At 72.6% G+C, this 109,462-nt stretch carries 116 protein-coding genes, 1 tRNA gene and 1 other RNA gene; 51 read left to right on the top strand and 67 right to left on the bottom strand.

The genetic code is table 11. From position 1 onward, the window contains the following. Positions 1-103 precede the first annotated feature (103 nt). The 9 genes from AC3WRM_RS00590 to AC3WRM_RS00550 all read right to left on the bottom strand — a co-directional run bounded on the left by AC3WRM_RS00590 (position 104) and on the right by AC3WRM_RS00550 (position 10,353). Positions 104-928: a PHP domain-containing protein gene (locus AC3WRM_RS00590; protein WP_492246863.1), complete on the bottom strand. Its 825-nt coding sequence runs from the start codon at positions 926-928 to the stop codon at positions 104-106. Positions 929-937: 9 nt separating this feature from the next. Then, positions 938-1,510, bottom strand: coding sequence for a histidine phosphatase family protein (locus AC3WRM_RS00585; protein WP_492246864.1), 573 nt, complete (start codon positions 1,508-1,510; stop codon positions 938-940). After that, a complete protein-coding gene (locus AC3WRM_RS00580; protein ID WP_492246865.1) occupies positions 1,510-2,553 on the bottom strand; it encodes a MaoC family dehydratase in 1,044 nt (347 codons plus the stop codon). Before AC3WRM_RS00580 ends, AC3WRM_RS00585 begins: the two co-directional genes overlap by 1 nt. Positions 2,554-2,621: 68 nt before the next feature. Then, entirely contained in the window at positions 2,622-3,116 is a 495-nt protein-coding gene (locus AC3WRM_RS00575; RefSeq protein WP_492246866.1) for a YflT domain-containing protein, read from the bottom strand. Between the two features lie 61 nt (positions 3,117-3,177). Next, positions 3,178-5,787: a DEAD/DEAH box helicase family protein gene (locus AC3WRM_RS00570; RefSeq protein ID WP_492246867.1), complete on the bottom strand. Its 2,610-nt coding sequence runs from the start codon at positions 5,785-5,787 to the stop codon at positions 3,178-3,180. A gap of 26 nt (positions 5,788-5,813) precedes the next feature. Next, positions 5,814-6,710, bottom strand: a complete 897-nt coding sequence (locus tag AC3WRM_RS00565) for an alpha/beta hydrolase (RefSeq protein WP_492246868.1) — start codon at positions 6,708-6,710, stop codon at positions 5,814-5,816. 1 nt (position 6,711) lies between these two features. Then, complete coding sequence (locus tag AC3WRM_RS00560; protein ID WP_492246869.1) at positions 6,712-7,905, bottom strand: acyl-CoA dehydrogenase family protein; 1,194 nt, start codon at positions 7,903-7,905, stop codon at positions 6,712-6,714. Between the two features lie 117 nt (positions 7,906-8,022). Continuing rightward, positions 8,023-8,898, bottom strand: a complete 876-nt coding sequence (locus tag AC3WRM_RS00555; RefSeq protein ID WP_492246870.1) for a DMT family transporter — start codon at positions 8,896-8,898, stop codon at positions 8,023-8,025. Positions 8,899-8,967: 69 nt separating this feature from the next. Further along, positions 8,968-10,353, bottom strand: coding sequence for a WS/DGAT/MGAT family O-acyltransferase (locus tag AC3WRM_RS00550; RefSeq protein ID WP_492246871.1), 1,386 nt, complete (start codon positions 10,351-10,353; stop codon positions 8,968-8,970). A 113-nt stretch (positions 10,354-10,466) separates the two neighbouring features. On the opposite strand from AC3WRM_RS00550, the gene AC3WRM_RS00545 reads away from it, so the two are divergent. From AC3WRM_RS00545 to fdhD, 5 genes are all read left to right on the top strand, one after another. Further along, complete coding sequence (locus tag AC3WRM_RS00545) at positions 10,467-11,609, top strand: alpha/beta hydrolase (RefSeq protein WP_492246872.1); 1,143 nt, start codon at positions 10,467-10,469, stop codon at positions 11,607-11,609. A gap of 92 nt (positions 11,610-11,701) precedes the next feature. After that, positions 11,702-14,128, top strand: a complete 2,427-nt coding sequence (locus AC3WRM_RS00540) for an FdhF/YdeP family oxidoreductase (RefSeq protein WP_492246873.1) — start codon at positions 11,702-11,704, stop codon at positions 14,126-14,128. Further along, positions 14,125-14,700 (top strand): molybdenum cofactor guanylyltransferase, encoded by a 576-nt coding sequence (mobA, locus tag AC3WRM_RS00535; protein ID WP_492246874.1) that lies wholly within the window; start codon positions 14,125-14,127, stop codon positions 14,698-14,700. The genes AC3WRM_RS00540 and mobA overlap by 4 nt, the downstream gene beginning before the upstream one ends. Beyond that, positions 14,700-14,984, top strand: coding sequence for a DUF6457 domain-containing protein (locus AC3WRM_RS00530; RefSeq protein WP_492246875.1), 285 nt, complete (start codon positions 14,700-14,702; stop codon positions 14,982-14,984). Before mobA ends, AC3WRM_RS00530 begins: the two co-directional genes overlap by 1 nt. Then, the gene (gene fdhD, locus AC3WRM_RS00525; protein ID WP_492246876.1) at positions 14,981-15,802 is read left to right on the top strand and encodes a formate dehydrogenase accessory sulfurtransferase FdhD; all 822 of its coding nucleotides are present in this window, start codon (positions 14,981-14,983) and stop codon (positions 15,800-15,802) included. The genes AC3WRM_RS00530 and fdhD overlap by 4 nt, the downstream gene beginning before the upstream one ends. A 27-nt stretch (positions 15,803-15,829) precedes the next feature. Here the strand turns inward: fdhD and AC3WRM_RS00520 are convergent, their stop codons facing one another. Beyond that, the gene (locus AC3WRM_RS00520; protein ID WP_492246877.1) at positions 15,830-17,350 is read right to left on the bottom strand and encodes an OFA family MFS transporter; all 1,521 of its coding nucleotides are present in this window, start codon (positions 17,348-17,350) and stop codon (positions 15,830-15,832) included. A gap of 159 nt (positions 17,351-17,509) precedes the next feature. On the opposite strand from AC3WRM_RS00520, the gene AC3WRM_RS00515 reads away from it, so the two are divergent. The 4 genes from AC3WRM_RS00515 to AC3WRM_RS00500 are packed head-to-tail and all read left to right on the top strand — an operon-like array spanning position 17,510 to position 20,950. Beyond that, positions 17,510-18,787: a magnesium transporter MgtE N-terminal domain-containing protein gene (locus AC3WRM_RS00515; RefSeq protein WP_492246878.1), complete on the top strand. Its 1,278-nt coding sequence runs from the start codon at positions 17,510-17,512 to the stop codon at positions 18,785-18,787. Then, a complete protein-coding gene (locus AC3WRM_RS00510) occupies positions 18,780-19,406 on the top strand; it encodes a DUF1003 domain-containing protein (RefSeq protein ID WP_492246879.1) in 627 nt (208 codons plus the stop codon). The genes AC3WRM_RS00515 and AC3WRM_RS00510 overlap by 8 nt, the downstream gene beginning before the upstream one ends. 49 nt (positions 19,407-19,455) lie before the next feature. Next, entirely contained in the window at positions 19,456-20,622 is a 1,167-nt protein-coding gene (locus tag AC3WRM_RS00505; protein ID WP_492246880.1) for an Mrp/NBP35 family ATP-binding protein, read from the top strand. Positions 20,623-20,641: 19 nt separating this feature from the next. After that, positions 20,642-20,950 (top strand): sec-independent translocase, encoded by a 309-nt coding sequence (locus tag AC3WRM_RS00500; RefSeq protein WP_492247079.1) that lies wholly within the window; start codon positions 20,642-20,644, stop codon positions 20,948-20,950. Positions 20,951-20,987: 37 nt separating this feature from the next. Here the strand turns inward: AC3WRM_RS00500 and AC3WRM_RS00495 are convergent, their stop codons facing one another. Both AC3WRM_RS00495 and sigE read right to left on the bottom strand, forming a co-directional pair. After that, positions 20,988-21,854: a hypothetical protein gene (locus AC3WRM_RS00495; RefSeq protein ID WP_492246881.1), complete on the bottom strand. Its 867-nt coding sequence runs from the start codon at positions 21,852-21,854 to the stop codon at positions 20,988-20,990. Beyond that, positions 21,854-22,444, bottom strand: coding sequence for an RNA polymerase sigma factor SigE (gene sigE, locus AC3WRM_RS00490; protein WP_492246882.1), 591 nt, complete (start codon positions 22,442-22,444; stop codon positions 21,854-21,856). The genes AC3WRM_RS00495 and sigE overlap by 1 nt, the downstream gene beginning before the upstream one ends. 285 nt (positions 22,445-22,729) lie before the next feature. Between sigE and AC3WRM_RS00485 the strand changes: the two genes are divergently transcribed. Beyond that, positions 22,730-23,266, top strand: a complete 537-nt coding sequence (locus AC3WRM_RS00485) for an O-methyltransferase (RefSeq protein WP_308207092.1) — start codon at positions 22,730-22,732, stop codon at positions 23,264-23,266. 75 nt (positions 23,267-23,341) lie between these two features. On the opposite strand, the gene AC3WRM_RS00480 is transcribed toward AC3WRM_RS00485, so the two are convergent. Beyond that, positions 23,342-23,671 carry a hypothetical protein gene (locus AC3WRM_RS00480; RefSeq protein WP_492246883.1) on the bottom strand — a complete coding sequence of 110 codons (330 nt, stop codon included), beginning with the start codon at positions 23,669-23,671 and terminating at the stop codon, positions 23,342-23,344. 17 nt (positions 23,672-23,688) lie between these two features. After that, positions 23,689-23,850: a DUF3117 domain-containing protein gene (locus AC3WRM_RS00475; protein WP_019145023.1), complete on the bottom strand. Its 162-nt coding sequence runs from the start codon at positions 23,848-23,850 to the stop codon at positions 23,689-23,691. 96 nt (positions 23,851-23,946) lie between these two features. Between AC3WRM_RS00475 and AC3WRM_RS00470 the strand changes: the two genes are divergently transcribed. Further along, a complete protein-coding gene (locus tag AC3WRM_RS00470) occupies positions 23,947-24,564 on the top strand; it encodes an enoyl-CoA hydratase-related protein (protein WP_492246884.1) in 618 nt (205 codons plus the stop codon). A 46-nt stretch (positions 24,565-24,610) separates the two neighbouring features. On the opposite strand, the gene AC3WRM_RS00465 is transcribed toward AC3WRM_RS00470, so the two are convergent. Together AC3WRM_RS00465 and AC3WRM_RS00460 are read right to left on the bottom strand one after the other, a co-directional pair. Then, entirely contained in the window at positions 24,611-25,201 is a 591-nt protein-coding gene (locus AC3WRM_RS00465) for a hypothetical protein (protein ID WP_492246885.1), read from the bottom strand. Positions 25,202-25,286: 85 nt separating this feature from the next. Then, on the bottom strand, positions 25,287-25,859 hold the full coding sequence (locus AC3WRM_RS00460; RefSeq protein ID WP_492246886.1) for a DNA-3-methyladenine glycosylase I: 573 nt from the start codon (positions 25,857-25,859) through the stop codon (positions 25,287-25,289). Between the two features lie 75 nt (positions 25,860-25,934). On the opposite strand from AC3WRM_RS00460, the gene AC3WRM_RS00455 reads away from it, so the two are divergent. Next, on the top strand, positions 25,935-26,738 hold the full coding sequence (locus AC3WRM_RS00455) for an ion transporter (RefSeq protein ID WP_492246887.1): 804 nt from the start codon (positions 25,935-25,937) through the stop codon (positions 26,736-26,738). Positions 26,739-26,834: 96 nt separating this feature from the next. On the opposite strand, the gene AC3WRM_RS00450 is transcribed toward AC3WRM_RS00455, so the two are convergent. From AC3WRM_RS00450 to dapE, 3 genes are read right to left on the bottom strand one after another with little or no spacing between them, the layout of a single operon-like run. Beyond that, the gene (locus AC3WRM_RS00450) at positions 26,835-27,653 is read right to left on the bottom strand and encodes a TrmH family RNA methyltransferase (protein WP_492246888.1); all 819 of its coding nucleotides are present in this window, start codon (positions 27,651-27,653) and stop codon (positions 26,835-26,837) included. Between the two features lie 4 nt (positions 27,654-27,657). Next, the gene (locus tag AC3WRM_RS00445; protein ID WP_492246889.1) at positions 27,658-28,377 is read right to left on the bottom strand and encodes an LOG family protein; all 720 of its coding nucleotides are present in this window, start codon (positions 28,375-28,377) and stop codon (positions 27,658-27,660) included. Continuing rightward, entirely contained in the window at positions 28,374-29,435 is a 1,062-nt protein-coding gene (dapE, locus tag AC3WRM_RS00440) for a succinyl-diaminopimelate desuccinylase (RefSeq protein WP_492246890.1), read from the bottom strand. The genes AC3WRM_RS00445 and dapE overlap by 4 nt, the downstream gene beginning before the upstream one ends. An 864-nt stretch (positions 29,436-30,299) precedes the next feature. Here dapE and AC3WRM_RS00435 point away from each other — a divergent pair. Next, positions 30,300-30,821 (top strand): mycothiol transferase, encoded by a 522-nt coding sequence (locus AC3WRM_RS00435; RefSeq protein ID WP_492246891.1) that lies wholly within the window; start codon positions 30,300-30,302, stop codon positions 30,819-30,821. On the opposite strand, the gene AC3WRM_RS00430 is transcribed toward AC3WRM_RS00435, so the two are convergent. Together AC3WRM_RS00430 and AC3WRM_RS00425 are read right to left on the bottom strand one after the other, a co-directional pair. After that, a complete protein-coding gene (locus tag AC3WRM_RS00430) occupies positions 30,818-31,381 on the bottom strand; it encodes a GNAT family N-acetyltransferase (protein WP_492246892.1) in 564 nt (187 codons plus the stop codon). The two genes, AC3WRM_RS00435 and AC3WRM_RS00430, sit on opposite strands and share 4 nt — an antisense overlap. Next, on the bottom strand, positions 31,378-32,067 hold the full coding sequence (locus AC3WRM_RS00425; RefSeq protein WP_492246893.1) for a VOC family protein: 690 nt from the start codon (positions 32,065-32,067) through the stop codon (positions 31,378-31,380). Before AC3WRM_RS00425 ends, AC3WRM_RS00430 begins: the two co-directional genes overlap by 4 nt. Before the next feature lie 61 nt (positions 32,068-32,128). Between AC3WRM_RS00425 and dapD the strand changes: the two genes are divergently transcribed. From dapD to AC3WRM_RS00405, 4 genes are all read left to right on the top strand, one after another. Then, on the top strand, positions 32,129-33,061 hold the full coding sequence (gene dapD, locus AC3WRM_RS00420; RefSeq protein ID WP_492246894.1) for a 2,3,4,5-tetrahydropyridine-2,6-dicarboxylate N-succinyltransferase: 933 nt from the start codon (positions 32,129-32,131) through the stop codon (positions 33,059-33,061). 68 nt (positions 33,062-33,129) lie between these two features. Continuing rightward, on the top strand, positions 33,130-33,960 hold the full coding sequence (locus AC3WRM_RS00415) for a hypothetical protein (RefSeq protein ID WP_492246895.1): 831 nt from the start codon (positions 33,130-33,132) through the stop codon (positions 33,958-33,960). Positions 33,961-34,248: 288 nt separating this feature from the next. After that, a complete protein-coding gene (locus AC3WRM_RS00410; protein ID WP_492246896.1) occupies positions 34,249-35,235 on the top strand; it encodes an HpcH/HpaI aldolase/citrate lyase family protein in 987 nt (328 codons plus the stop codon). Next, positions 35,232-36,113 (top strand): HpcH/HpaI aldolase/citrate lyase family protein, encoded by an 882-nt coding sequence (locus AC3WRM_RS00405; RefSeq protein ID WP_492246897.1) that lies wholly within the window; start codon positions 35,232-35,234, stop codon positions 36,111-36,113. The genes AC3WRM_RS00410 and AC3WRM_RS00405 overlap by 4 nt, the downstream gene beginning before the upstream one ends. Before the next feature lie 67 nt (positions 36,114-36,180). Here AC3WRM_RS00405 and AC3WRM_RS00400 read toward each other — a convergent pair whose 3' ends face one another. The 5 genes from AC3WRM_RS00400 to AC3WRM_RS00380 all read right to left on the bottom strand — a co-directional run bounded on the left by AC3WRM_RS00400 (position 36,181) and on the right by AC3WRM_RS00380 (position 39,665). Further along, positions 36,181-37,104: an AEC family transporter gene (locus tag AC3WRM_RS00400; RefSeq protein ID WP_492246898.1), complete on the bottom strand. Its 924-nt coding sequence runs from the start codon at positions 37,102-37,104 to the stop codon at positions 36,181-36,183. Positions 37,105-37,300: 196 nt separating this feature from the next. Next, positions 37,301-37,591 carry a hypothetical protein gene (locus tag AC3WRM_RS00395; RefSeq protein ID WP_492246899.1) on the bottom strand — a complete coding sequence of 97 codons (291 nt, stop codon included), beginning with the start codon at positions 37,589-37,591 and terminating at the stop codon, positions 37,301-37,303. 322 nt (positions 37,592-37,913) lie between these two features. After that, positions 37,914-39,038 (bottom strand): FUSC family protein, encoded by a 1,125-nt coding sequence (locus AC3WRM_RS00390; protein ID WP_492246900.1) that lies wholly within the window; start codon positions 39,036-39,038, stop codon positions 37,914-37,916. Between the two features lie 52 nt (positions 39,039-39,090). After that, positions 39,091-39,417, bottom strand: coding sequence for a GroES family chaperonin (locus AC3WRM_RS00385; protein ID WP_067855740.1), 327 nt, complete (start codon positions 39,415-39,417; stop codon positions 39,091-39,093). 2 nt (positions 39,418-39,419) lie between these two features. Continuing rightward, positions 39,420-39,665: a DUF3618 domain-containing protein gene (locus tag AC3WRM_RS00380; protein WP_492246901.1), complete on the bottom strand. Its 246-nt coding sequence runs from the start codon at positions 39,663-39,665 to the stop codon at positions 39,420-39,422. Between the two features lie 46 nt (positions 39,666-39,711). Here AC3WRM_RS00380 and bcp point away from each other — a divergent pair, with 46 nt between their 5' ends. The 3 genes from bcp (at position 39,712) to AC3WRM_RS00365 (ending at position 41,422) form a co-directional block, all read left to right on the top strand. Next, positions 39,712-40,188: a thioredoxin-dependent thiol peroxidase gene (gene bcp / locus AC3WRM_RS00375; protein WP_492246902.1), complete on the top strand. Its 477-nt coding sequence runs from the start codon at positions 39,712-39,714 to the stop codon at positions 40,186-40,188. 176 nt (positions 40,189-40,364) lie between these two features. Continuing rightward, positions 40,365-40,446 (top strand) — tRNA-Leu (locus AC3WRM_RS00370). A 76-nt stretch (positions 40,447-40,522) separates the two neighbouring features. Next, positions 40,523-41,422, top strand: coding sequence for a carbohydrate kinase family protein (locus AC3WRM_RS00365; RefSeq protein ID WP_492246903.1), 900 nt, complete (start codon positions 40,523-40,525; stop codon positions 41,420-41,422). Positions 41,423-41,442: 20 nt separating this feature from the next. Here AC3WRM_RS00365 and AC3WRM_RS00360 read toward each other — a convergent pair whose 3' ends face one another. Then, on the bottom strand, positions 41,443-41,883 hold the full coding sequence (locus AC3WRM_RS00360; protein ID WP_492246904.1) for an SRPBCC family protein: 441 nt from the start codon (positions 41,881-41,883) through the stop codon (positions 41,443-41,445). A gap of 26 nt (positions 41,884-41,909) precedes the next feature. Here AC3WRM_RS00360 and AC3WRM_RS00355 point away from each other — a divergent pair, with 26 nt between their 5' ends. Both AC3WRM_RS00355 and AC3WRM_RS00350 read left to right on the top strand, forming a co-directional pair. Beyond that, positions 41,910-42,374, top strand: coding sequence for a tRNA (cytidine(34)-2'-O)-methyltransferase (locus tag AC3WRM_RS00355; RefSeq protein WP_492246905.1), 465 nt, complete (start codon positions 41,910-41,912; stop codon positions 42,372-42,374). 84 nt (positions 42,375-42,458) lie between these two features. Beyond that, positions 42,459-43,277: an SGNH/GDSL hydrolase family protein gene (locus tag AC3WRM_RS00350; RefSeq protein WP_492246906.1), complete on the top strand. Its 819-nt coding sequence runs from the start codon at positions 42,459-42,461 to the stop codon at positions 43,275-43,277. A gap of 28 nt (positions 43,278-43,305) precedes the next feature. Here the strand turns inward: AC3WRM_RS00350 and rdgB are convergent, their stop codons facing one another. The 10 genes from rdgB to AC3WRM_RS00300 form a co-directional block, all read right to left on the bottom strand. Then, positions 43,306-43,923: an RdgB/HAM1 family non-canonical purine NTP pyrophosphatase gene (gene rdgB / locus AC3WRM_RS00345; protein WP_492246907.1), complete on the bottom strand. Its 618-nt coding sequence runs from the start codon at positions 43,921-43,923 to the stop codon at positions 43,306-43,308. Beyond that, positions 43,920-44,642 (bottom strand): ribonuclease PH, encoded by a 723-nt coding sequence (rph, locus tag AC3WRM_RS00340; RefSeq protein ID WP_492246908.1) that lies wholly within the window; start codon positions 44,640-44,642, stop codon positions 43,920-43,922. Before rph ends, rdgB begins: the two co-directional genes overlap by 4 nt. A gap of 23 nt (positions 44,643-44,665) precedes the next feature. Continuing rightward, positions 44,666-45,415, bottom strand: a complete 750-nt coding sequence (locus tag AC3WRM_RS00335; RefSeq protein WP_492246909.1) for an MBL fold metallo-hydrolase — start codon at positions 45,413-45,415, stop codon at positions 44,666-44,668. Then, positions 45,412-46,218, bottom strand: coding sequence for a glutamate racemase (gene murI, locus AC3WRM_RS00330; protein WP_492246910.1), 807 nt, complete (start codon positions 46,216-46,218; stop codon positions 45,412-45,414). Before murI ends, AC3WRM_RS00335 begins: the two co-directional genes overlap by 4 nt. A gap of 58 nt (positions 46,219-46,276) precedes the next feature. Continuing rightward, positions 46,277-47,056, bottom strand: coding sequence for an amino acid ABC transporter ATP-binding protein (locus AC3WRM_RS00325; RefSeq protein ID WP_492246911.1), 780 nt, complete (start codon positions 47,054-47,056; stop codon positions 46,277-46,279). Then, entirely contained in the window at positions 47,053-48,528 is a 1,476-nt protein-coding gene (locus AC3WRM_RS00320; protein ID WP_492246912.1) for an ABC transporter substrate-binding protein/permease, read from the bottom strand. The genes AC3WRM_RS00325 and AC3WRM_RS00320 overlap by 4 nt, the downstream gene beginning before the upstream one ends. Before the next feature lie 225 nt (positions 48,529-48,753). Beyond that, positions 48,754-49,731 carry a ribose-phosphate diphosphokinase gene (locus AC3WRM_RS00315; RefSeq protein ID WP_067855709.1) on the bottom strand — a complete coding sequence of 326 codons (978 nt, stop codon included), beginning with the start codon at positions 49,729-49,731 and terminating at the stop codon, positions 48,754-48,756. A gap of 50 nt (positions 49,732-49,781) precedes the next feature. After that, positions 49,782-50,732 carry a PLP-dependent cysteine synthase family protein gene (locus AC3WRM_RS00310; protein ID WP_492246913.1) on the bottom strand — a complete coding sequence of 317 codons (951 nt, stop codon included), beginning with the start codon at positions 50,730-50,732 and terminating at the stop codon, positions 49,782-49,784. Then, the gene (locus AC3WRM_RS00305; RefSeq protein WP_492246914.1) at positions 50,729-51,046 is read right to left on the bottom strand and encodes a MoaD/ThiS family protein; all 318 of its coding nucleotides are present in this window, start codon (positions 51,044-51,046) and stop codon (positions 50,729-50,731) included. Before AC3WRM_RS00305 ends, AC3WRM_RS00310 begins: the two co-directional genes overlap by 4 nt. A 41-nt stretch (positions 51,047-51,087) precedes the next feature. Then, on the bottom strand, positions 51,088-51,522 hold the full coding sequence (locus AC3WRM_RS00300) for a M67 family metallopeptidase (RefSeq protein WP_492246915.1): 435 nt from the start codon (positions 51,520-51,522) through the stop codon (positions 51,088-51,090). A 92-nt stretch (positions 51,523-51,614) separates the two neighbouring features. Here AC3WRM_RS00300 and AC3WRM_RS00295 point away from each other — a divergent pair, with 92 nt between their 5' ends. Further along, positions 51,615-52,247, top strand: coding sequence for a GntR family transcriptional regulator (locus AC3WRM_RS00295; RefSeq protein ID WP_492246916.1), 633 nt, complete (start codon positions 51,615-51,617; stop codon positions 52,245-52,247). Beyond that, positions 52,244-53,014, top strand: coding sequence for an ankyrin repeat domain-containing protein (locus tag AC3WRM_RS00290; RefSeq protein ID WP_492246917.1), 771 nt, complete (start codon positions 52,244-52,246; stop codon positions 53,012-53,014). The genes AC3WRM_RS00295 and AC3WRM_RS00290 overlap by 4 nt, the downstream gene beginning before the upstream one ends. Positions 53,015-53,029: 15 nt before the next feature. Here AC3WRM_RS00290 and AC3WRM_RS00285 read toward each other — a convergent pair whose 3' ends face one another. Together AC3WRM_RS00285 and clpS are read right to left on the bottom strand one after the other, a co-directional pair. Then, positions 53,030-53,605 (bottom strand): DUF2017 domain-containing protein, encoded by a 576-nt coding sequence (locus tag AC3WRM_RS00285; RefSeq protein ID WP_492246918.1) that lies wholly within the window; start codon positions 53,603-53,605, stop codon positions 53,030-53,032. After that, complete coding sequence (gene clpS, locus AC3WRM_RS00280) at positions 53,605-53,913, bottom strand: ATP-dependent Clp protease adapter ClpS (protein ID WP_067855688.1); 309 nt, start codon at positions 53,911-53,913, stop codon at positions 53,605-53,607. Before clpS ends, AC3WRM_RS00285 begins: the two co-directional genes overlap by 1 nt. A gap of 77 nt (positions 53,914-53,990) precedes the next feature. Here clpS and AC3WRM_RS00275 point away from each other — a divergent pair, with 77 nt between their 5' ends. Beyond that, positions 53,991-55,277, top strand: coding sequence for a nicotinate phosphoribosyltransferase (locus tag AC3WRM_RS00275; protein ID WP_492246919.1), 1,287 nt, complete (start codon positions 53,991-53,993; stop codon positions 55,275-55,277). 32 nt (positions 55,278-55,309) lie between these two features. Beyond that, complete coding sequence (locus AC3WRM_RS00270) at positions 55,310-55,885, top strand: isochorismatase family protein (RefSeq protein WP_492246920.1); 576 nt, start codon at positions 55,310-55,312, stop codon at positions 55,883-55,885. On the opposite strand, the gene AC3WRM_RS00265 is transcribed toward AC3WRM_RS00270, so the two are convergent. The 4 genes from AC3WRM_RS00265 to AC3WRM_RS00250 all read right to left on the bottom strand — a co-directional run bounded on the left by AC3WRM_RS00265 (position 55,872) and on the right by AC3WRM_RS00250 (position 59,730). Next, positions 55,872-56,009 carry a hypothetical protein gene (locus tag AC3WRM_RS00265; protein ID WP_158509182.1) on the bottom strand — a complete coding sequence of 46 codons (138 nt, stop codon included), beginning with the start codon at positions 56,007-56,009 and terminating at the stop codon, positions 55,872-55,874. The two genes, AC3WRM_RS00270 and AC3WRM_RS00265, sit on opposite strands and share 14 nt — an antisense overlap. 78 nt (positions 56,010-56,087) lie before the next feature. Then, entirely contained in the window at positions 56,088-57,125 is a 1,038-nt protein-coding gene (locus AC3WRM_RS00260) for an LLM class flavin-dependent oxidoreductase (protein WP_492246921.1), read from the bottom strand. Positions 57,126-57,295: 170 nt separating this feature from the next. Then, complete coding sequence (locus tag AC3WRM_RS00255) at positions 57,296-58,195, bottom strand: oxygenase MpaB family protein (protein ID WP_492247080.1); 900 nt, start codon at positions 58,193-58,195, stop codon at positions 57,296-57,298. Next, on the bottom strand, positions 58,195-59,730 hold the full coding sequence (locus tag AC3WRM_RS00250) for an acyl-CoA synthetase (RefSeq protein ID WP_492246922.1): 1,536 nt from the start codon (positions 59,728-59,730) through the stop codon (positions 58,195-58,197). The genes AC3WRM_RS00255 and AC3WRM_RS00250 overlap by 1 nt, the downstream gene beginning before the upstream one ends. Before the next feature lie 134 nt (positions 59,731-59,864). On the opposite strand from AC3WRM_RS00250, the gene AC3WRM_RS00245 reads away from it, so the two are divergent. After that, a complete protein-coding gene (locus AC3WRM_RS00245; protein ID WP_492246923.1) occupies positions 59,865-60,488 on the top strand; it encodes a TetR/AcrR family transcriptional regulator in 624 nt (207 codons plus the stop codon). A gap of 653 nt (positions 60,489-61,141) precedes the next feature. On the opposite strand, the gene AC3WRM_RS00240 is transcribed toward AC3WRM_RS00245, so the two are convergent. Genes AC3WRM_RS00240 through AC3WRM_RS00225 form a run of 4 tightly spaced genes read right to left on the bottom strand, consistent with a single transcriptional unit; the run spans position 61,142 to position 64,705 of the window. Beyond that, positions 61,142-62,098, bottom strand: a complete 957-nt coding sequence (locus AC3WRM_RS00240; protein WP_492246924.1) for an alpha/beta hydrolase — start codon at positions 62,096-62,098, stop codon at positions 61,142-61,144. 19 nt (positions 62,099-62,117) lie between these two features. Beyond that, positions 62,118-63,812: a DEAD/DEAH box helicase gene (locus tag AC3WRM_RS00235; protein ID WP_492246925.1), complete on the bottom strand. Its 1,695-nt coding sequence runs from the start codon at positions 63,810-63,812 to the stop codon at positions 62,118-62,120. Next, complete coding sequence (locus tag AC3WRM_RS00230) at positions 63,805-64,095, bottom strand: DUF3039 domain-containing protein (RefSeq protein WP_492270903.1); 291 nt, start codon at positions 64,093-64,095, stop codon at positions 63,805-63,807. The genes AC3WRM_RS00235 and AC3WRM_RS00230 overlap by 8 nt, the downstream gene beginning before the upstream one ends. A 58-nt stretch (positions 64,096-64,153) precedes the next feature. After that, positions 64,154-64,705 carry a YqgE/AlgH family protein gene (locus tag AC3WRM_RS00225; protein WP_492246927.1) on the bottom strand — a complete coding sequence of 184 codons (552 nt, stop codon included), beginning with the start codon at positions 64,703-64,705 and terminating at the stop codon, positions 64,154-64,156. 18 nt (positions 64,706-64,723) lie between these two features. Between AC3WRM_RS00225 and AC3WRM_RS00220 the strand changes: the two genes are divergently transcribed. After that, positions 64,724-65,533, top strand: a complete 810-nt coding sequence (locus AC3WRM_RS00220) for a MerR family transcriptional regulator (protein ID WP_492246928.1) — start codon at positions 64,724-64,726, stop codon at positions 65,531-65,533. 90 nt (positions 65,534-65,623) lie between these two features. On the opposite strand, the gene AC3WRM_RS00215 is transcribed toward AC3WRM_RS00220, so the two are convergent. Next, a complete protein-coding gene (locus AC3WRM_RS00215; protein ID WP_492246929.1) occupies positions 65,624-66,148 on the bottom strand; it encodes a hypothetical protein in 525 nt (174 codons plus the stop codon). 136 nt (positions 66,149-66,284) lie between these two features. On the opposite strand from AC3WRM_RS00215, the gene AC3WRM_RS00210 reads away from it, so the two are divergent. Continuing rightward, positions 66,285-66,953, top strand: coding sequence for a TetR/AcrR family transcriptional regulator (locus AC3WRM_RS00210; protein WP_492246930.1), 669 nt, complete (start codon positions 66,285-66,287; stop codon positions 66,951-66,953). A gap of 36 nt (positions 66,954-66,989) precedes the next feature. On the opposite strand, the gene AC3WRM_RS00205 is transcribed toward AC3WRM_RS00210, so the two are convergent. Then, a complete protein-coding gene (locus AC3WRM_RS00205; protein ID WP_492246931.1) occupies positions 66,990-68,030 on the bottom strand; it encodes a DUF3048 domain-containing protein in 1,041 nt (346 codons plus the stop codon). A gap of 141 nt (positions 68,031-68,171) precedes the next feature. On the opposite strand from AC3WRM_RS00205, the gene AC3WRM_RS00200 reads away from it, so the two are divergent. Continuing rightward, positions 68,172-72,905 (top strand): ATP-dependent helicase, encoded by a 4,734-nt coding sequence (locus AC3WRM_RS00200; RefSeq protein WP_492247081.1) that lies wholly within the window; start codon positions 68,172-68,174, stop codon positions 72,903-72,905. Then, entirely contained in the window at positions 72,898-73,677 is a 780-nt protein-coding gene (locus AC3WRM_RS00195) for a DNA-formamidopyrimidine glycosylase family protein (protein ID WP_492246932.1), read from the top strand. Before AC3WRM_RS00200 ends, AC3WRM_RS00195 begins: the two co-directional genes overlap by 8 nt. Here AC3WRM_RS00195 and AC3WRM_RS00190 read toward each other — a convergent pair. Together AC3WRM_RS00190 and AC3WRM_RS00185 are read right to left on the bottom strand one after the other, a co-directional pair. After that, a complete protein-coding gene (locus AC3WRM_RS00190) occupies positions 73,646-74,290 on the bottom strand; it encodes a hypothetical protein (RefSeq protein WP_492246933.1) in 645 nt (214 codons plus the stop codon). The genes AC3WRM_RS00195 and AC3WRM_RS00190 overlap by 32 nt on opposite strands. 116 nt (positions 74,291-74,406) lie before the next feature. Beyond that, positions 74,407-75,849 carry a flavin-containing monooxygenase gene (locus AC3WRM_RS00185; protein ID WP_492246934.1) on the bottom strand — a complete coding sequence of 481 codons (1,443 nt, stop codon included), beginning with the start codon at positions 75,847-75,849 and terminating at the stop codon, positions 74,407-74,409. Positions 75,850-75,956: 107 nt separating this feature from the next. Between AC3WRM_RS00185 and AC3WRM_RS00180 the strand changes: the two genes are divergently transcribed. Next, positions 75,957-76,592, top strand: a complete 636-nt coding sequence (locus AC3WRM_RS00180; RefSeq protein WP_492246935.1) for a vitamin K epoxide reductase family protein — start codon at positions 75,957-75,959, stop codon at positions 76,590-76,592. Positions 76,593-76,595: 3 nt separating this feature from the next. Here the strand turns inward: AC3WRM_RS00180 and AC3WRM_RS00175 are convergent, their stop codons facing one another. Both AC3WRM_RS00175 and AC3WRM_RS00170 read right to left on the bottom strand, forming a co-directional pair. Further along, the gene (locus AC3WRM_RS00175; RefSeq protein WP_067855643.1) at positions 76,596-76,898 is read right to left on the bottom strand and encodes a 4a-hydroxytetrahydrobiopterin dehydratase; all 303 of its coding nucleotides are present in this window, start codon (positions 76,896-76,898) and stop codon (positions 76,596-76,598) included. Between the two features lie 16 nt (positions 76,899-76,914). Further along, positions 76,915-77,763, bottom strand: a complete 849-nt coding sequence (locus AC3WRM_RS00170; protein ID WP_492246936.1) for an alpha/beta fold hydrolase — start codon at positions 77,761-77,763, stop codon at positions 76,915-76,917. A 183-nt stretch (positions 77,764-77,946) separates the two neighbouring features. Between AC3WRM_RS00170 and AC3WRM_RS00165 the strand changes: the two genes are divergently transcribed. The 8 genes from AC3WRM_RS00165 to AC3WRM_RS00130 all read left to right on the top strand — a co-directional run bounded on the left by AC3WRM_RS00165 (position 77,947) and on the right by AC3WRM_RS00130 (position 88,685). Then, the gene (locus tag AC3WRM_RS00165) at positions 77,947-78,567 is read left to right on the top strand and encodes a hypothetical protein (protein ID WP_492246937.1); all 621 of its coding nucleotides are present in this window, start codon (positions 77,947-77,949) and stop codon (positions 78,565-78,567) included. Positions 78,568-78,890: 323 nt separating this feature from the next. Beyond that, positions 78,891-79,451 (top strand): hypothetical protein, encoded by a 561-nt coding sequence (locus tag AC3WRM_RS00160; RefSeq protein WP_492246938.1) that lies wholly within the window; start codon positions 78,891-78,893, stop codon positions 79,449-79,451. Positions 79,452-79,520: 69 nt separating this feature from the next. Continuing rightward, the gene (locus tag AC3WRM_RS00155; RefSeq protein ID WP_492246939.1) at positions 79,521-83,699 is read left to right on the top strand and encodes a TIGR03773 family transporter-associated surface protein; all 4,179 of its coding nucleotides are present in this window, start codon (positions 79,521-79,523) and stop codon (positions 83,697-83,699) included. After that, entirely contained in the window at positions 83,696-85,252 is a 1,557-nt protein-coding gene (locus tag AC3WRM_RS00150; protein WP_492246940.1) for an anchored repeat ABC transporter, substrate-binding protein, read from the top strand. The genes AC3WRM_RS00155 and AC3WRM_RS00150 overlap by 4 nt, the downstream gene beginning before the upstream one ends. Then, entirely contained in the window at positions 85,252-86,238 is a 987-nt protein-coding gene (locus AC3WRM_RS00145) for a choice-of-anchor M domain-containing protein (RefSeq protein WP_492246941.1), read from the top strand. Before AC3WRM_RS00150 ends, AC3WRM_RS00145 begins: the two co-directional genes overlap by 1 nt. Continuing rightward, positions 86,235-87,050 (top strand): metal ABC transporter ATP-binding protein, encoded by an 816-nt coding sequence (locus AC3WRM_RS00140; RefSeq protein WP_492246942.1) that lies wholly within the window; start codon positions 86,235-86,237, stop codon positions 87,048-87,050. The genes AC3WRM_RS00145 and AC3WRM_RS00140 overlap by 4 nt, the downstream gene beginning before the upstream one ends. A 1-nt stretch (position 87,051) precedes the next feature. Continuing rightward, on the top strand, positions 87,052-87,930 hold the full coding sequence (locus AC3WRM_RS00135; protein ID WP_492246943.1) for an anchored repeat-type ABC transporter permease subunit: 879 nt from the start codon (positions 87,052-87,054) through the stop codon (positions 87,928-87,930). Beyond that, positions 87,927-88,685, top strand: a complete 759-nt coding sequence (locus AC3WRM_RS00130; RefSeq protein WP_492246944.1) for a lytic transglycosylase domain-containing protein — start codon at positions 87,927-87,929, stop codon at positions 88,683-88,685. The genes AC3WRM_RS00135 and AC3WRM_RS00130 overlap by 4 nt, the downstream gene beginning before the upstream one ends. A gap of 13 nt (positions 88,686-88,698) precedes the next feature. Here AC3WRM_RS00130 and AC3WRM_RS00125 read toward each other — a convergent pair whose 3' ends face one another. Continuing rightward, a complete protein-coding gene (locus AC3WRM_RS00125; RefSeq protein WP_492246945.1) occupies positions 88,699-89,532 on the bottom strand; it encodes a helix-turn-helix transcriptional regulator in 834 nt (277 codons plus the stop codon). 130 nt (positions 89,533-89,662) lie between these two features. Between AC3WRM_RS00125 and AC3WRM_RS00120 the strand changes: the two genes are divergently transcribed. Continuing rightward, positions 89,663-90,604, top strand: coding sequence for an SDR family oxidoreductase (locus AC3WRM_RS00120; RefSeq protein ID WP_492246946.1), 942 nt, complete (start codon positions 89,663-89,665; stop codon positions 90,602-90,604). Here the strand turns inward: AC3WRM_RS00120 and AC3WRM_RS00115 are convergent. Then, positions 90,594-91,007 (bottom strand): VOC family protein, encoded by a 414-nt coding sequence (locus AC3WRM_RS00115; protein WP_492246947.1) that lies wholly within the window; start codon positions 91,005-91,007, stop codon positions 90,594-90,596. The genes AC3WRM_RS00120 and AC3WRM_RS00115 overlap by 11 nt on opposite strands. Before the next feature lie 204 nt (positions 91,008-91,211). Between AC3WRM_RS00115 and AC3WRM_RS00110 the strand changes: the two genes are divergently transcribed. After that, positions 91,212-91,496 (top strand): ArsR/SmtB family transcription factor, encoded by a 285-nt coding sequence (locus tag AC3WRM_RS00110; protein WP_492246948.1) that lies wholly within the window; start codon positions 91,212-91,214, stop codon positions 91,494-91,496. Further along, positions 91,493-91,897, top strand: a complete 405-nt coding sequence (locus AC3WRM_RS00105; RefSeq protein WP_492246949.1) for a VOC family protein — start codon at positions 91,493-91,495, stop codon at positions 91,895-91,897. The genes AC3WRM_RS00110 and AC3WRM_RS00105 overlap by 4 nt, the downstream gene beginning before the upstream one ends. Before the next feature lie 60 nt (positions 91,898-91,957). Here AC3WRM_RS00105 and AC3WRM_RS00100 read toward each other — a convergent pair whose 3' ends face one another. Together AC3WRM_RS00100 and AC3WRM_RS00095 are read right to left on the bottom strand one after the other, a co-directional pair. Beyond that, a complete protein-coding gene (locus AC3WRM_RS00100; protein WP_492246950.1) occupies positions 91,958-92,263 on the bottom strand; it encodes a YciI-like protein in 306 nt (101 codons plus the stop codon). A 196-nt stretch (positions 92,264-92,459) separates the two neighbouring features. After that, positions 92,460-93,314, bottom strand: a complete 855-nt coding sequence (locus AC3WRM_RS00095) for a LysR family transcriptional regulator (protein WP_492246951.1) — start codon at positions 93,312-93,314, stop codon at positions 92,460-92,462. Between the two features lie 115 nt (positions 93,315-93,429). Between AC3WRM_RS00095 and AC3WRM_RS00090 the strand changes: the two genes are divergently transcribed. After that, entirely contained in the window at positions 93,430-94,371 is a 942-nt protein-coding gene (locus AC3WRM_RS00090) for a DMT family transporter (protein ID WP_492246952.1), read from the top strand. Positions 94,372-94,598: 227 nt separating this feature from the next. Here AC3WRM_RS00090 and ssrA read toward each other — a convergent pair. The 8 genes from ssrA to ftsE form a co-directional block, all read right to left on the bottom strand. After that, positions 94,599-94,969: a transfer-messenger RNA gene (gene ssrA, locus AC3WRM_RS00085) on the bottom strand. A 196-nt stretch (positions 94,970-95,165) separates the two neighbouring features. Then, positions 95,166-95,978 (bottom strand): endonuclease I family protein, encoded by an 813-nt coding sequence (locus AC3WRM_RS00080; protein ID WP_492246953.1) that lies wholly within the window; start codon positions 95,976-95,978, stop codon positions 95,166-95,168. Positions 95,979-96,053: 75 nt separating this feature from the next. Next, positions 96,054-97,430, bottom strand: a complete 1,377-nt coding sequence (locus AC3WRM_RS00075) for a DHA2 family efflux MFS transporter permease subunit (RefSeq protein WP_492246954.1) — start codon at positions 97,428-97,430, stop codon at positions 96,054-96,056. After that, positions 97,427-98,332 (bottom strand): amidohydrolase family protein, encoded by a 906-nt coding sequence (locus AC3WRM_RS00070; protein WP_492246955.1) that lies wholly within the window; start codon positions 98,330-98,332, stop codon positions 97,427-97,429. Before AC3WRM_RS00070 ends, AC3WRM_RS00075 begins: the two co-directional genes overlap by 4 nt. After that, positions 98,333-98,809: an SsrA-binding protein SmpB gene (smpB, locus tag AC3WRM_RS00065; RefSeq protein ID WP_492246956.1), complete on the bottom strand. Its 477-nt coding sequence runs from the start codon at positions 98,807-98,809 to the stop codon at positions 98,333-98,335. Positions 98,810-98,859: 50 nt separating this feature from the next. Further along, positions 98,860-100,197 (bottom strand): peptidoglycan DD-metalloendopeptidase family protein, encoded by a 1,338-nt coding sequence (locus AC3WRM_RS00060; RefSeq protein ID WP_492246957.1) that lies wholly within the window; start codon positions 100,195-100,197, stop codon positions 98,860-98,862. Positions 100,198-100,288: 91 nt separating this feature from the next. Continuing rightward, complete coding sequence (gene ftsX, locus AC3WRM_RS00055) at positions 100,289-101,203, bottom strand: permease-like cell division protein FtsX (protein WP_067855597.1); 915 nt, start codon at positions 101,201-101,203, stop codon at positions 100,289-100,291. Between the two features lie 9 nt (positions 101,204-101,212). After that, positions 101,213-101,902, bottom strand: a complete 690-nt coding sequence (gene ftsE, locus AC3WRM_RS00050; RefSeq protein WP_492246958.1) for a cell division ATP-binding protein FtsE — start codon at positions 101,900-101,902, stop codon at positions 101,213-101,215. A gap of 67 nt (positions 101,903-101,969) precedes the next feature. Between ftsE and AC3WRM_RS00045 the strand changes: the two genes are divergently transcribed. Then, the gene (locus AC3WRM_RS00045; protein ID WP_492246959.1) at positions 101,970-102,500 is read left to right on the top strand and encodes a hypothetical protein; all 531 of its coding nucleotides are present in this window, start codon (positions 101,970-101,972) and stop codon (positions 102,498-102,500) included. Between the two features lie 22 nt (positions 102,501-102,522). Beyond that, positions 102,523-103,140, top strand: a complete 618-nt coding sequence (locus AC3WRM_RS00040; RefSeq protein ID WP_492246960.1) for a DinB family protein — start codon at positions 102,523-102,525, stop codon at positions 103,138-103,140. Positions 103,141-103,185: 45 nt separating this feature from the next. Here the strand turns inward: AC3WRM_RS00040 and prfB are convergent, their stop codons facing one another. Continuing rightward, positions 103,186-104,301, bottom strand: a complete 1,116-nt coding sequence (gene prfB / locus AC3WRM_RS00035; protein WP_492246961.1) for a peptide chain release factor 2 — start codon at positions 104,299-104,301, stop codon at positions 103,186-103,188. Positions 104,302-104,338: 37 nt separating this feature from the next. On the opposite strand from prfB, the gene AC3WRM_RS00030 reads away from it, so the two are divergent. Then, positions 104,339-104,749 carry an HIT family protein gene (locus AC3WRM_RS00030; RefSeq protein WP_492246962.1) on the top strand — a complete coding sequence of 137 codons (411 nt, stop codon included), beginning with the start codon at positions 104,339-104,341 and terminating at the stop codon, positions 104,747-104,749. Positions 104,750-104,803: 54 nt separating this feature from the next. Beyond that, on the top strand, positions 104,804-105,319 hold the full coding sequence (locus AC3WRM_RS00025) for a hypothetical protein (protein ID WP_492246963.1): 516 nt from the start codon (positions 104,804-104,806) through the stop codon (positions 105,317-105,319). Positions 105,320-105,401: 82 nt separating this feature from the next. Here AC3WRM_RS00025 and bla read toward each other — a convergent pair whose 3' ends face one another. After that, positions 105,402-106,331 carry a class A beta-lactamase gene (gene bla, locus AC3WRM_RS00020; RefSeq protein WP_492246964.1) on the bottom strand — a complete coding sequence of 310 codons (930 nt, stop codon included), beginning with the start codon at positions 106,329-106,331 and terminating at the stop codon, positions 105,402-105,404. Between the two features lie 110 nt (positions 106,332-106,441). Here bla and AC3WRM_RS00015 point away from each other — a divergent pair, with 110 nt between their 5' ends. From AC3WRM_RS00015 to AC3WRM_RS00005, 3 genes are all read left to right on the top strand, one after another. After that, positions 106,442-106,924: a DUF4383 domain-containing protein gene (locus AC3WRM_RS00015; RefSeq protein ID WP_492246965.1), complete on the top strand. Its 483-nt coding sequence runs from the start codon at positions 106,442-106,444 to the stop codon at positions 106,922-106,924. Between the two features lie 165 nt (positions 106,925-107,089). Further along, complete coding sequence (locus tag AC3WRM_RS00010; RefSeq protein ID WP_492246966.1) at positions 107,090-108,100, top strand: C39 family peptidase; 1,011 nt, start codon at positions 107,090-107,092, stop codon at positions 108,098-108,100. After that, the gene (locus tag AC3WRM_RS00005; RefSeq protein ID WP_492270902.1) at positions 108,097-109,230 is read left to right on the top strand and encodes a hypothetical protein; all 1,134 of its coding nucleotides are present in this window, start codon (positions 108,097-108,099) and stop codon (positions 109,228-109,230) included. The genes AC3WRM_RS00010 and AC3WRM_RS00005 overlap by 4 nt, the downstream gene beginning before the upstream one ends. Positions 109,231-109,462: the final 232 nt, after the last annotated feature.

Here is a 109,462-nt window from a genome sequence, read left to right as displayed (position 1 = left end):
GCACGGTCCGCGAGAAGGGAGAACTCTTGTCGCCTCTGGCCCCGCAGCGGTGGGTCTGCCACCTCAAGAGCGCCCAGAAGGTGGCGGATCCACCGCTGAGGGGTCAGCCGAGGAGGCGCTCGTACTCCCCCGGGTCGGTGAGGTTGGCGCCGAGGTGGAAGGCGGACGACTTGCCCGTGCCGTGGTAGTCGCTGGAGCCGGTGACGACGAGGTCGAGGGCGCGGGCGACGTCGCGCAGGCCGCGGCGGGCGGCGGCGTCGTGGTCGACGTGGTCGGCCTCGATGCCGTCGAGGCCGAGGGCCGCCAGCTCCTCGAACGCGTCGGCCGTGAGCACGCGGTCGCTGCCCCTCGACCACGGGTGCGCGACGACGGCCTTGCCGCCGGCGTCCTTCAGCAGCCGGACGGCGTCGAGCAGCGGGGCGGCGTAGCGCTCGACGTACGCCCGCCCGCCGCTGTTCAGCCAGCCCTGGAAGGCCTCGTCACGGTGCCCGATGTAGCCCTTCGCGACCATCGCGTCGGCGATGTGCGGGCGCCCGGACGCCGCCGCGGCACCCGACTGCAGCGCGACGTCCTCCTCGGTGATGTCGATGCCGTGCTCGGCCAGCCGGGCGAGGATGCGCGGCAGGCGCTGGTCGCGACCCCCGAGGACCCGCTCGAGCTCCTCGACGAGCGGCGGGTGCGCCGGGTCGAAGGCGTAGCCGAGCAGGTGCACGCTCTCGCCCCGGAACGTCGTGGAGATCTCGATGCCCGGCACCACCACGATGCCCTCCCGCTCGGCCGCCGCGCGCGCCTCGGCCCACCCGGTCGTCGCGTCGTGGTCGGTCAGCGCGACGACGTCGAGCCCGGCGAGCACCGCGTTGGCCACCAGCTCGGCGGGCGTGTCGGTGCCGTCGGAGCGGTTGGAGTGGGTGTGGAGATCGATCCTCACGAGGTCAGGCTAGAGGGTGGGGCCGACGTTCCAGCGCTGCACCACCGGCTGCCCCCGGTCGTCGCCCAGCACGGAGTAGGTGGCCGTGTCGAGGTCGAAGATGCGTCCGTCCTGCACCGGCAGACCCAGCCAGCGGGCCGCCAGCACCCGCAGGCTGTGCCCGTGGGCGAAGACGAGCACCCGACCGTCCGTGGCACGCACCCGGTCGACCACGCGGTCGAGCCGGGCACCCACCTCCTCGGCGCTCTCCCCGCCAGGCACCGGGTGGTCCCAGATCGTCCACCCTGGCACCGACTCGCGGATCTGCGGCGTCGTGAGCCCCTCGTAGTCGCCGTAGTCCCACTCGGCGAGGTCGTCCTCGACCGTCGCCTCCGTGAAGCCGGCCAGTGCGGCCGTCCGGCGCGCGCGGAGCCGCGGGCTGGTGAGCACGAGGTCGAAGTCGACGTCCGCCAGCGCAGGTGCGAGGGCCCTCGCCGTCGCCTCCCCGGCCGCCGTCAGCTCGATGTCGGTGCGGCCCGTGTGCCTGCCGGCGAGGCTCCACTCGGTCTGCCCGTGCCGCACCAGGACGAGAGTGGCCCCCATCAGCGCGGCACCAGGGCCCACAGGTCGAGGTCGAGGAGCACGCCCTCGGCGTACTTCCCGTCGTCGCCGCGCAGCGTCATCGTCTCGTCGCGTCCCTGGGTGGCGACGAGACGCAGCCGCAGGGCCCCGACCCCGGTGCCGTCCCACGCTGCCGGGGCGGCCTTGTCGAGCACCTCGGACCACGCGTAGACGGTGTCGCCGGCGAACGCGGGCGCGACGTGCGAGCCGGCGTTGATCGCGGCGACGAGCTGCGCATTGGCGAGGCCGTTGAAGGAGAGGGCCCTGGCCATCGAGATGACGTGACCGCCGTACACGAGCCGCCGACCGTCGGGGCGCGCCTCGGTGTTGAAGTGCACCTTGGCCGTGTTCTGCCACAGCCGGGTGGCCATCATGTGCTCCGCCTCGCTGAGCGTGACGCCGTCGACGTGGTCGATCCGCTCGCCGACCGCGTAGTCGTCGTAGCGGTGCGGCTCACCGGCGGCGGTCGTGTCGTAGCCGGAGAAGTCCAGTCCCGCGGGCAGCACGAGGTCCTCGGGCGCGACGACGTCGGCCACCGCGGGCACCACGGTCTCCGGTGCGGGGGCACCGGCGTCGCGCTTGTGCACCATGACCCAGCGCACCCAGTCCAGGGCGACCTCGCCGCGCTGGTTCGTGGCGGTCGAGCGGACGTAGACCACGCCCGTGCGACCGTTGGAGTTCTGCTTGAGGCCGATGACCTCCGAGCTCGTGCGCAGCGTGTCGCCGGTGAGCACCGGCCGGTGGAAGCGGCACTCGGCGTAGCCGAGGTTCGCGACGGCGTTGAGCGAGACGTCGGGGACCGTCTTGCCGAACGCGACGTGGAACGCCACCAGGTCCTCGACGGGGTGGTCCTGCAGGCCCACGGAGGCCGCGAACTCGGCCGAGGACGGGATCGCGAACCGGGTCGGGTAGATCGACCCGTAGACGGCGCGGTCGCCGTCGGTGATCGTGCGGGGAGTCGCGTGCTCGATCACCTGGCCGACGTGGAAGTCCTCGAAGAAGTGGCCGGGGTTGGTCTTGGTCATGGCTCTCCTGGGTCGCGCCCCACCGCCGTCGGCGGGGCGGAGGGGCACGGCGCGGGGCCGCGGGACGATCAGGCGAAGGGGTTCTGGCGCGCCTCGGGCAGGTCGGCGATGAGCTCCTGGGCCCTGGCCCGGTGCTTGTGCTCGACCATCACCTCGTACTTGGTCGCGACGACGCTGCTGACGGAGCTGAAGTCGCGGCGTCCGCGCGTGGCCGCGTAGCCGAGCAGCGCCCACACGACACCGAAGACGATGCCGATGCCGAGACCGCCGACGACGGTCTGCAGCCACGTGCTCTCGCTGCTGAAGATGCCGAGGAGCAGGCCGACGAGGACGCCCAGCCAGCCGCCGGACGCGGCGCCGGCCGCGGCCACGCGGCTCGTGGTGAGCCGACCGGTGACCCGCTCGACCTGCTTGAGGTCGGTCCCGACCACGAGGAGGTTCTCGACGGGGAACTCCTGGTCGGAGAGGTGGTCGACGACCTTCTGCGCCGTGGCGTAGTCGTCGTAGACGCCGAGCGACTGCGGGAACTCGAGCGTGAAGAGGCCCTGGTTGACGGGAGGCATGCCGTCAGTCTAGGGCGCGACCTCCTGGCCGCCCACGGACCTCCGGCCCGCGGACACGGGCTCAGGACCAGCTGGAGCGCAGGAGCGTCACGACGTCGAGCGGGGTCGTGACGTACGCCGCCGTCAGGGCGGCCTCCCCCGCGGCCGACGTGGACGCGACGACCGCCGCCGGGCCGAACCACCGTGCCCAGGCACCCTCGAACGCGCGCCGCCGGGCGACGTTGCGCGCGAGCCCTGTCGGCACCCCGTACCAGGTGCGCGCGACGGGCCGGGCGCGACCGAGCAGCACGCGCCAGCCGGTGCCCGCGGACGGCGGTGGCGCCTGGTGGCGAGCGACCAGCCAGCGGGGCGCGACCAGCGGACCGAGCAACTCCTCGAGCAGGTCGACGAAGACCGAGGCCGTGGCCGCGTCGGCGTCCAGCTCGAAGCGGTAGGTGCCGGTCGCGTCGACGACCGCCCGCACGCCTGCTGCTCCGGGGCCGCCGAGACCGCCCTCGGCCATGGCGTCGGCGACGACCCACGCGTGGGCGGCCAGGCCGGGATCCCGGGCAGCCTCCCGGGCGGCGTCCCAGGGCTCGAGCCGCGCGGAGCGCGCGGTGGACACGACACCGTCCTCGCCCATGCGGGCCCAGGGCGGCTCCGGCGCGTGCATCGTCGTGGGGGTGGAGTGGACAGCCCGCGCGGCGTCGTCGGGGCGCACACGGATGGCCCGCCGGACCTCGTCGCGGTACGGCTCGCCGACGCGCCAACGGGTCCGCACCACGTCGCGCTCCCCCGCTCGTCGCGCCATGTCGAGGGCGACGACGTCGAAGAGGTCGGGGTCGGGCGGGACGAACGGCGAGAAGCGGGCGTCCACGTGCGCGACGCCGGAGACGACCTGCCCGTCGTCGTCGACACCGAGGTAGCCGTCGTGCTTGCGCACGAACCGACGCCAGTCGGAGTCGCCGCCGGGGTGGTCGGGGGCCACGCAGACGACGCTCCAGGTGGTGGCGACCTTCTCGGGCCAGGTCGGGTCGGTGCGCAGCGCCCGGCCGCGGGTCTGCGTGACGGCCGACGTCGTGGACGCGGTGGACAGGTCGACCAGCGTTGACACGCGCGGGGCGTCCCAGCCCTCCCCCAGCAGCGCCCGGGTGCCGACGAGCACGTCGCAGTGGCCGTCCTGGAACGCCCGGGTGACGAGAGGCGTCCAGCGTCGGCTCGTCCAGGGGCCCACGAGGCGGTGGAGCCGGTCCTCGGCGCCCTCGAGCGGCTCGGTGCGCAGCTCGAGGCCCCCGTCGAGCCGGTGCAGGACCTCGAGGAGGCGCCGGGCCGTGCCACCTCCCGCCGCGACGGTGCGTCCGGTCAGCAGGACCGGCTCGAACCCGCCGTCGAGGAGGGCGTCCATGACCTCGAGGGCCGACCCGTGCTCGGCGGGTGCGTCACGCAGCACGAGCGACGACGTGGGCGAGGCGCGCTCGTGGTCGCAGACGACGACCGCGCGCAGCCGGTCCCCGAGCGCGTCGCGCTCGGCGTGCAGCACCGAGGCGGCGGCACGCATCTTGCCTGCGCTGCGCGCGAGCACGCGGTCGACCAGCGACCCTGCGCCGCTCACCCCACGACGCGTGACGTGGAACCCGATCCCGGGCATCGCGCGGCGCAGGTCCTCGAGCACGGCCCGGTCCGCGTCGACGTCGCTGCGGGCGAGGCAGCCGCGCACCCAGTCGTCGACCAGCTGCGCCCAGTCCTGCGCCGCCAGGTCGGTGCGGTGCTGCTCGCGCAGCACGGCGTCGCGCGGGAGGTCGAGCAGGCCGGCGTGCACGAGCCGCAGCACGGCCGTGGCCAGGGCCGGCTCGTCGCGCTCGAAGGTCGCCCACGGCACGGGCAGCTCGCCGACGCGTCGGTCGAACCAGGTCAGCAGCGGCACCGAGCCGTAGCCGGGGCTGAGCAGCTCCGTGGTCAGCTCCGCGAACCGCATCGCCGACGACGCGAGCCACGCCTCCTCCTCGGCGGAGGGCCGCACCAGCCAGGCCAGCTCGGCGAACGGGGCGAGGTCCCCCTCGCGGACGGCAGCGGGGATCGATGCCTGGTAGGCGAGGGAGCCGAACAGCTCCTCGACCTGCTCGGCCTGTCGACGGGTGAGCACGCCCGGCGGCGTGGCGGTGAGGCCGAGGACCAGGACGTCGTCGAGCGGGTCGAGCACCTCGCGCAGCAGCGCGCCCCAGGTCTCCAGGAGGTGGTGGCACTCGTCGAGCACGACCGTGAGGGGTCCGGCCGCCCGCAGTGCGGACACCAGTGCGCGACCGTTCTCGTGCAGCCGGTCCACGAGCGGTCCGGGCCCACCCGCCGACGGCTCGAGGTCGTCGTCCTCCTCGTCGGGCGAGAAGGTGGCGACCGCCTGGTAGGTCAGGACCGTGACGTCGGCCGCGAGGTCGCGGTCCGGGCTCGCAGGGCCGCGCCCGTAGCGCTGCCAGGTCGCGATCCACTGCGCCTGGATGGCCGTGTTGGGCGCGAGGACGACGGCCCGACGACCTTCGGCCGCGAGCCGCGCGGCCACCAGCTCCGTGCCGAGCACGGTCTTGCCCGCGCCGGGCGGCAGCGACACCCAGGAGCGGCGCCGACCGTTCTCCCGCGCCTGCTCGACGGCGGCGAGCGCCTCGGCCTGGAACCTGCGCAGGACGAACGGGCTGGGCACCGGTCCAGCCTAGGAGCCGAGGGCGGTCAGCCGACGGGCACGTGCCGCGTCAGGAAGTCGAGCTCGTCGCGCACCGTCGTCTCGAACTCCGCGCCCGTGTAGATGTCGAAGTGTCCGGTGTCGCGACGCACGACCTCGCCGCGCGGAGCCTTCGCCACGTGCTTCAGCGTCGCCTTCGCCGGGGCCACCGTGTCGCGCTCGCAGACCACGAACAGCGCCGGGCACCGCAGCCGCTTCGCCTGGGCTCCGGGGCGACCGAGGGCGATCTCGAGGGCCACGCGGGCAGCGACCTCGTTGCGGAAGGTCGAGCCCTCCTCCACCAGCGACAGGTAGCCCGGCACGGCGTCGGGCGCGGTCATGAGCGCGACCGTCCCCGGCTCGCCGGCCAGCGGGATGCCGCGGGGGCCACGCCCGAGCCGGCTGCCCACGAGGTCGAGGACCGCCCGCAGCGTCACCCTCAGCGACGTCAGGGGTGCGACCGCCAGGCTCGAGGCCAGCCCGTCGGTGTAGGGGCATTGCGACACGACGGCCGCGACCGACGGGTCCTCGGCCGCCACCGCGATGACGTGCCCCCCGGAGAACGACGACCCCCACAGCACGGTGCGGGAGGGGTCGACGCCGGGCAGCGTGCGCGCGAAGGCGACGGCCGCGGCCCAGTCCTGCCGCTGGCGCCTGACGGAGAGCAGCTGGCGCGGCTGCCCGTCGCTCGCCCCGAAGTGCCGGTAGTCGAACACCAGGCAGGCGTAGCCGGCGTCCGCGAACCGCTCGGCGAACGCGTCGAGGCGCATCTCGCGGACACCGCCGAGGCCGTGCGCCATCACGACGACAGGGCGGTCGCCACCCCCGTCGCCGTCCGGCCGGTAGTGCCAGGCGGCGACGGTGGTGCCCTGCGACGTGAACGTGACGTCCTCGCGCACGCTCATGTCAGAGCTTGTAGTCCTTGAGCAGCGCGCGGCCGATGATCATCTTCTGGATGTCGGACGTGCCCTCGCCGATGAGCATGAACTTGACCTCGCGCATGAGGCGCTCGATCTCGTACTCCTTGGAGTAGCCGTAGCCGCCGTGGATCCGGAAGGAGTCCTCGACGACCTCGTTGGCGTACTCGCTCGCGAGCATCTTGGCCATGCCGGCCTCGACGTCCATGCGCTTGCCGGTGTCCTTCAGACGGGCCGCGCGGACCATCATCGCGTGGATCGTCTCGACCTTCGTGGCCATCTCCGCGAGGCGGAAGAGGACGGCCTGGTGGTCGGCGATCTGCTTGCCGAACGTCTTGCGCTGCTGCGCGTAGGCGATGCCCAGCTCGAAGCCGCGGATCGCGAGGCCGCAGGCGCGGGCCGCGACGTTGACGCGGCCGACCTCGACGCCGTCCATCATCTGGAAGAAGCCCTTGCCCGGCTCGCCGCCCAGGATCTGGTCGGCCGAGATCTGGTGGTCCTCGAGGATGAGCTCGGTCGTCTCGACGCCCTTGTAGCCCATCTTGGCGATCTTGCCGGGGACCGTGACGCCCTGGGCGGTCTCGCCGAAGCCCGGCTCCTTCTCCACGAGGAAGGTCGTCATGTTCTTGTAGACCGAGTCGGCGCCCTCGTCGGTCTTGCACAGCACGGCCACGAGCGTCGACGTGCCGCCGTTGGTCAGCCACATCTTCTGGCCGGTGATCGAGTAGGAGCCGTCGTCCTTCTTCGTCGCCTTGGTCGAGACGGCCGAGACGTCGGAGCCCAGACCCGGCTCGGACATCGAGAACGCACCACGTACCTCGCCGACGGCCATCTTCGGCAGGTACTTCTGCTTCTGCTCGTCGGTGCCGTGCTGCTGCAGCAGGTAGGCGACGATGAAGTGCGTGTTGATGACGCCGGAGACGCTCATCCAGCCGCGGGCGATCTCCTCGACGACCAGCGCGTAGGTCAGCAGCGACTCGCCGAGGCCGCCGAACTCCTCGGGGATCGTCAGGCCGAAGACGCCGAGCTCCTTGAGCCCCTCGATGATCTCGGTCGGGTACTCGTCGTCGTGCTCGAGCTGCTGGGCGACCGGGATGATCTTCTCGTCCACGAAGTCGCGGATCGTCTCGAGGATCGCGGTCTGCTCCTCGGTGAGGTTCTCGGTGCTGGCGAGGCGTCCCATGCGTTGTTCCTCCGTCTCGTGGGTGACACGCCGACGATACCCGCGAGTAACGTCCAGCACCGCAGGACTCCCCGTGAGCCGTCGCACAGGGCGTCGGCGCGCCCCGACCGCGGGCCGTCAGGCGACCGGCTCGACCGGCTCGGTCGGCACCCGGCGGGCTCGCACGACCACGGCGAGGCCCACGAGCACGAGGAACAGCCCCCCGTAGACGCCGACCGGCGGCGCCTGGCCGAGGAACACCGCAGCCAGCAGCGCCGCGCCCGGCACCTCGAGGAGCAGGACGAGCGAGATGACGGTCGGGCTCATGACGGCCAGCAGGTGGTTGAACAGCGAGTGCCCCAGCAGCTGTGCGCACACCGTCACCGCCGCCAGCAGCAGCCACACGTGCGCGTCGTACCCGACGAACGACGCACCGGTCGCGAGGCAGCCCACGGCGAGCACCGCGGCGCACGTGCCGTAGCAGAACGTCGTGTAGTGGGTCGTGCTGAGCCGACGTCGCGCCGACTCCCCCGCCACCAGGTACAGCGCGGCGCCGAGCCCACCGACGACCGCGAGCAGGTCGCCGAGGAGAGCGCGGCGCGAGACCGTGAGGTCGACGCCCGACACCACGAGGACCCCGACCGACGCGACGACGCAGCCGAGCAGCACCGCGCGGCCGGGTCGCACGCCGCGCAGCCGGTCGACGAGCACCACCCAGACCAGCTGGGTGCAGGTGAGCGCCGTCGCCGCGGCCACGGTCGTCAGCTTCAGCGCCCCGACCCAGGCGGCGAAGTGCACCGCCAGCATGACCCCCGCGAAGACGGTCCCCCGCAGGTCGGCCCAGCGCAGGCCCGTGAGCGCGGCTCGGCTGCGCACCGCGAACGGTGCGAGCACCGCGGTCGCGGCGGCGTTGCGCCAGAACGCGATGACGAGCACCGGCGCCGCGGTGGCGGTCATGAGCGGTCCCGACGCGCTCACCCCCAGCAGGCCGACGGCGGCGAGGAGCCAGGTCATGCCGGGCTCCCAGACGTCATGGCCGCGAGTCTAGGTGTCGGCAGGCCCACTCCCCCGCGCGGTGGTGGGTCAGCCCCAGGCGGTCTCCAGCTCGGCGAGCGACGTCTCCAGGTGGGTGAGCAGCCGCTGCAGGTGCGGCACGCTCGTGCGGCACCCGATGATGCCGAAGTCGAGGTACTTGTCGCGGCTGCAGAGGGTGACGTTCACGGCCTGACCGTCCAGCACGATCGAGACCGGGTAGAGCCCGTCGAGCTCGGCCCCGTTGAAGTACATCGGCTGCTTCGGGCCGGGCACGTTGGAGATGACCACGTTGAACGGCGGGTGCGTCATGCGCACGAACCCGGGCACGGGCGTGAGCGCGAGCGGCGCCATCTGCAGCGCCGAGAAGGCGAGGATCTGGATCGGGGTCAGACCGCCCAGGATCTTCTTCGCCCGTCGCGAGGAGTAGGCGATCTCCTCCAGGCGGGTGGCACCGTTCTCGACGTCGGTCGCGAGGTTGACCACGATGACGCCGACGGAGTTGCCGCCGTCGCCCGCCTGGCCGGCCGACTCGGCGCGCAGGGCGAGCGAGACCGGCACCATCGCGGTCATCGGCTCGTCCGGGAGCGCGTTCTGCTCCAGCAGGTACTCCCGCAGCGCGCCCGAGACCATCGCGAGCACGACGTCGTTGAGCGTCGTCGCCGACGACTTCGCGACCCGACGGATGCGCTCGATCTCCCAGGACTGTGCGGCGAAGCGACGCGCCCCGCCCACCGGCCCGTTGAGGATCGTCCGCGGCGCCCGCGGCAGCGTGACGTCGCCCTCGCGGACGATCTGGTTGACGATCCTCATCGACGCGGGCAGCAGGCCGGCGACGTCCTCCGCGACCGAGAGACCGCCGCGCAACAGGCCGAGCGGGTCCGGGAAGCGGCGCGCGACCTCCGTCGACGGGCGACGGCGCGGCGCCAGGGCCCACGGCGGCACACAGTCGCGGGCGTCCGGGTCGTCGCTGAGGCTGCGCTGCAGCAGCCGCAGGGCCGACACGCCGTCGACCATCGAGTGGTGGATCTTGCTGTACACGGCGAACCGGCCGTCCTGCAGCCCCTCGACGACGTGCGCCTCCCAGAGCGGGCGGTGCCGGTCGAGCAGCGACCCGTGCCAGCGCGACGTCAGCTGCAGCAGCTCGCGGATGCGTCCCGGCGGCGGCACCGCCGAGTGCCGCACGTGGTAGTCCAGGTCGATCGCGGCATCCTGAGACCACCAGGTCTGCCCGGCGAGGCCGACCGGCTCGGCCGGCCGCTTGCGGAACGTCGGCGAGACCTCCTGCACCGACCGGAAGCCCTCCACGAGCTCGCGCACGAACTCCGGCCCGGCCCCCTCAGGAGGCCGGAACAGCTGCAGCCCGCCCACGTGCATGGGGTGCTCTCGGGACTCCGCCAACAGGAACATGGAGTCCGTGGGGGGCATGAAGGGCATGCGATCAATCTCCTGCGGCAGACGGGACGGTGGCGCTAACGTAACGATCTCGTGTGGCGTAGGTCACCGGGTGTGACATATTCGTGAACGTCACATGACGAGGGGAGAGACCGATGGTCAGCACGAGGGAGCGCAGCAGGGCCCGGACGCACGGCGCCGGGCACCTGTCGGTCGCGGCCGACGCGCGGTACTTCGAGGGCGCCAGCCTCCAGTCGCGGGCGCTCGGCCTGGGCCTGCGGCACACCGTGCGTCCCGTGCTCGACCTCTGGACGCGGCTGCCGTTCGACCTGTTCCCGCCGAACCTGCTCGAGCACGCCGCGCGCCTGCTGCCCGTCCACGAGGGCACGAGCTGGCGCACCGTCGACCTCGCCCGCTGCGGCAGCGAGCTGCTCTCGGCCAAGGACGTGAGGGACATCCACGGGGGCAACCCGCGCGTGATCCTCTACTTCCACGGCGGTGCCTTCCTGACCTGCGGGCTGAACACCCATCGTCGACTCGTCTCCCGCATCTCGCACGCCTCCGGCCAGCCGGTGCTCAACGTCGGCTACCGGCAGATGCCCTACGAGCCGATCGCCGAGTCGGTGGCCGACGGCGTCGACGGGTTCCGCTGGCTGCTGGAGCAGGGCTACCGACCCGAGGACGTGACGATCGCCGGCGACTCCGCCGGCGGCTACCTGGCGTTCAGCGTCGCGCGGGCCGTGCTCGACCAGGGACTCGGCCGTCCCGCGGGCGTCGTGGCCATCTCGCCCCTGCTCGACGTCGACGTCGAGCGCAAGCGCCAGCACCGCAACGCCGACCGCTGCCAGACCTTCCCCCTCCGGGCGCTGGAGAAGTTCACCGACGTCGCCCTGCGGATGGACACCCGCCGCGGCATCAACGGCCAGCGCGTGTGCCCCGTCGACATGCCGCTCGACGACATGCCGCCGGCGCTGATCCAGATCGGGTCGCGCGAGATCCTGCTCGCCGACGCGGAGCACATGGCCGCACGGCTGGTGCAGGCCGGCGTGCCAGTCGACCTGCAGGTGTGGGACCGCCAGGTGCACGTCTTCCAGGCTGCGGCCTCGTGGGTGCCGGAGGCGCGGGCGGCGATCGAGGAGATCGGCGACTTCGTGACCGGCCTCGCCGGCCAGGACGCCGCTGCGGACGCCGCGCGCCGCTCGACCTCCAGCTCCCCCGCAGTCAGCACCGGCACCGGCACCGGCACGGAGAGCACCGCCGTCCGGCGTGGCCGGCGCACCGGCGTCGCGGCGGTCTGAGCGCACCACGACAGCCCCCGGGCGACAGGCGCCCCACCGGTCCAGCGGGTACGGTCGAAGGTGACCGCAGGCACGCACCGGGAGGCAGCATCGTGAGCAACGGGACGGCAGGGCCGGGCACCGCACCGGTCGTCGAGGGGTTCGGCGCGCAGGACGAGAGCGACCTGGAGATCCACTCCCCCAAGGACGCTGCGGCGGGTGTCACGGCGGTCAAGGTGTCGATGGAGCGCGCGCTCTCCCACATGGGTCCCAAGCGCACCGCCCAGACCCTGCTCAAGCTCAACCAGGCCGACGGCTTCGACTGCACCTCGTGCGCCTGGCCCGACCCCGACCCCGAGGCCCGCCACACGGCCGAGTTCTGCGAGAACGGCGCGAAGGCCGTGGCCGAGGAGGCCACCACGGCGCGGGCGACGCCCGAGGTGTTCGCCCGCTACTCGATCGCCGAGCTCGACGCCCACGACGAGTACTGGCTCGGCCAGCTCGGCCGCATCACCCACCCGATGGTGAAGCGACCGGGCGGCACGCACTACGAGCCCATCGAGTGGGACGACGCCTTCGCGCTCGTCGCCGAGCACCTGAACGGGCTCGGCTCCCCCGACGAGGCCGTCTTCTACACGTCCGGGCGCGCGTCGAACGAGTCGGCGTTCACGTACCAGCTGTTCGTCCGCGCCTTCGGCACGAACAACCTGCCCGACTGCTCCAACATGTGCCACGAGTCGACGAGCGTCGCGCTCGCGGAGTCGATCGGCATCGGCAAGGGCAGCGTGAGCCTGCGTGACATCTACGACGCCGAGCTGATCGTCATCGCCGGACAGAACCCCGGCACCAACCACCCGCGGATGCTCTCGGCGCTGGAGGTCGCGAAACGGCGCGGCGCGAGGATCCTTGCGATCAACCCGCTGCGCGAGGCCGGCCTGGTCAACTTCCGCAACCCCCAGAAGCCGCGCGGCGTGGTGGGCCGCGGCACCGACATCGCCGACCTCCACCTGCCGGTGCGCATCAACGGCGACCTCGCCCTCTTCCAGGCCTTCGGCCACCTGCTGGAGCAGTGGGGCGCCGTCGACCGGGAGTTCGTCGAGCAGTACACCGACGGCTACGACGCCTGGGTCGAGCACGTGCGCGCCCTCGACTGGGACGTCGTCCTGGCGGCGACCGGCCTGACCCGCGAGCTGATCGAGCAGGCCGCCCGCATGATCGAGGCCTCGGACGCCACGATCTACTGCTGGGCGATGGGCCTCACCCAGCACCGCAACTCGGTGGCGACCATCAAGGAGGTCACCAACCTCGCCCTGGTCCGCGGCGACATCGGCAAGCGCGGCGCCGGCCTGTGCCCCGTGCGCGGCCACTCCAACGTGCAGGGCGACCGCACGATGGGCATCTGGGAGAAGTCGCCCGACACCTTCCTCGACGCGCTGCAGGCAGAGTTCGGCTTCGACCCGCCGCGCGAGCACGGGCTCGACGTCGTCGACGCGGTCCGCGCCCTGCGTGACGGCAAGGCCAGGGTGTTCATGGGCCTCGGCGGCAACTTCGTGCACGCCGTCTCCGACACCGACGTCGCCGCCGACGCCCTCCGCAACGCCGACCTCACGCTGCACGTGTCGACCAAGGTGAACCGCTCGCACCTCGTCACCGGCGAGACCGCGCTCATCCTGCCGACGCTGGGGCGCACCGAGGTCGACGAGCGGGCCACCGGTCCGCAGTTCGTCTCGGTCGAGGACTCCATGTCGTCGGTGCACGCCTCGCGGGGCCCGCTCGAGCCGGCCAGCCCGCACCTGCGCTCGGAGACGGCCATCGTCTGCGGCATCGCCCGGGCCACGCTGCGCCAGGACGACGGCACCGACCGGCACGGCATCGACTGGGACGCGATGGCCGAGGACTACAGCATCATCCGCGGCCATATCTCCCGCGTCGTCCCCGGCTGCGAGGACTACGAGCGCAAGGTCGACCGTCCCGGCGGCTTCGTGCTCCCGCACCCGCCGCGCGACTCCCGCTCGTTCCACACGGCCACCGGCAAGGGCCGGATCGCGGTCTCGCCGGTCGAGGTGCTGCACGTGCCGGAGGGGCACCTCCTCCTGCAGACGCTGCGCAGCCACGACCAGTTCAACACCACGATCTACGGCATGAGCGACCGCTACCGAGGCATCGAGCACGGGCGACGCGTGGTCCTGGTCCACCCCGACGACATCGAGGCGCTCGGCTGGCGCGACGGCGACGTCGTGGACCTCGTCACCCACTGGACCGACGACGACGTCGACCGCGTGGCCCCGGGGTTCCGGATCGTCTCCTACGAGACGCCGCGTGGCACCGCGGCGGCCTACTACCCGGAGACGAACCCGCTGGTGCCGCTCGACTCCGTCGCGGAGCACAGCAACACGCCGACGTCGAAGTCGGTCGTCGTCCGGCTCGTCCCGACCACGGTCCGGGAGACGGGCGAGGGCGCGGACGGGGCGCAGCGCCCGGTCGACGCGGACGGTGAGCACCGGTCGCACCCGCAGCCGGAGCCGTTGCACCTGTCGTGACCACCTCCGCACCCCACCGGTCCGTCCAGGCCGTGGTCCTCGCCGGTGGCACGAGCCAGCGCTGGGACGGCCAGGACAAGACGCAGCTGGTCGTCGCCGGCCGGTCGCTGCTCGACCACGCGCTGACGGCGCTGCCCGACGACGCCGACGTGATGGTCGTCGGGCCCCCGCGCCCGACGTCGCGCCCGGTGGGGTGGACGCGGGAGGAGCCCGCCGGGTCGGGGCCGGCGGCCGGCGTCCAGGCCGGTCTGCGCGCGCTGCGACCGGGCGCGCCCGTCGTCGTGCTCGCCGCCGACCTGCCGCGGGCCGCCGACCTCGTCGACGCCCTGCTGGACGCCCCGCGTCCGTCCGGGGCGCTCGTCCTCGCCGACGGCACGGGTCGCGCCCACTGGACCTCGGCGCTGCTCTCCGCCGACGCGGCCGACGTGGTCCGTGGGCTGCCGGACCTCGTCGACGTGTCGCTGCGGCGCCTGTTCGACCACCTTGACGTCACGCTGGTGCCCGCACCCGACGGCGCCACCCACGACCTCGACTCCCCCGCCGACCTCGACGCCCTGCAGGAGGACCACTGATGAGCGACCGCGACGAGACGATGCAGGCCTGGTGGCGCGACCTGTGCGCCGAGCTGGGCGTGGACGACCCGGGCGCCGACGTGGAGCGGGTCCTCGACCTCGCCGCCCTCGCGGCGCACGCGGTCGTGCGTCCCGCGGCCCCGCTCACCACGTTCCTGGTCGGTTACGCGGCAGGGCTGGCGGGCGGCGGGGAGGACACCGTCCGTCGCGTCGTCGCGCAGGCCGAGCTCCTCGCCCAGATCCGCGGCAGCGACCAGGGCGACACCAGCGGGTCGCCGTCATGACCAAGCCCGTCCAGCGGCGCCGGATCCAGCGCGTCGAGGTCGGTGTGGGCGTGACGCCCCGGCACGACTCGCTCGCCGCCGAGGAGCCGCTCGAGATCCGTGTGGCCGGCGCGTCGTTCGCGGTCACGATGCGCACGCCCGGCCACGACTTCGACCTGGTGGCCGGCTTCCTGGTCTCCGAGGGCGTCGTGGCGCGCACCGACCAGCTGCACGCCATGCGGTACTGCGCACCCGAGCAGGACGAGAACACCTACAACGTCATCGACGTCGGCGTCAGCGGGCCCGGTGCGCTCGTCGCGTCGGGCCGCGAGCGGCACGTGTACACGTCGAGCTCCTGCGGGGTCTGCGGTCTCGCGTCGATCGACGCGGTGGCGACCACGTCGGCGTTCGACGTGGCGGCCGACGACGTGCGGGTCGACGCCGCCGTCCTCGCCGAGTTGCCCGACCGGCTCCGCGAGCAGCAGGCGGTCTTCGACCGGACGGGCGGGCTGCACGCGGCGGGGCTGTTCGGCGCCGACGGCGCGCCGCTCGTGGTCCGTGAGGACGTGGGTCGGCACAACGCCGTCGACAAGGTCGTCGGGCAGGCCCTGCGCGAGGACCTCCTCCCGCTGACCGGCACGGTGCTGCAGGTCTCCGGGCGCGCGTCGTTCGAGCTGGTGCAGAAGGCCGCCATGGCCGGCATCCCGGTGCTGGCCGCGGTGAGCGCACCGTCGTCGCTCGCGGTCGACCTCGCCGACCGGCTCGGCGTGACCGTCGTCGGCTTCTCGCGAGGCAGCACGTTCAACGTCTACAGCCGCCCCGAGCGCGTCGTCGCCTGACCACGCGCCCGGGCCGGTGAGCGGCGATCAGAACAGGGCCGAGGCCTTCACGACCGTCTCGTAGACGCCGTAGACGAGCGGGATCCCGACCACGAGCCACGCGACCACCGCGAGCGGCGTGACGCCCTCGGCCGTCGTGTCCTCGCCCTGCGCGGAGGACGGCCCGCCCTGGTCGGCGGTCGGCTCCGTGCTGTGCGGCTCGTGGAAGCGCGACGCCACCGGACGCACCAGGAGGTTGGCGACGAAGCCCACGGCCAGCACGCCCACCATCGTGAGCAGCGCGGGACGGTAGTCGGCCGCCGTGAGGGCCCCGGGCTCGCCCCGCGCGTCGAGGAAGCCGTTGACGATCAGCGGCCCCGCCACGCCGGCCGCGGACCACGCGGTCAGCAGGCGGCCGTGGATGGCGCCGACCTGGAAGGTGCCGAACAGGTCGCGCAGGTACGCCGGGATGGTCGCGAAGCCGCCGCCGTAGAAGCTGAGGATGAACCCGGCGAGGACGACGAACAGCACGGTCGAGCCCGAGCCGCCGAGCGCGAGCGTCGCGTAGAGGACGATGCCGACGCCGAGGTAGAGGACGTAGATGTTCTTGCGGCCCACGACGTCGGAGGTCGAGGACCACACGAAGCGGCCCGCCATGTTGCACAGCGACAGGAAGCCGACGAACCCCGCCGCGGCGGCTGCGGCCACCGTCGAGTCCTGGCCGTCGCGGAAGAAGTCCTGGATCATCGGCGCGGCCTGCTCGAGGATGCCGATGCCGGCGGTCACGTTGCAGAACAGCACGACCCACAGCAGCCAGAACTGCGGCGTGCGGACGGCGTTGTTGGCCGAGACGCTCTCCGTGGTGACCAGCGCCTTCTTCTTGACCGTCGACGGGTCGAAGCCGCGCGGTGCCCAGCCGTCGGCCGGCACCCGCACGAGCCAGGCGCCGAACAGCATGACGACCAGGTAGACGAGGCCGAGGGTGACGAACAGCTGGGCCACCGCCGAGCCGGAGGCCAGCCCAGTAGCGGTGTCGTAGGAGGAGTCGTACCAGCCGAGCAGGGTGCTCGACAGCGGGCTCGCGATCATCGCGCCACCACCGAAGCCCATGATCGCCATGCCGGTCGCCAGGCCGGGGCGGTCCGGGAACCACTTGATGAGGGTCGAGACCGGCGAGATGTAGCCGATGCCCAGGCCGATGCCGCCGATCACGCCGTAGCCGAGGTACAGCAGCCACAGCTGGCTCGTCGCGATGCCGAGGGCGCCCACGAGGAAGCCGGTCGCCCAGCAGGTGGCGGCCGCGACCATGGCGCGACGCGGTCCGCCGGTGTCGACCCAGGTGCCGAAGACGGCCGCCGACACGCCCAGCATGACGATGGCGATCGAGAACACGACGCCGACCGCGGTCAGGCTGGTGTCGAAGTGCTCGACCAGCGACGCCTTGTAGACGCTGGTCGCGTACACCTGTCCGATGCACAGGTGCACCGCCAGCGCGGCCGGCGGGATGAGCCAGCGGTTGAAGCCGGGGCCGGCGACGGTGCGCTCCCGCGCCAGGACGCTCGTGGACATGGTTCCCCCTCGTCGGATCGGACGGCCGGACCGCCTGTGACGTGCGTCTCGAAGCGTACGAGAGGACGCACCGGTCCGCCCGTCGGGAGCAGGTCTCGACGCCCGCCGGGCGACAGGTCGGCGAGGTGCCGGGCGACGTCGAGCCTCTACTGTGGGCACGTGACCTCGAGCCCCGGACGCATCTTCCTGTCGCGCATCGTCGGGCAGGACGTCTTCGACCCCGCGGGCGACCAGGTCGGCAAGCTGCGCGACGTCGTGGTGGCCCTGCGCGGCACCCGACGGCCGCGCGTCGTGGGGCTCGTCGTCGAGGTGCTCGGGCGCCGTCGGGTGTTCCTGCCGATCGGCCGGGTGACCTCGCTGGACTCCGGCCAGGTCATCACCACCGGGGTGCTCAACATGCGCCGCTTCGAGAAGCGGAGCACCGAGACGCTGGCGATCCACGAGCTGCTCGACCGCACCGTCACGCTGCCCGACGCCCGCACCGGCACGGTGTACGACCTGGCGATGGAGCAGGACACGCGCCGCGACTGGTACCTCGGCTCGGTCGCGGTCCAGGAGTCCGGCAAGCGGTTCGGCCGCCGCGGGGCCACGCACGTCGTCCAGTGGGACGAGGTCACCGGGCTCGTCGGCCAGGAGCCCGGCCAGGGCGCGACCCACCTGCTGGCCACGATGGACGAGATGCGACCGGCCGACCTCGCGAACGCCCTGCTCGACCTGCCGACGAAGCGGCGCGCCGAGATCGTGGGAGAGCTGGTCGACGAGCGGCTCGCCGACGTGCTGGAGGAGCTGCCGGACAGCGTCCAGGTGGAGGTGCTGGGCGTCCTCGACCCCGAGCGGGCGGCCGACGTGCTCGAGGAGATGGACCCCGACGACGCGGCCGACCTGCTCGGGGAGCTGCCTCCGGCGACGTCCGAGCAGCTGCTCGCCCTCATGAAGCCCGAGGACGCCGAGGACGTGCGACGTCTGCTGACCTACGAGGACCGCACGGCCGGCGGCATGATGACCACCGAGCCCGTCATCCTCCCGCCGGACGCGACCATCGCCGAGGCGCTGGCCCGTCTGCGCGAGCCCGAGCTGGGCCCGGCCCTCGCGTCGATGGTCTACGTGTGCCGTCCGCCGCTGGAGACGCCGACCGGGCGCTTCCTCGGCATCGTGCACTTCCAGGCGCTGCTGCGCGAGCCACCCTCGACGCTCGTCGGCGGGCTCGCCGACAACGACATCGACTGGCCGCGGCCCGACGCCAGCCTCGAGCACGTCGCGAACCTCCTCGCGTCCTACGACATGCTGGCGCTGCCAGTGGTCGACGAGACGAGCCACCTGCTCGGCGTCGTGACCATCGACGACGTGCTCGACCACCTGCTGCCGGAGGGCTGGCGCGAGCGCGACAGCGAGCGCACGCCGAGCGACGCGACGCAGGGGGTGGGTCTGCATGGCTGAGCGCTCCCGCGACGGCACGCGGCACGACCGCGAGCAGGCGCGCCGCGACCGTGAGCAGGCCCGCCGCGACCGCGACCGCCTCGACCAGCCTCGCGAGCGCGGACGTCGGCGCTCGCTGCGGCCGCGCTCCGGCGACACCGACCGCTTCGGCCGCTTCGCCGAGTCGTTCGCCCGCTACATGGGCACGGCGCGCTTCCTGATCTGGATGACGCTGCTCATCCTCGTGTGGGTCGTCTGGAACGTGCCGTACGGCCCGGAGCGCCCGCGCTGGGACGAGTACCCGTTCATCTTCCTCACGCTCATGCTGTCGCTGCAGGCGTCGTACGCCGCACCCCTGATCCTGCTCGCGCAGAACCGCCAGGAGGCGCGCGACCGCGTGCAGCAGGAGCAGGACCGTCGCGCGGACGCGCAGTCGCACGCCGACATGGAGTTCCTCGCCCGCGAGGTCGCCAGCCTGCGGCTCGGCCTCGGCGAGGTCGCCACGCGCGACTTCCTGCGCTCGGAGCTGCGGGACCTGCTCGAGTCGCTCCAGGAGCAGCCGGACGACGCCGGCGACGGGCCGCCCGAGGCCGGATCGGACGGCCGCCAGCGAGGCCGCTCCGGGCCCCGCGGTCACTGAGGCTCGCCTGCGGGACACCGGCGCGGGTGTCGCCCGTACGATGGGAGGCATGGCTTCCGTCCCCACCGAGGAGCAGGTCCGCGAGGCTCTCGCCAGCGTGGTCGACCCCGAGATCAAGCGCCCCGTCACCGAGCTCGGCATGGTCGACACCGTCACGATCGACGACACGTCGATCACGGTCCGTCTCCTGCTCACCGTCTCCGGCTGCCCGTTGAAGGACACGCTGACGCGTGACACCACGGCGGCCGTCGAGAAGATCGCCCCCGCGCACGCCGTCCACGTCGACCTCGGCGTCATGACCGACGAGCAGCGCAAGAGCATGCGCGAGATGCTCCGGGGAGGCCAGGCCGAGCGCGAGATCCCCTTCGCCCAGCCCGGCTCGCTCACCAAGGTGTACGCCATCGCCTCCGGCAAGGGCGGCGTCGGCAAGTCGTCGGTCACGGTGAACCTGGCCGTCGCCATGGCCCGCAGCGGCCTCAAGGTCGGCATCGTCGACGCCGACATCTACGGCCACTCGATCCCCGACATGATGGGCGTCGGCGACCGCCGGCCCACCCAGGTCGACGACATGATCCTGCCGGTGCCGATCGAGGTGCCCGACTCCCCCGGCGCGCCCGACGTCAAGGTCATGAGCATCGGCATGCTGAAGCCGAAGCGCGACCAGGTCGTCGCCTGGCGCGGCCCGATGCTCGACCGTGCGCTCGTGCAGATGCTGAGCGACGTCTTCTGGGGCGACCTCGACGCGCTCCTGCTCGACCTTCCGCCCGGCACGGGCGACATGGCGATCAGCCTCGGCCAGCACCTCGCGAACGCCGAGGTCGTCGTGGTCACGACACCGCAGCAGGCCGCCGCCCAGGTGGCCGAGCGCGCCGGCACGATGGCGTCGATGATGCACCAGCGGGTCGTGGGCATCGTCGAGAACATGTCCTACCTCCTGACTCCCGGAGGCGAGCGCCTCGAGGTCTTCGGCAGCGGCGGTGCCGACACCGTCGCCCAGACCCTCAGCGCGCGGCTCGGGCACGACGTGCCGGTGCTCGGCAAGGTCCCGCTCGAGGAGCAGCTGCGGGTCGGTGGCGACGAGGGACGTCCGATCGTCGCGACCCATCCCGGCAGCGCGTCGGCGAAGGTGCTGCAGCAGGTGGCCGACACGCTCACCGGACGCTCCCGAGGCCTGGCCGGCATGCAGCTGGGTCTCGCCCCCGTCGGTCGACTCTGAGGCACCCGACGTGCTCGGGATGGGCTGGCCGGAGATCGGTCTGATCCTCGTGGTCGGTCTGCTGCTGTTCGGGCCCGACAAGCTGCCGGGCATGGCCAAGCAGGCCGGGCAGTTCGTCCGGACGGTCCGTCAGATGGCCGAGAACGCCAAGAACGACCTCGGCCGTGAGATGGGCCAGGACTTCTCCGAGCTGAACCTGCGCGACCTCGACCCGCGCGAGGTGGTCCGCCGGCACGTCCTCGACCAGCCCGACGAGCCCGCGCCCGTCCGCCAGGACCGCATCCTGCGTCCCGGCGAGGTCCCGCCCCACGACGACGAGGCCACCTGAGCCAGCCCTCCCGACGGCGTCCGGTGGACGGCCGGTCTCAGACGGTCAGCCAGCCGGTGAGCCGGTCGAGCCCGTGCCCGACGCGCTCGCGCAGACCCGGTCGCGGCGACGCGGCCGGGAGGTCGCCGAGGGCGGGGACGAGTCGCGCGTCGTCCACGTCGGTGACGACGGTGTAGACGACGCCCTCCGCGTCCCACACGACGGTCCGCATCCCGGGCTGCTCCCGCACCCACACCTCGTGGCCGCCCAGCTCCTGCTGCGCGAAGCCCTGCAGCCGGTCGGCGTCGAGGGCACCGGTCTGCTCGTGCAGCTCCAGGCGGCCCGTGCCGTCGGTGTAGGTGAGGCTGACGGCGCCCTCGGCCTGCAGCCGTCCCTCGACCCGTTCGAGGTCGTGGCCGAGGGTGCCGTGGCAGGGCCACCCGTTGGCAGTGAGGTCGGCCATGCGCGCCGTCGTCATGACGTCCTGCCCGCTGCTCACGGGCCGGACGACGTCGCCACCGACCAGGGCCGCTCGGAAGTCGGCGGCGTACGCGTCGACCGGCGGCACGACCGCGTCGCCGAGCCCTCGGCCGGGCGCCCCGGCCACGTAGGCCATGAGGACGACGGCGAGCGACGCACCGACCACGACCCCGGTCGCGCCCCAGACGGCCGAGTGCAGCACCCGCGTCCAGAGGGCCGGGGGCTGCGGGGCGGGCGTGCGGGGCAGCTCCGCGAGCGAGGCGAGCAGCGACGCCGGCGGCCGGACGTCGGCCGTGGCCTGCATGCGCATCTTCAGGTGCCGCTGCTGCGCGACGGCCTCACGGCAGCGGGCGCAGGCCTGGACGTGACGCGAGGCCGCCTCCGTGGCGTCGGGCGAGAGCTGCCCGTCCACGAAGGCGGCGACGTCGGCGTCCAGATGGGCCATCAGGCTCCTACGGCTCCGAAGACCCGGGTACGGCCGGCGGTCGGTGCACGGTGCGCGAGCGCCTGGCGCAGCTGGGTGCGTCCGCGGTGGATCCGGGAGCGGACGGTACCGATCTTGACGCCCAGGACGTCGGCGATCTCCTCGTAGGACAGGCCCTCCACGTCGCACAGCACCACCGCGACGCGGAACTCCTCGGTGAGCGAGGACAGCGCGGCCTCGATGTCGGGGTCGAAGCCGGCGTCGTGCACGAACGCCTCCGGCAGCTGCTCGCGGCCCTCGAGGCGGTCCTCCGCCCCGTCGGTGAAGCCGTCCATGCGCAGCTTGCTCGAGCGGCGCACGCGGTCGAGGAAGAGGTTCGTCGTGATCCGGTGGATCCAGCCGTTGAAGTTGCCCGGCTCGTAGCGGTCGAGCGAGCGGAAGACGCGGACGAACACGTCCTGCGTGAGGTCCTCGGCGTCCTGGCGGTTCCCCGTGAGCCGGTAGGCGAGGCGGTACACCCGCGGGGAGTGCTCCTCCACGATGCTGTCCCAGGACAGGTCGGCACCCGTCTCCAGGGTCGCGGCCTGCGTGCTCACGTCGTCATCCTTCATGTCGTCGATCGTCGCGTCGTCTCCTGAGAGAACGCCCAGAGGACGCTGACGGTTCCCCCTCGATCATCCCCGGTCCCGCGGGCCGGCGCGACACGGATCCCGCCCGCCGGTGCAGCGGCACGGAAGGGCCCCGGCTCACTATGCTTCTGCACGAGCCGGTACCCGTCCGGCCCGGTCAGCCGAGGAGCCATCATCACCAGCGAAGCGAGCCTGCAGTACGTCGAGGGCTACCAGGACGAGGACGACCACCTCGCCGAGGCACGCCGACGCGCGGGCGAGGTCGGCGTGACCCCGATCGGTCCGGCCGGCGGCGCCACCCTGCGCTTCCTGGCCTCCGTGCTCGACGCCCGCGCCGTCGCCGAGGTCGGCACCGGCACCGGCGTCTCCGGCCTGTGGCTGCTGCGCGGCATGGCGCCCGATGGCGTCCTCACGTCGGTCGACCTCGAGGCGGAGCACCAGCGTCACGCCCGCCAGGTCTTCTCCGCCGCCGGCTTCGCACCGCAGCGCTTCCGGCTGATCGCCGGCTCTGCCCTCGACGTCATGCCCCGGCTCACCGACGACGGGTACGACCTCGTCTTCGTCGACGGCGACAAGGTCGAGTACGGCGAGTACCTCGAGCAGGCCCTGCGCCTCGTGCGCCCGGGCGGCGTCGTCGTGTTCGACAACGCCCTCTGGCACGACCGGGTCGCCGATCCGGAGCGCCGCGACGCCGAGACGGTCGCGATCCGCGAGCTGCTCACCCAGGCGGCGACCGACGAGCGCCTGGTGCCGACGCTGCTGCCCGTGGGCGACGGCCTCCTGGCCGCGCGCCGCGTGGGCTGACCCGCCCCCGGCCGGACGGTCCGGGAGCAGGTCGCCCAGCGCCTGCGGACGGGGCGCCCGCGCTCGACGAGCCGCTCAGCGCTCGAACGAGGCCGACGACCGGAAGCCCGCCGGTCCCCGGACGACCGCGACGATCTCGCACGCCTCGATCAGCTCGGGCTCGCGCCCGATGATCGTGGTGCCGGGGAGGTCGGCGCGTCCGTCCTCCATCGCCTGCTGGAACGCCGCACGCGAGCTCGCGTCGACGAACACGTACGTCCCCTCGAACCACTCGTCCTCACGCGCCCGCCAGGACTTGAAGCGCAGTCCTTCGAGGCCGGCGAACTTCGCGAAGCTGACGTCCTCGACGTACTCGCGGAGTCGGTCGAGGGTGCCCACCGGAGCGCCGGCCAGGGACCAGCGCATCGTGAGACCGTACAAGCTCAGACAGCCTTGAGGGCGTCGCCGAGGGTGGCCGCCTCCTCGTTGTTGAGCTCGACCACCAGACGTCCTCCGCCCTCGAGCGGGACGCGCATGACGATGCAGCGCCCCTCCTTGGTGACCTCCATCGGTCCGTCACCGGTGCGAGGCTTCATGGCCGCCATGGGTTCCCCTTCCATTCGGTGACCGCCGTCCGGTCTCCTCAGACGCCTAGTATCTCCCATGCCCCCTTCTCAGTTCCAACCGGCACGAAGGACCTCGTGACCCCTCCCGCTCCCGACGCCGCTCCCCCGGCCACCGACGGTGTGGTCGTGCTGGACCTGTCCTCGAGCGACCAACGCTCCGCGTCTGCGCACGACCGGGTCCGCGCGGCGCTCACCACGCCCGGCCTCCGGGCGCTCCTGCTCGTCGTCGACGGTGGGTCGCCGTCGTGGTCCGACGAGACGGTGGTCGCGGTCGCCGACGCGTCCGTCCCGGTGGTGGCGGTCCTGCACGGCCGCGTCGAGGGCCGCGCGGCGGCGGTGGCGCTGGCGGCGGACCTGCGGGTCGGCTCGCGCGAGGTCGTGCTGCGGGTCAAGCCCCTGGTCGGCGGCACGAGCGCGAGCCTGCCGCGTCTCGTCGGCGGCGCGGTCGCCCGACGGCTGCTGCTCGACCCTGCCGATGTGGACGCCGAGGAGGCGCTCCGGCTCGGGCTGCTCGACGCCGTGCACGACGACCCCGCGGCGGCAGCCCGCGAGCTCGCGGGACGGGTGACGGCGAGGGCCGGCCTGGGTGCGGCCGTGGTGCGCGCGCTCGCGACGTGGGAGCGCACGGGCGACGTCGCGTCAGCGCTCGCCGACGAGGCGCGCCTGCGGGCCGTGGTGGACCTGCACGACTGACGTCGGTCGGCCCGCGGCTCGGACGTGGAGGGGACGGGCGGCGGGCTCAGGCGAGCCGGCGACGCTCCTCCGCCTGCTCCTGCCAGGCGAGGAGCTCGGTGCGCGCCTCGAGCTCGGCGCTCTGGCTGGCCGCCAGCTCGTCGCGGAGCCGGCGCACCTCGGCGCGGGTGCTCTGGAGGGCGGTCCGGGTCTGCGCGAGGTCGCCGTCGAGCAGCACGGTCCGCTCCTCGGCCGCGGCGTGCGCCGCCTCGGCCTGGGCCAGGGCGGTCTCGGCGGTCTCGAGGCGGGCGGCGAGCTCGGCGATGCGCTCGTCGCGGCGCTCGACCTTGCCGGACATCGTCTCGGCGAACGCGATCTGCTCGCGTCCACGCCGCGTGGCCTCGCGGCTGCGGTCGTGGGCGGCGGCGGCGCGGTCGCGCGCCCAGTCGCGGCGCACCTGGGCGGTCTCGTTGGCGAGCAGACGGGCTGCGACGGAGCAGGCCGTCACGGCATAGACGACCGCGGCCGCGAGGGCGACGACGGTCGAGACCACGATCGCCGCGGCGCCGGCGACGAGGGCGGACACGATGAGCACGACGGCGGCCAGGGTGCGCACGGAGCGGTGGCTGCGTCGATCGGCGGGACGGGAGGTGGTCATGGCGCCAGGGTAGGTCGGAGCGCGTGGTCGTCGTGGGAGGCGCACCGTGCCTGGTGGGGCTGGTGGTGCGTGACGGTCGCGGCGGCTAGGAGAGCGGCGGGGTGCGGCGGGCGAGGCATCCGACGAGATGGTCGTCGACCATCCCGGTGGCCTGCATCAGCGCGTAGGCGGTGGTCGGGCCGACGAACTTGAGGCCACGCCGCTTGAGCTCCTTCGCGAGCGCGGTGGACTCGGCCGACGTCGCGGGCACGTCCGCGACCGTCCGCGGCGCGGGCGACGTGTCGGGCGCGAACGAACAGACGAGGTCGCTGAGGCTCTCGTCGAGGTCGAGGACGGCCCGCGCGTTGCTGATGGTCGCCTCGATCTTCGCGCGGTTGCGCACGATGCCCGCGTCGGCGAGGAGTCGTTCGACGTCGGCGTCGCCGAACCGCGACACGAGCGCGGGCACGAAGCCCACGAAGGCCTCGCGGAACGCCTCGCGCTTGCGCAGGATGAGCGACCACGACAGCCCCGACTGGAACGCCTCCAGGCTGAGCCGCTCGAACATCGCCCGGTCGCCGCGGAGCTCACGACCCCACTCCTCGTCGTGGTAGCGGCGCAGCGCCGGGTCGTCGCCCCACGGGCAGCGCTCGAGGCCGTCGGGGCCGGTCACCGTCATGCGCCGATCCTGCCAGGGACGAGGAGCTCCTCGCTACGATGCGGCTGACCTGCCGTCGCCTTCTCCGGAGCCTGTGTGAACCCGACCCGTGCCCGCGTGCTCGCGCTCGTCGAGTCCTCGCGCTTCCAGTGGTTCATCATCGCGGTGATCGTGGTGAACGCCGTCGTGCTGGGACTCGAGACGTCGCCGCAGCTGCTGCGCCGCGAGGAGTGGCTCGTGCCGCTCGGCTGGGCGACGGTCGTGGTCTTCGTCGTCGAGATCGCGCTGCGGGTCTACGCGCACCGTGGCGCCTTCTTCCGCGACGGGTGGAGCCTGTTCGACCTGTTCGTGGTGCTGGTGGCGCTCATCCCGGCGTCGGGGGCGTTCGGGGTGCTGCGGGTGCTCAGGGTCCTGCGGGTGCTCCGGCTGCTGTCGGCGGTCCGCTCGATGCGCCGCGTGGTGTCGGCGCTCGCCGCGACCATCCCGGGCATGGTCTCGATCGGGGCGCTCCTGGTCATGCTCGTGTACGTCGCGGGCGTCATGTCGACGCAGATGTTCGGCCGCGTCGACCCCGAGCACTTCGGCGACCTGCCGACGTCGCTGCTGAGCCTGTTCCAGGTGATGACCGGTGACGACTGGGCCAACATCGTCCGTCCCGCGACGGACGCCTATCCCGCCGCGTGGGTGTTCTTCATCGGCTACATCCTCGTCTCGACCTACATCGTCCTGAACCTGTTCATCGCCGTCGCCGTCGAGGCGCTGGAGATGCAGAAGGAGGACGACAGACGCGAGATCGTGGACGAGGTGGAGGAGAGCGAGCGGATCGTGGTCGACGCCGTCGCCGAGCTCCGCGCCGAGGTCGCGGCCCTGCGCGCCGACCTCGCCCGCCAGCGCCCCTGAGGCACAGATTCCCAGGTCGACCTGGGAATCTCCCGCCGGGCACGGTTTCCACAGCGACGCCCGGAAAGCTCTCCGTGCTCCGCTGGGAGAACCGGGTCAGGCGCGTCGACGCTGGCGCGAGGCCTCGTAGAGCACGACCGACGTCGCGTTGGCCGCGTTCAGCGACGACGCCGTGCCGGTGATCGGGATGTGCACCATGACGTCGCAGATCTCGCGCCATGCGGCGGACAGCCCACGAGTCTCGTTGCCCGTGACGACGACGGTGGGCGCCGTGAGGTCGGCGTCGGCCAGCTCCACCGGACCCTCCTCGTCGGTGCCCACGACCTGGACCCAGCCGAGCCGCGACCGCAGCTCCTCGACCCACGCGAGCACCTCGTAGGGCGACCCGAGGCGCACGGTCGGCACGGTCAGCGCCGAGCCCGTCGACGCCCGCACGGCTCGGGGCTCGTACGGGTCGCAGGCGTGGCCGCACACGACGAGCCCGCTACCGCCGAACGCGTCGACGGACCGCGCGATGCTGCCGACGTTGCCGGGGCTGGTCGGACGGTCGAGCACCACGGCGAGCAGGTCGGGACCGACGGGCAGACGCGCGAGGTCGTCGGCCGGCTGGGCCACCACCAGCACCACCTCGGGACGGTCCTGCTCCTGCTCGGCCAGCTCGGCGAGGAGCTCGGCCGAGAGCGTGTACTGCTGCGCTCCGCGCGCGACCGCACGCGCCACGGCGTCACGCGCCCACTGCGACGGGTCGCGACGGTCGTCGTGCAGCACCGCCACGACCTCGAGCGGCGAGTCCAGCGCGACGGACACCGGCCGGACGCCCTGGACGAGCAGCTGGCGCAGCTGGGTGCGCTTGCGCCGGTTGGTCAGCATCGCCTCCCACTGCTGGAAGGCCGCGTTGCGCGACGTGACCCGCACGACGTCAGCTGGACGCGACGGCGTCGAAGTGCGCGACGGCCTCGTCGACGTCGTCGGTGAGCAGCAGGAGGTCGAGGTCGGACTCCTTGATCTTCCCGTCGGGCAGCATCGTCTGGCGCAGCCAGTCGACCAGGCCCTGCCAGTACGCCGTGCCGAAGAGCACGATCGGGAACGTGGTGACCTTGCCGGTCTGGGAGAGCGTGAGCGCCTCGAACAGCTCGTCGAGGGTGCCGAAGCCGCCGGGCATGACGACGTAGCCCTGCGAGTACTTGACGAACATCGTCTTGCGCACGAAGAAGTAGCGGAAGTTGATGCCGAGGTCGACCCACTCGTTCAGACCCTGCTCGTGGGGCAGCTCGATGCCGAGCCCCACCGACACGCCCCCGCACTCGCTGGCGCCACGGTTGGCCGCCTCCATGGCGCCGGGGCCGCCTCCGGTGATGACGGCGTACCCGAGGCCGCAGAGCTTCTCCGCTACCTCCTGCGCCTTCGCGTACATCGGGTCGTCGGGGGTCGTGCGCGCGGACCCGAACACGGCGACGGCCGGCCCGAGCTCGGACAGCGCACCGAAGCCCTCGACGAACTCGGACTGGATGCGCAGCACGCGCCAGGGGTCGGTGTGGACCCAGTCGGTCGGGCCGCGCGAGTCCAGCAGACGCTGGTCGGTGGTGCTGCTCGGGACGTGGCCGCGGCGCAGGTGCACCGGGCCCTTCTGGTAGCTCATGCGGTCAGCCATCTCCTGAGGGCGTCCTCGACGGTGCGCAGGTGCGCGACGGGGACGTGTTCGTCCTGCTTGTGGGCGTAGATCGGGTCGCCCGGTCCGTAGTTGACCGCGGGGATCCCGAGCTGGGTGAACTGCGCGACGTCGGTCCAGCCGAACTTCGGTCGCGGCTCGGCACCCAGCGTCTCGACGAACGCGGCGGCGGCCGGCTGGTCGAGGCCGGGCAGCGCCCCGGGGGCGGAGTCGGTGACGGTCAGCTCGAAGCCGTCGAACACCTCGCGCAAGTGTGCGAGCGCGTCGTCCTCGGAGCGGTCGGGCGCGAACCGGTAGTTGACCGTGACCGTCGCGAGGTCCGGGACGACGTTGCCGGCCACTCCCCCGCTGATGCCGACGGCGTTGAGCCCGTCGCGGTACTCGAGGCCGTCGATGACGACGCGGCGCGGCTCGTAGTCGCGCAGACGCACGAGCACCTCCGCGGCGTCGTGGATGGCGTTGTGTCCCATCCAGGACCGGGCGGCGTGGGCGCGTTCACCGCGGGTGACCACGTCGACCCGCATGGTGCCCTGGCAGCCGGCCTCGACGGAGGCGACGGACGGCTCCATGAGGATGGCGAAGTCGCCGGCGAGGAGCGCAGGCCGCTCACGGGCGAGCCGACCGAGCCCGTTGAACCGCGCGGCGATCTCCTCGGCCTCGTAGAAGACATACGTGACGTCGCGGACCGGGTCGGGGAGCGTGGCCGCCAGCTTCAGCGCGACCGCCACCCCGCCCTTCATGTCGCACGTGCCGAGGCCCCAGAGCGTGTCGCCGTCGAGGCGCGTCGGGAAGTTGTCATTCGCGGGCACGGTGTCGAGGTGACCGGCGATCACCACCCGCTCCGCGTGGCCGAGGTCGGTGCGGGCGACGAGCGTGTGCCCGTCACGCAAGACCGTCAGGTGCGGTGCGGCCAGCAGCACCGCCTCCACGGCGTCGGCGATCTCGGCCTCCTCGAGACTCTCCGACGCGATGTCACAGAGGTCGGCGGTGAGCTGGACGATGTCGCGGGTCGGGTCAAGCACGGCCATGGCGCCCACTCTAGGGCTCGACCACCTCTCTCCTGCGGCTGCGTGGGTGCGGCCTCTCGGTCGGGTGGGGCTGCGTCGGTGCGGGTTCTGCCTCGGGTGGGGCTGCGCTGGCGCGGCTCCGTGGTCGGGTGGGGCTGCGTGGGCTCGGCTTCCCGCTCGGGTGGGGCTGCGCTGGCGCGGCTTCTCGAGGAGGTGGTCTCCGAAAGGGCCTCGACCGGACGGCTGGCAACGATGCCGGGCTGGGTTCTCGGGCTGCGGCTCCCGCGGTGGACGCAAGATTCTCCCTTCGTGCGCGATTGGCCCAAGATTCTGCGTTTGCGCGGTCCGGCGGTGCATCTGCCACCTTCTGAGCGCTCTACAGGTGGCGCATCCACCGACGAGGGGGCCAGACGTGTGAACGATGCTTCCTTCTCGTGGAACGGTCCACGAGAAAGAAGAATCCTTCGTCCCCCCACCCCAAAGGGCACCCAAGATTCTGCCTTCGCGCGAGTCAGGTCGAACGCTTCTGCGTTCACGACGGGATCCCGTAGCAAACGCAGCATCCTTCGCGATTCCGCACACGAACGCAGCATCTTGCGTCCCACAGCACGAGCCACGGCCCGAGACCCGAAACCGACCCCCGCCCAACCGCCCGGTCGAGGCCCTTTCGGAGACCATACCCACGAGAACCCGCAGCAGCGCAGCACTTCCTCCACGAGAAGCCGCACCACCGCAGCGTCCACGACGACGAGAAGCCGCGCCCCCGGCCCGACGGACTCGTGGCCACCTTGCGCCGCCCACCACCACGCGTAGCGTCGGTCGCATGGAGATCACGGACACGCGCGACCTCGTCGTCGGGGTGCGACGCGCGGGAGGGATGATCCGATGAGCGAGGACGTCACCACCGCCGACGTCCTGCGCGACGCGTTCGGGCGCGTCCGCGAGCTCGTCGAGCAGCAGTGCGCGGACCTCGACGAGCGCACCGCGACCTACCGCGTCGACCCCGACGCCAACACCCCGATCTGGCTGCTCTGGCACCTGTCCCGTGTGCAGGACGACCACGTGGCCGGGCTGGCCGGCACCGCCCAGGCGTGGGACCGGTGGCGCGACGAGTTCGCCCTCCCGTTCGAGGCCGGCGACATCGGCTACGGCCACGACAGCGACGAGGTCGCGGCCGTGCGCAGCGACCCCGACCTGGTGGCGCGCTACCACGCCGACGTGCACGCGCTGACCCTCGCCTACCTCGACCGCGTCGACGGTGCCGAGCTGGCCCGCGTCGTCGACGAGGGCTGGGACCCGCCGGTCACGGCCGGGGTCCGACTCGTCAGCGTCCTCGGCGACACGCTGCAGCACCTCGGCCAGGCGGCGTTCGTCGCCGGGGTCGCGGGGCGCCGACGCTCTAGCTAGCCGTCGACCTCCGCCCGACCTCCTCGCGGGGACGGTCCTCCGGCCCCGGGGGCAAGGCGCTGGAACAGCACGTGGTCCTGCCAGCGCCCCTGGATGCGCAGGTACTGCGGGGCGACGCCGAACCGCTCGAAGCCGCACCGCTCGAGCACCGCCTGCGACCGGTGGTTGTGCACCAGGGTGCCCGCCTGCAGGCGGTGCAGGCCGAGCACCTCGAAGGCGTGCACGGCCGCCTCCTCGACGGCGCGGGTCATGAGCCCGCGACCCTGCACGTCGCCGGCGAGCCAGTAGCCCAGGTGGGCGTTCTCGAAGGCACCGCGCACGACATCGTTGAGGTTGAGCTCGCCGACGACCTCGCCGTCCTCCTCGACCACCACGAAGTAGGCGCCCCGCCCCTCGGCCATCGCCAGCAGCCGCGCCTCGACCACCTCGAGCTGCCCCTCCAGCGTGTAGAAGCGGTCGGGGCGGGCCGGGCTCCACGGGTCGAGGTGCGCACGATGGTCGGTCCAGAGCCGGCTCAGCACCTCCGCGTCGGCCGGGTCGAGCACCCGCAGGACGCTCACGCGTCGGCTCGCTCGAACACGCAGAACTCGTTGCCGTCCGGGTCGGCCATGACCGTCCAGACGATCTCGTCGTCGGGGCGACGCAGCACCGTGGCACCGAGCTCGACGAGGTGGTCGACCTCGACACCCTCCTCGAGCGTGACGTCCCAGTGGATGCGGTTCTTGACCGTCTTGGGCTCGGGCACGGAGCAGAACACCACCGCCTCGCAGGGGAGGCCGGGCACGTCCTCGACCCAGCTGAAGCCACCCTCGGCGTCGGTGCCGACCCGACCTCCCCACAACACCTGCCACCACGCGGCCGCGGCTCGGTGGTCGGCGCCGTCGACGGCGACCTCGTAGAGCCGGTACTCGGGCACCTCCTCGCGCACGAACGTGCAGAGCTCGTCGCCCTCCGGACCGGCCACCACGGTCCAGCGGAACGCACCCTCGGGACTGATCCTCGTCGTCCCCGGCGGGACCTCCTCGGCGGCGTGCACGTCGAGGTGCACGCGGTCCTTGACGGTCTTCGGCTCGGGCACCCGGCACAGCCACACCGTGTGGCCCGGGGTGTCGCCCTCCAGGTGCACGTCGTCGGTGCCGGCGCCGTCGGGCACCACCCGCAGGCCCAGGACGGAGGCCCAGAAAGGCCCCGACGTGGCCGGGTCGAGGACGTCGATGCACAGGTCCTTCCAGCTGACGAGAGGCATGAGTCTCACGCTAGACCCGCTCACCGACAGCGGCGAGCCACGGCTCGATAGATTGGCTCCCATGAGCGAGAACAGCGCGCACGGGTACGGTCTGGCCACCCTCACCGAGGACGGCGACGTCCTCGACGTCTGGTTCCCCGAGCCCCGCCTCGGCGTCCCGGCGCACGACCCGGAGCCCGAGGAGCTCACGGCCCTGACGGGCGACGACCCGGTCCGCCGGGTGCGCAAGGCGGTCGTGCACGTCGTCGTCGACGACCTCGCCGTCGCCCCGGCCGACGCCTACGACGTGTGGCTGCGCCTGCACCTCCTGTCGCACCGTCTGGTGAAGCCGCACGGCCTCAACCTCGACGGGCAGTTCGGTCTGCTGACGAACGTCGTGTGGACCACGATCGGCCCCTGCGCCGTCGCCGGCTTCGAGCACACCCGGGCCCGCGCCCGCGCCGCCGGACTGACGGTCAACGTCACGAGCATCGACAAGTTCCCCCGCATGACCGACTACGTGATCCCCTCCGGCGTGCGCATCGGCGACGCCGACCGGGTGCGGCTCGGTGCGCACCTTGCCGAGGGCACCACGGTGATGCACGAGGGTTTCGTGAACTTCAACGCGGGCACCCTCGGCCATGCCATGGTCGAGGGCCGGATCTCCGCGGGCGTCGTCGTCGGCGAGGGCACCGACATCGGCGGTGGCGCCAGCATCATGGGCACGCTCTCCGGTGGCGGCACGCAGGTGATCTCGATCGGCAGCGGGAGCCTGCTCGGCGCCAACTCCGGCATCGGCATCTCCCTCGGCGACGACTGCGTCGTCGCGGCGGGCTGCTACGTCACGGCCGGCACGAAGGTGCGCACCCCGGACGGCTCGTTCGTCAAGGCGGCCGAGCTCAGCGGGCAGGACAACCTGCTGTTCCTCACCAACAGCGAGACGGGCCAGGTCGAGGCTCGACCGCGTGGCGAGCGTCGCGGCATCGAGCTGAACTCCGACCTGCACGCCAACTGAGCGACGTCGCACGAGGCCGGTCGTCGCGTCGTCGGCCGACGGTGGGTCCGTCTGCCTAGGGTGGCGCCGTGAAGCTGCGCTGGGTCCTCCTCGTCACCGTGCTGGTGGCCGGTGGGCTGGTCGTCACGGTGTTCACGGACCGCCAGCCCCGCCGCAGCGAGTACTGCGTCGCGCGCGTGGGCGACACGGTGGCGCAGGTCGACGTCGAGCAGGCGCGCTGGTCGTCGCTGATGGCGGCGCTGGCCCAGAACCGCGGCCTGCCGCCGCGCGCGACGACGATCGCGATCGCGACGGCGTTCCAGGAGTCGAAGATCCGCAACATCGACTACGGGGACCGCGACTCGGTGGGGCTCTTCCAGCAGCGCCCGTCGCAGGGCTGGGGCACGGTCGACCAGATCATGTACCCGGCGTACGCGATCGGGAGGTTCTACGACGGGCTGGAGAAGGTCGACGGGTACACGCGCAAGCAGATCACCGTCGCCGCCCAGGAGGTGCAGCGCTCGGCGTTCCCCGGTGCCTACGCACAGCACGAGGACTACGCACGTGCGCTGTCGTCGGCGCTGCGCGGCTACAGCCCGGCGGCGTTCACGTGCCAGCTGAACCCGGTGGGCGGGGGCAACGTCCGCACCGTCGCGGCCGACGTCGACGCGGCCTTCGGCGAGATCGACCACACGAGCGACGAGGCACAGGACGAGCTGACGTTCCGGTTCGCGGGTACCCGCGCGGACGTGAGGGCACGGGGCTGGGCGCTGGCGCACTACCTGGTGGCCAACGCGGAGCACCTGAAGGTCGCCGCCGTCTCCTTCGACGGTCGCCGCTGGAGCGCCGAGGACTCCCCCGACGGCTGGGTGCGCGACGCCGGCGCCCGCCCCGACCGCGTCGTCGCCTCCCTGCGCTGACCCCCGGCGGGGGTGCTGGGCCGTGGGCGGCCATGGACGCGGCGGGGTGCCGGGCCGTGGGCGGCTCGACACCCGGCGGGGGTGCCCGGCCGTGGGCGGCGAAGGACCCGGCGGGGGTGCCGGGCTGTGGGCGGCAGAGGAAACAGTGACACCCGCCCTACTCACGAGTCACGAAGCCCGGCCATACTGACGGGCAGTCCCGCCGTCTGCAGGAAGAGAAGCCACGTGCGCAACCCCCGTGCATTCCTCCGTCCCCTCGCGGTCGGAGCTCCCGCTCCGCTGTCCGAGGTGCCGTTCCGTCCGTCCCGGATGATCCACTTCTTCGACCCGAGCAACGAGAAGATGGCGGCCAAGGTGCCGGACATCGCGAAGAAGGTCGACATCATCCTCGGCAACCTCGAGGACGCGATCAAGACCGAGAAGAAGGAGGCCGCTCGCCAGGGTCTCGTCGACATCGCGAAGGCGACCGACTTCGGCGACACGCAGCTGTGGGTGCGCGTGAACAGCCTCGACTCGCCGTGGGTGCTGGACGACCTGACGACGTTGGTGACCGAGATCGGCGACAAGCTCGACGTGATCATGGTGCCGAAGGTGGAGGGTGCCCAGGACATCCACTACGTCGACCGGCTGCTGGCGCAGCTGGAGGCGAAGGGGAACGTGCGGAAGCCGCTGCTGGTGCACGCGATCCTCGAGACCGCGCTGGGGATGACGAACGTCGAGGAGATCGCGGCCGCGAGCCCGCGCATGCAGGGCATCAGTCTCGGCCCGGCCGACCTCGCGGCGAGCCGCCGCATGAAGACGACGCGCGTCGGTGGCGGCCACCCGGGCTACCTGGTGCGTCAGGACCCGACGGGCGAGGACCTCACCGAGGGTCGCACGACCTACCAGCAGGACCTGTGGCACTACACGATCGCGCGCATGGTCGACGCCTGCGCCGCGAACGACATCCTCCCGTTCTACGGCCCGTTCGGCGACATCAAGGACGTCGTGGCGTGCGAGGACCAGTTCCGCAACGCGTTCCTGCTGGGCTGCGTCGGCGCGTGGAGCCTGCACCCGGTGCAGATCGACATCGCGAAGAAGGTCTTCTCGCCGAGCGCCGAGGACGTGGCGCACGCGAAGGAGGTCGTCGAGGCGATGGGCGACGGCTCCGGCGCGGTGATGATCAACGGCAAGATGGAGGACGACGCGTCCTGCAAGCAGTGCCTGGTGATGCTCGACCTGGCCCGTGAGCTGGCCGAGCGCGACCCCGAGCTGAAGGAGCTGTACGACCTGTGAGCACCACTCCCGCCCCCATCCGTCCCCGCCGCTCGGTGCTGTACATGCCGGGCGCGAACGAGCGCGCGTTGGAGAAGGCGAAGACCATCGACGCCGACGCGCTGATCCTCGACCTCGAGGACTCGGTGGCCCCGGACGCCAAGGTCCAGGGTCGCGAGAACGTGGTCGCGGCGGTCCGGTCCGGCGAGTACGGCCACCGCGAGCTGGCGATCCGCGTGAACTCGATCGGCACGCAGTGGCACGATGCCGACGTCGAGGCGGCCAGCCAGGCCGGTCCCCACGCGGTCCTCGTGCCGAAGGTCGAGTCGGCGGAGCAGGTCGTGGCGCTCGTCGAGGCGCTGGAGCGGCACGGCGCTCCGGAGCACACGCAGCTCTGGGCGATGATCGAGACGCCGCGCGCGCTGCTGCACGCGGAGGAGATCGCGGCCGCCCACGAGCGGCTGACGGTCGTCGTCATGGGCACGAACGACATCGTCAACGAGACGTACGGCCTGCACGTCCCCGGTCGCAACGCGACGGTGCTGACGTCGCTCGCGTGGACGCTGCTGGCGGTCCGCGCGGCCGGCAAGGTCGTCATCGACGGCGTGTACAACGCGGTGAAGGACCCGGAGGGCTTCGAGGCCGAGGCGCGTCAGGGTCGGGAGATGGGCTTCGACGGCAAGACGCTCATCCACCCCTCGCAGGTGGAGCCGGCGAACATCGCGTTCGCACCGTCGGCCGACGACGTCGAGCGCGCGCAGGGCCTCATCGACACCTTCGAGGAGGCCAAGGCCGCCGGCCAGGGTGTCGTGACCTTCAACGGCAAGATGGTGGAGGAGCTGCACGTGCGCGACGCGCGTCGCATTCTCGCCTTCCACGAGGCGCTGCAGGGTCGCTGACCCGCTCCTCCTCACGTCGCACCACGCAGGGCCCCGACCGGTCGGACGGGGCCCTGCGTGCGTCGGGTCAGCCGACGACCGCTGCGGCGACGGCGACGGCCGGCACCGACAGCACGGTGGTGGCGAAGACGGCGTCGCGCGCCAGCACGGTGGAGCGGTCGTAGCGCACGGCGATGACGAAGATGTTCTGCGCGGCGGGCAGCGCCGCGAGCACGGTGACCGCGAGCAGTGGCGCCCCCTCCATGCCGAGCGCGAAGCGGCCGACCGTGTAGGCCACGACGGGCTGCACCACGAGCTTGAGCGTCACGATCAGCGCGAGCACCGGCGCGCTGCCACCGCTGCCCGGCCGGGGTCCGAGGCGCAGGGAGACGCCGTAGGCGATGAGCATCGCGGGCACCGCCATGGCACCGACGAGGCCGAGGGGCTCGTCCACGAGCCGAGGCAGCCGCACGTCGGTGAGCGAGAGCGTGAGCCCCAGCAACGACCCGACGGTCAGCGGCGTGCGCAGCGGCCGGGTGACGAACCGGTGCCAGGGCACCCGCTGCTCCGCGACGGCGACGTCGAGCACGGCGAGGGCGAGCGGCTGCAGCACGAGCATCTGCAGGAGCAGGGTCGGCGCGACGAGTGCCGCGTCGCCGAGCACGTAGGCCGCGATGGGCAGGCCGAGGTTCCCGGCGTTGACGTAGGCCGAGCAGAGCGCGCCGACGACCGTGTCGGCGAGTCCCTGACGCAGCACGAGCCGCGCCACCCCGACGTACAGCACGACCACGGTGACCACGGCGCACCCGGTGGCCACCAGGTTGCGCGACAGCACCGCGGAGACGTCGGCGTCCTGCAGCACGGTGATCATCAGGGCCGGGCTCGCGACGTAGAAGGCGAGCCGCGACAGCACGACCTGGGCGCTGAGGTCGAAGACCCGCAGGTGCGCCAGCAGGGCACCGAGCGCGATCAGGGCGCCGATGGTGGTGAACCCCTCCAGGACGCCGCTCATCGTGCTCATCGTCGCAGAGCGCCACCACGCCCTCCCCCGCCGCCCTCCCCGCCGCCCTCCCCGCGTTCTGTGGACTTCGTGACGGTCTCTGCGCAGAGAACCGTCGCCATCTCCACAGAACGCGGGGGTGGCGCGTCCCGGGGACGACGAGGGGCCCCGTCCAGGTGGACGGGGCCCCTCGCGACGCGCGTGGCGTCTACCTCTGGGTCAGCATCTGCAGACGGTGCGCGTCCTGCAGCGCCTGCATCTCACGGCGCTGTCGGACGGCCTCCAGCAGGACCTGACGGTCGGTGTCGGACATCTCGTCCCAGGCGCGCTTGCGGCGGGCACGGGAGCGTTCGGGCTTCCTGGCCATCGCGTTCACCCCCTCTCGGGATGTCGTGGTGACGTCGTGTCCGTCTCGGTCGCCCCGGGTCGGGGTCGTGGCGATCTGGGTGGTCGTCGGGGTGTCTGCGGGCAAGGTGTCGATGTCGTCGTGCTGGTTCATTGCGCGCCTCCTCTCTGTGAGTCGGGTAGGTGGGATCGAAGGGACGGACGTCGTGGGCGGACATGAGAAGAGCCGCTCAGGACACGGGGTCCGGAGCGGCTCGGGGGCCGGGCAGCTGGTGCCGGCTAACGAGGGACTGCTCCGAGGACGTGGGTGCCGAAGGACGCGACGGCGTACGCGCGATCAAGGACGATCGTGGTCGTGGTCGGGGTCATGCGGCTCACCTCCTCGGGCGGTCGGGTGAGAGCAACGTAGCGCACCCCGACCTCGGGGCGCCACCCCTTGCGTCGGCGCGTCGCTGAGATCGGCACGGACGACCTGCTCAGGGACCGACGTCGAGCGCCTCGTCGATCTCGTCGCGGGTGGCACCGCAGACGTACAACAGGTCGGCGGCGATGGAGCGGACCTGGGCGGTGATGGCGGCCGTGTTCAGGGTCATCGTCTCCGGCAGCGCCTCGACGGCGATCCGGACCGCGGCGACGAGCCGCTCGCGCGCGCCGGCGAAGTCGTCGAGCGTGGACAGGTCGTCGGCGACGAGGTCGACCGCCTCGGCGAGCTCCTCGACCGACAGCCAGAGCGCGTCGGGCCCCGTCTCGCCGTGCCGCAGCATGGCGCTCGCGCGGCGCGCGAGGACGCGGGCGTCGCGGATGGCGTTGTCGAAGTCGCGGACCGCGCCGACGTAGAGGGCGAGGTGGTCGCGCTGGCGCCACCGCAGCGGGGACATGCGCGCGATCTCGCTGACGTTGGCCGCGGTCGCGTCGAGCGACTCGATGCTGCTCTGCAGGCCTCGGGCCCGGGTGAGCGCCTCGTCGGCCACCGCCGCGTCCGACTCGCGCAGCGCCCGCCCGGTGCCCCGGAGGACGGACGCCAGCTGGCGCAGGAGCCGCTGCACCTCCGCGTCGATGTCGCGCACGGGGTTGCGCGGGATGAGCAGCACCATGAGCATGCCGCACAGGCCGCCGACGAGGGCGTCGAGGAACCGCGTGAGGGCGGGGTTCCCCGCACCCGGCACGGGCACGACGGCGGCGAGCAGGACGGCCGAGCTGGCCGCCTGCGTGAGCGCCAGCCCGCGGATGCCGGTGAGCGTGGCGGCGGCGACGGTCAGAAGCACGACGAGAGCCATCTGGGCCGGACCGCGACCGATGGTGAGGATGATCAGCTCCCCCACCAGCACGCCCAGCGCGACGCCGACGACCACCTCGAACAGGGTGCGTCCCCGCAGGCCGCCGCCGGCGGTGATGACGACGACCGCCGCGATGGGCGCGAAGAACGCCTGCTGGTGGCCGAAGACCTGCGTGGCGACCAGGAACGCGAGCGACGAGGCGGCCCCGAGCCGGAGCATGAGCCGCCAGCGTCGGCGCAGGAGCCGCACCCGGTCGACGAAGGTCTCCTCGCTGCGCAGCAGGCGGATGCGGCGCAGCGGGACGTCACGTCCGCCACTGCTCATCGGTCCTCCGCTCCCTGGCTGCGGCGCGGGGCCGCCACCGTCGTCCGCACCGTCACAGGTACAGGCCGGTTTGGCCCTCCTCGATGCGCTCGGAGGCGACGGCGTGCAGGTCGCGCTCGCGCAGCAGCACGAAGCTCTCGCCGCGCACCTCGACCTCGGCACGCTCCTCCGGGTCGAAGAGGACCCGGTCGCCGACCTCGACCGCGCGCACGTGGGCGCCCGTGGCCTCGACCTTGGCCCATGAGAGGCGCTTGCCCATGGCGGCCGTGGCCGGGATCAGGATGCCGCCACCGGAGCGCCGCTCGCCCGCCTCGTCGTCGAGCGAGACGAGCAGCCGGTCGTGCAGCATCCGGATCGCGAGCTTGCCGCGCTCGGCCATGCTCAGCCCAGCACCTTGCGCAGGACGACGACGGCGGCCACCGTGCCGACCACGCCGAGGACGACCGGCACGACGTTCTCGTAGCGCAGGCTGCCGTCGGGGGCGACGAAGCGGCCCTTGACGTCCGCCAGCGTCCGTCGGGCGACGTTCTTCGGGTTCGTCCGGTCGACCAGGGCGTCGACGGTGTCGGCCAGGCGCTCGCGGATCTGCTCGATCTCGTCGACCAGCTCGTCGCTCTGTGACGTCACAAGGTGCCTCTCGTCGGGTCGGACTGACCTTGCAAGGATAGGACCCATGACGACGCGACTGCAGCCCGGTGACACCGCACCCGACTTCACCCTCCCCGACGACACCGGCGCGGAGGTGACGCTCTCGGACCTGCGCGGCCAGAAGGTGATCGTGTACTTCTACCCCGCGGCCATGACGCCCGGCTGCACGAAGCAGGCGTGCGACTTCTCCGACTCGATCGACCGGCTGCAGGCCGAGGGCTACACGGTGCTCGGCATCAGCCCGGACAAGCCGGAGAAGCTGCAGAAGTTCCGCGAGCGCGACGGCCTGACCATCACGCTGCTCTCCGACGCCGACAAGGCGGTCATGACGGCCTGGGGCGCGTTCGGCGAGAAGAAGCTGTACGGCAAGGTCGTCGAGGGCGTGATCCGCTCGACCATCGTCGTCGGCGAGGACGGCACGGTCGAGCTGGCGCAGTACAACGTGAAGGCCACCGGCCACGTCGCGAAGCTGCGCCGCGACCTGGGTCTCGACGCCGCCTGACCCGCGCCGGCCCGCCACGCCGACGCGCTGCTGACTCCCGTCGGTTGATGGGAACCAGCAGCTCACCACGGCTTTGCCTCGCTCCCCTGCGGAAGCATCCTGCAGGGGAGCGAGGGGAACCCGTGGTGAGTGCGGGGCACGCCGCCCACACGGCCCACTAGACTCGGGCCGCACCCGCCGGTGTGGTGGAACTGGTAGACACGCAGGATTTAGGTTCCTGTGCCTCTGGGCGTGCAGGTTCGAGTCCTGTCACCGGCACTGGGCGACATACCTGGGCGACGCGCGCGGCCGCCGTACCTCGTGCGGCGAGCCGAGCGACCGGCACACTGTGCGCATGGTCCTGGTCATCGGTGAGTCCCTCGTCGACATCGTCGAACGGTCCGACGGCACCCGCTCCGAGCACCCGGGCGGCAGCCCCGCCAACGTCGCGGTCGGGCTGGGCCGGCTGGGCGTGACGCCGGTGCTGGCCACGAGCCTGGCCACCGACGACCTCGGCGCGCTGGTGCGCATGCACCTCGCGGAGTCCGGCGTGCGACTCATGCCGGGGCTCAAGCAGCTGGAGCGCACCTCCACGGCCGTGGCCACGCTCGCCGACGACGGTAGCGCCACCTACGAGTTCGACATCGTCTGGGACCCGGGTCGCATCTGGGCCGAGGAGGTGCCCGACATCATCCACACGGGGTCGATCGCCGCGTTCCTCGACCCGGGCGCCGACGAGGTGGAGGACGCGCTGCGTCGGCTCGCGCCGATGTGCACGGTGACGTTCGACCCCAACGTGCGGCCGAGCCTGCTGCCCAGCCGGGCGGAGGCGCTCGACCGCGTCGAGTCGCTGCTGCCGCTGTGCGACGTCGTGAAGGTCAGCGACGAGGACCTCGCCTGGCTCGAGCCGCACAGCGACCCCGCCGACACCGCCCGCAGCTGGCTCGCCGCCGGACCCGCCGCCGTCGTGATGACCATGGGCCCGCGGGGCGCGCGCACCTACACGCACCGCGGCTCGATCGCCTCCCGGGCGATGGCCGAGCACGTCGTCGACACCGTCGGGGCGGGCGACGCGTTCATGTCAGGCCTCATCGCAGCGCTGAAGGACGACGGCCTCGACGGGGTGGTGGGCAGCACGCGCCTGCACGCCGCCGACCTGTCGCTGTGGCGCGAGGTCACCCACCTCGCGTCACGGTGCTCGGCGTTCGTGGTCGCCCGGGCGGGCGCGCAGCCGCCGTGGGAGCACGAGCTCTGAGCCCGTCCGCCCCGACGCCGTCAGGGCAGCAGCCGCGGCAGCCCCGCGGAGATCCTCTGGGTCAGCACCTTCGCGACCACGCCGGCCACGCCGGGCACCGGCGCGTCGAAGTGGATGGTGTAGTCGAGGTGCGTGCCGCCGTCCGCCGTGGGCGTGAGCACCTGGATGCCGCGGTGGCCGCGGAGCGGGCTGCCCTGGGTGATCTCGTACTCGATCCGCTCGTCGGGCTCGGAGACGACCACGGTCTCGACGAACGCGGGCAGCGGCCCGATCTTGAGCGTCCGCGCCGACCCGACGCCGTTGCGCGACGTCTCGCCGTCGCGCAGGCGCGTGATGCTCGCCCCGAAGAGCCGACCGAGGTTCTCGTGCTCGCCGAGCGCGGCGAACACGTCGGCGGGGGCGGAGCGGAAGGTGTGGGTCACGTGGACCCTGGGCTGGCCGAGGGGGTGCGGTCCGGGCATGCCCGACATCCTAGAGTGACGGCGTCATGTTCCGTGTCCTGTTCCACGAGCCGCGCATCCCGGGCAACACCGGGAACACGATCCGGCTCGCCGCCGCCACCGGGGCGGAGCTGCACCTCGTCGAGCCCCTCGGCTTCGACCTCTCGGAGCCGAAGCTGCGACGTGCCGGGCTCGACTACCACGACCTCGCCGCGCTGCACGTGCACGCCGACCTCGAGGCCGCGCTGACCGCACTCGGCGACGCCCGGGTCTTCGCCTTCACCACCGGCGCCACCCGGGCCTACACCGACGTCGCCTACGAGCCGGGCGACGTCCTGCTCTTCGGCGCCGAGCCGTCCGGCCTGCCGGACGCCGTGCAGCAGCACCCACGCGTCACCGACCGGCTGCGGCTGCCGATGCTGCCCGCGCGACGGTCGATGAACCTCGCGAACTGCGCCGCGATCGTGGTCTACGAGGCCTGGCGCCAGCACGACTTCGCCGGCGGCCACTGAGCCGTCCGTCACTCCGTGCCCCGTCCCGCCACGGGCGACGTAGGCTGGTGGACGGAGCGCACGACGGGAGGACACGGCGAGACGATGGCACGACGCACCCTTCACCGACACGTCCTCATCAGCGCCCTCGTGCTCGGCCTGCTCGCCAGCCTCGCGGTGACGCTGGGCCACCAGGGCGCCGTCGGCAGCGAGACCGAGCTCGCCGACCGGCAGCCGGTCCTGAGCGAGCCCGTCGCCGCACGGAACCCGTTCCCCCGCGGCATCGTCGTCGTCGGCGACTCGATCACCGCGCGCTACGACGACGAGCCCGGCAGCCGGCACCAGGGCTGGTGGAGCTTCGTGGCCCGGCACTACGACACGCCCGTGCGGACGTACGCGCAGTCCGGGTCCGGATACCTGCGGCCGGGCATGGGCTGCACCGGCGACACCTTCATCCAGCGTCGGGCCGCGTTCCGCGGTCCTGCGCCGTCGGTGTTCATCGTCGAGGGCGGCCGCAACGACTGGGCGTCGTGCGCGGAGGGGCGCCTGGTCCCCTCCACCGACGCGGCCGTGCAGCAGGCCGTCACCCGCTACCTCCGGCTCGTCAAGCGACGACTGCCCGAGAGCACGCGAATCCTGGTCCTGGGCCCGCCGTGGGGCCCGAGCGACCCGTGGCAGCAGCGTCGCGTGACGTCGATCGTGCACGCCGCCGCGCTCCGTGAGGGTGTCGAGTACGTGCCCACGCGTGGCGCGCTCGACCGGCACGGACGCACGATCGACGGCGTCCACCCCACGCTGTCCGGCAGCCTCGCGCTCGCCGACGTCGTGGTCGGCGCGCTCGACGAGCCCGCTCACGGGTCGTCCGGTCTCGCTCCGGTCGAGCGGCAGTCGACGGCCCGACCGGCGACGGACCCCGTGCCCTAGCCGTCCGGGTCTCTAGCCGTCCAGGGCCCTAGCCGTGCAGGGCCCGGGCCACCAGCGGAGCGACCTGCGTCAAGGCACGGCCCCGGTGGCTGATGGCGTCCTTCTCCGCCGGCGCGAGCTCCGCCGTCGACACGTCGTACCCGTCGGCCGCGAACAGCGGGTCGTAGCCGAAGCCGCCCTCCCCCTGCTCGGCCGGGAGGATGCGGCCGGGCATCTCCCCACGGACGACGTGCTCCTGCCCGTCGGGCGTGCAGAACGCGACCACGGCGACGAACGTGGCGGTGCGACGCTCCGGCGGCACCTCCGAGAGCTGGCTGAGCAGCAACCGGTTGTTAGCCTCGTCGCCGCCCTCGCTGCGCGGCACCCCCGACCAGCGCGCCGACAGCACCCCGGGCATCCCGTTCAGCGCGTCGACGCACAGCCCCGAGTCGTCGGCCAGCGACGGCAGACCGGTGGCCTCCAGGCACGCCCGCGCCTTGATCAGCGCGTTGCCCTCGAACGTCGGCTCCGTCTCGGCCGGTTCGGGGTAGTCGGCGACGTCGGACAGCCCGAGCACCTGCACGTCCGGCACGAGCGGCGCGAGGATGCGCTGCAGCTCAGCCAGCTTCTTGGCGTTGTTCGACGCCAGCACGACGGTGCGGGTCACGCCTGCAGGGCTTCCTGCTGCAGCCGCGTGAGATCCGCGCAGCCCTTCTCGGCCAGCGCGAGCAGCGCGTCGAGCTCGAAACGGACGAAGGGCGCACCCTCGGCGGTGCCCTGGATCTCGATGAACGAGCCCTCCCCCGTCATGACGACGTTCATGTCCGTCTCGGCGCGGACGTCCTCGACGTAGGGAAGGTCGAGCATCGGGGTGCCGTCGATGATGCCGACGCTGACCGCGGCGACCGACTGCACGAGCGGCTCCCCCGCGAGCGCACCCTTCTCCCGCAGGTGGGCGACCGCGTCGGCGAGGGCCACGTAGGCGCCCGTGATGGCCGCCGTGCGCGTGCCGCCGTCGGCCTGCAGCACGTCGCAGTCGATGGTGATCGTGTTCTCGCCCAGGGCCGTGTAGTCGACCGCCGCGCGCAGCGACCGCCCGACGAGACGGGAGATCTCGTGCGTGCGCCCGCCGACGCGACCCTTCACCGACTCCCGCTGGGAGCGGTCGTGCGTGGCCTGCGGCAGCATCGCGTACTCGGCCGTCACCCACCCGAGCCCGGAGCCCTTGCGCCAGCGCGGCACGCCCTCGGTGGCCGACGCGGCGCACAGCACCTTCGTCCGGCCGAACTCGACCAGGCAGGAGCCCTGGGCGTGGTCGAGCCAGTGACGGGTGATCGTGATCGGACGCAGCTCGTCGACGGCGCGGCCGTCCTCGCGGGTGGTCATGCTCGCGACCCTACCGACGTCCGTCAGACGTCGTAGACCTGCCCGGCTTCCACGAGCACGAACTCGCCGGCGAAGGTCGAGCGCGTGTCGGCGGCGACCTCGTCGCGGTCGGTCCAGGCGGGCACGTGGGTGACGAGCAGCCGTCCGACGCCGGCACGGGTGGCGTAGTCGCCCGCCTCGGCGCCGGTCAGGTGCAGGTTCGGCGGGTTCGTCCCCGACTCGACGAACGATGCCTCGCACAGGAAGAGGTCGGCACCGAGCGCGACGTCGTCGAGCGCCTCCGTGGGCGCGGTATCGCCCGAGTACGCGAGCACCCTGCCCCCGGCCTCGAGCCGCATCCCGTACGCCTCGACCGGGTGGTCCATCAGGCGCGGCGTGACCGTGAACGGCCCGAGCTGCACGGTCTCGCCGTCCACCCACGTGCGGAAGTCGAACTGGTCGGCCATCTGCAGGCCCTCGGTGCGTCCGTAGCTGCTCGCGAGGAACGGACCGGCGCCCTCGGGCGCGTACACGGGGATGGTCGGCAGGGTGCCCTGCGGGTGGTACTTGCTCACCACGTAGAAGCCCGACAGGTCGAAGCAGTGGTCGGCGTGCAGGTGCGACAGCAGCACCGCGTCGACGTCGCGCAGGTCGAGGTGGCGCTGCAGCGGCCCCAGGGCGCCGCTGCCGAGGTCGAGCAGGAGCCGGAAGCCGTCGTGCTCGACGAGGTAGCAGCTGGACGCGGAGTCGGGCCCAGGGTAGGACCCCGCGCAGCCGACGATGGTGAGCCTCACGCGACCACCTGCGCGAACTGGCCGACCGAGCCGACCTCGGGACCGAGGAACCGTCGGCCGAGCACGCCGAACTCGTCGGGTCGTCCGGTGGTGAGGAAGCGGTGCTCGGGTGCACCCGCCGCGGGGTCGCGGAGCAGGTCGTCCTGGACCAGACGGGCGTACACGTCCTTCGCCGTCTCCTCCGCGCTCGAGACCAAGGTGACCTCCTCGCCCATCGCCAGGGCGATCGCCCCGGTCAGGAGAGGGTAGTGCGTGCAGCCGAGCACGAGCGTGTCGACACCCGCGTCGCGCAGCGGCGCGAGGTACTCCTCCGCGGCGGCGGCGACCTCGGGCCCGCTCGTCACACCGCGCTCCACGAGGTCGACGAAGTCGGGGCACGCCTGCGTGAAGAGCTCGATGCCGGGGTTCGCGGCGAAGGCGTCGTCGTACGCGCGGGACGCGGCCGTCGCCCGGGTGCAGATGACGCCGACCCGGCCGTTGCGGGTGGCGCGTGCGGCTCGTCGGGTGGCGGGCACGATCACCTCCACGACGGGCACGTCGTAACGCTCACGGGCGTCGCGCAGCACGGCCGCGCTGGCGGAGTTGCAGGCGATGACCAGCATCTTCACGCCGTGCGCGACGAGGTGGTCGAGGCACTCGAGGGCGAACTCGCGGACCGCCGGGATGGGCTGCGGACCGTACGGCTGACGGGCGGTGTCGCCGAGGTACAGCACGGCCTCGTGCGGCAGCTGGTCGATCACCGCTCGAGCGACCGTCAGGCCGCCGAAGCCTGAGTCGAAGATCCCGATCGGTGCGTCCGCCACGAGGCGCAAGCCTACGGACCGTCCGGCGACACGGCCAGTCCCGGGACCGTCATGATCATCACCCCGGGTGCAGGATGCGCTCGAGGAAGCGCTGCGTGCGCTCATGCTGGGGTGCGTCGACGACGTCGCGTGCGGGACCACGCTCCACGACGTGGCCGCCGTCGATGAACACGACCGTGTCGGCCACGTCGGCGGCGAAGCGGATCTCGTGGGTGACGACGACCATCGTCCACCCCTGCGAGGCGAGGTCACGGACGACGGCGAGCACCTCGCCGACGAGCTCGGGGTCGAGCGCCGACGTCGGCTCGTCGAGCAGTACGACGCGGGGTCGCAGCGCCAGCGCGCGGGCGATGCCGACGCGCTGCTGCTGGCCGCCCGAGAGCTGCGAGGGGTAGGCGTCCTCACGTCCGGCGAGGCCCACCTGCTCGAGCAGCGCGCGGGCGCGGGTGGCGGCCTCGTCGGGGTCCTCCCCCTGCACCTGCACCGGCCCTTCCACGAGGTTGCCGAGCACGGTGCGGTGCGGGAACAGCTCGTGGGACTGGAAGACCATGCCGCTCTGGGCACGCAGCCGCTCGCAGGCGCGCCGCCCGTCCTTGCCGCGCGGCAGAACCCCGAAGTCGACCGTCACGTCGCCGACGGTCACGACGCCAGCGTCGGGTACGGCGAGCGCGTTCAACGATCGCAGCAGGGTCGTCTTGCCCGACCCGGAGGGTCCGATGATCGCCGTCGTGGCACCCTCGGGCACGTCGAGGTCGATGCCGTCGAGCACGACGTTGGCCCCGAATGCCTTCCGCAGGCCCCTGACCTGCACCAGAGGGGCGATCGACGCTGAGCTCATCGGGTCACGTACCTGTTCAGTCGGGTCTCGAGGCGATTCTGCGTGGTCGTGAGCAGCGTGCACACCACCCAGTAGTACAGACCGGCGAGGGCGTACAGCGGCATGAACTGGAAGGTCGTGGCCGCGGACTGGGTGATGACGCGGAAGACGTCCGTCAGCAGCACCACCGACACGAGCGACGTGTCCTTCACGAGCGAGACGAGGGTGTTCGAGAGCGGCGGCACCGCGATCCTGGCAGCCTGGGGCAGGATGACCCGCCGCAGCGCGAGAGCGCGACTCATGCCGAGGGTGGCTGCCGCTTCGTGCTGCCCCCTCGGGACGGCGAGCAGGGCGCCCCGAACGTTCTCGGCCGCGTAGCCGGCGACGTTGATGCTGAGCGCGAGCACGGCAGCGGTGAACGACGGGAGGTCGATCCCGATCTGGCGCAGTCCGTAGAAGGCGACGAAGAGCTGCAGGAGCAGCGGCGTGCCACGCACCGCGGAGATGAAGACGCGAGCCAGCCACGAGAGCAGCCGAGTCGACGACATCCTGGCCAGGGCGAGCAGCACGGCGGCCACGAGGCCGATGGCGAAGCTGATGGCGGTCAGCGGCACGGTGATCTTGACCAGCGCGACGAACGCGGGCCAGGCGGTGTCGCGCACGGCGCTCCAGGCCGAGACCCGTGCCCGACCCTCGACGTCGGCCGCGGCGCCGTCCTGGACGGACACGTCGGCGTTGAAGTACCGCTCGCTGATGCGTGCCAGGGTCCCGTCGGCACGGAGCGCGTCGAGGGCGCGGTCGGTCTCCAGCACCAGTGCCCGGTCGCCCTGGCGGAAGGCGAGGGCCTGCTCCCCCACCTCTTCGCCCGCGTCGCCGACGATCTCGACCCGGTCGCTGCCGGTGGTCGCGAGGTAGTCAAGCACGGCGATGTTGTCGTTGACGATGGCATCGACCCGCCCGCTGGCGACGAGGTCGGCGGCCTGCGAGAACTGCTCGACGTTCTCGACCTTCGCTCCCGCGTCCTTCGCCACCTGGGACCAGTTGCTGGTGGCCGACTGCGCCGTGGTGAGGCCCTTCAGGTCGGCCAGGGTGCGGATGTCCGACCCCTTCCGGGCGACGATCACGCCACGCGAGTACGCGTAGGGCTCACTGAACGCGTAGCGGGCCTCGCGCTCGGGGTTGACGGTGATCTGGTTGGCGATCACGTCGATGCGGCCGGCGTCGAGCGACCCGAACAGGGCGTCGAACTGGGACTGCACGAACCGCAGCCGCCAGCCGGCCTCTTTCGCCACGGCCTTCATGACGTCGACGTCGTAGCCGGTGAGCTTCCCGTCCTCGTTGAACGAGAAGGGCGGGTAGGTGCCCTCGGTGCCGACGACCACCTCGCGACCTGCACCGTCACCGTCGGCCGCCTGCGCCGGCCCCACCAGGAGCAGCGGTGACAGCACGGCCAGCACGAGGCCGGCCAGCAGCCCCAGCACACGTCGGCTCACGCCGGACCCCCTTCGTCGTCGCTCGACCCTAGTCCGGCACGTCGTGGTCGGCACCTCCGTCCCGCTGCGCGGACACCACTCCCCGGGCGGTGACCTCTCCACCGAACGGTGTCGGCGGTGCGTCCTCCACCGTCCCGGCGCTCAGACGGTGGAGAACGCACCGCGCGAGGTTTCTCGGCCTCAATCGGTGGAGAAGTCACCGCTCGAGGGGTGGGACGGGCAGGGTCAGAGGGGGAGCTTGGGCTGCGGCGGAGCGTGGGTGGGGTCGACGCCGTCGAAGAGGCTGCTGACCGACTCCCCCGCGTGGATGCGGGCGATGGCGCGCGCGAACAGCGGCGCGACGGACCGCACCCGGAGAGCGGGCCAGTCGGCGGGCGGCGGGACGGTGTCGGTGGTGACGACCTCGGCGATGCCCGGGTGGTCGCGCAGCCGCTCGACGGCCTTGCCGGTGAACAGCCCGTGAGTGCACGCCACGGAGATCTCGGTGACCCCCTGGCGCTCCAGCATCGACACCAGCTCGACGATGGAGCCGCCCGTGGCGATCTCGTCGTCGAGCACGATCGCGCGCTTGCCGGCGACGTCACCGACGATCGCGTCGATGACGACCTTGTCGTCGGCCTTGCGCTGCTTGCTGCCGGCCGCGACCGGCAGGCCGAGGAGCCGGGCGAACTGCGACGCGGTCTTCGCGTTGCCGAAGTCGGGCGAGACGACCACGGCGTTCGACAGGTCGGAGTCGCGGTAGTGGTCGGCGAGCTCGCCGATGGCGGTCAGGTGGTCGAGCGGCATCGAGAAGAAGCCGTGCACCTGCGGTGCGTGCAGAGTCATGGTGACGACGCGGTTCACGCCGGCGGTGGCCATCATGTCGGCGACGAGCTTGCCGCCGATGGAGATGCGCGACGCGTCCTTCTTGTCCGAGCGCGCGTACGCGTAGTGCGGCACGACGACGGTGATCGACGCGGCCGACGCACCGCGCGCGGCGTCGACCATGAGCAGCAGCTCCATGAGGTGGTCCTGGGTGGGCGGCACCAGGGGCTGCACGATGTAGACGTCACGCTGGCGGCAGTTGGCGAGCAGCTGCGACTGCAGGCAGTCGTTGCTGAACCGCACGGTCTCCGACGGCGAGAGGCTCGTGCCGAGCTCGCTGCAGATGGCCTCGGCCAGGGCTCGGTGGGCGCTTCCGGAGAAGACCACGATGTCGCGCACACGGTGAGGCTAGCGGAGGTGGCGCCGCCCCGGAACCGCGAACCGTGAGGTCAGGCCCACAGCTGGCCGTCGAGCGCGTCCTCGGCGTCGTCGAGGGTGCCCTCGTACGCGCCGGTGGACAGGTACTTCCAGCCGCCGTCGCAGACGATGAACACGATCTCGGCCTGCTCGCCCGCCTTCTGGCTCTTCGCCGCCTGGGCGAGCGCCGCGTGCAGGATGGCGCCGGTCGAGATCCCGGCGAAGATGCCCTCGTGCTCGATCAGCTCGCGGACCCGACGCACCGCGTCGCGCGGACCGACGCTGAACCGCGCGTCGATGAGGTCGCCGTCGTAGAGCTCGGGCACGAAGCCCTCGTCGAGGTTGCGCAGGCCGTAGACGAGCTCGCCGTAGCGCGGCTCGGCGGCGACGATGCGTACCTCGGGCTTGGCCTCGCGGAAGAAGCGTCCCGTGCCCATGAGCGTGCCGGTGGTGCCGAGCCCGGCGACGAAGTGCGTGACCTCGGGCAGGTCGGCGAGGATCTCCGGGCCGGTGCCGCGGTAGTGCGCCTCGGCGTTGGCGGGGTTGCCGTACTGGTAGAGCATCACCCAGTCGGGGTGCTCCTCGGCGAGCCCCTTCGCGACCCGGACCGCCTCGTTGGAGCCGCCTGCGGCGGGCGAGGGGATGATCTCGGCGCCCCACATGCGCAGCAGCTGACGACGCTCCTCGGAGGTGTTCTCCGGCATCACGCAGATCATCCGGTAGCCGCGCAGCTTGGCGACCATCGCCATGGAGATGCCGGTGTTGCCGCTGGTCGGCTCCAGGATGGTGCAGCCGGGCGTCAGACGACCGTCGGCCTCGGCGGCCTCGATCATGGCCAGCGCGGCGCGGTCCTTGATGGAGCCGGTCGGGTTCTGGTCCTCCAGCTTCGCCCACAGCCGGACCTCCGGCGACGGTGACAACGACGGCAGCCCGACGAGGGGCGTGCCGCCGACGGAGTCGACGAGCGAGTCGAAGCGGGTCACTGGACCTGATCTGCCGCCCAGGGCCCGGCACCCCCGCCGGGTGCCCCACCGGCGACGGCGGGCAGGATCACGACGGTGTCGCCGTCGGAGACGGCGGTCTCGAGACCGCCGGTGAAGCGGATGTCCTCGTCGTTGACGTAGACGTTCACGAAGCGGCGGACACTGCCGTCCTCGACCAGGCGCTCCTTGATGCCAGTGTGCGCCGCCTCGAGGTTCTCGACGAGCTCGGCGACCGTGGCGCCCTCGCTCTGCACGGCGCGCTCGCCGTCGGTGTAGGTGCGCAGGATGGTCGGGATTCGGACCTCGATGGCCATCGGTGTCGTCGCTCTCTTCCGGGGTTCGGGGGGGTGGGTGCTCAGGTGTCGTAACGCTCGACGACGGTGACTTCTTCCTCGGTCACCTTGCCGTCGACGATCCGGTAGGACCGGAAGTCGACCTCGGTGCCCTCGACCTCGCCGCCGTCGCGGGTCGAGACGAGCACGTAGTGGGCGTTCGGCTCCGACGCGAGGTTGACGTCGGTGCGCGACGGGTAGGCCTCGGTGGCGGTGTGGGAGTGGTAGATGACGACGGGCTCCTCGTCGCGGTCGTCCATGTCGCGGTAGAGCCGCAGCAGGTCGCCGGAGTCGAACTCGTAGAAGGTGGGCGACATCGCCGCGTTGACCATGGGCACGTGCCGTTCGGGACGGTCGGAGCCGATCGGCCCGGCGACCACGCCGCACGCCTCGTCCGGGTGGTCGCGGCGTGCGTGGGCGATGATCGCGTCGCGGGTCGCGCGGTCGATGGTCAGCACGGCCGCGAGTCTAGCGAGGTGGGACGGCGGCGCCGGGTGACGTCTGGGTCGCGAGACGGACGCGGTGACCACCGGGCCACTACGCTTTTGGTATGCCAAAGACTCGCCGCGCGGGTGCGCTCGACGCCGACCGCGCCGCCGACGTGCTCCGTGACCTCATCGTGGCCGGGGACCTCCTGCCAGGACAGCGTCTCGTCGAGCGACGTCTCGCCGACTGGATCGGCGTCTCGCGCGTCCCCGTCCGTCAGGCGCTGCAGCAGCTCGTGGTCGAGGGCTTCGCGACCGAGCGGGCCACCGGGGGCGTCGCGGTGAGCGACCCCTCCCCCGACCAGGTCGCCGAGCTGCTGGAGGTCGCGCACGCCCTCGACGGCGTGGCCGCGCACCGCCTGCTCGCCGCGGGCACGGACCTGTCGCCGCTGCGCGCGCTGCTCGTGCGCGCGGGGTCGGCGATCGACGGCGGACGCGAGGCCGACGCCGTCCGGCTCAACGGCGAGTTCCATCTGCGGCTCCTCGACCTCGCGCCCGCGCCGACCGTGCGCCGCACCGCCCGGCCGCTGCGTCGCGTCCTCGGGTGGGCCCTGCAGCAGCACCCCGACCCGGCGCCCCTGCACGCCGAGCACGTCGCGCTCGTCGACGCGCTGGAGCAGGGCGACCTCGACCGCGTCGACGCCGTCCTGGCACAGCACGTCCGCACCAGCCGCGCCGTGCTCGCGGAGCTGCCGTGAGGGCTCGCGGGGCTGTCGCCCTGCTGGCCGTCCTCGTCGTCGCCGCGTGCTCCGGACCCGGCGGTCCGACCTCCGAGCCCGCCGTCGAACGCCCGGCCGACCCCCAGGAGGCCACCGCCGCCCGCACCGCTGCGTCCCCGTCCGCGTCGCCGCGCCCCAGCCTCGACGCTGCCGCGCAGCAGCGGGTGGACCGTCGCCTGCTCGCCGCGGCGGCCGACGGCGACGCGCAGCGTGCTGCCCGCGCCCTCCGTGACGGCGCCGACGTCGAGGCACGCGACGCACGACGCCGCAGCCCGCTGCTGCTCGCCGCCGCGGCGGACCACGTCGAGGTGGCAGCGCTGCTCGTGCACGTCGGTGCCGACCCCGACGCGGTGGACGACCGGTCCGACACGCCCTGGCTCGTCACGGGCGTCACCGGGAGCGTCGCGATGGGTCGGCTGCTGCTCGACGCCGGAGCGGACCTCACCCTGCGCAACCGCTTCGGCGGTCTCTCGCCGATCCCCGCGAGCGAGCGCGGGCACGTCGCGTACGTCCGCTGGGTGAGCACGACCGACGTCGACCTCGACCACGTCAACGACCTCGGCTGGACGGCGCTCCTCGAGGCCGTCGTGCTGGGCGACGGCGGCCCCCGGCACCGGGCCGTCGTCCAGGCACTGCTCGACGCCGGCGCCGACCCGACGATCCGCGACCGGCAGGGCCGGACCGCGCTCGAGCTCGCCGAGGCCCGCGGGCTCGCCGCGATGGCAGCGGTGCTCCGTCGCGCCTGACCCTCGGGAACGCGCTCAGTCCAGCGCGCCGACCAGGGTCTCCTGCACGTAGCCCAGCCAGTCGTAGACGTCGACCATGGTGCTCACGGCGGGGTCGTCGCTCTCGGCGAGCGCGAGCTGGTCGGCCTCGGACTCGATGCCGAGCCGGACGGCGATGGACAGGCGGATGTCGGTCAGGCTGCGCAGCCACGCCTGCACGTCACCGGGGTCGAGCTCGACCTCCACGACCGTGTCCGTCTCTGCCCCGTCGTCGAGGCCGCCGGCCTCCAGCGAGGCGATGAGGCGCTCGGCGTTCTCGACCTTGGCGCTCGTGAGCGAGCGCTCCGTGAAGCGGCGGAACTCCGCCGACTCCTCCTCGTCGTCGCCGTACGCGTCGGGCAGCAGCCGACGCAGCACCGGGTCCTCCGGCGGCAGCGACGGGCCGCCCATGCCGAGCTGCACGGCGAGCGGGTCGGGGTCGGACTCGCTCGCCCCGTTGCGGTCGCGCAGCAGCTCGACCACCTGCCCGGCCAGGTTCGCCAGCACGTGCGCCTCGTCGGGCTCGAACACGGCCACGACCCCGCCACGACGGCGGCGCTTGAAGGGTCGCATCAGACGGAGTCCGACTTCTGCAGGGTCGCCCACAGGCCGTACTCGTGCATGGCCTGCACGTGGCGCTCCATCTGCTCGCGGCTCCCGCTGGACACGACCGCCCGCCCCTCGTGGTGCACCGCCAGCATCAGCTCGGTCGCCTTCTCCTCGGTGTAGCCGAAGTACGTGCGGAACACGTACGCCACGTACGACATCAGGTTGACGGGGTCGTTCCAGACGATCGTGACCCACGGGTCCTGCAGCGCGAGGCCGAGCTCGGACGCGGGTTCGTCGAGCTCAACCGGGGCCGGGGTGGTCACGCGTCCCATTGTGTCCCAGGGGCGCCGCGGACCGAAACGCGCCCGCGTGGGGGTGCCGCGTCCGACAGCGGCCCTACGCTGGCGACGTGACCACGGCACTCCTCACCGACCACTACGAGCTCACGATGCTGCAGGCGGCCCTCGCCGACGGCACCGCGCACCGGCACGCCGTGTTCGAGCTCTTCGCCCGTCGACTGCCGACCGGTCGGCGCTACGGCGTGGTCGCGGGCACGGGACGGCTGCTCGACGCCCTCGAGGAGTTCCGGTTCGACACCGACACCGTCGGGTGGCTGCGCGAGCGGGGCGTCGTCGACGACGCGACCTGCGACTGGCTGGCCGACTACCGCTTCACGGGCGACGTGTGGGGCTACCCCGAGGGCGAGCTCTACTTCCCCGCGTCCCCCGTGCTCGTCGTCGAGGGGACCTTCGCCGAGGCGGTCGTCCTGGAGACGCTGTTCCTGTCGGTGCTCAACCACGATTCCGCCATCGCGTCCGCGGCCGCCCGCATGGTCGGCGCCGCCGACGGGCGTCCCTGCATCGAGATGGGCTCACGACGCACCCACGAGCGCGCCGCCGTGGCTGCCGCCCGCGCCGCCTACGTCGCCGGGTTCGCGACGACGTCGAACCTCGAGGCCGGACGCACGCACGGCATCCCGACCGCAGGCACCAGCGCGCACTCGTTCACGCTGCTGCACGACACCGAGCGCGACGCCTTCACGGCGCAGGTGGCGTCGCTCGGGGTCGGCACCACGCTGCTCGTCGACACCTACGACATCGAGGAGGCGGTCCGCACCGGGATCGACGTCGCCGGACCGGACCTCGGCGCCGTCCGGATCGACTCCGGCGACCTGCCCTCGTTGGCCCGGCGGGTGCGCGAGCAGCTCGACGCACTCGGCGCCACGTCGACGCGCATCGTCGTCACGAGCGACCTCGACGAGCACGCCATCGCCGGCCTCGCGGCCGCTCCGGTCGACGGGTACGGCGTCGGCACGTCGCTCGTCACCGGGTCCGGCGCCCCGACGTCCGGCTTCGTCTACAAGCTCGTCGCCCGCGCCGACGACGGCGACGCACTCGTCCCGGTCGCCAAGAGGAGCGCCGACAAGGCCAGCGTCGGTGGCCGCAAGTGGGCCCTGCGACGGCTCTCCGCCGCGGGCACGGCCGAGGCCGAGGTCGTCGGCATCGGCGCGCCGCCGCACGACGACGGCGACGACCGCTCGCTGCTCGTGCCGTTCGTCGAGGCCGGCTCGCGGGTGCACCACGACACGCTCGACGACGCGCGCGCCCGCCACGCGGCCGCGATCGCCGAGCTGCCCGCCGCGGCGCACAAGCTCTCCGCCGGCGAGCCGGTGCTCGAGACGATCTTCGAGCGCTGAACCGACCCCACCCCCACCTGTCGGGAGGATCCATGACCACGACCCACGACCCGTCCACGGCACTCGTCGTCGTCGACGTGCAGAACGACTTCTGCGAGGGCGGCTCGCTCGCCGTCGCCGGCGGTGCCGACCTCGCCCACCGGGTGGCGGCGCTGCTCGAGTCCGGGGACTACGCGACCGTCGTGGCCACCCGCGACCACCACGTCGACCCGGGGCCGCACTTCTCGAGCACGCCCGACTACGTCGACTCCTGGCCGCCGCACTGCGTGGTCGGCACCCCGGGAGCGGAGCTGCACGAGCCGCTGCGGGACGACCAGTTCGACGCGGTCTTCCTCAAGGGCGAGTACGAGGCGGCGTACTCGGGCTTCGAGGGTGCGACCGGCGACGGCGTCCCGATGGCCGCGTGGCTGCACGAGCGGGGCGTCACGACACTCGACGTCGTCGGCATCGCCACCGACCACTGCGTGCGGGCCACCGCGCTCGACGGCGCCCGCGAGGGCTTCGCGGTGCGGGTGATCGAGGGGATGACCGCCGCGGTCGATCCCTCCGGACTGCCTGCGCTGCGCGAGGAGCTGCGCGCCGCGCAGGTCGAGGTCAGGGAGCGCTGACGGCGGACGCCGTGGGCGTCTGCGTGGGCTGGTCCGGGGCCGGGGGCAGCACGAACAGCAGTGCCCCCAGGGCGATCACCGGGATCGAGGCGAGCAGGTCGCGACGGGTGAGCGTGTGCTTCATGGCGCCAGCGTGACCCCGCCAGCGCAACGGCACCGGTCGCCGACGTGAACGTCAGGTGACCGGCGCCGGGCCAGCGGGCTAGAGCAGCTCCTTGGCCAGCAGCTCGAGCGTCTCCTCGCGCGCCGGGGAGCGACGGGGGTCCGCTCCGCGACGGGCCGAACCCACCGGGTGGAGCATGACCTCGTCTACCTCGAACTGCTCCGCGAGCTCGCGCACCTGGCGGGCGGCGGTCTCCGGGTCGCCGAGCACCGGCCGCGTGGTGCCGGCGTCGACCATCGCCTGCTGCTGCGGTGCGAGCACGGCCTCCTGGGCGTCCTCGACGAGGTCGATCGCCGTGAGCGGCTGGCCGGTGCGCAGCCGCGCCATGTTCTGCAGGTTCGGCAGCGCCATGGCCAGCGCCTCCTCCGTCGTCGGGGCGACCGAGGCGTTCACCGTGAGGAACGTCGTCGGGCGGTCCAGCAGGTCCGACGGGCGGAAGTGGGAGCGGTAGTGGGCCAGCGCCTCCTCGGTGCCCTGCCCCGAGAAGTGGTGGGCGAACACGTACGGCAGACCCTTGGCCGCGGCCAGCTGGGCGGAGTACATCGACGAGCCCAGCAGCCAGAGCCTGGCCGCCGACGTCGCGGCGGGCGTCGCCTTGAGCACGTACTGCTGCTGCGGGATCGGCACCCGCACACCGCGCCCGTCCATGAGGGCCACCACGTCGTCCAGGTACTGCGGGAAGTTCTCGACGTCGGTGTCGTCGCGCCCCGCGGCGCCGCGCAACGCCCAGGACGTGACCGGGTCGGAGCCGGGCGCGCGACCGATGCCGAGGTCGATCCGTCCGGGGAACGCGGCCTCCAGGAGGGCGAACTGCTCGGCGACGGCGAGCGGGGCGTGGTTCGGGAGCATGACGCCGCCCGAGCCGAGACGGATCCGCTCGGTCGCGCTCGCCAGCACACCGATCAGGACCGGCGGGCTGGACGCCGCGACGGCCGGCATGTTGTGGTGCTCCGCGACCCAGTAGCGCTCGAAGCCCAGCCGGTCGGCGGTCTGGGCGAGGGAGACCGCGGCCGCGACGGCGTCGGCGGTCGACTGGTCGGTGCGGACGGGGACGAGGTCGAGGACGGACAGGCGCATACCCGGGTCAACGCCGGCTGCCGCCGATCCCTTCCCCGACGGCAACGTCAGGCGGGACCGGTCCGTCCAGGCCTCCCCCGGGACGGGGCCCGGACGGACCCGACGGAGGGCGACGTCACCTCTCCAACCGTCCGGCAGGGTCGAAGGTCACGGTCCAGGCGCGGCGAACCCTAGGCGGTCGACGCGGTGACGTCGTCGGTCCGGCTGCCGGAGGGGAACGTGCCGAGCCGCTCGACCATGAACCCGCCCGGGTAGCTGCGGATGCGGTGCGAGCGTCGGGGGTCGTACGGACGTCGGCGCGGCGGCATGAGGCGGACGACCCGGCTGCGGGCACGGATCGCGCGACGCGCCGCCCGCTGCACCCAGCGTGGCGGCGCCGGGTAGTCGAACGCCCGGCGCAGGTGGTCGTCCAGCAGGGCGATGGCGAAGGTGCGCATCGCCGGGCGCAGCGGTCGCGGGTAGAAGGTCGTGAAGAGGTCGAGCGTGGCGTCGGCGACCGCCCGCGCCCCGGGGTCGAACGCGAAGTGCGCCGCCTCGTAGCGGTCCATGTGACGCTCGAACCCGGCGTAGTCGTCGGGGATGCCGCGGATGCCCATGAGCCGCCCGAGCCGCCGGTAGTACTCGACCGCGCCCCGCAGCTCGGTCCCGGTCAGCCGGCGCCACCCGAGCTCGTCGATCCACCGCACCGGCGCCACCACGAAGGTGCACAGCACGTAGAGCATGTCGTCGTTGGGGATGTCGTAGCTGCCGTGCATCTGGTTCATGCGGCGGATCGCGGCGCGACCGTCCGGGTTCTCCATGCCGTCGTCGAGCACGGTCTCGAGCACGATCACGGTGTCGTCGTGCCGCTTCTGCGTGCTGCCCGTGAACTCGTCGGTCCGGTGCAGGAGGCTGCCGATCGACGGCACCGCGTAGGTGCGGAACAGCGCGAAGCTCAGGGCCTGCTGCAGGTCCCACGGGAACTCGTGGTGGCCGGTGATGCGCGAGATCTCCTCGTAGTCGACCGTCGGGTCGAGGGTCTCGACGTGCCGCACCCAGTGGTCGCGCGGGAGGAGTCCGGGGAGGCGCATCACGCCGTCACCCCCTGGGCCGCCTGCGCCCGCAGCTCGCGCTTGAGGATCTTGCCCGCGCCCGACATCGGCAGCGCGTCGACGAGGGTGAACGAGCGGGGCACCTTGTATCCGGCGATGAGGCTCCGGGTGTGTGCCTGCAGCTCGTCGGGGTCCGGCTCCTCGCCCGGGGCGGCGACGACGTAGGCGTGGACCTTCTCGCCGTACCGCTCGTCGGGCAGGCCGATGACCGCCACCTGCGCGACCGACGGGTGCTTGCTGAGGGCGCTCTCGACCTCGGCCGAGTACACGTTCTCCCCACCCGTGACGATCATGTCCTTGATCCGGTCGACGACGTAGACGAACCCGTCCTCGTCGACGTAGCCGCCGTCGCCGGTGTGCATCCAGCCGCCACGCAGGGCCGCCTGAGTCTCCTCCGGCTTGTTCCAGTAGCCCTGCATGACGTGCGCCCCGCGGACGCAGATCTCCCCCACCGTCCCGGTCGGGACCGGTCGGTCGTCGCCGTCGACCACGCGCACCTCCGCGTGCAGCGCGGCGCGCCCTCCGGACGAGAGCCGACGGCCCACGTGCTCGTCGGGCAGCAGCAGCGTGGCGACGGGTGACAGCTCGGTCATCCCGTAGGCCTGCGTGAGCCGCACGCCAGGCAGGGTGGCGAGCGTGCGCTCGAGCACGCCGGTCGAGATGACGGAGCCCCCGTAGAGCAGGCGCTGCAGCGACGACAGGTCGTGGTCGCCGACCGCCGGATGGTCGACGAGCATCTGGATCATCGTCGGGACGAGGAGCATGTCGGTCACGCCGTGGCGCTCGACCGCGTCGAGCACGGCTGCCGGCTCGAAGAACGGCACCGTCACGTGGGTGCCGCCCTGCAGCACCTGCGAGGTCCACGCGGCGAGGTCGGCCAGGTGGAACATCGGTGCCGCGTGCAGCAGGACCGAGCCGCGCCGCACGAGCTCGCCCGAGGCCATGGCACCCATCGCCGACGTGACGAGGTTGGTGTGCGAGAGCATGACGCCCTTCGGGAACCCGGTCGTGCCGCCGGTGTAGAAGATGCCGGCGAGGTCGTCGCCTGCGCGACGCGCGTCGTCGACCGGCGTGTGGGACGCCACGAGCTCCTCGTAGGAGAGCAGGCCCGCGGGGAGCACACCGTCGCCGCAGTGCACCACCGCGCCGAGGGACTCGACCTGCTCGGTGAGCGTCGGCACCAGCGGCGCGAAGGCGTCGTCCACCAGCAGCACGCTGGTGCCGGAGTCACGCAGGGAGTAGACGATCTCGGCGGGGCTCCAGCGGATGTTGACAGGGTTGACGACTGCTCCGGCCCACGGCACGGCCAGCAGGTACTCGGCGTAGCGGTCGCTGTTGAGCGACAGGATCGCCACGCGGTCGCCCTCCCGCACCCCGAGGCCCTGCAACGCGGCGGCGAGCCGGGCGACGCGGTCGGCGTGCTCGCGGAAGGTCCGGCGTCGGTCGCCGCAGACGGTGGCGACGGCGTCGGGGGTGGTCTGGACGGCGCGGTGGAGGCCTTGGGTGAGCTGCACATCGACTCCTGGACTGCATGCGGTGAGTGCGCCACGTCACTCTTGTTGGCGCACCGCCAACAATGGCATCTCGCGCAGGTGTCGTCAACGGTCGGTGCTGCGCGCCGGCGTGCGGTCGTGGCAGGCTTCGGCGGGTGACGACGAGCGCCGACGGCCCCCGCTTCCAGCGTCTCGACGCGGACCGCCGCCGCGCCGAGATCCTCGCGGCGGCCACGGCGGCGTTCGCGACCCGCCCCTACCCCGCCGTCTCGCTGACCGACGTCGCGCAGGCGGCCGGCGTCGCGCGCGGCCTCATCAACCACTACTTCGGCACCAAGCGCGACCTCTACCTGGAGGTGGTCCGGGAGGCGTCGACCGTGCCGTCGGTGGCCGTCGAGGAGCTCCCCGACGGGACGGTCGAGGAGCGGATCGACGCCGCCGTCGCCTGGTACCTCGACGCGCTGCAGGAGTCGGGCACGACGTGGATCGCCGCCGCCGACCCGATGGTGATGGGCCGCGACCCCGAGCTCGAGGCGATCCTGACGGAGGCCGAGAACATCACCGTCGACCGGGTGCTCGACGCCGTCCGCCTCGGCGACGACCCCGCCCGCCGCGACCTGCTGCGCGCCCTCGTGCGCACCTACGGCCACCTCGCCCGCTCCGCCGCCCGCGAGTGGCTCCTCCACGAGACCCTCACCCGCCCCCAGGTCCACGTCCTCCTCCGCCGCACCCTCCTCGCGATCGTCGACGACGTCGTGCCCGAGGTGCTGGGGGGCTGAGGTCGGTCTCCGCTGTGCGCGGGGGCGGCGCTGGGGCTGGTTCTCGCACGGGTGGGGGTGCGCTGCTGCGGGTTCTCGTGGGTGTGGTCTCCGAGAGGGCCTCGACCGGGCGGCTGGGCGCAAGCTGGTCGGGGTTCTCGGGCTGTGGCCCGCGGAGGACCCAAGATTCTGCATTCGTGCGGTCCGGCGGTGGATCTGCCACCTGAAGAGCGCTCTACAGGTGGCAGATCCACCGCCGAGGGGGCCAGACGTGTGAAGGATTCTTCCTTCTCGTGGAACGGTCCACGAGAAGGAAGAATCCTTCGTCCCCCCAACGCAAAGGGCACCCAAGATTCTGCATTCGCGCGTTCGAGACCGAACGCTTCTGCGTTCACGACGGGATCCCGTAGCAAACGCAGCATCCTTGACCCTCCCGCACACGAACGCAGCATCTTGCGTCCCACAGCGCGGGCCACAGCCCGAGACCCGAAGCCGACCCCCACCCAGCCGCCCGGTCGAGGCCCTTTCGGAGACCACACCCACGAGAACCCGCAGCAGCGCAGCCCTTCCTCCACGAGAGGCCGCGCCGACGCAGCCCCACCCGAGAGAGAAACCACACCCACGCACCCGCAGGCCCACAGCCCGCGAGACCCGACAGCTCGAGCCCAGGGCGCTCAGAGCACGTCGCGCAGGAACCTCGCCGTCGCGTCGACGGCCTGGGTGGCGGCGGGGCTGACGCCGGGGAGGCTGACGAAGCCGTGCAGGGCGCCGGGGAACTCCTGGAGGACGACATGGACGCCCTGCTCGCCGAGGGTCTCGGCGTAGCGGCGGCCGTTGTCGGAGAGCGGGTCGTGGCCGGCGACGAGGACGAGGGTCGAGGGCAGGCCGGCGTGGGACTCGGCGCGGATCGGCGAGGCGCGCCAGTCGAGGGTGCCGTGCTGGTCGGCGAGGTACAGGCGGACGAAGGCGCGCATGTTGGCCGACGACAGCACGGGCGCGTCGGCGAACTCGTCCTCGCTCGGCCACCGGTCGTACATCTCGACGCCGGGGTAGATGAGCACCTCGGCCTTCAGGGCGGGACCGCCCGCGTCCCGCGCGAGCAGCGCGGTCGTCGCGGCCAGGCCACCGCCGGCGCTGTCGCCCATGACGGCCACGCGTGCCGGGTCGACGTCGAGCTCGTCCGCGTGCTCGACGACCCACTGCAGCGCCGCCCAGGCGTCGTCGACGGCTGCCGGGAAGGGGTCCTCGGGCGCGAGCCGGTAGTCGAAGGAGAGGACCACGGCGCCCGTCCGGGCCGCCACGCGGCTCGCGAACCAGGCCGACTGCTCCGGGTTGCCCTGCACCCATCCGCCGCCGTGCAGGTTCAGCACGACCGGCGGCGCCGAGCCGGGCCGGGCGGCACCGGTCGGTCGGTGCTGCAGGAAGCGTCGGGCCCGCCCCTCGACCTGCACGTGGTGCTCCGTGGTGCGCACCGACGGGTCCGCCGTGCCGAACAGCCAGCGCCCGACGGCGGTGCGCTGCAGCGCGAGCCGCTCGCGCCGCGCGCCGTCGAGGTCGTCGACCTCCTCGATGGGGGTGGAGGCGAGGCGGACGAGCACGCCGAACACGCGGGTCCTGAGAGGCATCGACATGCCTCCACGCTAGTGGCGCTCAGCCCGACGCGCGCAGGGCCCATCGTCGGAGCAGGTCGATCCGGCGCTGCAGCTGCTCGACGGTGGCCTGCGCCGCTGCCGGTCCACCGGTCTCGGTGCGCAGCTGTGCGTGGGTGACGCCGTGCGGCTGCCCGGTCCGGTGGTGCCAGGCGCCCACGAGCCCGTTGAGCTCACGCCGCAGCTCGCTGCGGCGCTCGTGCGCGACGTCCTCCGCGGTCCGGGTGGCGGCACGCGGCGCGGCGGCCGACGCCTTCGACCGCTTGGCGCGCAGCAGCTCGGCCACCTGGTCGGCCTCGAGCAGGCCGGGGATGCCGAGGAAGTCGAGGTCGTCGTCGTCCAGGGAGTCGGAGATCTGTGCGGCGTACTCGCCACCGTCGAAGAGCACCCGGTCGAAGTCGGCCTCGCTGCCGAGCGCCTGGTAGGTCCCTTGCTCGAGCTCGGCCGACGCCGACTCCCCCGCCTGGGCCCGGGCCAGCATCTCGGCCTCGGCGGCGAACAGGTCGTCCTCGTCCTTCACGGGCCGCCCGACGACGTGGTCGCGCTCGACCTCGAGGTCGGCGGCCAGCGCGAGCAGGCCCGCGACGCTGGGCAGGAAGACCGACGCGGTCTCGCCGCGACGTCGGGCGCGCACGAAACGGCCCACGGCCTGCGCGAAGAACAGCGGCGTCGCGATCGTGGTGGCGTACACGCCGACGGCGAGCCGGGGCACGTCGACGCCCTCGCTCACCATCCGCACGGCGACCATCCACGGCGACATCGACGCGGAGAACTCGGCGATGCGTCCGCTCGCGCCGGCCTCGTCGGAGAGCACGACGGTGGGCCGCTCCCCTGTCAGGTCGGTGAGCAGACGGGCGTAGGCACGGGCGGAGTCCTGGTCGGAGGCGATGACGAGACCGCCCGCGTCGGGGATGTCGCGTCGGACCTCCAGGAGCCGTCGGTGCGCGGCCCGCAGCACGGTGGGCATCCACGACCCCTCCGGGTCGAGGGCGGTGCGCAGGGCCTGGGCGGTGGCGTCCTTCGTGAGCGGCTCGCCGAGCCGGGCGGCCACCTCGTCGCCCGCGCGGGTGCGCCAGTGCATCTGGCCGGAGTAGGCCATGAACAGCACGGGACGCACGACGCCGTCGCGCAGCGCCCGCCCGTAGTTATAGGAGTAGTCGGCGACGCTCTGCTTCGTGCCGTCGCGCTGCGGCTCGTAGGTGACGAACGGGATGGGGCTGTCGTCGGAGCGGAACGGCGTGCCGGTGAGCGACAGTCGACGTTCCGCGCCCTCGCACGCCTCCTGGACCGCGTCGCCCCACGACAGCGAGTCGCCGGCGTGGTGCACCTCGTCGAGGATGACGAGCGTCTTGCGGGCGTCGATCCGCACACGGTGGCCGTTGGGGTTCACCGAGAGGCCGGCGTAGGTGACGCAGTAGCCGTCGAAGCCCGGTGCCAGCGCCCCGGCGAGGGCCGGCTCGAGCCGGATCCCGAGGCCCGATGCGGCGAGCGCCCACTGCGTCTTCAGGTGGTCGGTCGGGGTGACGACGACGACGCGCTCGACCACACCGCGGTGCATCAGGTCGGCCGCGATCGTCAGGGCGAACGTGGTCTTGCCGGCGCCGGGCGTCGCGACGGTGAGGAAGTCGCGCGGCTCCCTGCGCGAGTACAGCTCGAACGCGTCGCGTTGCCAGGCCCGGAGGCGCTGGCTAGGCATCCGAGCCGGAGCCGCCCTCGTCGCCGGGCTGCATGCCCTCCCAGATCTCCTTGCACTCCGGGCACACCGGGAAGCGCTGCGGGTCACGGCTGGGGGTCCAGACCTTGCCGCAGAGCGCGACGCAGGGGGTGCCCATGACCATGGCCTCGGTCAGCGTGTCCTTCGGGACGTAGTGGCTGAAGCGCTCGTGGTCGCCCTCCTCGAGCCGCTCGTCCCCGCGCAGGTCGGTGCGCTCGTCCTGGACCGTCTGGGTGCCGCTGCCGAAGAATCCCACGTGGCTCATCGTAACGGCTGCGGACGACCGGTCGAGCGCCCCGGGACGTCCGTCGTGGACGCAGGGCTCAGTTGAGGCCGGGATCCTCGGGATAGGTGGAGAGCAGGCGCACGTCGTCGTCCTGGCGCAGCAGCACGTCGCGCCACAGCCGCTCGGGCACGGGCGACAGCAGGTCGTCGTCGCGCGCCTCGACGACGAGCCACGCCCCCTCCTCCAGCTCGCCCTCGAGCTGCTCGGGACCCCACCCGGCGTACCCGGCGAACACGCGCAGGCCCCGCAGGGCACCGTCCTGCGGCGGCGGCCCGTCGAGGTCGACGAGGCCGAAGGAGCCGGTCATCGCCCGCCAGCCCGGCACCGGCACGGCCGACGGACCGAGCACCCCCACCGCGAGCGCGGCGTCGGTGGCGACCGGGCCGCCCTGGAAGAGGCAGTCCGGTGCGTCGACGACCGCGGCCCACGCGGGCAGGACGTCCTCGACGTCGGCCTCGAGCGGATGGTTGAGGACCACGCCGAGCGCACCGTCCTCGTCGTGGTCGAGCAGCAGGACGACGCTGCGCGCGAACGGGCCGGCAGCGATCTCCGGGGTGGCGACGAGGAGTCGGCCGGCAAGCGTCTCCATGCCCCCTATGATGCCCGCATGTCAGTGACGGAGGGGCCAGCCGGGCCGGACGACGCCGACCTGGACTCCGAGTTCACGGTCGACGAGCTCGCCGCGCGGGCGAACATGACCGTCCGGAACGTGCGGGCGTACGCCGCCCGGGGGCTGATCGACCCGCCACGTCTCGAGGGTCGCACCGGGTACTACCACCGCGGGCACCTGCAACGGCTGCAGCTCGTGCGCGACCTGCTCGACCGCGGCTACACGCTCGCGGCCGTCGAGAAGGCGGTGCTGTCGAGCCCGGCGTCGGCCACCGCGCCGGCGCTGGACCTGCTGCATCTGCTCGACGAGCCATGGAACGACGTCGAGCCCGAGCTGATGAGCCGCGACGCGCTGGCCGCCCTGGCGAACGTCGGCCGCGACGACGGGCTGATCGAGGCCCTGGTCGAGTTCGGCCTGGCGGCGTGGGTGGAGGACGACCACGAGTCGGTGCTGCTGGTGCAGCCCGCGATCGTGCGCAACGGCGCCGCCGCCGTGGCCCTCGGCCTGCCCGCGAAGGACATCATCGAGCTGTTCCCGCTCCTGCAGCGCAACCTGCGCGAGATCGCGGACTCCTTCGTCGAGAACGCCGTCAAGGCGATCGCGCAGCCGTTCCTCAACCGCGGCCTGCCTCCCGAGGAGGCGCCGGAGGTCCTGGGAGCGGTCGAGAAGCTGCTCCCGGTCGCGAGCCAGGTCACGTACGCGATGTTCCGCAAGGAGCTCGCCGCGGCGATCGACGCCGAGATCGGGCAGCAGCTGGCCGAGGTGGGGCTGCGCGGCCGCAGCGCCCCTGCGGCGGCCGACGACTGACCCGCGTTCCCGGCAGGAAGGGGATCACCCCGCCCGCGCCGGGAGGGAGGGAGGGAGAAGGCGCGGACGGGGTGACGTCAGGGGGACCGCTCAGGCGGCGAGGGCGTTGCGCAGCCGGGTGATGAAGGCGCTGGCCCGACCCTCGCCGTCACGCGGGGGGAGCGTGTCGACGGGGGCGTGGACGGCGCGGTCGCGGGCCTCGGCCACGATCCGCTCGCCCTGGCCCAGGAGGTCGGGGTGCCAGCTGGAGACCCCGGCGGAGACGGCCAGCAGGGCCTGCTCCTTCGCGAAGGCCTTCGCGAGCTCGGGGCGGTCGCGGTGGGCGTCGAGCAGGGCCCGGGCCCCGGGCATGGCGGCGGCAGCAGCGACCCAGGCCTCGACGGCGACGGTCGCGGGAGCGTCGCCCTCGAGCACCGTGCGGTCGAGCTGGCCGCTCAGCCTCTGGTACCAGGCCATCTGGACGTCGAAGAGGAGGGAGAGCTCGTCGTCGAACGCCTCACGGGCGCCGGGGGTCGCGTCGAGCAGCTGGTCGGGGGTGTCCTCGCGGCGGCGGTCGGCCAGCTGCAGGACGCCGCGGAGGGCGGACTTGCGACGGTTGTAGGCATCCCAGGTCATGGAGGTGCTCCTTTCGGGGGACCGTCGTTCGAGGGGACATACCCTCGGTACGTACTTCGAGTATGTTGTGTCTGCGCAGGTCAGGCAACCTGGCGCGCTGTGAGGCTCACCACCACGCCTGCGTAGGATGGGCGCCATGACCAGTCCCGCGAAGGTGCAGAAGAAGGTGCTCCGCGCCGCCCGCAGCACGACCCGCCGGACCGGGTACTCCTCGAGCACCAAGCGGGCGCTCCTGGACAACGCGACGCAGCTGTTCGCCGCGCACGGCTACGCAGGCACCTCGCTCGACGAGGTCGTCGCGGCCGCGCGAGTCACGAAGGGCGCGCTCTACCACCACTTCCCGAGCAAGCTCGCGCTCTTCGAGAGCGTCTTCGACCGGCTCCAGGAGAAGGCGACGCGCGAGATCGAGAAGCGGATCGACACCGCCGACGACCCGTGGGAGCGGGCGCAGATCGGCCTCGAGGGCTTCCTCGAGGTGTGCCGGGAGCCGCAGTTCCGTCGCATCTGCCTGCAGGAGGGCCCGGTCGCCCTCGGGCACGAGCGCTGGGCCGTCGCCGAGCGCGCCGCGTCGTACGGGATCGTCAAGCGCACGGTCGACGCGCTGCTCGACGACCTCGGCGGCGCGAACGAGCTGAGCGAGGCCTACGCCGCCATCTTCTTCGGCGCCATCCGCTCCAGCTCGGAGTACGTGGCGGACGCTGACGACGCGGAGCAAGCCTCGGCGGAGGTGCTCGCCTCGATCAGCGGCATCCTGGCGGGCATGCGGCTCCTGCCGTCGCTCACCGACCCGCACGCCGACGCCTGACCCCTCGGTCAGCCTCTCTCGGCCAGCTACCCCCGCTCAGCGCAGCGACACCGCGCCGGCGCCCTTCGGGACGAGCTCGATCCACGTCTTGCCGGGGTCGATCGTGAGGGGCTTGCCGTCCTTCGTCGTGAACGACAGGGTCGAGCGGTTCACCTTCTTGCGCCAGGTGGTCTCGACCGCACCGTCGGCGGTCAGCACCACGGCGCGGCCCGAGCCCTTCATCCGCGTCTCCGGCACGGGGTTGCCCGCCGGGTCGGTGTAGCCGGCGTCGCCGACGTCGGCGAACATCACGACGAGGGTGTCGGCGCGGAACTCGCGGGAGGCGTGGCCGTTGGTGCGCACCCAGTGGCCCCTCGAGAGCTTCCACTGCGTCGTCGAGCTGCCCGAGAAGCGCACGGAGGCGCGTGTGACCCGGCGGGGCTTCGCCTGCGCGGACGGGGAGGCCGACGCCGACGGTGACGCCTCGGTGCCGCGCGCGGGGGTCCAGTCGAGGTACGGGCCCGGGATCGTGCTGGGCTTCGCCCGCTTGAGCCGCTGGAGGTCCACGAGCCGGTTGTAGGGGCGCACCTTGGCCGGGTCGCTGCTGAACCCGGGGGCGCCCTCGTCCTCGGAGAACACCTTCAGACCGGCCTTCTTGACCAGGCCGTACGTGCCGGACGCCCCGCCCGAGGCGACGATCTGTCCGCCGACCGGGGAGGCGATGCCGATGTCGGTCGCGCGCATGGAGCGCACGTGGCCCACCGTGCGCGGCAGCGTCGAGTAGTAGAGCGCCGCGAGGCGGGTCAGGCCGCCCTCGACGAGCTCCTCGACGACGAGGTCGGCCTGGTCGAGCCCGATCTGCGGCGCGCCCGCGTCGGTGTTCTCGATCTTGACGAGGAACACCGGGTTCTTCGGCCGCCCGTCGCGCAGGACCTCACCGGTGAGCGGCGACGTCTCGACGATCGTGCCGGCGGTGCCCTTCGACGGCTCGGGGGTGGCCTTGGTCTCCTGGTCCGAGGAGCACGCGGACAGCAGGAGCCCGAGAGCCACGAGCGGGGCGACGACGGGGGCCAGGGCGGCGAGGCGATGCTTCGTCATGACGTCCACCATGCCTGACGAGCGGCGCCCGGCGTCGGACCCTGCGCCGGACGACGGGCAGGTGTCGGCACCGGCTGACACGATGGGGCCGTGCCCGATGCCTCACCCTCCGACGACCGCGCCGACGCGCCGTCGAGCCGGCTGGTCGACGACCCGTTGAGCACGGTCGCGCCGGCCACGCGGGAGTGGTTCGAGGGCGCCTTCAGCGCACCCACCCCGGCGCAGGCCGAGGCGTGGGCGGCGATCGCCGAGCGACGTCACGTGCTCGTGGTGGCGCCCACGGGCTCCGGCAAGACCCTCGCCGCGTTCCTGTCCGCCATCGACCGGTTGCTGCACGAGCCGACCCCGGAGAAGGAGCGTCGCACCCGCGTCCTCTACATCTCCCCGCTCAAGGCGCTCGCGGTCGACGTCGAGCGGAACCTGCGCTCGCCACTGGTCGGCATCACCCAGGTGGCGGCCCGCCGCGGCGACACGTTCTCCGACGTGCGGGTCGGCGTGCGCTCGGGCGACACGTCGGCGCGCGACCGTCGCGCGCTCGTCACCAGCCCGCCCGACATCCTCATCACCACGCCCGAGTCGTTGTTCCTCATGCTCACCTCGGCGGCTCGCGACACGCTGCGTGGCGTCGACACGGTGATCGTCGACGAGATCCACGCGGTCGCGGGTACCAAGCGCGGCGCGCACCTGGCGCTCTCGATGGAGCGCCTCGACGACCTGCTCGACGCGCCCGCACGTCGGGTCGGGCTGAGCGCCACGGTCAGCCCGCACGACGAGGTGGCCCGCTTCCTCGGCGGTCGCGCGCCGGTGCACGTCGTCGCGCCGCCGTCGCCGTCGCGCCTCGAGCTCGACGTCGTCGTCCCGCTGGACGACATGACCGAGCTCTCCCGGCCGCCCTCGGCACGCGGCGCGCAGGAGGCCGAGGTCGTGCGCGACGAGGGGTCGGCCGCGCGCTCGATCAGCGACCCGCTCGCCGACGACAACGGCGGCAGCATCTGGCCCTTCATCGAGCACGACGTCGTCGAGCGGATCCTCCAGGTGCGCTCCACGATCGTCTTCTGCAACTCCCGCGGCCAGGCGGAGCGGCTCACCGCGCACCTGAACGAGCAGTGGGCCGACCGCGAGGCCCGCGCGGAGCCGGAGGCGACGAGCACCCTGCCGCCGAGCCGGGTGTCGGGCGTGAGCGGCACGGCGTCGGGCCGCGGCGACGCGCAGGAGGTCGGTGCGCTCGCGCGGGCCCACCACGGGTCGGTCAGCAAGGAGCAGCGCGCGCTCATCGAGGACGACCTCAAGTCGGGCCGGTTGCGCTGCGTCGTCGCCACGTCGAGCCTCGAGCTCGGCATCGACATGGGCGCCGTCGACCTCGTCGTGCAGATGTCCACGCCCCCGTCGGTCGCGAGCGGTCTGCAGCGCGTCGGTCGCGCCGGCCACCAGGTCGGCGAGGTCTCGCGCGGCCTGGTGTACCCGACCACCCGCCACGACCTCGTGGGAGCGGCGGTCACGGCCGAGCGGATGCGCGCCGGCGCCATCGAGCGGCTCGCGGTGCCCGCGAACCCGCTCGACGTGCTGGCCCAGCAGACCGTCGCGGCCTGCGCCCTCGAGCCGGTCGAGGTCGAGGCGTGGTTCGACGCCGTCCGTCGGTCGGCGCCGTTCGCCGCGCTCCCGCGCTCCGCCTACGAGGCCACACTCGACCTCCTGGCCGGCCGGTACCCGTCGGACCGGTTCGCCGAGCTGCGACCACGTCTCGTGTGGGACCGTGACGCGGGCACCATCGTGGGGCGACCCGGCGCGCAGCGGCTGGCCGTCACGAGCGGCGGCACCATCCCCGACCGCGGGCTGTTCGCCGTGGTGCTGGCCGACGGTGTCGACGAGGGACCGTCCAAGCGGGTCGGCGAGCTCGACGAGGAGATGGTCTACGAGTCCCGCGTCGGCGACGTGTTCGCCCTCGGGGCCACCAGCTGGCGCATCCAGGAGATCACGCACGACCGGGTCGTCGTGACCCCGGCGTTCGGCGAGCCCGCCCGGCTGCCGTTCTGGCGGGGCGACGCCGCGGGCCGTCCGGCCGAGCTGGGCGAGGCGATCGGCGCGTTCCTGCGTCGGGTCACCGAGGGCCACGTCCCCGAGCACCTCGACGAGCGGGCCCGGTTCAACCTCATGGCCTTCCTCGACGAGCAGCGCGAGGCCATGAGCACGCTGCCGACCGACCGGACGCTGGTCGTCGAGCGCTTCCACGACGAGCTCGGCGACTGGCGGGTCGTGCTGCACTCCCCCTACGGACGGCGCGTGCACGCGCCGTGGGCGCTGGTCGTCGCGGCGCGCGTGCTGGAGCGGTACGGCGTCGACGGCTCGGTGGTGGCCACCGACGACGGCATCGTCGCGCGCATCCCCGACACCTCCTCCCCGTGGGCGCCCGATGACGCGGCCGACCAGGACAGCGCTGCCGGCGTGCCGGGGGCCGACCTGTTCACCCTCGACGTCGACGACCTCGAGCGCGTCGTCACGGCGGAGGTCGGCGGGTCGGCGCTGTTCGCGTCGCGGTTCCGCGAGTGCGCGGCCCGTGCGCTCCTGCTCCCCCGCCGCAACCCCGGGGCCCGGGCCCCGTTGTGGCAGCAGCGTCAGCGCGCGGCGCAGCTGCTCGACGTCGCACGCGAGCACGCCGACTTCCCGATCCTGCTCGAGACGGCGCGCGAGTGCCTGCAGGACGTGTACGACCTTCCTGCCCTCACGACCCTGGCCGAGCGGGTGGCGCAGCAGGACGTGCGCATCGTCGAGGTCGAGACGTCCACGGCGTCGCCGTTCGCCCGCACGCTGCTGTTCGGCTACGTGGCCACGTTCCTCTACGAGGGCGACACACCGCTGGCCGAGCGCCGTGCGGCCGCGCTGTCGCTCGACCCGACGCTGCTGTCGGAGCTGCTGGGCCGTGCCGAGCTGCGCGAGCTGCTCGACCCGGAGGTGCTGGAGCGCACGGAGGCCGAGCTGCAGCGGCTGGCCGAGGACCGTCGGCTGCGCGGGGTCGAGGGCGCCGCCGACCTGCTGCGGCTGCTGGGCCCGCTCACCACCGACGAGGTCGACGCGCGCCTCGTCGACGACGCCGTCCCGGCGCTCAAGGAGCTGCAGGACGCCCGTCGCGTCGTGGAGCTGCCGGTCGCCGGTGAGCCGCGCTGGGTGGTCGTCGAGGACGCGGGCCGGCTGCGCGACGCGCTCGGGGTCGTGGTGCCGCTCGGCATCCCGGACGCCCTCCTGCAGCCGGTGGCCGATCCCCTCGGTGACCTCCTCTCCCGCTACGCCCGCACCCACGGCCCGTTCACGGCCGACGAGGCGGCGGCCCGGTTCGGTCTCGGCCGCGCCGTCGTGCTCGACGTGCTGCGTCGGCTCACCCGCGACGACCGGCTCGTCGAGGGCGAGTTCCGGCCGGGCGCCGCGGGCACCGAGCACGTCGACACCGACGTCCTGCGCCGGCTGCGCAGCCGCTCCCTCGCCGCCGCGCGGCAGCAGATCGAGCCGGTCGAGCCACGCACCTTCGCCCGCTTCCTGCCGTCGTGGCAGGAGGTCGGCGGGTCGCTGCGCGGCCTCGACGGCGTGCTCACGGTCGTCGACCAGCTGGCCGGGGTCCCGCTGCCGGCGTCGGCCTGGGAGTCCCTGGTGCTGCCCTCCCGGGTCCGCGACTACTCCCCCGCGCAGCTCGACGAGCTGCTCGGCGCGGGCGAGGTCGTGTGGACCGGGGCGGGCACGCTCGCCGGCAGCGACGGCTGGGTGCAGCTGCACCCGGCCGACCTCGTGCTGCCCGCCCGCCGCGACCCGGTCGAGCCGGACGAGCTCGGCCTGCGCCTGGTGTCGCTCCTCGAGGACGGTGGGGCGTACCTCTTCCGCCAGCTCACCCAGGGGCTGGCCACGGACGGCGGCAAGCCGGTCTCCGACGACGCCGCCGTGGAGGCGCTGTGGCAGCTCGTGTGGTCGGGGCGGGTGGCCGGCGACTCCTACGCCCCGGTCCGCGCCCGGCTGGGCGGTCGCGGCGCACACCGGTCACGCGGCGGCTCCACACCGCGAGCGCGGCTGCACGCCCGGCGCGGCATGGCCGCCTCGCCTCGCGCCGCACGTCTCGGGCCCCCGGTCGCGTCGGGCCGCTGGTTCGTGGTCGAGCGTCCGGGCGACGACCCCGCCGAGCAGGCCGCCCTCCAGGTGGCACGCACCGAGGCGCTCGTCGCGCGGCACGGTGTGGTCACGCGGGGTGCGGTAGTGGCCGAGCAGACGCCGGGCGGCTTCGCGGGTGCCTACCGGGTGCTGCGCGAGCTGGAGCAGAACGGCTCGGTGCTGCGGGGGTACTACGTCGACTCCCTGGGCGCGGCCCAGTTCGCGTCGTCGGCGACGGTCGACCGGATGCGCTCGTTCGAGCGCCCCGATGACGAGCCGGCCGACGTCGAGGCGGTCGTGCTCACCGCGACCGACCCCGCCCAGCCGTTCGGCGCCGCGCTTCCCTGGCCCGCAGTCGTCGACCCGGCCGACGACCTGAAGCACCGCCCGGCCCGCAAGGCGGGTGCGCTGGTGGCCGTGCACGACGGTCGGGCCGTGCTCTACCTCGAGCGCGGCGGTCGCTCGTGCCTGGCGTTCACCGACGACGTCGACGTCCTCACCCGCGCGGCGCAGGCCGTCGCGGGCCTCGGTCGGTCGGGGCGCATCCCTCGGCTCACGGTCGAGTCGGTGAACGGCCGCCCGGCCGGCACCACCCCCACCGGGGAGGCGCTGCTCGCAGCCGGGTTCGACCGGCACCCCAAGGGCCTGCGGCTCGACCTGCGTCGCGGCAGCGACGCCGCCTCGCGGTCCGGCACCAGCCGCTCCGGGCCAGGCCGGCCCCCGGCAGGACGGTCGACCCATGCCTGAAGGGGATACCGTCTGGCGGACGGCGCACCACCTGCGCGAGGTGCTGGAGGGCCGCGAGCTGGTCCGGTCCGACGTGCGGGTGCCGCAGTGGGCGACGCTCGACCTCTCCGGCCGCACCGTCGACGAGGTGCTGAGCCGCGGCAAGCACCTGCTGATCCGGGTGGGTGACGCGTCGATCCACTCGCACCTGAAGATGGAGGGGGCGTGGCACGTGCTGCGCCGGGGCAGCCGGTGGCGTCGTCCGGCGCACACGGCGCGGATCGTGCTCGAGACCGAGCAGCACCAGGCGATCGGGTTCCAGCTGGGACTGCTCGAGATCCTCAGGCGCGAGAACGACGACGACGCGCTGGCCTACCTGGGGCCCGACCTCCTCGGCCCCGACTGGGACCTCGCGGAGGCGACACGTCGGGTCGAGTCCGACCCGGACCGGCCGATCTTCGTGGCGCTGCTCGACCAGCGGAACCTGGCCGGGCTGGGCAACGAGTACGTCAACGAGCTGCTGTTCCTGTCGGGGCTGCTGCCGACGCGTCGGGTGGGCGACGTGCCCGACGTCGCGCGGGTGGTCGAGCGCGGGCACCGGCTGCTCGACGTCAACAAGGCGCGGGTGGAGCGGACGTTCACCGGCAGCACGCGGCAGGGTGAGGAACGCTGGGTCTACCGCCGCGAGCACGCGCGGTGTCGGCGCTGCGGCACCCCGTTGCGCGAGGGCGAGCTCGGCGACCAGCCGGGCCGGGAGCGGATCACCTTCTGGTGTCCGCACTGCCAGACGTGAGGCCGCCCGCGGTGCGCAGCAGCAGGGCCGCGAGCCAGCCCCAGGCCACGACGAACGCGATGCGCTGCCAGAGACCGGGTGCGGGCAGCGTGTGCTGGTCGGCGAGCGAGTAGGCCAGCGACGCCCACAGGGACACCACGGCGGCCACGAAGGCGCCCTTCGCCCGCGGCGCGGTCGTCTCGGCGCGCCGCCAGCGCGCAGCCTGGACGATCATGGCTGCGGGAAGCACCGTCGACGCCACGAGCAGCGCGAGCTCGCCGACCGCTGCCGAGGCAGGGGTCACGACGTTGATGGCCCGCTCGCCGAGCGCCGTCGAGTAGGTCGGGGTCGTGAAGGCGAACACGACGAGGGCGGCGCCGTGCACGCCGAGCAGCACAGCCACGGCTCGACGCCGATGCTCGGGGTCCAGCGCGTGCCCGAGGGGACGCGCCGCCAGCACGAGGAGCAGCCCCGTCGCAGCGAAGACGCACCGCACGACCGGCCCGAGGCCGCCGAGCAGCATGTAGTGGATCGGCTCCTCGAAGAACCGCGTGAGGTCCACGAGGAGCAGCACGAGCGAGAGGAGCAGCAGCGCGCCCCCGGCGGCCCGCAGGGTCAGCTGGTCGATGCGCACCGGCCCACCCTAGTCGTCCCCGGTCCCACCGCCCCCACCCCGCTGAGCGTGACGTTTGCGGGCCAGGACACGACGATCCGGCCCGGAAACGTCACGCTCAGGGGTGGGAGGGAGGGTCAGGAGGCCTTCGTCCAGATCATCTGCTCGTCGAGGTCGGTGCGGCGGTTGTCCCAGGCGTCGAGGAACCAGTTCTGACGCACCGTCCACGGACGCTCCTTGCCCTGCTGGGGCAGGACGCCGACGGCACGCTGCACGTAGCCGGACTGCAGGTCGAGCGCGGGCGCACCCTGCCCGCCGACGGCGTCGGGATCGGGCATGCCGGCGACGTAGCCGTGACGACGCATGTGCTCGAGCAGCCGGGCGACGTACTGCCACGACAGGTCGGCTCGCAGCGTCCAGGACGCGTTCGTGTAGCCGATGCACCAGGCGAGGTTCGGGACCCCGCTGAGCATGAGGCCCTTGTAGACGAACCGGTCGTGCGGGTCGACCTTCTCGCCGTCGACGTCGATCGCGACCTTGCCCAGCGCGGCCAGCTTCAGACCGGTGGCGGTGACGACGACGTCGGCGTCGAGGTGCTCCCCCGAGACGAGCCGGATGCCGGTCTCGTCGAAGGAGTCGATCCGGTCAGTCACGATCGACGCCTGTCCGCGGCGCAGCGTCCGCCACAGGTCGCCGTTCGGGACGACGCACAGCCGCTGGTCCCACGGGTCGTAGCGCGGCGTGAGGTGCCGCGGGTCGAAGCCCTCCGGGACAGCGCCCTGGGCGCGGCTCAGCAGGATCTTGCGGGCCGCCGACGGGAAGCGACGGCAGAACTCGTAGAAGCCGATCGCGGTGGCGGCGTTCTTCAGCCGCGTCAGGCGGTGGGCCGGCCCGGCGGGCAGCACCTTGCGCAGGCCCGCGGAGATCGCGTCCTCCTGCGGCAGCGACGTGATGTAGGTGGGCGAGCGCTGGAGCATGGTCACGTGACCGGCACGCTCGGCCATCGACGGCACCAGGGTGATCGCGGTGGCCCCGGAGCCGATGACGACGACCTGCTTGCCCGCGTAGTCGAGGTCCTCGGGCCAGAACTGCGGGTGCACGACGGTGCCGGCGAAGTCCTCCAGCCCCGGGAAGTCGGGGGTGTAGCCCTCGTCGTAGTCGTAGTAGCCGCTGCACATGAACAGGAAGGAGCAGGTCTGCTCGACGAGCTCGCCGTCGACCTCGCTCGTGACCGTCCAACGTGCCTCGTCGGACGACCAGCTCGCGCCGACGACGCGGTGGCCGTAGCGGATGCGCTCGGCGATGCCGTGCTCGTCGGCGGTGCTGCGGATGTACTCGCGGATGTCCGCGCCGTCGGCGATGGCCTTGCGGTGGGTCCAGGGCCGGAACGGGTAGCTGAGCGTGTACATGTCGGAGTCCGAGCGGATGCCCGGGTAGCGGAAGAGGTCCCACGTGCCGCCCATCGCGTCGCGGGCCTCGAGCACGGCGTAGCTCGACCCTGGACTCATGGTGCTCAGCCGGTAGGCGGCCCCGATGCCGGACAGCCCGGCCCCGACGATGACGACGTCGACGTGCTCCATACGTGAACCTCTTTCAGATACCGACGGTATCCGAAACCGTACGCGCGGTACGGGGGCACGTCAAGACGCCCTGTCCCGGCGACCAGGACTCCACTACGATCGGCGGCGTGAGCGACGTGCTGCAGGACGACCGTGACCGGACCCCCGACACGAGGGAGGCCGGCGACGCCGACGTCCGCGACCCGAGGTGGCTGATGCTGGTCGCCGGCGTCATCGGACTCGCCGCCGCGATCGTCCTCACCATCGACAAGGTCAAGCTCCTCACCGCCGAGGCCGCCGGCACCGACAAGACGCTGAACTGCGACCTCAACGCGTTCGTCAGCTGCGGCGGCGTCATCAACACGCCCCAGGCGTCCGCGTTCGGCTTCCCGAACCCGATCATCGGCATCGTCGGCTTCACCGTCGTGGTCACCCTCGCCGTGCTGCTGGTGACCGGGGTCCGGCTGCCCGCGTTCGTGTGGGCCGGACTGCAGGTGGGCGTGCTGTTCGGCATCGGCTTCGTGACCTGGCTGCAGTACCAGAGCATCTACGACATCGGGAAGCTCTGCCCGTGGTGCATGGTCGTGTGGACGTTCATGATCCCGCTGTTCGTGGTGGTCACCGCCCGCAACCTGCGCGCCTTCGCTCCCCGGTCCGCGGTCACGCGGTTCCTCAGCAACTGGACGCTGCTCGTGATCGTGCTCTGGTACGTGGCCGTGCTGTCGGCCATCTGGTTCCGCTTCGGCGAGAACCTCTGGGCCTGAGGGTCAGGACGAGCCGGCCACCGCGCCGGCGAGCTCGTCGAGCACCTCGGCCAGTCGCACGTCACGTCCGCTGACGCCGTTCACGTCGTGGCTGACGAGCCGCACGTCGACCCGGTCGTAGACGTTGGTCCACTCGGGGTGGTGGTCCATCTCGTCGATCCGCGGTGCTGCCGCGGCCATGAAGCCGATGGCGTCGGCGAAGCTCTCGAAGTGGTACGTGCGGGTGAGGCCCGACGCGTCGCCCTCCCACCCGGGGAGGTGCTCGAGCGCCTGGGTGACGCGGGCCGGGTCGAAGGGCTCGTCCATCCCCCGACCGTACGCGTCAGGCAGCGGCCGCGCGAGCCCGTCGCGTGATGGCGTCGACCAGCACCTGCGGGGCGTGGTCGGGGATCCAGTGGCTGACGCCCTCCAGCACGACGAGCTCGTACGGGGCGTCCACGTGACGCGGCGTCAGGTCGACCCCGGCGCGTCCGAGCGCGACGTCGCCGGTGCTCCACACGAGGGTCGTCGGCACGCGCACCGTGCCCTGGAGGCCCTTGGCCGAGAACGGCAGCGCGCGGTAGAAGCCGAGGCCACCCGTCAACGCGCCGCCGTCGATCATCTCGGTCTGGAAGCGGGCGAGGAGCTCGTGGTCCATCCCGGCGTGCCGCAGCACCCGCTCGCGCACGCCGCGCGCCCGGGTGAGCACGAGCTCGGGCACCACCGGCAGCTGGAAGAACCCCATGTACCAGGACTTCAGCAGCTGCGTGCTGCGGGTCATCGAGGCCACGAAGGCCGCGGGGTGCGGCACCGACACGGCGGTCCAGGAGAGCAGCCGGTCCGGGTGGCGCGCCGCGACCACCCAGCCGATCGCCGAGCCCCAGTCGTGCCCGACGAGGTGCACCGGCTCCCCCACGACCGCCAGGAGCGCGGCGACGTCCTCGGCGAGCAGCTCGGTCGCGTACGCACGCCGACCCGCCGGTCGGGCACCCGGCGAGTAGCCGCGCAGGTCGGGCGCGATCGTGCGGTAGCCGTCGGCGTGGAGCAGCTCGCTGACCTTGTCCCACGACGTCGAGGTCTGCGGGAAGCCGTGCAGCAGCACGACCGGCGGTCCGTCGAGCGGTCCGGTGTCGCGCACGTCGAACGTGAGCCCGTCGTGGGAGAACGTGTGGATCCGACGTCGCCTGGCCATGCCCGCGACCATACCGGCGGTACGGGCGCGCCCGCACCTCGCACGGCCGCGCCCCTGCCGGCTCCGCGCCGACCCCTCCGGCGGAGGGGGACGCCCAGCGGCCCCTGACGTCGCGCACAGGTCCGGCACAGGAACGCTCGTCATCGTCGACGAGGACACACCTCAACGGAAGAGAGTCACCTGATGAACACCTCCACCGCAGCCCGCCTCGGCATCGCCGGCCTCGTGGCCGGGGCCGGCCTGGCCGTCGGCGGCGTGGCGCTCGCGTCCGCGGACACCGCCACGACCGGCAGCGGGGCCAGCACCAGCGCCCGCCCCGCCGGCCCGCACGGCGGACCCGGCGCACAGGCAGCCGTGATCGCGAAGCAGCTCGGGCTGGAGCAGTCGGTCGTCGAGAAGGCCCTCGCGGCCGTCCGCGACGACCTGCGTCCCGCCCAGCCGAAGGACGGGGAGAAGCCGACCCCGCCCACCGAGGCCGAGCGCGAGCAGCGCGAGGCGAAGCTGGCCACCGCCCTGGCGAAGGAGCTCGGCGTCTCGGAGTCGAAGGTCGAGTCCGCGCTCGCCGCCGCCGAGAAGCAGGCCGACTCCGACCGCGCGGAGCGTCGCACCGAGGAGCGCAGCGCGCTGTCGGAGCGGCTCGACGACGCCGTCAAGGAGGGCACGATCAGCTCCTCGGACAAGGCGTCGGTCCTGAAGGCCTTCGACGCCGACCTGCTCGGACCGGCCGGCGGCCCCGGCGGTCACGGCGGTCCCGGTCGCGGCGGACCCGCCGCACCCGACACCCAGGACGACTCCTCGTCCTGAGCACCTCCTCGACGCCCCCGTCCGCACCTGCGGGCGGGGGCGTCGTCGTGCCCGCACCACGGTCACGTGAGGACCACGTGGACGACACTCCCCGCCGCCGCGCGTCCCCCGTCGGGCCCGCTGCCTCACGCCATCGCACTTCTCCCCTGAACGTTTGACAACGATTCTCATTCTTGTCTAAGGTGCTCGCAGATCGGCCGCCACCACGCGGCCCCCGTCCCGCCCGGTCAGTGGCGGTTAGAGAGCACCGCGACCGCGCCCGCGGTCGTCCGACCCACCCACGTCCGGTCGGCAGCTGCCCCCGGACGGATCGAAGGAGCAGCATGTCCTCTGCACGTCTCATCACCGCCGTCCTCGCCGGTGGAGCAGCCTCCGTGGCATTCAGCCTCCCCGCCCACGCCGAGACGGCCATCCCGGCCGGCCACAACGACGTGGTCGAGCTCGAGTGCACCGACGCCGGCGGCACGGCGAGCTACGAGCTCGGCAGCCACCTCGGCGGCCAGCACGTGTCCCCCGCCGACATCGGCAACCACCGGGCGACGTTCCCGGCGTCCAGCGCCGGCGTCAGCTACACCGGCGGCGCCTGGGTCGTCGACGCCGACCTCGACTCCTCCCTGCCCGACCTCGGCTTCAGCTACGAGGTGGCCGCCGGGGCCGAGAGCGTCTGCGCCGACTCCGTCTCCATCACGCTCGACTCGGGCGTGACGTTCGGCGGCTCGTCGACCGTGACCCTCACGCAGGCTGCCGACCACGTGCACGGCGAGTGGCGTCTGCCCGCGGCCAGCGCCACCGCGACGAACTACGCGGTGAGCCTCGACGTCGAGACCGGTGACGGCGCCTTCGCCGAGACCCTCTCGCCGCTGAACATCACGGCCGGCTCCTGACACCCCGCCTCGGGGCGGCACACGCTGCCGCCCCGAGGCGCCCCTCCCCCCCTCCCTGCGAAGGTCTCCATGCGCTCGTCCCTCCGGCTCCCCGCGACCGCCCTCGTCACGGCCCTCACGGCCTGCCTGGTCGGGCTCACCCTGTCCGCCGTGCCGACCGTCGCCGCCGACGGCTCGGTCGCCACCGGCAAGCACGTGCTCCGCACCGTCAAGACCGCGGACGGTGGCATCGCGCTCGACTGGGTCACGCCGCCGACCGCACCGACGTTCCGGATCGGCGACGCGACGTCCTACGAGCTGCCCGACACCCCGGCGCACCGGACGCTCGGCACCCCTGGGGAGCGCGCCTGGATCAGCGGGTCCACGACCGACGACAGCGTGGCGCCCTCGGTCGCGCTCTCCTACACCGCGCGCGCGGCGGGCGACCCGACGCTGACCTACCGCATCGACGACGTCGTCGCCCCGGCGGGCGGCACGTACCAGACCTACCGCTACGACTACAGCCAGCCGTGGAGCGGGCTGGCCCGACCGCTCCTGACCCACGACGAGTTCGCGTTCCTGACGCCGATGGGCACGGGACGTGGCGCCGACGGCACCGAGCAGTCGCGCGAGGGCGAGCTGAAGACGGCGAGGAACACCACCGGTGGTCTCGTGGGCCACTGGGTGCACCGGTTCACCCGACCCGGCCTCTACTGCGTGTCGCTCTCGGTCGAGGGCACCTTGTCGACGATGACCGCCCGCGCCCGGAGCGCACGGGTGACGCTGCGCTTCGCCGTCGGCGACACCGTGCCCGACGACGCCGCGTGCGGGACGTCGGCCAGCGGCCCCACCCCTGAGCCGACGCCGGACCCGACCGACGAGCCCAGCCCGGAACCGACCCCCGGCCCGACGGTCGAGCCGACCCCCGAGCCGACTCCCGGACCGACGCCTGAGCCCACCCCTGAGCCCGAGGACCCGACGTACGTCATGCGCAGCGGTCACGCCGACGTGGTCGCGCCGCGGATCGTCGGCGACACCGACCGTCGCCTCGTGCTCGACGCCTCGGTCGACGGTCACGGGCGCGTGCCGTACCGCGACCTGGTCGTCGTCCACCCCGACCTGCTCCGCACCACGGTGCCGTCCGGCGACGACTGGGCCTTCCTCGGGACACCCGGACAGCCGCTGTGGAACAGCCCGCAGTCGTCGGGCTCCGTCGAGGGCGGGACGAAGGCGTTCCCGTGGATCGGCAGCAGCTCCGAGGACGACGCCCTCGTGGCCAACGGCCGCCGCACCGACATGGCGATCGAGCAGGTCACCGGTCCCGACGGCGGACGCCCGCCCGGCGACCTCTCGATCTGGACCGGCTCCTCCAGCCCGTACGTGCTGGTGAGCACGCGCGGCGGCGTCCTCCCGTCCGGTACTCCGGCCGTGCTCTCGGCGGCGAGCGTCCGCAACCACGCCCACTACAACTGGTCGTTCAGCGCACCTGGCGTGTACTGCCTCGCCGTGTCGGCGCAGACCGAGATCGGCGGCGACCTGCAGGTCCGTCGTGACTGGCTGACCATGGTCGTCGGCGACGCCGTCGACGCCGACCGGGTGGCTCCGTGCGCCCGCCGTCTGCCGCCGCCCACCGAGCCGGCCCCCGGGCCGACGGAGCTGACGTCGGGCACCGGCCCGCACGTCGTCACCGACGACGGCCACGTGTCGCTGCACCCGACGACGAACGCCGGCATCGCCGCGGCCTCGTGGAACACGGCGCGTCAGCGTCCGGTCGCCTACACCCGGCTCGACGACACCGTCGTGCACCTGCGCAACCCCACGGTGCGCAGCTACCTCGACTCCCTGCAGCTGCTGTCGACCCGGACCCTGCGGCTCGACACGCTCGGGGTCCCTGCGTCCGACGGCGGCGAGACGGTCGAGCTCGTGCGCATGCGCGGCCCGGGGCCCCTGCACCTCGACGACGCCCGCTCCGAGGACGCCGACCGGGCACCGCGCACGCTGCGCCCGCGTGAGGAGACGGTGCAGGGCGTGCGGGTGCAGGCGTCGCTGCCTGGGCGCTACTGCGTCGACCTGCGCTGGACGAACGGTCGCGGCGAGCGTCGCGACACGACCCTGACGCTGGTGATCGACGGACCCGTGCGGCCCTCGGACCCCGAGAGCCCGTGGTGGCGGGCGGCCGAGCACGGCGCGCTGGGCACGACGTGCGCCGCTGGCGCCGACCCGGAGGGGCCCTCCGACCCCGAGCCGGAGCCGGAGCCCACGCCCACGCCGTCCCCGACGAGCCCCACGCCGACGAGCAGCCCGACCCCGCCGGTCGACGACAAGGACCCGGTCTACGACGCGCCGAACGGCTGGCGCAACGACGCAGGCGCGACGATCATCGACGAGGGTCACGTCGACCTCGCCTCGCGTGTGCTCCGCGGCGCGCTGACCACCCACGTGAAGGACAGTGCGACCGGTCGCGACGTCACCTGGCGCTCGCCCGGCTCGACGGTGCTGCACGTCGGTCGGCAGGCGGCGCAGCGCATCCCCGCCGGCGCCAACCTCGCGTTCCTCGGCCGGGCCGGCGACCCCGTCTGGCTGGCGCCCGAGACCCAGGACGAGTCGATCGTGTGGCCGGGCTGGTCCACCGAGGCGATCCCGGACGGCACGCTGCGCGGCGGCGTGCGCTGGCGTCTGCTGCGCGCAAGCGGACCGGGCGAGATGGCCCTGTTCACGTCGGTGCCCAACGGCTTCGGCACCGTCGACGTCCGCTTCAACACGCGCGACGGCATCACCTCCGCCGACGCGTTCACCATCCCGCCGCGCACCCATGCGCACGGCACGTGGGCCTTCAGCGCGGAGGGCGTGTACTGCCTCGACTCCGAGCGGACCGCGACGTCGGCGTCAGGGCGCACGCTGCGCCACCGGTTCACGCTCGCCGTGGCCGTCGGTCGCACCGACCTGCGCACCGTGGACCCGAAGGCCTGCTTCCGCACCGACGGCCGGCCGGGGACGGCGGACACCCGGCCCGTGCCCGACGCGTCGCTGACCGACGCCACGACCGGTGGCGTGCGGCTGCTCAACGGGCGGGACGGACTCGTCCGCGGCTCTCAGGCGCTGCTGTCCGTGCCCGGCGTCGACCCCGGCGAGTGGGTGTCGGTCTGGCTGCACAGCCGACCGCGCTGGCTCGGCTGGGCCCAGGTCGACGCGTCCGGCTCGCTGCGCGTCCGGATGCCCGCCGACGCCCGCACCGGCGACCACCGGCTGGTGGTCAAGCGTCGCTCCGGCGAGCTCGTCGGCTGGGACCACGTGACCCTCACGGCCGCACCCCGCGTGCCGACCGCACCCCGCCCGGGTGGCTCGGGCGGGTCCGGAGACGGCGGGTCCGGGACGGGCGGCCCGGGAGCGCGTGCCGCGCTCGCCGCAGGTCAGACCTGCGTGCCGCAGCGCGCGACGGTGATCTCGTCCGGGCACGTCGACTACGCCACGCGTCTCGTCGGTGGCCGCCTGCGGTCGCTCGTCGGGACCGACGGCTCCGGCGCGAAGGTCTACCGCGACCCGAAGGACGTCGTGCTCTGGGTGAAGCCCGGGAGCAAGGTCCGGCTCCCCGCCGGGCTGGGTGCCGTGGGCCGCGCGGGCAGCTCGATCTACCAGGTGCCCCAGACCCAGGTGCAGGACCTCGTCTGGCTCGGCTGGAACACCGAGAGCCTCGACACGAGCCAGGTCCGCGGATCCGTCCGCTGGCGGCTCGACTCGGTCCGGGGTCCGGGGAGCCTGCGCGTCTACACCGCGGGCACGTTCGGCGGCGTCGAGCGCATGGTCTTCGACGGCCCCGGCACGACGAGCATCCCGCTCGGCGTCCACGCGCACGCCAACTGGGCCTTCAGCAGGCCGGGCTTCTACCGCGTCGCCTTCACCCAGCAGGCGACCCGCGCCGACGGGAAGGTCGTGTCGGACCGCTCGACGCTCACCTTCGCGGTGGGCGACGTGAACCCGGCGGCGGCCGCGTCCGGCGGCGGCTGCGGAGCGCTCCCCCAGTCCGACGTCGCGAGCGAGGACCGCACGCTCGAGGAGTCCGCCGAGGCAGCCGCGCAGGACCGCGCCGAGGCGGCCGCGGTCGCCCGCGGGCTCGTGCCGGAGTCCGACGACGGGGCCGCCGACCGCATGCTCGCCGCCCTCGAGAAGGGGCCGGTCAGGCTGCTGCTCGGGGTGCTCGGCGGGCTGCTGCTCGCGACGGCGGCCGGCGCACTCTGGTGGCGCCGACGCTTCCACGGGACGGCCACGTGAGACCGACCTCCCTCGCGACGCTCGCGCTGGCGGCGTCGTTGGCGGTCACCTCCTGCGCTCCCCCGCCGCGGTTGTCCGACCAGGACGGGCGGGTGCAGGTGGTGACCACCACGGGCCTGCTGCGCGACCTCGTGCAGCAGGTCGGCGGCGACCGGGTGAACGTCGTCTCGATCGTCCCCGACGGCGCCGACCCGCACTCGTTCGAGCCGACCCTGCGGTCGGCGCGCGACGCCGCCTACGCCGATGCCGCGTTCAGCAACTACGCGCTGCTGGAGGAGCACGCCGTCGTCAAGGTGCTCGACGCCAACATCGACGCCGACGCCCCCAACGTCGCCCTGGCGGAGGGGGCCACGAAGTACGCCGCCGAGGTCATCCCGCTCGTGGAGAACCTGCGCCTCGACACGCCGTGGCTGGGGCTGCGCTCGATCGGCGACGGCGCGGCCTTCGACGCCGACCGGGCGTCGCAGGTGCGCCTGTCGGCGACGGCCGCGACGGGACCGGGCGACGTCTGGGCCTACCTGACCGGCACGTTCGGCGACACGACGGTGACGTTCGGGTCCGCCGACGGGTTCGACGACGAGGACACCGCGGTGCTGCCGCTCGACGCCCACACCCACATGTCGTGGGCCTTCACCGAGCCGGGCATCTACCGGCTGCGCTTCGAGGCGGCCCTGCAGGTCGACGAGGACGGCCCCGAGGTCCCGCGCGGCACCGGGACGCTCACCTTCGCCGTCGGGGTCGACCCCGCGCGCGCCGGGGTGGACGACGCCGTCGTGGTCGACGGTGGTCACGCCGACCTCGCCGCCGACGTCGACACCGGCCGTCTCGTGGTCCGCCACGACCCGGACGGCGGGGGCGATCACAGCCAGCGCACCCTGCCGCTCGAGGACGTCGTCGTCGAGGTGCCGACCAAGGCGCTCTCCGAGGTGCCGGCCGAGCGCAGCCTGCGGTTCCTCGGCCGCCCCGGCACGGAGGTGTACCAGCTGCCGCAGGCGGTGCTCGGCAAGCACGTGCACGGGGAGATCGACCCCCACCTGTGGCACGACGTCCGCAACGTCATGGCCTACGTGCAGCTCGTCCGCGACACCCTCGTCGACGTCGACCCGGCCGGTGCCCCCGTGTACCGCGCCCGCACCCGGGACTACCTGCGCGAGCTGGACCGGCTCGACGCCACGATGCGCCGCGCGGTCGCCAGCATCCCGGCGTCGCGACGCCACCTCGTCACCTCGCACGACGCGTTCGGCTACCTCGCGAAGGCCTACGGCCTGAAGGTGTCGGGCTTCGTGACCCCGCACCCCGGCATCGAGCCGTCGCTCGCCGACCGCCGCCGGCTCGCGCGCACGATCGCCGACCTCGACGTGCCGGCCGTGTTCCTCGAGCCGAACCTGCGAGCCCGTTCCAGCACGCTCGTCGACGTCGCGCGCGAGCAGCACGTGAAGGTCTGCCCCCTCTACGGCGACGCGTTCGACGCCACGGTGCGCAGCTACGCACAGCTCGTGCGCCACAACGCCCGCTCCCTCGTCCAGTGCCTCGCACCCCAGGAGAACCCGTGATGCCCTCCACCCGTCCCAGCGGTGGCCCGCGCCCGTCCCATCCCGCTTCCAGGAGGAGCCTGTGCCGGCTGGCCGCCCTGGCCGTCGTCCTGGTGGCGCTCGTCCCGTCGGGCGCGGTCGCCGCGGACGACCCCGACCTGCGCCAGACGGTGCGCGGTGACGACCCGGTCGTCACCGACGTGAAGGTGCTCGAGGGCGGCCACGTCGACCTCGGGCCCACCTACGTCGACGGCGCGTGGCGCTTCCTCGTCCACGACGACACCGCGAAGGCCGACCCGTCGAAGCAGAGCACCTGGCGCCTGCCGGACAAGACGGTGTTCGCCGTGCCGGACGCCGTCCGCCTTCCCGCGCCCGACGACCCGACGTACGCGTTCCTCGGCGCGAAGCCGGGCAGCACCGTGTGGGCGCTGCCGCAGACGCAGGCGGCCGGCGCCCCCTGGGTCGGCTGGAACACCCAGGAGCCGCGGGTCATGGAGACGATCGACCGCGGCATGACGCTGCGGCTCGAGGGCGTCCAGGGTCCCGGCCGGATGGTCACCTACCTGCAGTCCGGCTCGTTCGAGGAGCCGGAGGTGCTGTGGACGTCGGCGAAGGACGCCCGCCAGGACTTCTTCGTCGACGTGAACACGCACACGCACGCGAACTGGGTGTTCACGGAGCCGGGCGTCTACCTCGTCCGCGTCAGCGCGATCGCCGACCTCGTCGACGGCGGCACCGCCACCGACACCCAGGTGCTGCGGTTCGCGGTCGGCGACGACACGAGCCCGCAGGAGGCGCTCGCCGCCACGTGGCGCGGCAGCACGCAGGCACCTGGCTCCACCACCGACACGGCCGCCGCGCCGACCAGCGACGACGGCGTCGTCGTGACGGTGCTCGTCGTGGCGATCGCCGCCCTGGCCGTGCTGCTCGTCGGCGGCGCCGTCGTGGCCGTCGTCCGGCTGCGCGGACAGCGTCGCCGGGCGCTCGGCGGGACGGACGTCGCATGACCGCGGTCGGCACCTCGCCGGACACCACAGCCCCCTCGACGCGCAGCCGGCCCGAGCCACCCGGCGAGCGGGGACTGCGCGTCCACGGTCTCGCCGTCGACCTCGCCGGCCGTGCCGTGCTGCGGGACGTCGCGCTGACGGTCGAGCCGGGGCAGGTCGTGGGGATCGTCGGACCGAACGGGGCCGGCAAGACCACGCTCATGCGCGCGGTGCTCGGTGTCGTCCCTCGCCGCAGCGGCGAGGTCGTCGTCGACGGCCGTCCGGTGCGGCCGGGGCGCTCCGGCATCGGTCACGTGCCCCAGCGGGTCGACGTCGCCTGGGACTTCCCGGTGAGCGTCGCCGACATGGTCGCCTCGGGGCTCACCGGCACCCGCTGGACCGGGTGGCGGCCCGGAGCGGCGGGATGGCGCGCCGTGGCGGACGCCCTGGACCGCACGCACGTGCGCGACCTCGCCGACCGGCCCGTCGCCGAGCTGTCGGGAGGTCAGCGCCAGCGGGTGCTGCTCGCGCGCGCACTCGTGCTGCAGTCGTCCGTGCTGCTCCTCGACGAGCCGCTCACCGGGCTCGACGTCCCGGCACAGGACCTCATCACCTCCCTGGTCCGAGAGCTCGCCGACGACGGGCTCGCCGTGCTGATGTCGACGCACGACCTCGTCGGCGCCGTCGACCAGTGCGACCGGTTCGTGCTCGTGAACGGGACGGTGCGCGCCGACGGACCCACGCGCGAGGTCGCGGCCGACGTCCAGGCGTGGGTCGAGACCTTCCGCACCCGCCCCGACGGCGCGCTGGTGCGCGCCCTCCAGGCGGTGTGACATGGGGTTCCTCGAGTTCCTGGCCGACCTGGTGAACCCCGACCTCGCGTTCCTGCCCCGGGCGCTGGCCGTCGCCGTCGCGTCGGCGCTCGTGTGCGGGGTCGTCGGCTGCCACGTCGTCCTGCGCGGCACCGCGTTCATCGGCGACGCGGTGGCGCACGCCGTGTTCCCGGGCCTCGCGGTCGCGTTCGTGCTGTCGGCGAACCTCGTCCTCGGCGGGGCGGTCGCCGGGGTGCTGACCGCCGTGCTCATCGCGGTCATGGCACAGAACCGCCGACTCCGGGAGGACTCAGTGATCGGCGTGCTGTTCGTGGCGGCGTTCGCGCTCGGTGTCGTCATCATCGCGCAGGCGCCCGGCTACGCAGGCTCGCTGCAGCAGTTCCTGTTCGGGTCGATCGCCGGGGTCGACGACGGCGACCTCGTGGCGGTCGGGGTCGTGACCGTCGTGGTCCTGGCCGTCTGCGCCTGGCTGCACCCCGAGCTGGTCAGCGTCGGTCTCGACCGCGAGGGCGCCCGCGCGCAGGGGGTGCGCGTGTTCTGGATCGACCTCGCGCTCTACGTGCTCATCGCGCTGAGCGTGGTGGTCAGCGTGCAGACGATCGGCAACGTGCTCGTCCTGGCGCTGCTCGTGACCCCGGCGGCCACCGCGCGGCTGCTGACCTCCAGGCTGGGGGTCATGATGGTGCTGGCCCCGGTGATCGGAGCGGTGGGCGCGTTCGTCGGGCTGTACGTCTCGTGGACCTGGGACCTCCCGACCGGCGCCGTCGTCGTGCTGACGCTCACGGGCGTCTTCATGGTCACCTGGCTCGTCGCACCGCGGCACGGCATGCTCGCCGCCTGGACCGGCCGCCGACCGGCGGCGGCGCGGGGGGTCGCGTGAGGGAGCGGCTGCCGGTGCTGGGTGCCGGGCTCGCCGGCCTGCTCGGCGTCGCGCTCCTCGTTGTCGCGGTCGTCCTGCCCGACGGCAGCGGTTCGGAGGCACCGGCTGCCACGCGTTCGACGACGTCGGCCGCACCGCAGGCGGCAGCGTCGCGGACCGCCGCGCCGGACCCGGCCCAGGTCCCCGTGGCCCAGCTGCCCGACGGCGCCTGGATCGACGCGACGGCCGCGTCGACCGGTGTCGAGGCACGGGTGCTGCGCGCGTACGCCGGTGCGGCCCTGCGCCTGGAGCGTGAGCAGCCCTCCTGCCGCCTCGGCTGGAACACGCTCGCGGCGATCGGCGCGGTCGAGTCCGAGCACGGCACCATCGACGGCTCCGTCGTCACCGACGACGGCGTCGCCGACCCGCCGATCGTCGGCGTCGCGCTCGACGGCGGCGACGTGCGCGCCCTCAGGGACACCGACGACGGCGAGGTCGACGGCGACGACCGCTGGGACCGCGCGGTCGGCCCGATGCAGTTCCTGCCCTCGACGTGGGAGCGGTGGGGCGCGGACGGCGACGGCGACGGTCACGCCGACCCGCAGCACGTCGACGACGCCGCCCTCGCTGCCGCCCGCTACCTGTGCCACGGCGAGCGCGACCTCACCCGTGGCCCCGACTGGGTGGCCGCCGTCTCCTCCTACAACGAGGGCAGCGAGTACCACGCCCGCGTGCTCGAGCAGGCTCGCTCCCTGGCGTCGCTCGCGGCACGCTGACGGGCCTGCGACGTCAGCCGCCGGCCCCGACCACCGACAGCAGCTGGAGGCGCTCATAGCTGTCCGATCCCGGCGCCGCTGTGTAGACGAGCAGCATGTGGTTCTGCTCGGGATCGAGCAGGGTGTGGCAGTTCAGCTCGAGCAGGCCGACGGTCGGGTGCTGGTACCGCTTGACTCTCCGGGGTCGGATGCCGACCTGGTGCTCGCTCCACAGCGCACGGAACTCCGCGTTGGAGTCGACGAGCAGGTCGACCAGCTGCTGGGCACGCGAGCCAGGGCCGCGGAGGGTGGCGATCTCCCGCAGGCCCGAGACGTACATGCGGGAGTAGAAGTCGTGGTCCTCGGGCGGATGCAGGTCGCGAGCCGCGGGCTCCGTGAACCAGCGGTAGCCGATGCTGCGGGCAGGACCCACCCGGTGGCTCAGGTCGCCGACCAGCGCGACGCCGAGCGGCGTCTGCCGCAGCGACTCCCCCAGCTCCGTGACGATCTCGGCGGGCGTGTCGACGAGCCGGTCGAAGATGCGCAGCATCCCCGGACCGACGTGATGGCTCTCCGCACCTCTCAGCGGTGCCCGGTGACCAGCCAGCCGGAACAGGTGGTCGCGCTCCTCGAGGGTCAGGTGCAGTCCCTGCGCGATCGACGCCACCATCTGCTCGGAGGGCTGCGGGCCCCTCTCCTGCTCCAGGCGCGCGTAGTAGTCGGTCGACATGTGGCACAGCACCGCGACCTCCTCGCGGCGCAGCCCCCTGGTGCGACGCCGCGGGCCGTGGGGCAGGCCGACGTCCTCCGGCTGCAGCGACTCCCTCCGGAGCCGGAGGAACTCCGCGAGTCCCGACCGATCGATCATGCGTCCATCCTCGCCGACGACCCGATCCCGATCCACGGACCGACAGTCCCTGGATGTCCGTCGTCTGATGCCGCACCGTGGGGACGTGCCCCGAACCCGGAGCCGCAGGACGCACCCGAGGAGCGAGCCCATGCCGCGCAGGACCCCCGACATCACCCTCCCCGACCTGACCGGGCGTCGTGCCGTGGTCACCGGCGCAAGCGACGGGATCGGTCTCGGCATCGCCGGCCGGCTGGCCGCTGCCGGGGCCGAGCTGGTCCTTCCGGTCCGCAACCCGGACAAGGGCGAGCAGGCCGCCGAGCGGCTGCGGAACCAGCACCCCGGTGCGAAGGTGACGACCCACGTCATGGACCTGTCGTCGCTGGCCTCGGTCGCGGCCTTCGGCGAGCTGATGCGCGCCCAGGGCGCGCCGGTCCACCTGCTCGTCAACAACGCCGGCGTCATGACCCCGCCGGAGCGCCGGACGACCGCCGACGGCTTCGAGCTGCAGCTCGGCACCAACCACCTCGGGCACGTCGCGCTGACGGCGCACCTGCTGCCGCTGCTCGTGGCGGGCCGGGCCCGCGTGACCTCCCAGACGAGTGTCGTCGCACGCTCCGGCGCCATCCACTGGGACGACCTGGACGGCGAGCAGGCCTACGACGCCATGCAGCTGTACCGGCAGTCGAAGATCGCCGTCGGGCTGTTCGGGCTCGAGCTCGACCGGGTCAGCCGACGGGAGGGCTGGGGCATCAGCAGCACCATCGCCCACCCGGGCGTCGCCCCGACCAGCCTGCTCGCCGCTCGGCCCGAGATGGGCCGGACCACGGACACCCGCGAGGTGCGGGTGATCCGCTGGCTGTCCCGACGCGGGGTCCTGGTGGGCACCGTCGACAGCGCCGGACTCCCCTGCCTCATGGCCGCGACCTCCCCGACCTCCGACGGCGGACACTTCTACGGACCCCAGGGCCTCGGCGGCACCTCAGGTCGACCAGGCCCCCAGAAGCTGTGGAAGCCGCTCGACGACGCCGAGGCCGCCCGACGCCTGTGGACGTGGTCCGAGGAGGCGACGGGCGTGACCTTCACCCCCTGAGGCGAACCTCCCGCGACGACGTCTCGGCTGCAGGACGACTGGTCCACAGGCCGAACGACACCCCGGTCGCGTCGCGGAAGACCGCGCACCAGCGATCGTCTCCTCCGAGAGCGACGCGTGCGCGCTCGACGGTCCCCCCGAGCTCGACCACCCGCGCGAGCGTGGCCTCGAGGTCGTCGACGTCGACGTAGAGACGCGGCCCGGGCGACGGCGGAGCCGTCGACGCTGCGGCTCGTCGGAGTCCTCCGACAGCCCGCTCGTCGTCGCGGACCACCCAGTAGTCGGCACCGAGCTCGGTGTCCACGAACGCGGGCTCGAACGACCAGCCGAAGAGCGCACCGTGGAAACGCCGGAACCGATCGGGGTCCGCCGTCTCGATCTCCCACCACACGATCCCGGCCACGGAACCATGCTACGAAGTCCGCTCGCCCGAACGAGTCTGCTCGACGCGCCGAGGCGACGCAGGGCTGCCCGTCCCGGACGAGCCTCGGTACTGCGTGGCGGACGCGTCCGTTCTCCTGTGGCCCGTGCGCATGCAGGACAGCGTGCGACTGCCAGCGCGCCCCGTCTCTTCATAGGCAAGTCGCGACTTGCCTATGATCGCCGCATGGTCGACGTGTTCCGCGCCCTCGACGACGCGACGAGACGGCTCCCGCTCGACGAGCTCGCCGCGCGAGACGGGCGCACCCTCTTCGACCTGTGCACGACGTTGATCTCGGTCCACGGCATCGGCCTCACCCGCCAGGCGATCTCTCAGCACCTGAAGGTGCTGGAGGCCGCAGGGCTCGTCGCCACGGAGCGGCGCGGACGCTCCAAGCTCCACTACTTCGACCCGACTCCGCTCGCCGAGATCGCTCGGCGGTGGCCCACGACCCCAGGAGAGACCCCATGAGAATCGCCCTCACGTCGGTGTTCGTCGACGACCAGGAGACGGCAGAACGCTTCTACACCGACGTCCTCGGCTTCGCGTTGCGTCACAAGGTGCCCGTCGGTGACGACTTCTGGCTGACCGTGGTGTCCCCCGAGGACCCGGACGGGCCCGAGCTCCTCCTCGAGCCCTCCGGCCACCCCGCAGTGCAGCCGTTCCGGGAGGCCTTGGCAGCGGACGGGATCCCGTGTGCTCAGTTCACGGTCGACGACGTGCACGCCGAGTACGAGCGGCTGCGCGGACGCGGGGTCTCGTTCGTCCAGCCGCCCACGGACCTGGGCACCGTCGTCGCGGCCGTGCTGGACGACTCGTGCGGCAACCTGATCCAGCTGGTCACGCCCACACCCGCCGCCGAGACCACGTGAACGAACGTCGGCTCCCCGACCGGGTTGCCTGAGGACTCACGCGGGAGGACGTCCCAGGGATCAGGGCCGGACCGGTGTCGCGGCGTCGACACCGACCACGGTGGTCCACGGCCGCGCCGTCCACGTGGTCACCAGTCCCGAGGTCACGTACGGGTCTGCCGACGCGAAGGTGGTCGCCAGCTCCACTGCGTCGTCACCCTGGAAGACGAGCAGCCCTTCGTAGGGCCCCGTACCGACCGCGCCTCCGAGCACCAGCTCTCCCCGCTCGACCGCAGCCCAGGCGAGCGCGAGATGCTCCGATCGGAACCGCTCCCGCGACTCCAGGTAGTCGTCGCCGTAGGTGTACTGGAGAACCGCGTGCGTCATGGCTGGAATCTAGCCGGAGGGTGGCCGCAGAACTCATCGACGAGGACCCGCCGCGCGCGACCGGTCCCACTGATCAGGTACGACGCGAGGGCGCTGTGCATCCCGCCGGATCCCCACGACGCGCTGCGCCGATCGTCCTGAACGGCGTGGCTGGTGATCGCTGCGCGAGCCGATGTTGGCGGAGCCAGAGCCCGCTCTACTCCCTCCTGGCGATCCCGCAGAGCGTGCGAACACGTGGGTGCCAGGGGCGGCTCGCCGGCCCGGCGAGCACGAGCTCGCGCGTGATGGTGTGGCTGAGGGGCGTCATCGTGAGGGATGCGGGGAGCATCGGGTCGGCCAGCGTCGGCATGATCGTGATGCCGAGTCCGGCGTCGACCATGGCCATCAGGGTGGTCAGCTCACGAACGCGCTGTGCCGGTGCGTAGGCCAGCCCGGCCTGCCGGTGGAGCTCCTTGACCTGGGGCTCACATCCTGCGGTCGACACCAGGAGCGGGTCGTCGAGCAGGTCGGGGAGCGCGACCGCCTCCGCGCTGGCGAGCGGGTGGTCGGTGCGGGTGACGGCGCGGAACTCGTCGCGCGCCACGACGACCTGCTCGGCCGCGGGACCAGGGTTGATGAGGATGGCGGCGTCGGCGGCACCGGTGTCGAGCCAGGTCGCGACCTCGACGTCGTCACCCTCTAGGAGCCGGACACGGATGCCGGGGGCGTGGGTGCGCCACCGTGCGAGGAGGTCGGGGACGACGCGGTGACCGGCCGTCGGGGTGATCGCGAGCCTGATCGTCCCGGTCACCGGGGCGCGCGAGGGGGTTGCGGCCTCGAACGCGTCGGCGGCGGCGAGGGTGGCGCGCGCATGCGCCAGCAGTCGTGCACCGTCGTCGGTGACGGTGCACGGCGCTCGGTGCACCAGCGCGGCACCGACGTGACGCTCGAGCGTGGCAAGCGTGTGCGAGACGGAGGACTGACTCAGCCCCAGCGCGTCACCTGCAGCGACGAAGCCGCCCTCGTCTGCCAGCGCGACGAACACCCGTAGCTGCTTCAGCGTGGCTCCCATGGACCGCTCCCGACATGTAGATACCTCATGACGCAATGAGTCTCATCTGTTTGATTCATCATACGAACCGGTCGAGTCTGTCGGAACGGGACCAGCAGACACGGGAGGCGTGCAGATGACCGAGAGCGGCCGGGCGTGGGTGCCGGCGCAGTTCGCTGCGTTGGCGTTGGTATGGGGCGCGAGCTTCCTGTTCATCAGGGTCGCCCTCGACGGGCTCTCGCCCGTGCAGGTCGTGTTCGGGCGCCTGGCGTGCGGGGCACTCGTGCTCGCCGGGGTCATGGCCGCGACCCGGCGGAGCTGGCCACGCGGCCCGCGGGTGTGGCTGCACCTGACGGTGATCGCCGTGCTGCTGTGCGTGGCGCCGTTCCTCCTGTTCGCCTGGGCCGGGCAGCACATCGGCTCGGGCCTGTCGAGCATCTACAACGCCACCACCCCGATCACCACCCTTCTGGTCTCCCTCGCCGCGCTCCCCGACGAGCGGCTGACGCGCGCCCGCGCGAGCGGGGTCGTGATCGCCGCCCTCGGGATCGTGGTCGTGGCCTCGCCCTGGCTGGCGTCCACGCGCCCGCAGGCAGATGCCGGGACGGTCTCGCTGGTCGCGCAGGCGGCGTGCTTGGGCGCGACCACGTGCTACGGGCTCGCCTTCGTCTACAGCCGACGGTTCCTGCGCGGCTACGCCTACGACGCGACGACGATCGCCGCCTCGCAGATCGGCGTCGCCGCGCTCCTCACCGCCGCGTTGATGCCCGTCGCCGGCACGACCCCCGTCGAGCTGACCGTGCCGGTCGTCGCCAGCGTGCTCGTGCTCGGCGGCGTCGGCACCGGGGTCGCCTACATCTGGAACACCCGGATCATCCAGGTCTGGGGTGCCACCCTCGCCTCGACGGTCACCTACCTGACCCCCCTCGTGGGCGTGACGCTGGGAATCCTCGTCCTCGGCGAGAGCCTGCAGTGGAACGAACCCGTCGGCGCAGCCCTCGTGATCCTCGGCATCAGCATCAGCCAAGGACTGCTACCGCGCCTCTGGGCCACGAGGACGTCGGCGGCCCGTAGGTGAGGGGTGCTCCAGGTGCTTGACCCGCACGTGCACGAAGGCCCCGCCCCGTCACGAGGACGGTGCGGGGCCCTTCGAGGCTCAGTGGAGCTGCCGGGATCCCTCGCGGGGCGGCTCCGCCGCACAAGGGGGCCCGACTCGATTGCTCTGCCCGATGCACGTCGCGGCAGGACCCCCGACCGGAACGCACAAGACCCCCGGCCTGGTGTGAGGTCGGGGGTCCTGCCGTGACGTGGAGCTGCCGGGAATCGAACCCGGGTCCTCTGGCGCTGAGTCAGGACTTCTCCGGGTGCAGTGCGTCATGTCGCTTTTCTCAGCCCCGGTGCTCGGACGAACACGTCACCGACAGGCTCAGTCACGAAAAAGTCCCGACCGCGTCACGTGACGCTACGCGGCCAGCAAGTCCCCTAGATGAGACAGACGATCCGGGACGGGGACGCTCCCGGGTCTGCCCTTCACCAGTCGCTGTCAGGCAGCGAGGGCGAAGTCAGTGCGCTTGGAATCGGCACTTATGGGTTGCGACGAACGTTAAAGAGATGACGTCGCGTTCTCTACCCGCTTCTCCTGAGTCGAACGACCAAAGTCGAAACCGATCAGCCCCTCTTGAGTTGTCAACCACGCCCACCCTCGCGGGCACGGCGTCTCACCACTGTACAACCCCAGACCCCCGTCGAAGATTCCCGACGCCCGACGTCGGTGGCCGGGCACCCGCAGCAGCGCTGCACAGGCTGCCCAGCCACCGACACGCCAACCCACCGGCGCTGAGGTTGCCCAGCCACCGATGGAGAGCGGGACGGTCAGCCGAACACCGACTGCGCCCACTCCGGGTGGTCGATGAACGGGTTGCGGTTGCCCTGGTACTGGGAGTCGATGATGTCGTTGCGCCGCTGCTCCGCCGCCGACGGCGGGTCCTGCGCGTGCCACTGCAGCAGCACCGAGATCTTCCCCAGGTACGGCGTGCTGCCGTTCACCTGGTTGTTGGCCTCCAGGTCGGCGAAGCCGTCGCCGCCCTCGTACCGCACCGCCATGTACATGACCATCCGCGCGACGTCGCCCTTCACGGCGTTCGGCGGCTCGAAGGAGTCGCCGTCGGTCAGGCACGACGAGCAGTTGCTGACCGTCGACCCGCCCGTGTCGAAGTCCTTGTTGCTGCGCGTGCCGTTGACCTGCACGTCCTCCGGTCGCAGGTGGTGCAGGTCGGTGCCCGGCCCGGCGGAGGTGCCGAAGTTGCCGTGCGACTGCGGCCACACGTGCTCGCGGTTCCACTGGCCGGTGTTCCCGCCGTTCGCAGACTTCGCGCGCGAGACCTGCGAGTAGAACAGCCGCACGTTGCTGCTGTTGTTCGGGTCCTGGTCGGTCACCTTGAGCGCCTCCCACACAGCGGAGTAGGAGATCGTCCGCTGCACCGAGATGATGTCGTGCAGCTCGCTCTTCAACGCCTCCCCGCTGAGGCCCTGGGCGCTGTCGTAGTAGCCGTCCCGCGGTGCGGCGTCCGCGGCACGCGGCACCAGCGTCAGGACGAGCGTGAGGATGATGGTCAGGCCGGCGTACCGGGACGTGCGCCGGCTCGTGGCCGCGCACCCCCGTCCGGCTCCCCCGAGTCGGTTCATGGGCACACCCCACACCATCGACGACACGACGCGCCAGAGGGCGCGCCGGAGTTCACCGGATGGTCACACAAGCCGTCACGGCGTGGTCGGGGCCTGCTCCGGGTCGGCCGAACGCCCGTGCACGAGGGCGGCCGCGCACGCCGACGCGACGACCAGCAACCCGACGCACATCAACGTCCCCGCCCGGAACCCCGGCCCGAACACGTCCGGCGACGCGAAGTCGGCGCCAGCGATGCCGGCCAGCGGAGGGATCGCCGCCACCGCGAGCAGGCCCGCGGTGCGGGAGACCGCGTTGTTGATGCCCGACGCGATCCCGGCCTGGTCGTCCGGCGCTGCCGCGAGGACCGCCGTCGTCAGCGGCGCCACCAGCAGCGTGATGCCCAGACCCAGCAGCGTCGCACCCGGCAGCACGTCGACCCAGAAGCTCGCGTCGGCGCCGACCCGCAGGAGCAGCAGCAGGCCGCCCGCCGAGACCAGCGGACCGACCGTCATCGGGATCCGTGGTCCGACCCGCTGCCCGAACGCCCCTGCCCGCGACGACAGCAGCAGCATGAGCACGGTGAGCGGCAGCGTCGCGAGACCCGCCTCGAGCGGCGTGTAGCCGGCCACGTACTGGAGCTGCAGCACGAGCAGGAACATCGTGCCGCTCAACGCCGCGTAGATCGCGAACGTGCAGATGTTGGCGGCCGTGAACACGCGGTCCGCGAACAGCGACAGCGGGACGAGCGCGTGCGGCGAGCGCGCCTGGTGCACGACGAACGCCACGAGCAGCACCACGCCGACCAGCGCAGACCACCACGTCTGCTCGACCAGGCCGTAGGTGAGGAACGCCAGCGTGCCCACCGTCAGCGCGGCACCCTCGACGTCGAGCCGGGTCTGCGCGCCCCGCGACTCCGGCACGTGCCGCAGCGTCACCCACACGACCGCCACGGCGAGGGGCACGTTGATCCAGAACACCGAGCGCCAGCCGACGGCGTCGACGAGCGTGCCGCCGACGAGCGGACCCAGCGCGGTCGTGACACCGGCGAGGCCCGACCACAGCCCGATCGCCCGACCGCGGTCCTCCGGCCGGATGGAGGCCGAGATGATCGCCAGGCTCCCCGGGGTGAGCAACGCTCCCCCGACCCCCTGCAGCCCGCGGGCCGCCACGAGCACCTCGATGGTGGGGGCCACCGCGCAGAGCACCGACGCCGCGCCGAACCAGACGACGCCGACCACGAACACCCGACGTCTGCCGTAGCGGTCACCCAGGGACCCGCCCACCAGGATGAGTGCGGCGAGCGCGAGCGTGTAGGCGTTGACGGTCCACTGCAGCCCGGCGACCCCGGCCTGCAGGTCGTCGTCGACCGCCGGCAGTGCCAGGGTGACGATCGAGCCGTCGAGGAACGCCATCCCCGTGCCCAGCACCATGGCCGCCACGAGCCAGCGGCCCGCCGCGGAGTCGAGCCTCACGTCTCCCGCCCGAGCAGCGCGGCCCCGTTGTGCCACAGCACGCGGCGCAGCCAGTCGTCGCCGAGCTCGAGCCGCTGCAGCACCTCCACCTGGTGCGCGTAGGCGTAGGGGATGTTCGGGTAGTCGGTGCCGAACAGCACCCGGTCGCCGAGGTCGGCCAGGCGGGGCCGCAGCGCTGCGGCGAGGTCGTCCGACGGACCCCAGAAGTCGACGAGCACCATCGTGGTGTCGAGCCGGACCTCCGGGAAGCGGTCGGCGAGGTCGAGGAACGCCTCGTACTCGGGCATCCCGAGGTGCGCGACGACGATCCGCAGGCCCGGGAAGCGCTCGAGCACGCTCGCGACGCCGTCGGGACCGGTGTGGGCGCCGGGCGCCGGGCCCGACCCGGCGTGCAGGACCACGGGGGTGCTGCTCTCGGCGAGCGTGCCCCACACCGGGTCCAGCAGCGGGTCGTCGGCCGCGAAGTCGCCCACCTGCAGGTGCGCCTTGAACACCTCGACACCGGACTCGACGAGCGCCGGCACGTAGGTCGCGGCCTCCGGCTCCGGGTAGAACGTCGCCGAGCGCAGCGCCTCGGGCACCCGAGCCGCGAAGTCGAGCGTCCAGTCGTTCATGAACGACGCGACGCCGGGGCGGTGCGCGTACGAGAGCGCCGAGAAGTGCCGGACGCCCATGGCCCGCAAGTGAGCGACCCGCTCGTCGTCGCTGCCGCGGTACGTGATCGGCCAGGGACGGCCCAGCAGCGGGCCAGCCGCGTCGAAGTAGGCCCAGACCTTCGCCAGCACCTTCGGGTGCATGAAGTGCACGTGGACGTCGAACAGCCCCGGCAGGTCGAGCGACGCCGCGAGCGCCGGCAGGTCGGCGTCGGCCAGCCCGGGTCGGTCGGCGTCCGCCGAGGTCATCTAGCGGATGCCCTTGATCTTTCGACCGATCTCGCGCTGCGCGTCGGCCTTCGCCTGGCGCTCGGCGATCGCGTGCCGCTTGTCGTACTGCTTCTTGCCGCGGGCGAGCGCGATCTCGACCTTCGCGCGACCGTCCTTGAAGTAGAGCGAGAGCGGCACGATGGTCAGGCCCTTGGCCTGGATGCGCTGCTCGATCTTGTCGATCTCCTGGCGGTTCAGCAGCATCTTGCGGCGTCGCCGGGTCTCGTGGTTGGTCCACGTGCCCTGGCTGTACTCGGGGATGTGCACCTGGATCAGCCAGGCCTCACCGTTCGCGATCTCGCCGAAGCCGTCGACCAGGGACGCCCGACCGGCACGCAACGACTTCACCTCGGTGCCCGTGAGGACCAGGCCGGCCTCGTAGGTGTCCTCGATGTGGTAGTCGTGGCGCGCCTTCTTGTTCTGCGCGATGAGCTTGCGCCCGGTCTCCTTGGCCACCGATCCATCCTAGTGCGTCGGGCCACACGGGCCCGGGTCGGACCGGCCCGTCAGAGCCAGCCCATGGGGTTCACGGTGACGCCGTTGGCGATGACCATGAAGTGCAGGTGGCAGCCGGTGGAGTAGCCCGTGCTGCCGACGTAGCCGATGACCTCGCCGCGGGAGACCCTGGCGCCGGCGCTGCGGGCGAACCCGGACAGGTGGTTGTACGTCGTCACGATGCTCTGGCCGCGCTTGATCCCGTTGGCGAGGATGACGCGGTTGCCGTAGCCGGCGTTGTAGTACTGCTGGATGATCGTGCCGCTCGCGGCGGCGTGGATCGGCGTGCCGCAGCCGACGCCGAAGTCGGTGCCGTCGTGCAGCTTGTACACGCCGGTGACCGGGTGCACGCGCATGCCGTAGGGCGACGTGATCGGACCGTTGACGGGGTAGGACAGCACACCGCTGTCGTCGCCGCCGGAGAGGCCGCCGTTGTTGCCGCTGCCCCCGCGTCCCTCGCGCTCGCGGGCGCGCTGACGCTCCAGCTCGCGACGGGCGAGCTCGGCGAGCTCGTTGTTCAGGCGGTTGCGCTCGGCCTCGTAGGCGGCGAGCAGACGCTCGTCCTCGACCTTCGCGGCGCGCGCCTTGCCGCTCGCGTCGGCGCGGGCGTCGACGAGCTTGCCGACCTCGGTGGCCTGCGCCTCGGCGGCGGCCTCGAGCTCGGTCATCTTCTGCAGGTTCGCGGCGGCGGCCTCACGAGCCACCGCGACCTGGTCGCGCAGCTTCTCGACCTTGTCGCGGTTGAGCCGCAGGATGACCTTGGCGGCCGCGAGCTTCTGCATGCGCGAGACCTGCGCGTCGCCGACGGAGGCGTTGAGGCTCATCCGGTCGGTGAAGGTGGAGGGGCTCTCGCCGCCGAGCAGCTCGCCGAAGGCCCGCATGCCGCGGTCGCCCTCCTGCACGGTCTGCACGGTGAACGCCTTCACCTCGTCCTCGGACGCCTTCAGGCGTCGCTCACCCTTCTTCAGGTCGGCGACGGCCTTGTCGAGCGCGGCCTGGCTGCGGTCGAGCTCGGCCTGCATGCGGGCGTCCTCGGCCTGCGAGACGGCCAGCTGGCCGCGGGTCTTGCCGAGCGTCGCACGCGCCGACGTGAGCTTGGCCTGCGCGGCGTCGAGGGCCTTCGCGGCCTTCGCGTACGCGGCGCTGGAGGAGTCGAGCGACTTCTGCGCGCCGTCGATCTTGCCGTTGACGCCCTGCCGCTGACGCTGGAGGTCGTCCTTCTTGTCGGCCAGCACCGGGTTCGTCAGCCCCACCACGAGCGCGCAGGTCGCGAGCAGCGCAAGGGCACCCCGCCCCGCGTGGCGACGCGTGGCGGTTCGGCTGGGACGGGACGACGTGCGGTGGGACATGGGACCTCGGCCTTGGGGAAGGAGAACTGCGAGGTGACCCGCGCGAGGCGGGTGGTGCAGGTGTTACTGGTGTGACTCTAAGCCATCACGGTCACACGTCAAGGTACTTGCGCGTCATCACGAGTGTCGGGACGAGCGCCAGCAGCATCGCGAGCACGGTCGTGTAGCCCATGACGGCGGCCGCCTCCTGCCATCGGATCCACGTCGTGAGCTCCCCCAGCTGGGTGCGCAGGTAGCCGTAGACGACGAAGGACATGAACGCCGCCAGACCTCCCGCCGCCAGCGCTGCCGACACCAGCGCGGCGAGCAGCGACTCGAGCACGAACGGCAGCTGGATGTGCCAGCTCGAGGCACCGACCAGCCGCATGATGCCGATCTCGCGACGTCGGGCGTAGGCCGTCATGCGGATGGTGTTCGACACCTGCAGGATCGCCGCGACGATGAGCAGCAGCGACGTGGCCAACGCGGCCCAGCGCATCTTGTCGAGGATCTCGAACAGCGGTCCGAGCAGCTTCTTCAGCGACTGCACGTTGCCGACGCCGTCCATGCCGGAGACCTGGCTGACCAGCCCGTCGAACTGCTGCGGGTCCTTCAGCGTGACGAAGTAGGACTCAGGGAAGTCCGACGGCTCCACCGTGTCGAGCTGGGCCTTGCCGGAGTCGGTCTGGCCGAGCAGCTCACGGGCCTTGTCGTAGTTCTCCTGCGGGCTGCGGACGTCGTAGGACTTGACCTCGGGGTTGGTCGACAGCGCCTCCCGCACGGCTGCGGTCTGGTCCTTCGTCGCCGCGCCGCCGACGCACGTGGGTGCCGTGGAGTTGTCGGTGCACAGGTTGACCTGCACCTGCAGCCGGTCGCCGTAGAACTGCTCGGTGCGGTCGGCCTGGCTCTGCAGCAGCAGGCCGAGGGCCGCCAGCAGCAGCGAGACGGTCATGGTGACGACCAACGAGATGGTCATGGACGTGTTGCGGGACAGGCTCGCGCGGAGCTCGCTCAGGATGGTGCGCACAGGATCGCCTCAGGACTGGTAGCCGTAGATGCCGCGGGCCTCGTCGCGCACGACGCGCCCCTCGTCGAGCTCGATGACGCGCTTGCGCATCTGGTCGACGATCGAGGAGTCGTGGGTGGCCATGACGACGGTGGTGTCGGTGCGGTTGATGCGGTCGAGCAGCTTCATGATGCCGACGCTGGTGGTGGGGTCGAGGTTGCCGGTGGGCTCGTCGGCGATGAGGATCATCGGCCGGTTGACGAACGCCCGGGCGATGGCGACACGCTGCTGCTCACCGCCGGAGAGCTCGTCGGGCATGCGGTGGCCCTTGCCCTCCAGGCCCACCATCTCGAGCGTCTCGGGCACCAGCTGGTCGATCTCGGCGCGCGAGCGGCCGATGACCTGCAGCGCGAACGCGACGTTCTCGTGGACGGTCTTGTTGGGCAGGAGGCGGAAGTCCTGGAAGACCGTGCCCACCTGGCGGCGCAGCTTCGGCACCTTCCAGGACGAGAGCTTGTTGATCTCCTTGCCGGCCACGTGCACGCGCCCCGACGTCGGCCGCGCCTCGCGCAGGACGAGACGCAGGAACGTCGACTTGCCCGACCCCGAGGATCCGACGAGGAAGACGAACTCCCCCTTCTCGATCTCCAGGTCGACGGCGTCCAGCGCAGGACGCTTCTGTCCCGGGTAGGTCTTGGTGACCTTGTCGAAGCGAATCACCCGACGAGTCTAGGCACGAAGGTCCACGTCCCCGTGCAGACTCGCCCGCGCTCGGTAGCGTGACGGCATGCTCCCCCGCCTGCCCGACCCGCGTCGTCTGCCGGACCTGGTCGAGGCGGTCGCCTCGCTGCTGCCGAGGGCCGTGGGGCTGCTCGACTCGGCCGAGGACCTGGTGCGCCGGGCGCACCGCCTGGTCGACGACATCGACGCCACGCGCGCCGCGGCCGACGCCGTCGTCGTGCGCACGGCGGGCACGGTGGCGAGCGTCGAGCCCACGCTCGCGCGGGCGCAGGGCATGGTCGACACGTTCGGGCCCATCCTCGACGAGCTGGCCCCCACGGTCGAGCGGCTGGCCCCGACGCTGCAGCGCATCTCCGAGACCACGTCGCCCGACGAGATCGAGGCGCTGGTGGGGCTCATCGACCACCTGCCGATGCTCGTGGAGAAGCTCGAGACCGACATCGTCCCGATCCTGGAGGACATGAAGAACGTCGGGCCCGACATCCACGCGCTCCTCGACACCGCCACCGACCTCGCGGGCATGCTCGAGAAGGTGCCCGGGCTGAACCGACGCCGCAGCAAGGCTCGACCGGACTGACACGCGGTGGCAGGGTCGGGGCATGCCCGCGCCCCACGACACCGAGTCCCAGCACGCCGCGGCCGAGAAGGAGCTCCTGCGCGACTACCTGCACACGGCGCGTGACGCGCTGCGCTGGAAGGTGGAGGGTCTGGGCGAGCTCGACGCGCGGCGCAGCCTCACGCCCACCGGCCTGAACCTGCTGGGGCTCGTGCACCACACCGCCGTCTGCGCGTGCGAGTACTTCGGCGTGGTGTTCGACCGGCCGTTCCCCGAGCCGACCCCCGACGTCGACGCCGACCCGCACGCCGACTTCGTGGTGCCGGCGGAGGTGAGCCTCGCCGAGGCGCTCGACTACGTGGACCGCGCGTGGGCGCACGCCGACGCGACGATCGACGCGCTCGACCTGGACGCGACCGGGGTCGTGCCGTGGTGGACCGCTCCCCGCGACGTGGTGACGCTGCGGCGGGCGCTGGTGCACATGGTCGCCGAGGCGCACCGCCACGCCGGGCACGCCGACGTGCTCCGCGAGCGACTGGACGGTCTGGCCGGGCTGCGGCCCGACGCCACGAACCTCCCCGACGACGTCACCTGGCAGGACCACGTGGCGCGGGTCGACGACGTCGCACGGCACGCGGCGGACCGGCACGACGGCTCCTGACCGGGACCGCGACTGGTGCCGAGCGCTGGGGTCAGACGGTGGCGGTCAGGCGGTGGCGGCGGCCTCCTGGCCGCGACGCCAGCGGATGCCGGCCTCGATGAAGTCGTCGATCTCGCCGTCGAGCACGGCCTGGGTCTGGCCCGTCTCGTGCTCGGTGCGCAGGTCCTTGACCATCTGGTACGGGTTGAGCACGTAGTTGCGCATCTGGTCGCCCCACGTCGCCTGCACGTCGCCGCGCAGCGAGTCGAGGTGGGCGCGCTCCTCGGCCTTCTTCAGCGCGAGCAGCTTGGCCTTGAGGATCACCATCGCGCTGGCCTTGTTCTGCAGCTGGCTCTTCTCGTTCTGGCAGCTGACCACCACGCCCGTCGGGATGTGCGTGAGGCGCACCGCCGAGTCGGTGGTGTTGACGCTCTGGCCGCCGGGACCCGACGAGCGGTAGACGTCGACGCGGATCTCCTCGTCGGGGATGTCGATCTCGTCGGTCTGCTCCAGCACGGGCACGACCTCGATCGCCGCGAACGATGTCTGGCGCCGTCCCTGGTTGTCGAACGGGGAGATGCGCACGAGACGGTGCGTGCCGGACTCGACCGACAGCGTGCCGTACGCGTACGGCGCCTTGACGGCGAACGTCGTCGACTTGATGCCGGCCTCCTCGGCGTAGGAGGTGTCGTAGACCTCCACCGGGTAGCCGTGCCGCTCCGCCCACCGCATGTACATGCGCTGCAGCATCATGGCGAAGTCGGCCGCGTCGACGCCGCCGGCGCCCGAGCGGATCGTCACGAGGGCCTCGCGCTCGTCGTACTCGCCCGACAGCAGGGTACGGACCTCGAGCGACTCGACGGCCTGCTGCAGCTTGGTCAGCTCGGACTCCGCCTCGGCCAGGGAGTCGGCGTCACCCTCCTCCTGCGCGAGCTCGACGAGGACCTCGAGGTCCTCGATCCGGCCGCGCAGCCCCTGCACGCGCTCCAGCTGCGCCTGCAGCGTCGAGAGACGACCGGTGACGCGCTGCGCGTTCGCCTGGTCGTCCCAGAGGTCCGGCGCGCCGACCTGCTCCTGGAGCTCGTCGATCTCGCGCTGCATCGCGTCGAGGTCGAGCACCTTCTCGATGGAGGTCAGCGTCGCGCCGAGCTCCTTGATCTGCTCGGGAAAGTCGGTGGCCACCTGTCGAGGCTACCGGCCCTGTGGTGGGATCGAGACCGTGGCGTGCCTGTTCTGCAAGATCGTCGCCGGTGACGAGCCGGCCGAGGTGGTGCTGGAGGACGAGCACGTGCTCGGCTTCCTCGACGTGCGCCCTGTCTTCAAGGGTCACACCCTGCTCGTGCCGCGCGAGCACGTGGACACGCTGCTCGAGCTGCCGGAACCGTTGACCGTGCCGCTGTTCGCGGCGGCCCGCCGGGCGGCGGCCGCGATGTCGAGCGAGCTGGGCGCGCAGGGCACGTTCGTCGCGATGAACAACGTCGTCTCCCAGAGCGTGCCCCACCTGCACGTGCACGTCGTGCCCCGCACGAAGGGCGACGGCCTGCGGGGCTTCTTCTGGCCGCGCACCCGCTACGCCGACGGCGAGGCGCGCGAGTACCGCGACCGCCTGCGTCACGCACTCGTCGACTGATCGTCACCGCCGGGGGCTTGCGTCACGGCGCCCGATCGGGTTGGCATGGGACCCATGAACACATCGGGGAACCAGAAAGCACCTGTCCTGCGACGGCTCGTCGTCCTCCTGACCGGAGCCCTGCTCGGGCTCGGCAGCGTGGTCGGCGTCGCGTCGTCCGCGTCGGCCGTGACCCAGGCGCAGGCCGAGTCGGCCTTCCGCTCCGCCGGGATCACGTGGTCGTCCTCGGGGAACTGCACCACCCGCAGCAACCCGTCGTGCACGTCGTTCGAGGGACTGCGCCAGACCAGCGTTGACGGCGCGCGCACCCTCAAGTCGGCCAGCGGCTGCGCGCTGAACATCACGGGCGGCACCGAGGTGGGGCACGCGTCGGGCACGTACAGCCACTACAACGGGTACAAGCTCGACTTCAGCCTCTCGAACTGCCTCACGTCGTACGTGACGAGCACCTTCACGTACGTCGGCACCCGCAGCGACGGCGCGCAGCTGTACCGCTCCGCGTCGGGCAACGAGTACGCCAAGGAAGGCAGTCACTGGGACGTGACCTTCTACACCTGCGGCGGCTGCTGACGTCGCTCCGACCCGTCCATCCCATGACGACGCCCACCCCGAGGTCGGGGTGGGCGTCGTCGCGTGTGGACCGGTCGGCAGGTCAGTCGTCGGAGATGCCGAACCCGGCGACGGCGACGCGCGTGGCGTCGGCGATGAGGTCGTCGTCGGCCTCGGCGTCCTGGTCGTCCTTGGACGACATGATGGCGATGACGATGGGGGCGCCCTCCGCCCGGCGCAGGACCGCGATGTCGTTGCGGGTGCCGTACTTGGCGGCCCCGGTCTTGTCGGCGACCTCCCACGTGTCGGGGACACCCGCGCGGATGAGGTCGTCGCCGGTGGTGTTGCGCACCATGAGGTCGGTGAGGAACGCGCGCGCATAGCCGTCGTTCACGGCCTTCTCACCGTCGGCGGGCGGGAGCGTGAGCCGGCGCAGGTCGGTGGCGAGTGCCTTGGGCGTCGTGGTGTCGCGGTCGTCGCCGGGCGTCGCCTCGTTGAGGTCGGGCTCGATGCGCGACACCTTCGTGGTCCGGTCGCCGATCTCGCGCAGCACGCCCTGCAGCTCCTCGGGTCCGCCGAGCAGGTCGAACAGCAGGTTGCCGGCGGTGTTGTCGCTGTAGCGGACGGCCGCGTCGGCGACCTCACGCACGGTGAGCTCGGTCTGCCCGGCCTCGAGCGCCTTCTCGACCTGCGGCGAGAAGTCGACGAGGTCGTCCTCGCTGATCTGCACGGTCTGGTCGAGCACGGAGCGGGGCTTCTCGTGCATGAGCGCCCCGACCGCGATGGCCTTGATCGTCGACGCGTACGCGAACCGTTCGCCGGCTCGGTGCTCGACGACCTGGCCGGTGCCGGTGTCGATCGCGTAGACGCCCAGCCGCGCGTCGTACTCCTTCTCCAGGTCGGCGAAGTCGGCCGAGAAGGTGGGCGACGCGGTGGGTGTGGAGGTGGCGCCGGGGTCGGCGCTGCTCCCTCCGCCGGTGCACCCGGCGAGCAGCAGGGCGGTGGCGACCACGGGCAGCAGCAGGCGACGCATGGCCCCTATTCGACCATCCCGGTCCACACGGGCGCGTCGAGGCCACCGTTTCGGGTACGCACCCGGGGACCTCGTCGTGCGGCGGGGTCCGCTCACGAGAGGACGTCACCGTGCCCGAGGGTCAGCACCTCTCCAGTACCGGCCCCCGCGCCGACGAGGACCCCGTCGTCCTCGCCCGAGGAGCATCGGTGCTCTTCGGCGCCGTCTTCCTCGTGGTCGGCGTCCTCGGCTTCGTCCCGGGCGTCACGACCGACCTCGACCAGCTGAGCGGCAGCGGTCACCACAGCGGCGCGGAGCTGTTCGGCGTCTTCCAGGTGTCGGTGCTGCACAACGTCGTGCACCTGCTCTTCGGCCTGCTCGGCCTCGCGGCGGCCGTGCGCCCGCGCCTCGCCCCCGCCTACCTGGTCGGCAGTGGCCTCGTCTACGCCGCGCTCACCATCTACGGCCTCGTGATCGACCACGGCTCCGACGCCAACGTCGTCCCGCTCGACACCGCCGACACCTGGCTGCACGCCATCCTCGCCGCCGCCCTCCTGCTCATCGGCTTCGCCGTCGGCTCGGCGCTGCAGCGGAAGGGGCAGTACACGCGCTGACGGCGAGGCGTCGCGGCGCCCTGGCGGTGGACCACCGCCCGGATACGGCCTGGCGAGCGGCGTTGTCAAGCCGTCTTCAGAAGATCGTTCGAACGCTTCTGCCCGCGGCTCCTCCCATGGGTTGATCGACGCACACACCGTCGACGCTCTCAGGGGGGACACACCATGTTCAGTTCGCGACACCGCCGCAGGCATCGCTCCACCACCGGTCTCGGCCTCGCCGCTCTGTCCGCCGTCACGACCGCCGCGCTGCTCGCGGCGGCTCCGGCGTCCGCAGCGGACGATCCGGCCACGCCCGAGGGTCGAGGCATCGCGTTGCCCGACGGGTACGAGTCGCTCGGGGACCTGCCGTCGGTGCAGGCCGAGAAGCCGCTCAACGACGCCCTCGACGCACTGCACGCGCTCTACGCCGAGAAGTACCTCGCCGGTGGAGCCGGCGCCGCCACCGCGCAGGCTGATGGCGAGCCGTCGCTCGACGAGCGGATCGCGGCGGCACGCGCGGAGGTCGAGCGCGTCGCCGGGCGCCCGTACTCGGAGATCGAGCCCGAGCCCGACTTCTCCACCGACGCGTCGACCACGTCCGACTCCAATGCCAGCGTGATGGCAGCGGCGACGCAGAAGGCACTGCCCGTGCGCCACTCCACCCAGCGCACCTCCTACTACTGCGGGCCCGCCTCCGTCGCGATGGCCATCCGCGCCTCGTGCAGCGCCTGCGAGCGGAGCCGCTACAACTCCTCCGACACCATCTCGCAGACGACGCTGGCCGCGTCCCGCTACCTCGCGACCACCTCGAACGGCACGAACATGACGCGTATCCCGCTCACGCTCAACCGGTGGGCCGGCTTCGCTTCTCGGCTCGTCTGGAGCCCGTCGGCGGCGTCGATCAAGAGCGGAGTGGTCAACTCCATCGGCGTCTACAACCGCGCCGTCGTGTACGGGACGCGCGAGCTGGCCGGGAAGAGAAACCCGCACTACAACTACCACTACACGACCTTCACGATCGACCACCTGATCATGGGCTACGGCTACTCCGGCTCGGGCGACAGGCTCGCGTACGCGGACCCGGTCGCGGGCCGGTGGACGAACACGGGACAGTCGAGTGCCCCGAGGAAGACCAACGCGATGAGGAACACGAGCATGCGCATCTTCACCCAGCCGTGGGGCGTCGTCCTGTGACGTCAGCGCGCAGAACCGCCGCCATCGCCTCGGTGATGGCGGCGGTCGTCCTGAGCACGACGTCCTGCACGACGACGGACGAGCCGGAGCCGCAGCGTCGGTTTGCGCTCTCCCCCGCGCCGCCGTCGTTCACGGAGGGCGACGACTACATCGTGCGGTCGCGCATCCCCACGATCCTGGAGGGACAGCAGGCCGTCTACTTCGACCGCGCCGACGGACGCCTGATCATGTCGCTCTCCGGCACATCGGAGTCCGGCGCACCGTCCGAGGACGACCCACGGGGAGGTGCACTGATTTCCGTCGACCCGAAGACCAACGACGTCACGGAGCTTGCCCGTCACGGGAAGCCGGGGGCCCCGCGCTACATCGTCGACGTCGCCGTTGCCGGCAAGACCGTGGTCTGGGTCGAGACCACGCAAGGAAACTATGACGCCATGCCGTGGCGGTTGTACGCACTCGACCTCGAGACGGGAAAGGAGAAGGAGCTCGCGTCCTACCAGGAGCTGGGCATCAAGGACCCGCCCTGGCCGTCACCCGACGCCATCCGGCCGCAGGTCGTGGGCGACGACGTCTACGTCGTCGCGGTCGATCGGGTGGACGCCCAGCAGAACGTCGTCCAGACCTCCGCCTACCGCGTCCCTTTGACCGGCGGCAAGCTCGAGAAGGTGGTGCCGAAGGCGACCGCCACGTGGGCGGCGGGCCGCGGGCTCGACGTTCTCGTCGACAGCACGCTCGCGCGCTGGGACCCGGACCGTGGATCTTCCGGAGACGTCACGCGCGCAGGGTTGCCTGCTGACTGCGGCGCCTTCGCTGCGCAGGGTGTCCGCGTCGCCTGCACGACGGCCGACGGTCGCCGTCGTCTGACGGTCGAGTCGACCGAGCACGGACGCTCCACCGTGAATCTCGGCAAGAACACGGTGGGCTACCTCAACGGCACCGACGACTGGGTGAGCTTCTCCACCGGCGACCGCGCCTACCTCCTCGACCTGCGGCGCGGGAAGCTCTTCTCCCTCCCCGGCAGCAACGACACCGGCTCGAGTCGTCTGACGGGTAGCAACTTCATCTACGTCAAGCAGACGTCCAGCCCGGACGCCATGCGGCTGGTCACCCTCGTGAACGCAGACCGCTGAGGAGGCTCGATCTCCTCACGCGCCTCACACAAGAGGGCCAGCAACTCCGAGCAGACGAAGGCGCGGAGGTCGTCATCCCTTGCAGGGACAATGTCAGGGCTTTCCCCAGCTCACTGCGGCGCGGCACCATGTCGGAGGCATACAGCTGATCCGACCTTGCGATCACGATTCCCGTGAAAGGCATCGACCTGAGAGGCGGTCAGCGGGGGGAACCATCTTGATGGTTCCCCCC

This window comes from Aeromicrobium sp. EU05-FHT14F07, assembly GCF_058790455.1.
The sequence above is the reverse complement of the archived record's forward strand: the minus strand, read 5'-3'. Positions and strand labels throughout refer to the sequence as shown.

What these genes read in the sequence shown, in the direction of transcription:
- AC3WRM_RS00220 (WP_492246928.1), top strand. Translation starts at nt 64,724, where the DNA reads ATGTCAGTGACGGAGGGGCCAGCCGGGCCGGACGACGCCGACCTGGAC.
- AC3WRM_RS00285 (WP_492246918.1), bottom strand. Translation starts at nt 53,605, where the DNA reads ATGCGACCCTTCAAGCGCCGCCGTCGTGGCGGGGTCGTGGCCGTGTTC.
- AC3WRM_RS00305 (WP_492246914.1), bottom strand. Translation starts at nt 51,046, where the DNA reads ATGGCCATCGAGGTCCGAATCCCGACCATCCTGCGCACCTACACCGAC.
- AC3WRM_RS00475 (WP_019145023.1), bottom strand. Translation starts at nt 23,850, where the DNA reads ATGGCGGCCATGAAGCCTCGCACCGGTGACGGACCGATGGAGGTCACC.
- AC3WRM_RS00545 (WP_492246872.1), top strand. Translation starts at nt 10,467, where the DNA reads ATGGTCAGCACGAGGGAGCGCAGCAGGGCCCGGACGCACGGCGCCGGG.
- AC3WRM_RS00260 (WP_492246921.1), bottom strand. Translation starts at nt 57,125, where the DNA reads ATGCGCCTGTCCGTCCTCGACCTCGTCCCCGTCCGCACCGACCAGTCG.
- AC3WRM_RS00240 (WP_492246924.1), bottom strand. Translation starts at nt 62,098, where the DNA reads ATGTCGATGCCTCTCAGGACCCGCGTGTTCGGCGTGCTCGTCCGCCTC.
- AC3WRM_RS00355 (WP_492246905.1), top strand. Translation starts at nt 41,910, where the DNA reads ATGTTCCGTGTCCTGTTCCACGAGCCGCGCATCCCGGGCAACACCGGG.
- AC3WRM_RS00495 (WP_492246881.1), bottom strand. Translation starts at nt 21,854, where the DNA reads ATGGCCCATCTGGACGCCGACGTCGCCGCCTTCGTGGACGGGCAGCTC.
- AC3WRM_RS00295 (WP_492246916.1), top strand. Translation starts at nt 51,615, where the DNA reads ATGCCAAAGACTCGCCGCGCGGGTGCGCTCGACGCCGACCGCGCCGCC.
- AC3WRM_RS00185 (WP_492246934.1), bottom strand. Translation starts at nt 75,849, where the DNA reads ATGGAGCACGTCGACGTCGTCATCGTCGGGGCCGGGCTGTCCGGCATC.
- AC3WRM_RS00205 (WP_492246931.1), bottom strand. Translation starts at nt 68,030, where the DNA reads ATGACGAAGCATCGCCTCGCCGCCCTGGCCCCCGTCGTCGCCCCGCTC.
- AC3WRM_RS00135 (WP_492246943.1), top strand. Translation starts at nt 87,052, where the DNA reads ATGGGGTTCCTCGAGTTCCTGGCCGACCTGGTGAACCCCGACCTCGCG.
- AC3WRM_RS00155 (WP_492246939.1), top strand. Translation starts at nt 79,521, where the DNA reads ATGCGCTCGTCCCTCCGGCTCCCCGCGACCGCCCTCGTCACGGCCCTC.
- AC3WRM_RS00025 (WP_492246963.1), top strand. Translation starts at nt 104,804, where the DNA reads ATGAACACATCGGGGAACCAGAAAGCACCTGTCCTGCGACGGCTCGTC.
- bcp (WP_492246902.1), top strand. Translation starts at nt 39,712, where the DNA reads ATGACGACGCGACTGCAGCCCGGTGACACCGCACCCGACTTCACCCTC.
- AC3WRM_RS00175 (WP_067855643.1), bottom strand. Translation starts at nt 76,898, where the DNA reads ATGGACGAGCCCTTCGACCCGGCCCGCGTCACCCAGGCGCTCGAGCAC.
- AC3WRM_RS00505 (WP_492246880.1), top strand. Translation starts at nt 19,456, where the DNA reads ATGGCTTCCGTCCCCACCGAGGAGCAGGTCCGCGAGGCTCTCGCCAGC.
- AC3WRM_RS00480 (WP_492246883.1), bottom strand. Translation starts at nt 23,671, where the DNA reads ATGCGCTGGTCCCTGGCCGGCGCTCCGGTGGGCACCCTCGACCGACTC.
- AC3WRM_RS00530 (WP_492246875.1), top strand. Translation starts at nt 14,700, where the DNA reads ATGAGCGACCGCGACGAGACGATGCAGGCCTGGTGGCGCGACCTGTGC.
- AC3WRM_RS00395 (WP_492246899.1), bottom strand. Translation starts at nt 37,591, where the DNA reads ATGAACCAGCACGACGACATCGACACCTTGCCCGCAGACACCCCGACG.
- clpS (WP_067855688.1), bottom strand. Translation starts at nt 53,913, where the DNA reads ATGGGACGCGTGACCACCCCGGCCCCGGTTGAGCTCGACGAACCCGCG.
- AC3WRM_RS00585 (WP_492246864.1), bottom strand. Translation starts at nt 1,510, where the DNA reads ATGGGGGCCACTCTCGTCCTGGTGCGGCACGGGCAGACCGAGTGGAGC.
- AC3WRM_RS00090 (WP_492246952.1), top strand. Translation starts at nt 93,430, where the DNA reads ATGACCGAGAGCGGCCGGGCGTGGGTGCCGGCGCAGTTCGCTGCGTTG.
- AC3WRM_RS00365 (WP_492246903.1), top strand. Translation starts at nt 40,523, where the DNA reads ATGGTCCTGGTCATCGGTGAGTCCCTCGTCGACATCGTCGAACGGTCC.
- AC3WRM_RS00060 (WP_492246957.1), bottom strand. Translation starts at nt 100,197, where the DNA reads ATGTCCCACCGCACGTCGTCCCGTCCCAGCCGAACCGCCACGCGTCGC.
- AC3WRM_RS00325 (WP_492246911.1), bottom strand. Translation starts at nt 47,056, where the DNA reads ATGAGCTCAGCGTCGATCGCCCCTCTGGTGCAGGTCAGGGGCCTGCGG.
- AC3WRM_RS00040 (WP_492246960.1), top strand. Translation starts at nt 102,523, where the DNA reads ATGCCCGCGCCCCACGACACCGAGTCCCAGCACGCCGCGGCCGAGAAG.
- AC3WRM_RS00270 (WP_492246920.1), top strand. Translation starts at nt 55,310, where the DNA reads ATGACCACGACCCACGACCCGTCCACGGCACTCGTCGTCGTCGACGTG.
- AC3WRM_RS00080 (WP_492246953.1), bottom strand. Translation starts at nt 95,978, where the DNA reads ATGAACCGACTCGGGGGAGCCGGACGGGGGTGCGCGGCCACGAGCCGG.
- AC3WRM_RS00265 (WP_158509182.1), bottom strand. Translation starts at nt 56,009, where the DNA reads ATGAAGCACACGCTCACCCGTCGCGACCTGCTCGCCTCGATCCCGGTG.
- rph (WP_492246908.1), bottom strand. Translation starts at nt 44,642, where the DNA reads ATGACCACCCGCGAGGACGGCCGCGCCGTCGACGAGCTGCGTCCGATC.
- AC3WRM_RS00390 (WP_492246900.1), bottom strand. Translation starts at nt 39,038, where the DNA reads ATGAGCAGTGGCGGACGTGACGTCCCGCTGCGCCGCATCCGCCTGCTG.
- AC3WRM_RS00225 (WP_492246927.1), bottom strand. Translation starts at nt 64,705, where the DNA reads ATGGAGACGCTTGCCGGCCGACTCCTCGTCGCCACCCCGGAGATCGCT.
- AC3WRM_RS00580 (WP_492246865.1), bottom strand. Translation starts at nt 2,553, where the DNA reads ATGACCAAGACCAACCCCGGCCACTTCTTCGAGGACTTCCACGTCGGC.
- AC3WRM_RS00460 (WP_492246886.1), bottom strand. Translation starts at nt 25,859, where the DNA reads ATGACGGTGACCGGCCCCGACGGCCTCGAGCGCTGCCCGTGGGGCGAC.
- AC3WRM_RS00140 (WP_492246942.1), top strand. Translation starts at nt 86,235, where the DNA reads ATGACCGCGGTCGGCACCTCGCCGGACACCACAGCCCCCTCGACGCGC.
- sigE (WP_492246882.1), bottom strand. Translation starts at nt 22,444, where the DNA reads ATGAAGGATGACGACGTGAGCACGCAGGCCGCGACCCTGGAGACGGGT.
- AC3WRM_RS00255 (WP_492247080.1), bottom strand. Translation starts at nt 58,195, where the DNA reads ATGCGCCTCCCCGGACTCCTCCCGCGCGACCACTGGGTGCGGCACGTC.
- AC3WRM_RS00350 (WP_492246906.1), top strand. Translation starts at nt 42,459, where the DNA reads ATGGCACGACGCACCCTTCACCGACACGTCCTCATCAGCGCCCTCGTG.
- AC3WRM_RS00565 (WP_492246868.1), bottom strand. Translation starts at nt 6,710, where the DNA reads ATGAGCGTGCGCGAGGACGTCACGTTCACGTCGCAGGGCACCACCGTC.
- AC3WRM_RS00560 (WP_492246869.1), bottom strand. Translation starts at nt 7,905, where the DNA reads ATGGGACGCCTCGCCAGCACCGAGAACCTCACCGAGGAGCAGACCGCG.
- AC3WRM_RS00400 (WP_492246898.1), bottom strand. Translation starts at nt 37,104, where the DNA reads ATGAGCGGCGTCCTGGAGGGGTTCACCACCATCGGCGCCCTGATCGCG.
- AC3WRM_RS00465 (WP_492246885.1), bottom strand. Translation starts at nt 25,201, where the DNA reads ATGACCACCTCCCGTCCCGCCGATCGACGCAGCCACCGCTCCGTGCGC.
- AC3WRM_RS00095 (WP_492246951.1), bottom strand. Translation starts at nt 93,314, where the DNA reads ATGGGAGCCACGCTGAAGCAGCTACGGGTGTTCGTCGCGCTGGCAGAC.
- AC3WRM_RS00010 (WP_492246966.1), top strand. Translation starts at nt 107,090, where the DNA reads ATGTTCAGTTCGCGACACCGCCGCAGGCATCGCTCCACCACCGGTCTC.
- dapE (WP_492246890.1), bottom strand. Translation starts at nt 29,435, where the DNA reads ATGGCCGTGCTTGACCCGACCCGCGACATCGTCCAGCTCACCGCCGAC.
- bla (WP_492246964.1), bottom strand. Translation starts at nt 106,331, where the DNA reads ATGCGTCGCCTGCTGCTGCCCGTGGTCGCCACCGCCCTGCTGCTCGCC.
- AC3WRM_RS00385 (WP_067855740.1), bottom strand. Translation starts at nt 39,417, where the DNA reads ATGGCCGAGCGCGGCAAGCTCGCGATCCGGATGCTGCACGACCGGCTG.
- AC3WRM_RS00435 (WP_492246891.1), top strand. Translation starts at nt 30,300, where the DNA reads ATGAGCGAGGACGTCACCACCGCCGACGTCCTGCGCGACGCGTTCGGG.
- AC3WRM_RS00215 (WP_492246929.1), bottom strand. Translation starts at nt 66,148, where the DNA reads ATGACCTGGGATGCCTACAACCGTCGCAAGTCCGCCCTCCGCGGCGTC.
- AC3WRM_RS00105 (WP_492246949.1), top strand. Translation starts at nt 91,493, where the DNA reads ATGAGAATCGCCCTCACGTCGGTGTTCGTCGACGACCAGGAGACGGCA.
- AC3WRM_RS00110 (WP_492246948.1), top strand. Translation starts at nt 91,212, where the DNA reads ATGGTCGACGTGTTCCGCGCCCTCGACGACGCGACGAGACGGCTCCCG.
- AC3WRM_RS00195 (WP_492246932.1), top strand. Translation starts at nt 72,898, where the DNA reads ATGCCTGAAGGGGATACCGTCTGGCGGACGGCGCACCACCTGCGCGAG.
- AC3WRM_RS00230 (WP_492270903.1), bottom strand. Translation starts at nt 64,095, where the DNA reads ATGAGCCACGTGGGATTCTTCGGCAGCGGCACCCAGACGGTCCAGGAC.
- AC3WRM_RS00425 (WP_492246893.1), bottom strand. Translation starts at nt 32,067, where the DNA reads ATGCCTCTCGTCAGCTGGAAGGACCTGTGCATCGACGTCCTCGACCCG.
- AC3WRM_RS00510 (WP_492246879.1), top strand. Translation starts at nt 18,780, where the DNA reads ATGGCTGAGCGCTCCCGCGACGGCACGCGGCACGACCGCGAGCAGGCG.
- AC3WRM_RS00360 (WP_492246904.1), bottom strand. Translation starts at nt 41,883, where the DNA reads ATGCCCGGACCGCACCCCCTCGGCCAGCCCAGGGTCCACGTGACCCAC.
- AC3WRM_RS00575 (WP_492246866.1), bottom strand. Translation starts at nt 3,116, where the DNA reads ATGCCTCCCGTCAACCAGGGCCTCTTCACGCTCGAGTTCCCGCAGTCG.
- AC3WRM_RS00210 (WP_492246930.1), top strand. Translation starts at nt 66,285, where the DNA reads ATGACCAGTCCCGCGAAGGTGCAGAAGAAGGTGCTCCGCGCCGCCCGC.
- AC3WRM_RS00120 (WP_492246946.1), top strand. Translation starts at nt 89,663, where the DNA reads ATGCCGCGCAGGACCCCCGACATCACCCTCCCCGACCTGACCGGGCGT.
- AC3WRM_RS00520 (WP_492246877.1), bottom strand. Translation starts at nt 17,350, where the DNA reads ATGTCCACGAGCGTCCTGGCGCGGGAGCGCACCGTCGCCGGCCCCGGC.
- AC3WRM_RS00165 (WP_492246937.1), top strand. Translation starts at nt 77,947, where the DNA reads ATGAACACCTCCACCGCAGCCCGCCTCGGCATCGCCGGCCTCGTGGCC.
- AC3WRM_RS00445 (WP_492246889.1), bottom strand. Translation starts at nt 28,377, where the DNA reads ATGAGCTACCAGAAGGGCCCGGTGCACCTGCGCCGCGGCCACGTCCCG.
- dapD (WP_492246894.1), top strand. Translation starts at nt 32,129, where the DNA reads ATGAGCGAGAACAGCGCGCACGGGTACGGTCTGGCCACCCTCACCGAG.
- fdhD (WP_492246876.1), top strand. Translation starts at nt 14,981, where the DNA reads ATGACCAAGCCCGTCCAGCGGCGCCGGATCCAGCGCGTCGAGGTCGGT.
- AC3WRM_RS00555 (WP_492246870.1), bottom strand. Translation starts at nt 8,898, where the DNA reads ATGACCTGGCTCCTCGCCGCCGTCGGCCTGCTGGGGGTGAGCGCGTCG.
- AC3WRM_RS00070 (WP_492246955.1), bottom strand. Translation starts at nt 98,332, where the DNA reads ATGACCTCGGCGGACGCCGACCGACCCGGGCTGGCCGACGCCGACCTG.
- AC3WRM_RS00145 (WP_492246941.1), top strand. Translation starts at nt 85,252, where the DNA reads ATGCCCTCCACCCGTCCCAGCGGTGGCCCGCGCCCGTCCCATCCCGCT.
- AC3WRM_RS00125 (WP_492246945.1), bottom strand. Translation starts at nt 89,532, where the DNA reads ATGATCGATCGGTCGGGACTCGCGGAGTTCCTCCGGCTCCGGAGGGAG.
- AC3WRM_RS00235 (WP_492246925.1), bottom strand. Translation starts at nt 63,812, where the DNA reads ATGCCTAGCCAGCGCCTCCGGGCCTGGCAACGCGACGCGTTCGAGCTG.
- AC3WRM_RS00045 (WP_492246959.1), top strand. Translation starts at nt 101,970, where the DNA reads ATGCTCCCCCGCCTGCCCGACCCGCGTCGTCTGCCGGACCTGGTCGAG.
- AC3WRM_RS00500 (WP_492247079.1), top strand. Translation starts at nt 20,642, where the DNA reads ATGGGCTGGCCGGAGATCGGTCTGATCCTCGTGGTCGGTCTGCTGCTG.
- AC3WRM_RS00100 (WP_492246950.1), bottom strand. Translation starts at nt 92,263, where the DNA reads ATGACGCACGCGGTTCTCCAGTACACCTACGGCGACGACTACCTGGAG.
- AC3WRM_RS00160 (WP_492246938.1), top strand. Translation starts at nt 78,891, where the DNA reads ATGTCCTCTGCACGTCTCATCACCGCCGTCCTCGCCGGTGGAGCAGCC.
- AC3WRM_RS00550 (WP_492246871.1), bottom strand. Translation starts at nt 10,353, where the DNA reads ATGCCCTTCATGCCCCCCACGGACTCCATGTTCCTGTTGGCGGAGTCC.
- AC3WRM_RS00170 (WP_492246936.1), bottom strand. Translation starts at nt 77,763, where the DNA reads ATGGCCAGGCGACGTCGGATCCACACGTTCTCCCACGACGGGCTCACG.